General features: G+C 61.0%; 100 protein-coding genes (1 of these 100 running past the window's edge). 26 read left to right on the forward strand and 74 right to left on the reverse strand.

The genetic code is table 11. The features are described 5' to 3' along the window. Positions 1-168 precede the first annotated feature (168 nt). The 8 genes from rpoS to CKW29_RS18395 all read right to left on the reverse strand — a co-directional run bounded on the left by rpoS (position 169) and on the right by CKW29_RS18395 (position 7,377). The gene (gene rpoS, locus CKW29_RS18360; protein ID WP_095146556.1) at positions 169-1,173 is read right to left on the reverse strand and encodes an RNA polymerase sigma factor RpoS; all 1,005 of its coding nucleotides are present in this window, start codon (positions 1,171-1,173) and stop codon (positions 169-171) included. A gap of 105 nt (positions 1,174-1,278) precedes the next feature. After that, positions 1,279-2,136: a peptidoglycan DD-metalloendopeptidase family protein gene (locus tag CKW29_RS18365; RefSeq protein ID WP_095146562.1), complete on the reverse strand. Its 858-nt coding sequence runs from the start codon at positions 2,134-2,136 to the stop codon at positions 1,279-1,281. A gap of 211 nt (positions 2,137-2,347) precedes the next feature. Continuing rightward, the gene (locus tag CKW29_RS18370; RefSeq protein WP_172736405.1) at positions 2,348-2,983 is read right to left on the reverse strand and encodes a protein-L-isoaspartate(D-aspartate) O-methyltransferase; all 636 of its coding nucleotides are present in this window, start codon (positions 2,981-2,983) and stop codon (positions 2,348-2,350) included. A 41-nt stretch (positions 2,984-3,024) separates the two neighbouring features. After that, entirely contained in the window at positions 3,025-3,774 is a 750-nt protein-coding gene (surE, locus tag CKW29_RS18375) for a 5'/3'-nucleotidase SurE (protein ID WP_095146555.1), read from the reverse strand. Next, positions 3,762-4,820 (reverse strand): tRNA pseudouridine(13) synthase TruD, encoded by a 1,059-nt coding sequence (truD, locus tag CKW29_RS18380; RefSeq protein WP_095146554.1) that lies wholly within the window; start codon positions 4,818-4,820, stop codon positions 3,762-3,764. The genes surE and truD overlap by 13 nt, the downstream gene beginning before the upstream one ends. Next, positions 4,817-5,290 (reverse strand): 2-C-methyl-D-erythritol 2,4-cyclodiphosphate synthase, encoded by a 474-nt coding sequence (ispF, locus tag CKW29_RS18385; protein WP_095077460.1) that lies wholly within the window; start codon positions 5,288-5,290, stop codon positions 4,817-4,819. Before ispF ends, truD begins: the two co-directional genes overlap by 4 nt. A gap of 41 nt (positions 5,291-5,331) precedes the next feature. Further along, positions 5,332-6,177: an S-formylglutathione hydrolase gene (gene fghA, locus CKW29_RS18390; protein WP_095146553.1), complete on the reverse strand. Its 846-nt coding sequence runs from the start codon at positions 6,175-6,177 to the stop codon at positions 5,332-5,334. An 87-nt stretch (positions 6,178-6,264) separates the two neighbouring features. Continuing rightward, positions 6,265-7,377, reverse strand: a complete 1,113-nt coding sequence (locus tag CKW29_RS18395; protein ID WP_095146552.1) for an S-(hydroxymethyl)glutathione dehydrogenase/class III alcohol dehydrogenase — start codon at positions 7,375-7,377, stop codon at positions 6,265-6,267. Positions 7,378-7,483: 106 nt separating this feature from the next. On the opposite strand from CKW29_RS18395, the gene CKW29_RS18400 reads away from it, so the two are divergent. Further along, on the forward strand, positions 7,484-8,380 hold the full coding sequence (locus CKW29_RS18400; RefSeq protein ID WP_095146551.1) for a LysR substrate-binding domain-containing protein: 897 nt from the start codon (positions 7,484-7,486) through the stop codon (positions 8,378-8,380). A gap of 457 nt (positions 8,381-8,837) precedes the next feature. On the opposite strand, the gene ispD is transcribed toward CKW29_RS18400, so the two are convergent. The 23 genes from ispD to rpsB all read right to left on the reverse strand — a co-directional run bounded on the left by ispD (position 8,838) and on the right by rpsB (position 35,022). After that, positions 8,838-9,551, reverse strand: coding sequence for a 2-C-methyl-D-erythritol 4-phosphate cytidylyltransferase (gene ispD / locus CKW29_RS18405; RefSeq protein ID WP_095148918.1), 714 nt, complete (start codon positions 9,549-9,551; stop codon positions 8,838-8,840). Beyond that, positions 9,548-9,826, reverse strand: a complete 279-nt coding sequence (gene ftsB / locus CKW29_RS18410; protein WP_027619031.1) for a cell division protein FtsB — start codon at positions 9,824-9,826, stop codon at positions 9,548-9,550. The genes ispD and ftsB overlap by 4 nt, the downstream gene beginning before the upstream one ends. Positions 9,827-9,997: 171 nt before the next feature. After that, the gene (eno, locus tag CKW29_RS18415; protein ID WP_095146549.1) at positions 9,998-11,287 is read right to left on the reverse strand and encodes a phosphopyruvate hydratase; all 1,290 of its coding nucleotides are present in this window, start codon (positions 11,285-11,287) and stop codon (positions 9,998-10,000) included. A 157-nt stretch (positions 11,288-11,444) separates the two neighbouring features. Continuing rightward, positions 11,445-12,290, reverse strand: a complete 846-nt coding sequence (gene kdsA, locus CKW29_RS18420) for a 3-deoxy-8-phosphooctulonate synthase (RefSeq protein ID WP_095146561.1) — start codon at positions 12,288-12,290, stop codon at positions 11,445-11,447. Positions 12,291-12,295: 5 nt separating this feature from the next. Continuing rightward, positions 12,296-13,927 (reverse strand): CTP synthase, encoded by a 1,632-nt coding sequence (locus CKW29_RS18425; protein WP_095146548.1) that lies wholly within the window; start codon positions 13,925-13,927, stop codon positions 12,296-12,298. Between the two features lie 274 nt (positions 13,928-14,201). Then, positions 14,202-15,530: a tRNA lysidine(34) synthetase TilS gene (gene tilS, locus CKW29_RS18430; RefSeq protein ID WP_095146547.1), complete on the reverse strand. Its 1,329-nt coding sequence runs from the start codon at positions 15,528-15,530 to the stop codon at positions 14,202-14,204. A 129-nt stretch (positions 15,531-15,659) separates the two neighbouring features. Further along, the gene (locus CKW29_RS18435) at positions 15,660-16,607 is read right to left on the reverse strand and encodes an acetyl-CoA carboxylase carboxyltransferase subunit alpha (RefSeq protein WP_095148919.1); all 948 of its coding nucleotides are present in this window, start codon (positions 16,605-16,607) and stop codon (positions 15,660-15,662) included. A gap of 140 nt (positions 16,608-16,747) precedes the next feature. Beyond that, complete coding sequence (dnaE, locus tag CKW29_RS18440; RefSeq protein WP_095146545.1) at positions 16,748-20,269, reverse strand: DNA polymerase III subunit alpha; 3,522 nt, start codon at positions 20,267-20,269, stop codon at positions 16,748-16,750. A gap of 121 nt (positions 20,270-20,390) precedes the next feature. Next, complete coding sequence (gene rnhB, locus CKW29_RS18445; protein WP_095146544.1) at positions 20,391-21,017, reverse strand: ribonuclease HII; 627 nt, start codon at positions 21,015-21,017, stop codon at positions 20,391-20,393. 11 nt (positions 21,018-21,028) lie between these two features. After that, the gene (gene lpxB / locus CKW29_RS18450; protein WP_095146543.1) at positions 21,029-22,159 is read right to left on the reverse strand and encodes a lipid-A-disaccharide synthase; all 1,131 of its coding nucleotides are present in this window, start codon (positions 22,157-22,159) and stop codon (positions 21,029-21,031) included. Positions 22,160-22,161: 2 nt separating this feature from the next. Then, positions 22,162-22,938, reverse strand: a complete 777-nt coding sequence (lpxA, locus tag CKW29_RS18455; protein ID WP_095146542.1) for an acyl-ACP--UDP-N-acetylglucosamine O-acyltransferase — start codon at positions 22,936-22,938, stop codon at positions 22,162-22,164. Further along, positions 22,935-23,375 carry a 3-hydroxyacyl-ACP dehydratase FabZ gene (fabZ, locus tag CKW29_RS18460; RefSeq protein ID WP_095146541.1) on the reverse strand — a complete coding sequence of 147 codons (441 nt, stop codon included), beginning with the start codon at positions 23,373-23,375 and terminating at the stop codon, positions 22,935-22,937. The genes lpxA and fabZ overlap by 4 nt, the downstream gene beginning before the upstream one ends. Before the next feature lie 108 nt (positions 23,376-23,483). Continuing rightward, on the reverse strand, positions 23,484-24,539 hold the full coding sequence (lpxD, locus tag CKW29_RS18465) for a UDP-3-O-(3-hydroxymyristoyl)glucosamine N-acyltransferase (protein ID WP_095146540.1): 1,056 nt from the start codon (positions 24,537-24,539) through the stop codon (positions 23,484-23,486). 3 nt (positions 24,540-24,542) lie between these two features. Next, complete coding sequence (locus CKW29_RS18470; protein WP_095146539.1) at positions 24,543-25,046, reverse strand: OmpH family outer membrane protein; 504 nt, start codon at positions 25,044-25,046, stop codon at positions 24,543-24,545. Positions 25,047-25,091: 45 nt separating this feature from the next. Then, on the reverse strand, positions 25,092-27,479 hold the full coding sequence (gene bamA, locus CKW29_RS18475; RefSeq protein WP_095146538.1) for an outer membrane protein assembly factor BamA: 2,388 nt from the start codon (positions 27,477-27,479) through the stop codon (positions 25,092-25,094). Positions 27,480-27,553: 74 nt separating this feature from the next. After that, positions 27,554-28,906 (reverse strand): sigma E protease regulator RseP, encoded by a 1,353-nt coding sequence (rseP, locus tag CKW29_RS18480; protein ID WP_095146537.1) that lies wholly within the window; start codon positions 28,904-28,906, stop codon positions 27,554-27,556. A 54-nt stretch (positions 28,907-28,960) separates the two neighbouring features. Further along, positions 28,961-30,151 (reverse strand): 1-deoxy-D-xylulose-5-phosphate reductoisomerase, encoded by a 1,191-nt coding sequence (gene ispC / locus CKW29_RS18485; protein ID WP_095148934.1) that lies wholly within the window; start codon positions 30,149-30,151, stop codon positions 28,961-28,963. Then, positions 30,148-30,954, reverse strand: coding sequence for a phosphatidate cytidylyltransferase (locus CKW29_RS18490; RefSeq protein WP_095146536.1), 807 nt, complete (start codon positions 30,952-30,954; stop codon positions 30,148-30,150). The genes ispC and CKW29_RS18490 overlap by 4 nt, the downstream gene beginning before the upstream one ends. Beyond that, positions 30,954-31,709: a polyprenyl diphosphate synthase gene (gene uppS, locus CKW29_RS18495; RefSeq protein ID WP_095077478.1), complete on the reverse strand. Its 756-nt coding sequence runs from the start codon at positions 31,707-31,709 to the stop codon at positions 30,954-30,956. Before uppS ends, CKW29_RS18490 begins: the two co-directional genes overlap by 1 nt. Positions 31,710-31,722: 13 nt before the next feature. Then, positions 31,723-32,280, reverse strand: a complete 558-nt coding sequence (gene frr / locus CKW29_RS18500) for a ribosome recycling factor (protein WP_095146535.1) — start codon at positions 32,278-32,280, stop codon at positions 31,723-31,725. Beyond that, the gene (pyrH, locus tag CKW29_RS18505) at positions 32,277-33,020 is read right to left on the reverse strand and encodes a UMP kinase (RefSeq protein WP_019692086.1); all 744 of its coding nucleotides are present in this window, start codon (positions 33,018-33,020) and stop codon (positions 32,277-32,279) included. The genes frr and pyrH overlap by 4 nt, the downstream gene beginning before the upstream one ends. Before the next feature lie 210 nt (positions 33,021-33,230). Beyond that, entirely contained in the window at positions 33,231-34,094 is an 864-nt protein-coding gene (tsf, locus tag CKW29_RS18510; RefSeq protein WP_095146534.1) for a translation elongation factor Ts, read from the reverse strand. Positions 34,095-34,284: 190 nt separating this feature from the next. Further along, a complete protein-coding gene (gene rpsB / locus CKW29_RS18515) occupies positions 34,285-35,022 on the reverse strand; it encodes a 30S ribosomal protein S2 (protein ID WP_047526298.1) in 738 nt (245 codons plus the stop codon). 370 nt (positions 35,023-35,392) lie between these two features. Here rpsB and map point away from each other — a divergent pair, with 370 nt between their 5' ends. The 7 genes from map to CKW29_RS18550 all read left to right on the forward strand — a co-directional run bounded on the left by map (position 35,393) and on the right by CKW29_RS18550 (position 43,654). Further along, positions 35,393-36,175 (forward strand): type I methionyl aminopeptidase, encoded by a 783-nt coding sequence (gene map, locus CKW29_RS18520; RefSeq protein WP_095077482.1) that lies wholly within the window; start codon positions 35,393-35,395, stop codon positions 36,173-36,175. A gap of 43 nt (positions 36,176-36,218) precedes the next feature. Then, entirely contained in the window at positions 36,219-38,921 is a 2,703-nt protein-coding gene (locus CKW29_RS18525; RefSeq protein ID WP_095148920.1) for a [protein-PII] uridylyltransferase, read from the forward strand. Positions 38,922-38,964: 43 nt separating this feature from the next. Next, on the forward strand, positions 38,965-40,164 hold the full coding sequence (dapC, locus tag CKW29_RS18530; protein ID WP_095146531.1) for a succinyldiaminopimelate transaminase: 1,200 nt from the start codon (positions 38,965-38,967) through the stop codon (positions 40,162-40,164). 289 nt (positions 40,165-40,453) lie between these two features. Continuing rightward, a complete protein-coding gene (locus tag CKW29_RS18535; protein ID WP_095146530.1) occupies positions 40,454-40,816 on the forward strand; it encodes an ArsC family reductase in 363 nt (120 codons plus the stop codon). A 33-nt stretch (positions 40,817-40,849) separates the two neighbouring features. Further along, the gene (dapD, locus tag CKW29_RS18540; protein ID WP_095148921.1) at positions 40,850-41,884 is read left to right on the forward strand and encodes a 2,3,4,5-tetrahydropyridine-2,6-dicarboxylate N-succinyltransferase; all 1,035 of its coding nucleotides are present in this window, start codon (positions 40,850-40,852) and stop codon (positions 41,882-41,884) included. A gap of 163 nt (positions 41,885-42,047) precedes the next feature. Further along, positions 42,048-43,253, forward strand: coding sequence for an aminotransferase class V-fold PLP-dependent enzyme (locus tag CKW29_RS18545; protein WP_095146529.1), 1,206 nt, complete (start codon positions 42,048-42,050; stop codon positions 43,251-43,253). Next, positions 43,250-43,654: a SufE family protein gene (locus CKW29_RS18550; RefSeq protein WP_095146528.1), complete on the forward strand. Its 405-nt coding sequence runs from the start codon at positions 43,250-43,252 to the stop codon at positions 43,652-43,654. Before CKW29_RS18545 ends, CKW29_RS18550 begins: the two co-directional genes overlap by 4 nt. Positions 43,655-43,675: 21 nt before the next feature. Here the strand turns inward: CKW29_RS18550 and tcdA are convergent, their stop codons facing one another. After that, entirely contained in the window at positions 43,676-44,488 is an 813-nt protein-coding gene (gene tcdA, locus CKW29_RS18555) for a tRNA cyclic N6-threonylcarbamoyladenosine(37) synthase TcdA (protein WP_176465340.1), read from the reverse strand. Positions 44,489-44,706: 218 nt separating this feature from the next. Here tcdA and CKW29_RS18560 point away from each other — a divergent pair, with 218 nt between their 5' ends. From CKW29_RS18560 to CKW29_RS18575, 4 genes are all read left to right on the forward strand, one after another. Beyond that, positions 44,707-47,298, forward strand: coding sequence for a glycosyltransferase (locus CKW29_RS18560; protein WP_095146526.1), 2,592 nt, complete (start codon positions 44,707-44,709; stop codon positions 47,296-47,298). Between the two features lie 222 nt (positions 47,299-47,520). Further along, positions 47,521-48,672, forward strand: a complete 1,152-nt coding sequence (dapE, locus tag CKW29_RS18565) for a succinyl-diaminopimelate desuccinylase (protein ID WP_095146525.1) — start codon at positions 47,521-47,523, stop codon at positions 48,670-48,672. Further along, positions 48,672-49,481, forward strand: a complete 810-nt coding sequence (locus tag CKW29_RS18570) for a putative RNA methyltransferase (protein WP_095148922.1) — start codon at positions 48,672-48,674, stop codon at positions 49,479-49,481. Before dapE ends, CKW29_RS18570 begins: the two co-directional genes overlap by 1 nt. A gap of 99 nt (positions 49,482-49,580) precedes the next feature. Then, positions 49,581-49,958, forward strand: a complete 378-nt coding sequence (locus CKW29_RS18575; protein WP_095077496.1) for a hypothetical protein — start codon at positions 49,581-49,583, stop codon at positions 49,956-49,958. Positions 49,959-50,080: 122 nt separating this feature from the next. On the opposite strand, the gene CKW29_RS18580 is transcribed toward CKW29_RS18575, so the two are convergent. Then, complete coding sequence (locus CKW29_RS18580) at positions 50,081-50,290, reverse strand: cold-shock protein (RefSeq protein WP_019692071.1); 210 nt, start codon at positions 50,288-50,290, stop codon at positions 50,081-50,083. 246 nt (positions 50,291-50,536) lie between these two features. Here CKW29_RS18580 and plsB point away from each other — a divergent pair, with 246 nt between their 5' ends. Then, positions 50,537-53,035 (forward strand): glycerol-3-phosphate 1-O-acyltransferase PlsB, encoded by a 2,499-nt coding sequence (plsB, locus tag CKW29_RS18585; protein ID WP_095146523.1) that lies wholly within the window; start codon positions 50,537-50,539, stop codon positions 53,033-53,035. Positions 53,036-53,332: 297 nt separating this feature from the next. Further along, entirely contained in the window at positions 53,333-53,737 is a 405-nt protein-coding gene (locus CKW29_RS18590; protein WP_095146522.1) for a YbaY family lipoprotein, read from the forward strand. A gap of 236 nt (positions 53,738-53,973) precedes the next feature. On the opposite strand, the gene CKW29_RS18595 is transcribed toward CKW29_RS18590, so the two are convergent. After that, positions 53,974-57,039 carry an efflux RND transporter permease subunit gene (locus CKW29_RS18595; RefSeq protein WP_095148923.1) on the reverse strand — a complete coding sequence of 1,022 codons (3,066 nt, stop codon included), beginning with the start codon at positions 57,037-57,039 and terminating at the stop codon, positions 53,974-53,976. 6 nt (positions 57,040-57,045) lie between these two features. Further along, the gene (locus CKW29_RS18600; protein ID WP_095146520.1) at positions 57,046-58,146 is read right to left on the reverse strand and encodes an efflux RND transporter periplasmic adaptor subunit; all 1,101 of its coding nucleotides are present in this window, start codon (positions 58,144-58,146) and stop codon (positions 57,046-57,048) included. A 93-nt stretch (positions 58,147-58,239) separates the two neighbouring features. On the opposite strand from CKW29_RS18600, the gene CKW29_RS18605 reads away from it, so the two are divergent. Next, positions 58,240-58,893: a TetR/AcrR family transcriptional regulator gene (locus CKW29_RS18605; protein WP_095146519.1), complete on the forward strand. Its 654-nt coding sequence runs from the start codon at positions 58,240-58,242 to the stop codon at positions 58,891-58,893. Between the two features lie 40 nt (positions 58,894-58,933). Here CKW29_RS18605 and CKW29_RS18610 read toward each other — a convergent pair whose 3' ends face one another. Next, positions 58,934-59,716 carry a class I SAM-dependent methyltransferase gene (locus CKW29_RS18610; RefSeq protein ID WP_095146518.1) on the reverse strand — a complete coding sequence of 261 codons (783 nt, stop codon included), beginning with the start codon at positions 59,714-59,716 and terminating at the stop codon, positions 58,934-58,936. Positions 59,717-59,809: 93 nt separating this feature from the next. On the opposite strand from CKW29_RS18610, the gene CKW29_RS18615 reads away from it, so the two are divergent. Beyond that, on the forward strand, positions 59,810-60,430 hold the full coding sequence (locus CKW29_RS18615) for an energy transducer TonB (protein ID WP_095146517.1): 621 nt from the start codon (positions 59,810-59,812) through the stop codon (positions 60,428-60,430). A gap of 43 nt (positions 60,431-60,473) precedes the next feature. Here CKW29_RS18615 and CKW29_RS18620 read toward each other — a convergent pair whose 3' ends face one another. The 6 genes from CKW29_RS18620 to ppc form a co-directional block, all read right to left on the reverse strand. Continuing rightward, positions 60,474-61,295 carry an isocitrate lyase/phosphoenolpyruvate mutase family protein gene (locus CKW29_RS18620; RefSeq protein ID WP_095146516.1) on the reverse strand — a complete coding sequence of 274 codons (822 nt, stop codon included), beginning with the start codon at positions 61,293-61,295 and terminating at the stop codon, positions 60,474-60,476. Positions 61,296-61,328: 33 nt separating this feature from the next. Further along, positions 61,329-62,189, reverse strand: a complete 861-nt coding sequence (locus CKW29_RS18625; RefSeq protein ID WP_095148924.1) for a DUF72 domain-containing protein — start codon at positions 62,187-62,189, stop codon at positions 61,329-61,331. Next, complete coding sequence (locus tag CKW29_RS18630) at positions 62,189-62,485, reverse strand: hypothetical protein (protein ID WP_095146514.1); 297 nt, start codon at positions 62,483-62,485, stop codon at positions 62,189-62,191. Before CKW29_RS18630 ends, CKW29_RS18625 begins: the two co-directional genes overlap by 1 nt. A 140-nt stretch (positions 62,486-62,625) precedes the next feature. Further along, positions 62,626-63,300 carry a tRNA (adenosine(37)-N6)-threonylcarbamoyltransferase complex dimerization subunit type 1 TsaB gene (gene tsaB / locus CKW29_RS18635; RefSeq protein ID WP_095146513.1) on the reverse strand — a complete coding sequence of 225 codons (675 nt, stop codon included), beginning with the start codon at positions 63,298-63,300 and terminating at the stop codon, positions 62,626-62,628. A 93-nt stretch (positions 63,301-63,393) separates the two neighbouring features. Continuing rightward, complete coding sequence (adk, locus tag CKW29_RS18640) at positions 63,394-64,041, reverse strand: adenylate kinase (protein WP_095146512.1); 648 nt, start codon at positions 64,039-64,041, stop codon at positions 63,394-63,396. Between the two features lie 288 nt (positions 64,042-64,329). After that, entirely contained in the window at positions 64,330-66,960 is a 2,631-nt protein-coding gene (ppc, locus tag CKW29_RS18645) for a phosphoenolpyruvate carboxylase (protein ID WP_095146511.1), read from the reverse strand. A 217-nt stretch (positions 66,961-67,177) separates the two neighbouring features. Between ppc and CKW29_RS18650 the strand changes: the two genes are divergently transcribed. After that, on the forward strand, positions 67,178-67,522 hold the full coding sequence (locus CKW29_RS18650; RefSeq protein WP_095146510.1) for a pilin assembly protein: 345 nt from the start codon (positions 67,178-67,180) through the stop codon (positions 67,520-67,522). A gap of 57 nt (positions 67,523-67,579) precedes the next feature. Here CKW29_RS18650 and CKW29_RS18655 read toward each other — a convergent pair whose 3' ends face one another. The 22 genes from CKW29_RS18655 to CKW29_RS18760 form a co-directional block, all read right to left on the reverse strand. Continuing rightward, positions 67,580-67,909 (reverse strand): hypothetical protein, encoded by a 330-nt coding sequence (locus CKW29_RS18655; RefSeq protein WP_095077513.1) that lies wholly within the window; start codon positions 67,907-67,909, stop codon positions 67,580-67,582. After that, a complete protein-coding gene (locus tag CKW29_RS18660; RefSeq protein ID WP_095146509.1) occupies positions 67,906-68,820 on the reverse strand; it encodes an alpha/beta hydrolase in 915 nt (304 codons plus the stop codon). Before CKW29_RS18660 ends, CKW29_RS18655 begins: the two co-directional genes overlap by 4 nt. Before the next feature lie 102 nt (positions 68,821-68,922). Continuing rightward, positions 68,923-70,200 (reverse strand): flavohemoglobin expression-modulating QEGLA motif protein, encoded by a 1,278-nt coding sequence (locus CKW29_RS18665; RefSeq protein ID WP_095146508.1) that lies wholly within the window; start codon positions 70,198-70,200, stop codon positions 68,923-68,925. A gap of 35 nt (positions 70,201-70,235) precedes the next feature. Then, positions 70,236-70,787 (reverse strand): hypothetical protein, encoded by a 552-nt coding sequence (locus CKW29_RS18670; protein ID WP_095146507.1) that lies wholly within the window; start codon positions 70,785-70,787, stop codon positions 70,236-70,238. Positions 70,788-70,835: 48 nt separating this feature from the next. Next, positions 70,836-71,540: a TetR/AcrR family transcriptional regulator gene (locus CKW29_RS18675; protein WP_095146559.1), complete on the reverse strand. Its 705-nt coding sequence runs from the start codon at positions 71,538-71,540 to the stop codon at positions 70,836-70,838. A gap of 115 nt (positions 71,541-71,655) precedes the next feature. Next, positions 71,656-73,158 carry a lysine--tRNA ligase gene (gene lysS / locus CKW29_RS18680; RefSeq protein ID WP_095146506.1) on the reverse strand — a complete coding sequence of 501 codons (1,503 nt, stop codon included), beginning with the start codon at positions 73,156-73,158 and terminating at the stop codon, positions 71,656-71,658. A 71-nt stretch (positions 73,159-73,229) separates the two neighbouring features. Continuing rightward, a protein-coding gene (prfB, locus tag CKW29_RS18685; protein ID WP_141234461.1) for a peptide chain release factor 2 occupies positions 73,230-74,325 on the reverse strand; the annotation gives its coding sequence in 2 pieces (ribosomal slippage) (positions 73,230-74,252 and positions 74,254-74,325; 1,095 coding nt in all). Positions 74,326-74,431: 106 nt separating this feature from the next. Then, positions 74,432-75,433 (reverse strand): PleD family two-component system response regulator, encoded by a 1,002-nt coding sequence (locus tag CKW29_RS18690; protein ID WP_095148925.1) that lies wholly within the window; start codon positions 75,431-75,433, stop codon positions 74,432-74,434. 48 nt (positions 75,434-75,481) lie between these two features. Further along, entirely contained in the window at positions 75,482-76,492 is a 1,011-nt protein-coding gene (locus tag CKW29_RS18695) for a chemotaxis response regulator protein-glutamate methylesterase (RefSeq protein ID WP_095148926.1), read from the reverse strand. Continuing rightward, positions 76,489-78,804 (reverse strand): hybrid sensor histidine kinase/response regulator, encoded by a 2,316-nt coding sequence (locus CKW29_RS18700; protein ID WP_095146503.1) that lies wholly within the window; start codon positions 78,802-78,804, stop codon positions 76,489-76,491. The genes CKW29_RS18695 and CKW29_RS18700 overlap by 4 nt, the downstream gene beginning before the upstream one ends. Beyond that, positions 78,801-79,484 carry a chemotaxis protein CheW gene (locus CKW29_RS18705; protein WP_095146502.1) on the reverse strand — a complete coding sequence of 228 codons (684 nt, stop codon included), beginning with the start codon at positions 79,482-79,484 and terminating at the stop codon, positions 78,801-78,803. Before CKW29_RS18705 ends, CKW29_RS18700 begins: the two co-directional genes overlap by 4 nt. Further along, entirely contained in the window at positions 79,481-80,761 is a 1,281-nt protein-coding gene (locus CKW29_RS18710; protein WP_095146501.1) for a protein-glutamate O-methyltransferase CheR, read from the reverse strand. The genes CKW29_RS18705 and CKW29_RS18710 overlap by 4 nt, the downstream gene beginning before the upstream one ends. Then, positions 80,758-81,294 (reverse strand): chemotaxis protein CheW, encoded by a 537-nt coding sequence (locus CKW29_RS18715; RefSeq protein WP_095146500.1) that lies wholly within the window; start codon positions 81,292-81,294, stop codon positions 80,758-80,760. The genes CKW29_RS18710 and CKW29_RS18715 overlap by 4 nt, the downstream gene beginning before the upstream one ends. Then, positions 81,294-82,916 (reverse strand): methyl-accepting chemotaxis protein, encoded by a 1,623-nt coding sequence (locus CKW29_RS18720; RefSeq protein WP_095148927.1) that lies wholly within the window; start codon positions 82,914-82,916, stop codon positions 81,294-81,296. Before CKW29_RS18720 ends, CKW29_RS18715 begins: the two co-directional genes overlap by 1 nt. Positions 82,917-83,166: 250 nt before the next feature. After that, positions 83,167-83,853, reverse strand: a complete 687-nt coding sequence (locus CKW29_RS18725) for a tellurite resistance TerB family protein (protein ID WP_095146498.1) — start codon at positions 83,851-83,853, stop codon at positions 83,167-83,169. Between the two features lie 243 nt (positions 83,854-84,096). Further along, positions 84,097-85,752 carry a fatty acid--CoA ligase gene (locus CKW29_RS18730; RefSeq protein ID WP_095146497.1) on the reverse strand — a complete coding sequence of 552 codons (1,656 nt, stop codon included), beginning with the start codon at positions 85,750-85,752 and terminating at the stop codon, positions 84,097-84,099. 50 nt (positions 85,753-85,802) lie between these two features. After that, positions 85,803-87,581, reverse strand: coding sequence for an acyl-CoA dehydrogenase C-terminal domain-containing protein (locus CKW29_RS18735; RefSeq protein ID WP_095146496.1), 1,779 nt, complete (start codon positions 87,579-87,581; stop codon positions 85,803-85,805). 56 nt (positions 87,582-87,637) lie between these two features. Continuing rightward, positions 87,638-90,100, reverse strand: a complete 2,463-nt coding sequence (locus tag CKW29_RS18740) for an RND family transporter (protein WP_095146495.1) — start codon at positions 90,098-90,100, stop codon at positions 87,638-87,640. 31 nt (positions 90,101-90,131) lie between these two features. Beyond that, positions 90,132-91,193, reverse strand: coding sequence for a YCF48-related protein (locus CKW29_RS18745; protein WP_095146494.1), 1,062 nt, complete (start codon positions 91,191-91,193; stop codon positions 90,132-90,134). Between the two features lie 123 nt (positions 91,194-91,316). Further along, positions 91,317-92,675 (reverse strand): DUF1329 domain-containing protein, encoded by a 1,359-nt coding sequence (locus CKW29_RS18750; protein WP_095146493.1) that lies wholly within the window; start codon positions 92,673-92,675, stop codon positions 91,317-91,319. Positions 92,676-92,715: 40 nt separating this feature from the next. Beyond that, positions 92,716-94,728, reverse strand: coding sequence for a DUF1302 domain-containing protein (locus CKW29_RS18755; RefSeq protein WP_095146492.1), 2,013 nt, complete (start codon positions 94,726-94,728; stop codon positions 92,716-92,718). Positions 94,729-94,858: 130 nt separating this feature from the next. Continuing rightward, positions 94,859-95,425: an alpha/beta hydrolase gene (locus CKW29_RS18760; protein ID WP_095146491.1), complete on the reverse strand. Its 567-nt coding sequence runs from the start codon at positions 95,423-95,425 to the stop codon at positions 94,859-94,861. Between the two features lie 351 nt (positions 95,426-95,776). On the opposite strand from CKW29_RS18760, the gene CKW29_RS18765 reads away from it, so the two are divergent. After that, on the forward strand, positions 95,777-96,799 hold the full coding sequence (locus CKW29_RS18765; protein WP_095148928.1) for an AraC family transcriptional regulator: 1,023 nt from the start codon (positions 95,777-95,779) through the stop codon (positions 96,797-96,799). A gap of 301 nt (positions 96,800-97,100) precedes the next feature. On the opposite strand, the gene CKW29_RS18770 is transcribed toward CKW29_RS18765, so the two are convergent. The 7 genes from CKW29_RS18770 to CKW29_RS18800 all read right to left on the reverse strand — a co-directional run bounded on the left by CKW29_RS18770 (position 97,101) and on the right by CKW29_RS18800 (position 103,496). After that, positions 97,101-98,111, reverse strand: a complete 1,011-nt coding sequence (locus CKW29_RS18770) for a YeiH family protein (protein WP_095148929.1) — start codon at positions 98,109-98,111, stop codon at positions 97,101-97,103. Next, positions 98,108-98,434, reverse strand: a complete 327-nt coding sequence (locus CKW29_RS18775; protein ID WP_095077539.1) for a Rieske 2Fe-2S domain-containing protein — start codon at positions 98,432-98,434, stop codon at positions 98,108-98,110. Before CKW29_RS18775 ends, CKW29_RS18770 begins: the two co-directional genes overlap by 4 nt. Then, on the reverse strand, positions 98,431-99,087 hold the full coding sequence (locus CKW29_RS18780) for a DsbA family oxidoreductase (protein WP_095146488.1): 657 nt from the start codon (positions 99,085-99,087) through the stop codon (positions 98,431-98,433). Before CKW29_RS18780 ends, CKW29_RS18775 begins: the two co-directional genes overlap by 4 nt. Then, positions 99,084-100,415 carry an MFS transporter gene (locus CKW29_RS18785; RefSeq protein WP_095146487.1) on the reverse strand — a complete coding sequence of 444 codons (1,332 nt, stop codon included), beginning with the start codon at positions 100,413-100,415 and terminating at the stop codon, positions 99,084-99,086. Before CKW29_RS18785 ends, CKW29_RS18780 begins: the two co-directional genes overlap by 4 nt. A 101-nt stretch (positions 100,416-100,516) precedes the next feature. Beyond that, complete coding sequence (locus CKW29_RS18790; RefSeq protein ID WP_095146486.1) at positions 100,517-101,569, reverse strand: 3-keto-5-aminohexanoate cleavage protein; 1,053 nt, start codon at positions 101,567-101,569, stop codon at positions 100,517-100,519. 74 nt (positions 101,570-101,643) lie between these two features. Beyond that, positions 101,644-102,492 carry a TauD/TfdA family dioxygenase gene (locus tag CKW29_RS18795; protein ID WP_095146485.1) on the reverse strand — a complete coding sequence of 283 codons (849 nt, stop codon included), beginning with the start codon at positions 102,490-102,492 and terminating at the stop codon, positions 101,644-101,646. Positions 102,493-102,515: 23 nt separating this feature from the next. After that, entirely contained in the window at positions 102,516-103,496 is a 981-nt protein-coding gene (locus CKW29_RS18800; protein ID WP_095146484.1) for a quinone oxidoreductase, read from the reverse strand. A 357-nt stretch (positions 103,497-103,853) separates the two neighbouring features. Here CKW29_RS18800 and ydcS point away from each other — a divergent pair, with 357 nt between their 5' ends. From ydcS to CKW29_RS18835, 7 genes are all read left to right on the forward strand, one after another. Continuing rightward, positions 103,854-105,005, forward strand: coding sequence for a putative ABC transporter substrate-binding protein YdcS (ydcS, locus tag CKW29_RS18805; RefSeq protein WP_095146483.1), 1,152 nt, complete (start codon positions 103,854-103,856; stop codon positions 105,003-105,005). Positions 105,006-105,254: 249 nt separating this feature from the next. Next, positions 105,255-106,292, forward strand: a complete 1,038-nt coding sequence (locus tag CKW29_RS18810) for an ABC transporter ATP-binding protein (protein ID WP_095146482.1) — start codon at positions 105,255-105,257, stop codon at positions 106,290-106,292. A 1-nt stretch (position 106,293) separates the two neighbouring features. After that, positions 106,294-107,241 (forward strand): ABC transporter permease, encoded by a 948-nt coding sequence (locus CKW29_RS18815; RefSeq protein ID WP_095146481.1) that lies wholly within the window; start codon positions 106,294-106,296, stop codon positions 107,239-107,241. After that, entirely contained in the window at positions 107,231-108,055 is an 825-nt protein-coding gene (locus CKW29_RS18820) for an ABC transporter permease (RefSeq protein WP_095146480.1), read from the forward strand. The genes CKW29_RS18815 and CKW29_RS18820 overlap by 11 nt, the downstream gene beginning before the upstream one ends. A gap of 194 nt (positions 108,056-108,249) precedes the next feature. After that, the gene (locus tag CKW29_RS18825) at positions 108,250-109,674 is read left to right on the forward strand and encodes a gamma-aminobutyraldehyde dehydrogenase (protein WP_095146479.1); all 1,425 of its coding nucleotides are present in this window, start codon (positions 108,250-108,252) and stop codon (positions 109,672-109,674) included. 219 nt (positions 109,675-109,893) lie between these two features. Beyond that, positions 109,894-110,157, forward strand: a complete 264-nt coding sequence (locus tag CKW29_RS18830; protein ID WP_095146478.1) for a CopG family ribbon-helix-helix protein — start codon at positions 109,894-109,896, stop codon at positions 110,155-110,157. After that, positions 110,120-110,410: a type II toxin-antitoxin system RelE/ParE family toxin gene (locus CKW29_RS18835; protein ID WP_095146477.1), complete on the forward strand. Its 291-nt coding sequence runs from the start codon at positions 110,120-110,122 to the stop codon at positions 110,408-110,410. The genes CKW29_RS18830 and CKW29_RS18835 overlap by 38 nt, the downstream gene beginning before the upstream one ends. 64 nt (positions 110,411-110,474) lie before the next feature. Here CKW29_RS18835 and CKW29_RS18840 read toward each other — a convergent pair whose 3' ends face one another. Beyond that, positions 110,475-110,660, reverse strand: coding sequence for a hypothetical protein (locus CKW29_RS18840; RefSeq protein ID WP_095146558.1), 186 nt, complete (start codon positions 110,658-110,660; stop codon positions 110,475-110,477). A 446-nt stretch (positions 110,661-111,106) separates the two neighbouring features. Between CKW29_RS18840 and CKW29_RS18845 the strand changes: the two genes are divergently transcribed. Next, positions 111,107-112,741 carry a glucan biosynthesis protein D gene (locus CKW29_RS18845; RefSeq protein ID WP_095148930.1) on the forward strand — a complete coding sequence of 545 codons (1,635 nt, stop codon included), beginning with the start codon at positions 111,107-111,109 and terminating at the stop codon, positions 112,739-112,741. A gap of 69 nt (positions 112,742-112,810) precedes the next feature. On the opposite strand, the gene CKW29_RS18850 is transcribed toward CKW29_RS18845, so the two are convergent. Next, entirely contained in the window at positions 112,811-113,917 is a 1,107-nt protein-coding gene (locus CKW29_RS18850) for an NADH:flavin oxidoreductase/NADH oxidase (protein ID WP_095146475.1), read from the reverse strand. A gap of 224 nt (positions 113,918-114,141) precedes the next feature. Further along, a protein-coding gene (gene recJ, locus CKW29_RS18855; RefSeq protein ID WP_095148931.1) for a single-stranded-DNA-specific exonuclease RecJ crosses the window boundary here: on the reverse strand, positions 114,142-115,343 show its 3' portion. The gene runs 508 nt beyond the window's last position; the window shows 1,202 of its 1,710 coding nt (coding positions 509-1,710); its start codon lies off the right edge, out of view — the gene reads right to left on this strand; it ends in the stop codon at positions 114,142-114,144.

Raw genomic sequence — 115,343 nt, forward strand, 5'->3', positions numbered from 1 at the left:
TTTGCCGATGTCGATACCGAGAAGCGTCATCGTATTCATGAGAGATCCTCCGTCCGAAAACGAGAAAAGCCCTGCAAGCGTAAACCTGCAGGGCTTCTCGGTCAGGCTGACCATCTCATTAGCCCCGAGGCTAACGGGGCTTGTTGTGGTCGCGCGGGCTGGCTCCAGCTACTGGAACAACGACTCGCTCGACAATCCATTCTTCTCAAGGATCTCACGCAGGCGCTTGAGACCTTCGACCTGTATCTGTCTGACCCTTTCACGGGTCAGGCCGATTTCCAGGCCAACGTCTTCCAGCGTACTGCTTTCATGACCGCGCAAGCCGAAGCGGCGAATCACTACCTCGCGCTGCTTGTCGGTCAACTCCGAGAGCCACTGATCGATGCTCTGCGACAGGTCATCGTCCTGAAGCAGCTCACAGGGATCGGTGGGACGGTCATCGGTAAGGGTGTCCAGCAAGGTCTTATCCGAATCCGGACCCAGCGAGACGTCGACCGAAGAAACCCGCTCATTCAAGCCGAGCATGCGCTTGACCTCGCCCACCGGTTTTTCCAGCAGGTTGGCGATTTCTTCGGGAGAGGGTTCGTGATCGAGCTTTTGAGTGAGCTCTCGCGCCGCCCGAAGGTAGACGTTGAGCTCCTTGACCACATGAATCGGCAACCGGATGGTGCGGGTCTGATTCATGATGGCGCGTTCGATGGTCTGACGGATCCACCAGGTCGCGTAGGTCGAAAAGCGGAAACCGCGCTCTGGATCAAACTTCTCCACCGCCCGGATCAGCCCCAGGTTGCCCTCTTCGATCAGGTCGAGCAACGACAGCCCACGATTGACATAGCGCCGGGCGATTTTCACCACCAGTCGCAGGTTGCTTTCAATCATGCGCTTGCGCCCGGCCGGATCGCCACGTTGCGACAGGCGCGCAAAATGCACTTCTTCTTCCGGGGACAACAAGGGGGAAAAGCCGATTTCATTGAGGTACAGCTGCGTCGCGTCGAGCGCCCGCGTGTAGTCAATGTACTTATGTTGTTTAAGTGAGGCGGAGTGTTTGGATTTGGCGCGAGCCGAAGGCATGGCAGAGCCTTCGTTCAACGTCTGATCCGATGCGACGTCGGTCTCCATCAGGAGAACCTCATCGTCGATGTCAAACTCCGGCACTTCTTTACTGAGAGCCATTGTTATAGTCCTTTGGTGAGTTCGACCTCAAGCTCAAGCGGCGCCTTTATCCTTGGCAACGCTGGAGCCTGTTCCCTCTACGTGATGGAACAGGCTGGTAACAAATCAACGCGCAGGCAGGAATTGCAGCGGATCTACAGGCTTACCTTGTCGGCGAATCTCAAAATGCAGTTTCACCCGGTCTGTACCCGTTGACCCCATTTCGGCAATTGTCTGTCCGACCTTGACCTGCTGCCCCTCCCGAACCAACAACCTGCGGTTATGACCGTAGGCACTGACGTAGGTATCGCTGTGTTTGATGATGACCAGTTCGCCGTAGCCCCGCAAGCCACTCCCGGCGTAAACCACCGTCCCATCAGACGCAGCTAAAACAGGCTGTCCCAAATCTCCGGCGATATCAATTCCTTTATTCAAACTACCGTTTGAAGAGAATTTTCCAATCAGAATGCCATTAGATGGCCATCCCCAGCCCTTGGGCGCGGGGCCGGCCGGCGGTAGCGGCGCGGGGGCCGGCTTGTTTGCGACGGACGGTGCAACGCTCTTTGTATTGGCCGATGAACCCGAAGCAGGGCTCCGAGTGACGGTGAGCTTTCCGGAAGACGAAGTCGTTGTTGTGGACGACGTCACAGTCTGGTTCGACGTTGAACCGGAGCGCCCGTCAAAGCGAATCGTCTGGCCCGGGCGAATGGTGTAGGGCGCGGGAATGTTGTTGCGTGCAGCCAGCGCCTTGTAGTCCCAACCGTAACGAAAGGCAATGGAAAACAGGGTGTCACCCTTGCGCACGACATACTGACCGGTAGTAACCGCGGGACGCTTGGCCGCCGCACTGCCGCCGTCGACGACTCGTACATCACTCGATTTCGTGCTGGAACAACCGACCAACAATGAACTCAAGACAAGGCCAGTCACCAGGCACTGAAAGCTTGTGGTACCGATACGCTGTGCAATGTCCGTGAGACTCACCCGCCGCTCCCTTTCTGGTGGCTGAAAATAGAATATGCCTTGTTCAGGCATGAAATGTCGCAAGTATAACTGGCCGTTTGCACTTTTCCGTCGGTAAGGCGAAATCAAGACACGCACACGTTTGCTTGCTGTTGTTCAACTGCGTTTAACCGATCGTTGACGCTATAAGACCCGGGCAATCGAAGAGAATTCAGCGCCCTTGAACAAATGCTCAGGCCAATGGCCCGTTGAGCAACGGGACGAAGCGTACTGCGCCCAGAACACGCCTGGAAAAGCCCTGTTCCTCGCGAATGATCAACATCAACTGCTGAACCTCGCCCGACCCTACCGGAATCACCAGACGCCCTCCCGGCGCCAACTGATCAAGCAGTGCCTGAGGCACGTCGGTGGCAACTGCCGTAACAATGATGCCGTTGTAGGGCGCCAGTGCCGGCCAGCCTTCCCAGCCATCGCCCCAGCGGAACACCACGTTGCGCAGGTTCAACTCGACCAGACGCTCCTTGGCCCGATCCTGCAGGACCTTGATGCGCTCAACCGAGAACACCCGCTCGACCAACTGCGACAGCACCGCCGTCTGATAACCGGACCCCGTACCGATTTCCAACACTTTATCCAGAGGACCGGCCTCCAGTAGCAGCTCGCTCATGCGCGCCACCATGTAGGGCTGGGAAATGGTCTGGTTATGGCCGATCGGCAACGCCGTGTCTTCATAGGCGCGGTGCGCCAGCGCTTCATCGACAAACAGATGACGTGGTGTACGGCGGATCACTTCCAGTACCTGGGCGTTGCTCAGGCCTTCCTCGTACAGCCGCTGAATCAATCGCTCACGGGTACGCTGGGAGGTCATCCCGATACCGCGGCGCAGAATATCGTCTTGCTCACGAGCCATCAGCGCAGCCCCTCCAGCCAGCCATCGAGACTTGCAAAGGCACTATTGAAGGTCCGGTCGAGTTGCAGCGGGGTGATCGAAACGTATCCCTGCATCACCGCGTGGAAATCCGTGCCAGGCCCGCCATCTTCAGCGTCACCGGCCGCCGCAATCCAGTAGCCGGACTTGCCACGCGGATCGACCACCTTCGTTGGCGCCGCCGCACGGGCGCGGTGGCCCAGGCGAGTCAGTTGAATGCCGCGAATATGATCCAGGGGCAAGTTCGGAATATTCACGTTCAGCACCGTGCGTGGCGGCAGATCGAGTTCGGCGTGGGCCTCTACCAGTTTGCGCGCAAAGTAGGCCGCCGTCGGCAGATTTTCAACCTGGCGCGATACCAGCGAAAAGGCAAAGGAAGGCCTGGCCAGGAATCGCCCTTCGAGGGCGGCCGCGACCGTGCCGGAATACAGCACGTCATCGCCCAGGTTGGCACCAAGGTTGATACCGGAAACCACCATGTCCGGCTCGTGCGCCAGCAGGCCATTGAGGCCCAGGTGCACGCAATCGGTCGGTGTACCGTTGATGCTGATGAAACCATTGGCCAGGGTTTGCGGATGCAGCGGACGATCGAGCGTCAGCGAACTGCTGGCGCCACTTTTGTCCTGGTCCGGGGCGACAACCACGCACTCGCTGTAATCCGCCAGCGCAGCATAAAGCGCGGCAAGACCGGGTGCTGTTACCCCATCATCGTTAGAAATCAGAATACGCATGGGCTGTCCGTCTGCCCCACCGGCACCAGATCGACGAGTTCACGCACCAATACGGTGGCGAAGCATCCGGCCGGCAGGACGAATTCCAGTTGCAGAATGTCAGGCACGGGATAATGCCACGTCAACCCGCCAATGGGCAGCCGCAGGATGCGACGTTCATGGCTCATTCCGGCATTCACCAACCAGTCGCGCAAGTCGGCTTCCCCGGATGCGATTCGCTGTTCCAGTTCATGGGTCGCACCGGCGGCAGGTGAGTCGCCCTCGCCCCACTGCGGCCCGGTCGGGTGCAGGTCGAGTATGGCCAGGCGCGGGTCGTTGCATTCCTCGATACCGGCCGGGAAAAAGCTCCGGCTGTCGGTGAAGGCCAGCAAATCGCCTACCTGGGCACGCTGCCAACTGCCATCGGCCACACGCGCCGCCAGCACTTTATTGAACAGAAAGCTGCGCGCCGTGGACAGCAACCGCGAGCGCACATTGCGCTGCTCCGGCAGCGCCTTGCGTGCCGCCCACTCCCGCGCGTCAACCACGTTGCCGCCGTTATGGCCGAACCGCTGGGCACCGAAGTAGTTGGGAATACCTTGCTTGGCGATCAGTTGCAGACGCGCGTCAATGGCCGCCTTGTCGCCGGCAAACTGGGTCAGGCGCAAGGTGAAACCGTTGGCCGAATGCGCACCGCGCTGCAGCTTGCGTTTGTGCCGGGCGGTCTTGAGGATTTTCAGCGTGTCGTTTTCTGCCGCGGACAAGTCAGGATCAGCCTTGCCTGGCAATTGCACACTGAACCACTGGCGAGTCAGCGCCTGGCGGTCCTTCAGACCGGCGTAGCTGACCGTGCGTAATGGCACACCAGCAGCCTTGGCAATTCGCCGTGCCGCTTCCTCGGTATTCAGGCCACGTTTTTCCACCCAGATCCACAGGTGTTCGCCTTCGCCGGTCAACGGAATGTCGAGCACTTCATCGACCTGGAAATCTTCCGCGATCGCTTTCAATACTGCCGTGCCGAGGGGTTCACCGTAGGCTCGCGGGCCGAGCAGTTGCAATTCGTTCATGCGCGCGACAACAAGGCAACGGCGTGTACGGCAATGCCTTCTTCGCGACCGGTAAAGCCGAGCTTTTCGGTGGTGGTGGCTTTCACGTTCACTTGATCCAATTCAACTTGAAGATCCGCGGCAATCAGCGCGCGCATCGATTCGATATGCGGGGCCATTTTTGGCGCCTGAGCGACAATGGTGTTATCGACGTTGGCCACTTTCCAGCCCTTGGCATGGATCAGTGCAACGACATGACGCAACAGCACACGGCTGTCAGCGCCCTTGAACTGTGGGTCGGTATCCGGGAAATGCTTGCCGATGTCGCCGAGTGCGGCGGCGCCCAGCAAGGCATCGCTCAACGCATGCAGCAGCACGTCGCCGTCGGAGTGGGCGAGCAGCCCGAAGCTGTGAGCAATCCGCACGCCGCCCAGAGTGATGAAATCGCCTTCAGCGAAACGGTGCACATCATAGCCGTGGCCAATACGCATAAAAAACGCCCCGATTTAGTCAGGGCGTGATTCTACCTGCTTTAGGCGCCAAGGGCGTGGGCGTGATGCCGCAAGTGATCATCAATGAAGCTGGCGATGAAGAAATAGCTGTGGTCGTAGCCAGGTTGCAGGCGCAAGGTCAGCGGATGACCCGCCAGTTTTGCGGCCTGCTGCAAGGCTTCGGGCTTGAGCTGGGTGGCCAGGAAATCATCCCGGTCACCCTGGTCTACCAGCAATGGCAGTTTTTCGCCGGCCTCGCTGATCAACACACACGCATCCCACTCACGCCACTTCGAGCGCTCTTCGCCCAGGTAGCGTGAAAACGCTTTCTGGCCCCACGGGCAATCCATGGGATTGTTGATGGGCGCGAAGGCCGACACCGACTGATAGCGACCCGGATTGCGCAGGGCACACACCAGCGCACCATGCCCGCCCATTGAGTGCCCGCTGATGGCGCGCTTATCCGATGCAGGAAAACTCGCTTCGACCAACGCCGGCAATTCCTCGACGACGTAGTCGTGCATCCGATAGTGCCTGGCCCAGGGTTCCTGTGTAGCGTTCAGGTAGAACCCGGCTCCCAGGCCGAAATCCCAGGCGCCGTCCGGGTCACCCGGCACATCCATGCCCCGCGGGCTGGTGTCCGGCGCCACGATGATCAGCCCAAGCTCGGCCGCCATGCGCATGGCGCCGGCCTTGTGCATGAAATTCTCGTCGGTGCAGGTCAGGCCCGACAGCCAGTACAGCACTGGCAGCTTGCCGCCCTGCTCCGCCTGGGGCGGCAGGTACACGGCAAACACCATGTCGCAACCGAGCACTTCGCTGCGGTGTTTGTAACGCTTATGCCAGCCACCAAAACTCTTCTGGCATGAGAGATTTTCCAGACTCATGGGACCTCCCAGCTGCAAGCTGCAAGCGTCAAGCTGCAAGAGGGGCGAGCCCACTTGCCGCTTGTGACTTGCAGCTTGTCGCTGCTCTTAGAAGTGGATGACCGAACGGATGCTTTTGCCTTCATGCATCAGGTCAAATGCCTTGTTGATGTCTTCCAGGCCCATGGTGTGGGTGATGAAGGTATCCAGAGGAATCTCGCCGCTCTGGGCCATTTCCACATAGCTTGGCAATTCGCTACGACCGCGTACGCCACCAAACGCCGAACCGCGCCAGACGCGACCGGTCACCAGTTGGAACGGACGGGTAGCGATTTCCTGGCCAGCACCGGCCACGCCGATGATCACCGACTCGCCCCAGCCTTTGTGACAGCATTCCAGCGCCGCGCGCATCAATTGAACATTGCCGATGCACTCGAAGGAAAAATCCACGCCGCCATCGGTCATGTCGACAATGACCTCCTGGATCGGACGGTCGAAATCTTTCGGGTTCACACAGTCCGTGGCCCCCAACTGCCTGGCGATTTCAAATTTGGCCGGGTTGATGTCGATGGCGATGATACGGGCCGCCTTGGCCTTGACCGCACCGATGACCGCCGACAGACCGATACCGCCCAGACCGAAGATGGCCACGGTGTCACCCGGCTTGACCTTGGCAGTGTTGATCACCGCACCAATCCCGGTGGTGACACCACAGCCCAGCAGGCAGACTTTTTCCAGCGGCGCCTCTTTTTGAATTTTCGCGACGGAAATTTCCGGCAGCACGGTGTACTCGGAAAAGGTCGAGGTGCCCATGTAGTGAAAAATCGGCTGACCTTTGTAGGAGAAACGCGTAGTGCCGTCAGGCATCAAACCCTTGCCCTGGGTGGCACGAATGGCCTGGCAGAGGTTGGTCTTGCCCGACTTGCAGAACTTGCACTGGCCACATTCCGGGGTATACAGCGGGATCACGTGATCACCCACCGCGACCGAGGTCACACCCTCGCCGATGGCTTCGACAATGGCTCCGCCTTCGTGACCCAGGATCGACGGGAAGATGCCTTCCGGGTCCGCACCGGACAAGGTGTAGGCATCGGTATGGCACACACCGGAGGCGACGACACGTAACAGGACTTCACCGGCCTTGGGCATGGCGACATCGACTTCAACGATCTCGAGGGGTTTCCTGGCCTCGAAGGCAACGGCAGCGCGCGACTTGATCATCCTGACTCTCCAGTGAATAAAAACGAGGCAACGAGTGTAAAACACTGCCGGACGATTAATAATCCAGCCAAAAGCAAAACATTATTGCCGTACAGGGATAATCTAAATGTCCGACAACCGCTGGGAAGGTATCGACGAGTTCGTAGCCGTCGCTGAATGCAGCCAGTTCACCGCAGCCGCCGAACGCCTCGGGGTTTCGTCTTCCCATATCAGTCGACAAATCGTACGCCTGGAAGAGCGCCTGCAAACCCGCCTGCTCTATCGCAGCACGCGGCGAGTGACCCTCACCGAAGCCGGACAAACCTTCCTGCAACACTGCCAACGCTTGCAGGACGGTCGTGAAGAGGCTTTGCGTGCCGTCGGCGACTTGACCAGCGAACCCAAGGGCATGCTGCGCATGACCTGCGCAGTGGCCTACGGCGAACGTTTCATCGTGCCACTGGTGACCAGCTTCATGGCGCTTTACCCGCAACTGCGCGTCGATATCGAGCTGAGCAACCGCCCCCTGGACCTGGTGCACGAAGGCCTGGACCTGGCGATTCGCCTGGGCCGCCTGCAAGACTCACGACTGGTCGCCACCCGCCTGGCCCCACGACGCATGTTCCTGTGCGCCTCGCCGTCCTACCTCGAACGCTACGGCCGCCCCCACAGCCTGTCTGAACTGAGTCGCCACAACTGCCTGATCGGCAGTTCGGACCTCTGGCAGCTGGAACAGGACGGGCGAGAATTTTCCCAGCGAGTACAAGGCAACTGGCGCTGCAACAGCGGGCAAGCGGTGCTGGATGCGGCACTACAGGGTGTTGGCTTGTGCCAACTGCCGGACTACTACGTGCTGGAACACCTGAACAGCGGCGCACTGGTATCGCTGCTCGATACCCATCAACCGCCGAACACCGCCGTATGGGCCCTGTACCCGCAGCAACGCCATCTATCGCCGAAAGTGCGCAAACTGGTGGACTACCTCAAGGACGGGCTGGCCAAACGACCGGAGTACAGTGGCTGAAGCTGACTAAAGCAGGCTCTGGCTCTGGCTTTGGCTTTGGCTCTGGCTCTGGCTTTGGCTCTGGCTCTGGCTCTGGCTCTGGCTCTGGCTTTTGATCTTGATTCACCCGCCCCCTCGGGAGGCTGAGCGCAGGTATTCATCCGGGGATTGGTGCGCAGCGCCGTTCGACGCAGTCGAACTCATTGCATGGAGGTCGTCGCGAAGCAGACCGGAGGGCAATGCCCCCGGATGGATGCCGGAGTGAAGGAACCCCGAGCCTAGGCGAGGGGCCGGACGCTCGGGGCGAAACGTTTTTTTGCTTACTTTTTTTAGGCGCTTGTAAAAAAAGTGAGTCGCCGTCGGGCGAAACCATAAGTCGCCATGACCGCAGCAACGGATATGTACACCGCACCCGCAAGAGAATGGCCGGCTACCAGGCCGCCTTCGCGGGCCAACCCGCCCCACAGAGATGGGTTACCTACAAAGAACCCCGATGAGCCCACCGCTGACGCAACCACTCAAGATCTTCAGGCCGCGTCACCTTGAGGTTATCCGCCCGCCCCTCAATCAAGCGCGGCGCCTGCCCCGACCACTCCATGGCGGACGCCTCATCGGTAATGGTCACATCAGCCACCAGGCTGTCAGCCAGCGCCCGATGCAAAGCCCCCAAACGGAACATCTGCGGCGTATAAGCCTGCCAGATCACACTGCGATCAACGGTTTCGAGCACCCGGCCATGCTTGTCCACTCGTTTGAGGGTGTCACAGGCCGGCACCGCCAGCAGCCCACCGACAGGGTCATCCGCCAGCTCCGACAGCAGCTTGTCGAGATCGTCGCGGGTCAGGTTCGGTCGCGCAGCATCATGGACCAACACCCAGTCCTCATCGGCAGCGCCCTGCGCGTGCAGGTGCAGCAAGGCATTGAGCACAGACCCCGAGCGCTCTTCGCCGCCCTCCACCCGCTGAATGCGAGGGTCGGCAGCGCAGGCCAGGTTCGGCCAATAAGGATCATCAACAGCAAGACTGACCACCAACCCCTTCAAGGCCGGGTGATCGAGGAAACAGCCAAGGCTGTGTTCAAGAATAGTGCGTCCGCCCAGTTGCAAATACTGCTTGGGACGGTCCGCGGCCATACGGGCACCGACGCCCGCGGCGGGAATCACGGCCCAGAAGGCCGGCAAGGTGTGCATCATTGGGCCAACTGGTAAAGCGTTTCACCGTCCTTGACCATGCCCAACTCATGGCGGGCCCGTTCTTCAACGGTCTCCATGCCTTTTTTCAGCTCCATGACTTCTGCATCCATCACTCGATTGCGCTCCAGCAGGGTCTGGTTTTCAGCTTGCTGATCGGCAATTTGCTGAGTCAGGTCGGCCACCTGCGCCAGGCTGCCGTTTCCCACCCACAGGCGGTACTGCAAACCACCCAGGAGCAAGAGCAAGACAAGAAACAACCAGTAGGGACTGCGCATCGAATATCAGGTATCCAGTGAAAAAAAACAGCCATGCCAAGACTTTGAAGCGTCTGATAGCACGAAGCCTGGAAGAACCAGGCTCGTACTCTAAAGCATCAGATTAGTGGCAAAAAACCCGCTGTAGCGTTTTTTTTCGACACAATCCGGTGTCTTTTTACGCGTCCAGGCTTAGCCGCGGAACTCGCTACGGCCATTGTACTTGGCCTTGGCGCCCAATTGCTCTTCGATACGCAGCAGTTGGTTGTACTTGGAAACGCGGTCGGAGCGGCACAGCGAACCGGTCTTGATCTGGCCAGCCGAGGTGCCCACGGCCAGGTCGGCAATGGTCGAATCTTCGGTTTCGCCGGAACGGTGCGAGATCACCGCAGTGTAACCAGCAGCCTTGGCCATCTGGATCGCTTCCAGGGTCTCGGTCAGGGTGCCGATCTGGTTGAACTTGATCAGGATCGAGTTGGCGATCTTTTTGTCGATGCCTTCTTTCAGGATCTTGGTGTTGGTCACGAACAGGTCGTCGCCCACCAGCTGGGTCTTTTCGCCGATCTTGTCGGTGAGGATTTTCCAGCCTGCCCAGTCGGACTCGTCCAGGCCATCTTCAATGGAGATGATCGGGTAACGCTCGGTCAGACCTTTGAGGTAGTCAGCGAAACCTTCAGCGGTGAACACCTGGCCTTCACCGGACAGGTTGTACTTGCCGTCTTCGAAGAATTCGCTGGCCGCGCAGTCCAGTGCCAGGGTCACGTCGGTGCCGAGTTTGTAGCCAGCGTTGGCCACCGCTTCGGAGATCACTTTCAGTGCGTCTTCGTTGGACGCCAGGTTCGGCGCGAAACCACCTTCGTCACCCACGGCAGTGCTCAGGCCACGGGCCTTCAGAACAGCTTTGAGGTGATGGAAAATCTCGGTGCCCATGCGCAGACCTTCCGAGAAAGTCTTGGCGCCAACTGGCTGAACCATGAATTCCTGGATGTCGACGTTGTTATCGGCGTGCTCGCCACCGTTGATGATGTTCATCATCGGAACCGGCATCGAGTAGACACCCGGGGTGCCGTTCAGGTTGGCGATGTGAGCGTACAGCGGCAGGTCCTGGTCGTGAGCGGCAGCCTTGGCGGCGGCCAGGGACACGGCGAGGATGGCGTTGGCGCCCAGGCTGCCTTTGTTCTCGGTACCGTCCAGCTCGATCATGATGCGATCGAGGGCTTTCTGGTCAATCGGGTCTTTACCCAGCAGCGCGGTGCGGATCGGGCCATTGATGTTGGCCACGGCCTTCAATACACCTTTGCCCAGGTAACGGCTCTTGTCGCCATCACGCAGCTCCAGCGCTTCGCGCGAGCCAGTGGAAGCACCGGACGGCGCGCAGGCGCTGCCGATGATGCCGTTGTCGAGAAGCACGTCCGCTTCGACAGTGGGATTGCCACGGGAGTCGAGAACTTCACGACCTTTGATGTCGACGATTTTTGCCATTGTTGTAAACACTCCAAAGTTGACGAAAACGACGCAGCTGTAGGAAAGCTTTTTACCGTCGGCAAGTAATATGCAGCGGGCAGACTTGCGGACGATAAGGCCCGGACCAGAAGGTCCGAGCGTTAAATCGTGCGGTACTTTACCGGAGAATCGAGGGTTACGCGGTTTCTACCGTCGGAAAACTCTTCACCAGATCGTCCAGAGCCTTGAGCTGGGTCAGGAATGGCTCCAGCTTGTCCAGGCGCAAGGCGCAAGGGCCGTCACACTTGGCGTTATCCGGATCCGGATGAGCCTCCAGGAACAGGCCGGCCAGCGACTGGCTCATGCCGGCCTTGGCGAGGTCTGTCACCTGGGCGCGGCGACCACCGGCAGAATCGGAGCGACCGCCGGGCATTTGCAGCGCGTGGGTCACGTCGAAGAACACCGGGTACTCGAACTGCTTCATGATGCCGAAGCCGAGCATGTCCACCACCAGGTTGTTGTAGCCGAAGCTCGAACCACGCTCGCAGAGGATCAACTGATCGTTACCCGCCTCTTCGCACTTGCTCAGGATGTGTCGCATTTCCTGAGGGGCGAGGAATTGGGCCTTCTTGATGTTGATCACAGCGCCGGTCTTGGCCATCGCGACGACCAGGTCGGTCTGGCGCGACAGGAAGGCCGGCAACTGGATGATGTCGCAGACTTCAGCAACCACTGCAGCCTGCTCAGGCTCATGGACATCGGTGATGACCGGCACGCCAAAGGCTTGCTTGATGTCCTGGAAAATCCGCATGCCTTCCTCGAGGCCCGGGCCCCGATAGGAAGCGACCGACGAGCGGTTGGCCTTGTCGAAGCTGGCCTTGAACACGTAAGGGATACCGAGCTTTTCGGTGACCTTGACGTATTCTTCACAGACCTGCATCGCCATTTCACGGCTTTCCAGCACGTTCATGCCACCGAACAGCACCATCGGTTTGTCGTTGGCGATTTCGATGTTGCCGACGCGGATGATCTTTTGAGCCATCAGGTTCAAGCCTTCTTCTGGTGTTGAGCCAAAGCTGCTTTGACAAAACCACTGAACAGCGGGTGACCGTCACGCGGAGTCGAGGTGAACTCCGGGTGGAACTGGCAAGCCACGAACCATGGGTGGTTCGGGGCTTCGACCACTTCGACCAGCGCGCCATCACCGGAACGACCGGAGATTTTCAGACCGGCCTCCATGATTTGTGGCAGCAGGTTGTTGTTCACTTCATAACGATGGCGATGACGCTCGACGATCACGTCCTTGCCATAGCAATCATGAACCAGGGAGCCGGCTTCCAGCAGGCAGTCCTGGGCACCCAGGCGCATGGTGCCGCCCAGGTCGGACGACTCGGTACGGGTTTCAACGGCGCCGGTGGCATCTTCCCACTCGGTGATCAGGCCCACGACCGGGTGACCACTGGTGCGATCGAATTCGGTGGAGTTGGCGTCTTTCCAGCCCATCACGTTACGAGCGAACTCGATCACGGCCACTTGCATGCCCAGGCAGATACCCAGGTATGGAATCTTGTTTTCGCGAGCGTATTGAACGGCGGTGATCTTGCCTTCCACGCCACGCAGACCGAAGCCGCCAGGCACCAGGATCGCGTCCACGCCTTCGAGCAGCGCGGTGCCCTGGTTCTCGATGTCTTCCGAATCGATGTAGCGCAGGTTGACCTTGGTGCGGTTGCTGATGCCGGCGTGACTCATCGCTTCGATCAGCGACTTGTAGGCATCGAGCAGTTCCATGTACTTGCCGACCATCGCGATGGTGACTTCGTGCTCCGGGTTCAGCTTGGCATCAACCACGGCTTCCCACTCGGACAGATCGGCGCTGTCGCATTGCAGGCCGAAGCGCTCCACGACGAAATCATCCAGGCCCTGGGCGTGCAGGATGCCCGGGATCTTGTAGATGGTATCGGCGTCTTCCAGCCCGATGACCGCACGCTCTTCAACGTTGGTGAACTGCGCGATCTTGCGACGCGAAGACAGGTCGATCGGGTGGTCGGAACGGCATACCAGTACGTCAGGCTGCAGGCCGATGGAACGCAGTTCCTTGACCGAGTGCTGGGTAGGCTTGGTTTTGGTTTCGCCGGCAGTGGCGATATACGGCACCAGCGTCAGGTGCATCAGCATCGCGCGCTTGGCGCCGACTTCGAAACGCAATTGACGGATGGCTTCGAGGAACGGTTGGGACTCGATGTCACCTACGGTGCCACCGATCTCGACCATCGCCACGTCGGCATCGCCAGCACCCTTGATGATGCGGCGCTTGATTTCGTCGGTGATGTGCGGAATCACCTGGATGGTTGCACCCAGGTAGTCACCACGGCGCTCTTTGCGCAGCACGTGCTCGTAGACACGCCCCGTGGTGAAGTTGTTGTTCTGGGTCATGGTCGTGCGGATGAACCGCTCGTAGTGGCCCAGGTCCAGGTCGGTCTCGGCGCCGTCGTGGGTGACGAACACTTCACCGTGCTGGAACGGGCTCATGGTGCCCGGGTCAACGTTGATGTACGGGTCCAGCTTGAGCATGGTGACCTTAAGTCCCCGCGCCTCCAGGATGGCCGCCAATGAAGCCGATGCAATGCCTTTCCCCAAAGAAGAAACAACACCGCCCGTGACGAATATGTAGCGCGTCATGAAAAACCCTAGAAGTCTGCGTTAAAGCGGTCCGAGCCGCCGGGGAAAGCGAAGGAAGGCCGAAGCCCCCGATCACCTGCATTAATTACAGTGCATCTTTCAAAAAAACCGCCGCGTTGGGACAGACCGGAAGATGAAACACCGGTACGTTGCTCGCTACACATTTTTTGGAATCGCCCAGCAAAGACTGCTTGGTAATCGGCAACTCCTGCAATTCAGTCGAATCCACAGAAGTTGTATCAAGAAGGGAGCGTAGTCTACCGGAAAGCCCCTTTCAGCTCAAACCTTGATCGTTGATTGCTGGCTGCCATTGCAAAACGTAGCTCCCGCCAGCGCTACCGTCCAGCCCGGGCAGGTTTGCCACCGCGATCAATTGCTCATCGCAGTACAGCAGCGGCAATCTGCCACGGGCAAACAACGGCAAACGACTTTCATTGAGCAGTCGCTTGAGATCGCGATGCCCGCGACCGGGTAATGCCATGACCTCCCCGCCCTGCCGGTAGCGCACGCTGAGCGGGCCTTGGGGCGCGGTTCCGCGAATGGTGAGTTGGCCGTTGTCAGGCAGCAACAGTGGCATCGACGGATCAGCCCAGCACAGACCAAGCGGCGCGAGCGCCAGCCAGTCACGGGACAACCACCAGATGCGTCCATTGGCCCGATGCAGTTCACCGTCGGCCAGGCGCCAGACCGGCCGAGCATCCATGGCGGCCTCACGCACGTCGGTCCAACCCGACCAATGGTCACTGTCGGGCAAGCGCGATAACGGGCTCAGCCAATGACTGAGCGCATTGCGCTGGCGGGCAGCGGACAGTTTTTCCAACGCGTCCATCTCCAGAGAAGGCACGCCCAGCCAATCGAACTCACTGACGGTGGCAGCCTGCGCCAAGTCCATCCGGGCCAGCTCATCGAGCAATCCTTGTGCCTCACTCAAGTGTGCGGCGCTACGCGCCATGGTCGCAACAGCCTGGGGCCAACGTTGAGTGAGCGCCGGGATGATCTGTTGCCGCAGGAAATTGCGGGAGAACTGCTGGTCGGCGTTCGAAGGGTCCTCAACCCAGCTCAACCGATGCTCGGCGGCGTAGGCCTCAAGGTCAGCCCGGGAGACCTCCAGCAATGGCCGCACCAGATGCCCGTGCCCCAACGGGCGTTGCACTGGCATCGCCGCAAGCCCTCGCACCCCTGCCCCGCGCAACAGGCGAAACAGCAGGGTTTCGGCTTGATCGTCGCGGTGCTGGGCGGTCAGCAACACATCACCGGCTTGAGTCGCCTCGACGAAGGCGCCATAGCGCGCCTCACGGGCCGCCCGCTCGCGACTCGCCCCCATCGGCACCTGAACGCGAGCGACCGTCAACGGCACGCCCAACGCATCACACACTGCCTGACAATGTGCCGGCCACACATCGGCCGCAGCCTGAAGGCCGTGATGGACATGGATGGCCTTGAGCGCGGGCAACGTCTGTTTTTTTGCGAGTTGCACCAGAAGGTGCAGCAGGACGGTGGAGTCGAGGCCGCCGGAGAAGGCGATACGCCAGGTTGGCGCGGTGCGCCAGGGCGTCAAGTTCAGCAGGAGCTTGGCAGAAAGATCAATCATGGGCTGACTCATATCGATCACTTTGCACAAATCAAATGTGGGAGCGGCTTGCTCGCGAAGGCGGCTCAACAGTCAACACATCAGTTGATTGTTATACCGCTTTCGCGAGCAAGCCCGCTCCCACATCAAAGCGAGATCAGATCAGAGACCGTAGCTCATCAGACGCTCATAACGGCGGGCCAGCAGCGCGTCGTTATCGAACTTCTTCAGCATCTTCAGTTGCGAGCTCAGTTCGGCACGGATCGAGGCGGCAGCGGCGGCCGGATCACGGTGCGCACCACCCAACGGCTCACCGATCACTTTGTCGACGATACCCAGGCCTTTGAGGCGCTCTGCGGTAATACCCATGGCTTCGGCAGCATCCGGTGCCTTTTCCGCGGTTTTCCACAGGATCGAAGCACAGCCTTCCGGCGAGATCACCGCGTAGGTCGAATACTGCAGCATGTTCAACTGATCGCAAACGCCGATCGCCAATGCACCACCAGAACCACCTTCACCGATCACGGTGGCGATGATTGGGGTTTTCAGGCGCGCCATGACACGCAGGTTCCAGGCAATGGCCTCGCTCTGGTTACGCTCTTCAGCGTCGATACCCGGGTAGGCACCCGGCGTGTCGATGAAGGTCAGGATCGGCATTTTGAAACGCTCGGCCATTTCCATCAGGCGGCAGGCCTTGCGGTAGCCTTCCGGACGGGGCATGCCGAAGTTGCGACGCACCTTCTCGCGCACTTCGCGGCCTTTCTGGTGACCGATGACCATCACTGGCTGGTCATCCAGGCGGGCAACGCCCCCGACAATCGCGGCGTCATCGGAGAAGTGACGGTCACCGTGCAACTCGTCGAACTCGGTGAAGATGTGTTCGATGTAGTCCAGGGTGTACGGACGACGCGGATGACGCGCCAGACGTGCGATCTGCCAGCTGGTCAGCTTGCCGAAGATGTCCTCGGTCAGCGTGCTGCTCTTGTCCTGCAGGCGGGAGATCTCATCGCCGATATTCAGCGAATTGTCATTACCGACCAAGCGCAACTCTTCGATCTTGGCTTGCAGGTCGGCGATCGGCTGTTCGAAATCTAGAAAATTCGGGTTCATAGGCGTCCGTCTTGGGTCGACGTCCAAGTGTGCTTGGGTCGGCCGATTGTCTATTCGCGCCCTACCTTAAGGGACAGGCGCGTTCAGGTCGAGATTAAAAATTCGGGTCAGGGTCAGGGCGCTTCAATGGCCCCTGACCGTCAACGGTATTGGAGGAAGACGTTGTCTCGCCCGAACTGGTCACGCAGCGCTTGAATCAAGCTGTCTGCCGGATCGATTCGCCAGCCTTCGCCAAACTGCAGCAAGGCCTTGGCGTCGGGACGGGTGTACTCCAGGGTGATCGGGCACGCGCCGCGATGGCGCTTGAACAACTCACCCAGCCAGCGCAACTGATCGCCCTTGAGGTCCTGGGTCTGGACCTTCAGGCGCAGGCTTTCGGCCAGGTTAGTGCGTGCATCTTCCATGCTCATCACCCGCTTGACGCGCAACCGCAGGCCTCCGGAGAAGTCGTCATTGCTGACTTCGCCTTCGACCACCACCATCGCATCGGTCTGCAACAACGACTGCGCCGAGTGGAAGGCATCGGCAAACAAGGACGCTTCGATCCTGCCGGAACGGTCGTCGAGGGTGATGAAGCCCATCTTGTCGCCCTTTTTGTTTTTCATCACGCGCAGGGCGATGATCATGCCGGCGACGGTCTGGGTATCGCGGGCCGGCTTCAGGTCGATGATGCGTTGACGGGCAAAACGGCGAATCTCGCCCTCATACTCGTCGATCGGGTGTCCGGTCAGGTACAGGCCCAGGGTATCTTTCTCGCCTTTGAGGCGTTCCTTGAGCGTCAGCTCCTTGGCCTTGCGGTGATTGGCGTAGACATCGGCGTCTTCTTCCACGAACAGACCGCCAAACAGGTCGGCATGGCCACTGTCGTGGGTCCGCGCGGTCTGTTCGGCCGCCTTGATCGCTTCCTCCATGGCCGTCAGCAAGACCGCGCGATTGCGGTCGATGTTGGCCTGGTAGGCTTTCGGCTCATCATGGAAGTACGGCCCCAGGCGATCCAGCGCGCCGCTGCGGATCAAGCCATCGAGGGTACGCTTGTTGATGCGCTTGAGGTCGACCCGGGCGCAGAAATCGAACAGGTCCTCGAATGGCCCGTTCTGACGCGCTTCGGTAATCGCCTCCACCGGCCCTTCGCCAACCCCCTTGATCGCGCCCAGACCGTAGATAATGCGGCCTTCGTCGTTCACCGTGAACTTGAACTCCGACGTGTTCACGTCCGGCGCATCGAGGCGCAACTTCATGGTCCGCACTTCTTCGATCAAGGTCACGACCTTGTCGGTGTTGTGCATATCCGCCGACAGTACCGCCGCCATGAACGGTGCCGGGTAGTGAGCCTTCAGCCAGGCGGTCTGGTAAGACACCAGCCCGTAGGCCGCGGAGTGAGATTTGTTGAAGCCGTAACCGGCGAATTTCTCCACCAGGTCGAAAATGTTACCCGCAAGGTCGGCATCGATATTGTTGGATGCACAACCTTCGATGAAACCGCCGCGCTGCTTGGCCATTTCCTCAGGCTTTTTCTTGCCCATGGCCCGTCGCAGCATGTCCGCGCCACCGAGGGTGTAGCCGGCCATGACCTGGGCAATCTGCATCACCTGTTCCTGATACAGGATGATGCCGTAGGTCGGCGCCAATACAGGCTTGAGGCCTTCGTACTGGTAGTCCGAGTGTGGGTACGCCAGTTCCGCGCGACCGTGCTTACGGTTGATGAAGTCATCAACCATGCCCGACTGCAACGGGCCGGGACGGAACAACGCCACCAGTGCGATCAAGTCTTCCAGGCAGTCGGGCTTGAGCTTTTTGATCAGCTCTTTCATGCCGCGCGACTCAAGCTGGAACACCGCCGTGGTCTCGGCCTTTTGCAGCAGGCTGTAGGTCGGCTTGTCGTCCAGCGGGATGAACGCGATATCCAGCGGCGGCTCGTTGACCTTGGCGCGGTCACGGTTAATGGTTTTCAGCGCCCAGTCGATGATGGTCAGGGTCCGCAGACCGAGGAAGTCGAACTTCACCAGGCCGGCAGCCTCGACGTCATCCTTGTCGAACTGGGTCACCAGGCCTCCGCCCTCTTCGTCGCAATAGATCGGCGAGAAGTCGGTCAGCTTGGTCGGCGCGATCACCACGCCACCGGCGTGCTTGCCGACGTTACGCACAACGCCTTCAAGCTTGCGGGCCATTTCCCAGATTTCCGCGGCCTCTTCATCGACCTTGATGAAGTCACGCAGGATTTCTTCCTGCTCGTAGGCTTTTTCCAGAGTCATGCCGACTTCGAAGGGGATCATCTTCGACAGGCGATCCGCCAGGCCGTAGGACTTGCCCTGCACCCGCGCCACGTCACGGACCACCGCCTTGGCGGCCATGGAACCGAAGGTGATGATCTGGCTGACCGCGTTGCGACCATACTTCTCGGCCACGTAGTCGATAACGCGGTCGCGGCCGTCCATGCAGAAGTCAACGTCGAAGTCGGGCATGGAGACCCGTTCCGGGTTAAGGAAACGTTCGAACAGTAGGTCATATTCCAGCGGGTCGAGGTCGGTGATCTTCTGCACATAGGCCACCAGCGATCCGGCACCCGACCCACGGCCGGGGCCCACCGGGACGCCGTTGCTCTTGGCCCACTGGATAAAGTCCATCACGATCAGGAAGTAACCGGGGAACCCCATCTGGATGATGATATCCAGCTCGAAATTCAGCCGATCCACGTAGACCTGGCGCTTGGCCTCGTAGTCTTCGGTGGTGTCCTTGGGCAGCAGAACGGACAAGCGTTCTTCCAGGCCATCGAAGGACACCTTGCGGAAATACTCGTCGATGGTCATGCCATCGGGAATCGGGAAGTTGGGCAGGAAGTGTGTCCCCAGCTTCACTTCGATGTTGCAGCGCTTGGCGATCTCGACCGTATTTTCCAGCGCCTCGGGCAGGTCGCTGAACAGCTCGGCCATCTCCTCGGCGCTCTTGAGGTATTGCTGGTCGCTGTAGTTCTTCGAGCGCCGCGGATCGTCAAGGGCACGGCCCTCGCCGATGCACACGCGGGTTTCGTGGGCGGCGAAGTCTTCCTGCTTGATGAAGCGCACGTCGTTGGTGGCGACCAGCGGCGCGCCGATCTTATCGGCCAGGGCTACAGCGGCGTGCAGTTGTTCTTCGTCGTTTGGCCGGTTGGTGCGCTGGATCTCCAGATAGAAACGATCCGGGAACACCGCCATCCACTCGCGGGCCAGGGTTTCGGCTTCTTCCGGGTTGCCACTGAGCAGCGCGATACCAATCTCGCCCTCCTTCGCCGCCGTCAGCATGATCAAGCCTTCGTTGGCCTCGGCCACCCACTCGCGCTCGATGATGATCTGGCCATTGCGCTGACCATCGATAAAGCCGCGGGAAATCAGCTCGGTGAGGTTGCGATAGCCAGCGGCATTCATCACCAGAAAGCTGATCCGGCTGAGCGGGTTATCGGGGTCCTTGTTCGACAGCCACAAGTCGGCACCGCAGATCGGCTTGATCCCGGCACCCATGGTGTTTTTGTAGAACTTGACCAGGGAACACATGTTGTTCTGGTCGGTCACGGCCACGGCGGGCATGTTCATGCCGACCAGCGTCTTGACCAGCGGCTTGATCCGCACCAGGCCGTCGACCAGGGAGTATTCAGTGTGCAGGCGCAGGTGAACGAATGAAGCCGGCATAGTGATCCTGTCCAGAAACGTAAAGACAACAAGGCCCGGATTGTACCGGGCCTTGGCAAAAACATCAGCCTTGCGACTAGGGTCTGTTGACGTTGGGTGACGAAGCCAACGTCAACAGACCCTAGGTCTCGAGCAAACCCTCGCGCGCCTCGTACGCCAGCCTCACGGGGGCGAACGAGCGCCGGTGAATCGGCGTCGGTCCCAGGCGGGCCAAGGCTTCCAGATGAACGGGAGTCGGATAGCCCTTATGGCCACCGATGCCGTACCCCGGGTAAATCAATTCAAATGCCGCCATTTCCCGATCACGGCTGACTTTCGCCAGGATCGAGGCCGCCGCGATCGCCGGCACCTTGCTATCGCCCTTGACCACGGCCTCGGCCGGCATCGCCAGCTTCGGGCAGCGGTTGCCGTCGATCATCGCCAGTTTCGGCGTGACATGCAGCCCTTCGACCGCACGCTGCATGGCCAGCATGGTGGCATGCAGAATGTTCAGTTCGTCGATTTCCTCGACCTCGGCGCGGGCAATGCACCAGCTCAGGGCCTTTTCACGGATTTCGTCGTAGAGCTTCTCGCGACGCGCTTCGGTGAGTTTCTTGGAGTCATTGAGCCCGAGAATCGGCCGGTTCGGATCCAGGATCACCGCCGCCGTCACCACCGCGCCACACAACGGGCCACGGCCAACCTCGTCCACGCCAGCGACCAGGTCCTCGGCGTCTGCGACCAGGGTAAAGTCCAGCCCCATTTGCATCTTCACATTACTCATTGCGGGCTGCCGATCAGCGTGAGTACAGCTTCGGCCGCCTGGTTGGAGGCATCGCGGCGCAAGGTCCGGTGGATCTGGTCAAACCCGGTGGTTTGCTCTTCCCCACCATCGATCAGCGGCGACAGGGTCAACGCCAGCGCCTCGGGCGTTGCGTCGTCCTGCAGCAACTCGGGCACCAGCAGACGCTGGGCCAGCAAGTTGGGCAGCGAGATATAAGGGCTTTTGACCATGCGCTTGAGAATCCAGTAGGTCAGCGGCGCCAGGCGGTAGGCCACCACCATCGGCCGCTTGAACAACAGCGCCTCCAGCGTCGCAGTACCCGATGCAATCAATACCGCATTACAGGCCGCCAGCGCCTGGTGAGAACGCCCGTCGAGCAGGGTCACCGGTAAATCGCGACCGGCCAGCAGTTCTTCGAGCTGCACACGGCGCTGAGGACTGGCACAGGGTATGACAAACCGAACACCGGGGCGCATGGCGCGCAAACGCTCGGCGGCATCGAGGAACAAGCCCCCCAGGCGCCCGACCTCACCGCCACGGCTCCCCGGCATCAGGGCAACCAGCGGGCCGTCCGGCAGGCCCAGTTCGGCGCGTGCCGCCGAGCGGTCAGCCTCCAGCGGGATCGCATCGGCCAGGGTATGGCCGACAAACCGCACCGGCACGCCCTTCTCTTCATAGAATCGGGCTTCGAACGGCAGCAGCGTCAGCATCAGATCGCAGCCTTCGCGGATCTTCAGCACACGCTTCTGACGCCAGGCCCAGACCGAAGGGCTGACGTAGTGCACCGTCTTGATCCCGGCCTGACGCAATTTCAGTTCGATATTGAGGGTGAAGTCCGGCGCATCGATGCCAATGAACACATCGGGCTTTTCGGCGACCAGCGTCTTGATCAGCTTTTTGCGCCGGGCCAGGAGTTCACGCAACCGCCCCAGAACCTCCACCAACCCCATGACCGACAAGCGCTCCATGGGAAAGTAGGACACCAGGCCTTCGGCCTCCATCAGCGGGCCACCGACCCCGATGAACTCGACCACCGGATGCTGAGCCTTGAGTGCGCGCATCAATCCGGCGCCCAGAATATCGCCGGAGGCTTCACCCGCCACCAGCGCAATCCGCAGATTGGCCATGATCAGCGAGTAATGCCGCGAGTCGACGACTGGATCGAGTCGCGGAACACGGCGACTTCAGGAAACTGCGCCGAAGGCTCGGCCAGTTCGGCCAGCGCCTGCTCGACGGTCAGCCCCTGGCGGTACACCACCTTGTAGGCACGACGCAGGGCATGGATCGCCTCCTCACTGAATCCACGACGGCGCATGCCCTCGAAATTCATGCTGCGCGCTTCCGCCGGGTTACCGAACACCGTGACATAGGCCGGAACGTCCTTGCCAATGGCGGTACCCATGCCGGAAAAGCTGTGGGCGCCAATGTGGCAGTACTGATGAACCAGGGTGAAACCGGACAGGATCGCCCAGTCATCCACGTGCACGTGGCCGGCCAACGCCGTGTTGTTCACCAGAATGCAGTGATTACCGATAACGCTGTCATGGCCGATGTGGGCATAGGCCATGATCAGGTTGTGGTCACCCAGGGTGGTTTCTGAACGATCCTGAATGGTACCCCGGTGAATGGTCACCCCTTCACGGATGACATTGTGATCACCGATCACCAGGCGAGTTTCCTCACCTTTGTACTTCAGATCAGGCGTGTCCTCACCTACCGAGGAGAACTGGTAGATACGGTTATGCTTGCCGATCCGGGTCGGCCCCTTGAGCACCACGTGCGGGCCGATCACTGTTCCCTCGCCGATTTCCACACCTGCGCCGATGATCGACCAAGGGCCGACCTCGACGCCGTCAGCCAGAATGGCCGTCGGATCGATGATTGCGCGAGGGTCAATCAAACTCATAGTTTGCGTTCCGCACAGATGATTTCAGCCGAGCAGACCGGCTTGCCATCGACCGAAGCCTGGCATTCGAACTTCCAGATCTGGCGCTTGCAGCTCAGGAACTTGGCTTCAAGAATCAACTGGTCGCCCGGCAGCACCGGCTGGCGGAAGCGCAATTTGTCAGAGCCGACAAAGTAGTAAAGCGTGCCATCGGCCGGCTTCACGTCGAGCATTTTGAAACCAAGGATTCCGGCAGCCTGAGCCATCGCCTCGATGATCAGTACGCCCGGCATGATTGGATGCGCAGGGAAGTGACCATTGAAGAAGGGTTCGTTGATGCTGACATTCTTGTAGGCACGAATGCACTTGCCCTCAACATCCAGGTCCACTACCCGGTCCACCAGCAGGAACGGGTAACGGTGAGGCAGGTATTCGCGAATCTCGTTGATGTCCATCATTTCGGGGGGAAGCCTATGTAAAGATTGGGAGCGCGCGACGGACGCACACTCCTCTAGCAAATCAAGGAGGCAGTCTAACGGCTGTGCACACTTGATGTGGAAATGGTATCAGCCATCTGATGAAGCATTGCCGCCAGGGGTCACTTCCCCTACGTGCTTTTCCAGCTGTCGCAGGCGTCGCGCGATATCATCGAGCTGACGGATGCGTGCCGCGCTTTTGCGCCACTCGGCAGCCGGTTGCATGGCGGTACCGGACGAATAGGCACCCGGTTCGGTGATCGAATGGGTGACCATGGTCATGCCGGTCAGGAATACGTTGTCGCAGATATCGATATGCCCAACCAGGCCAACACCGCCAGCCAGCATGCAATGCTTGCCGATCTTGGTGCTGCCGGAAATCCCCACGCACGCCGCCATGGCGGTGTGATCACCGACCTGTACGTTGTGGGCGATCTGAATCTGGTTATCCAGCTTCACACCGTTGCCGATGATGGTGTCAGCCAACGCGCCGCGGTCGATAGCGGTATTTACGCCAATCTCCACGTCGTCGCCGATCGATACACCACCGACCTGGGCAATTTTCTGCCAGATGCCTTTCTCGTTGGCAAAACCGAAACCTTCGCCGCCCAGCACCGCACCGGACTGTATGACCACGCGCTTGCCGATGCGCACGTCGTGGTACAGCGTCACCCGCGGAGCCAGCCAGCCACCTTCACCGATCTCGCTGCGAGCGCCCACGAAGCAATGCGCACCGAGGGTCACCCCGGCAGCAATTCGCGCCGCACTCTCGATCACGACAAAAGGGCCAATACTCGCGGCCGGATCAACCACCGCATCCGCCGCAATCACCGCTGTCGGGTGAATACCGGCTGCCGACTTGGGCTTGGGATCAAACAGGTGGGAAACCCGCGCATAGGCGGCATAGGGGTCAGGCACGACCAGCGCATCCCCGGCAAACCCTTCGGCATCAGCGGCCTTCAGCAACACGGCTGCGGCCTGGCTGTCGGCCAGGTATTTACGGTATTGGGGGTTTGCCAGAAAGCTCAACTGAGCTGGGCCAGCCTCTTGCAAAGTGGCCAGCCCAGTAATGTCTTTTTCCGGGTCGCCACGAAGGGTGGCGCCGAGGAACTCGGCCAACTGGCCGAGCTTTTTAGTCACTGTCATGGATTACTTCAGCTGATTCATGCGCTCGATAACCTGGCGCGTGATGTCGTACTGAGGCTTGACATCAATCACTGCGCCACGCTCGAAGACCAGGTCAAAAGCACCTTTCTTGATGACTTCTTCCACAGCGCTGTCCAGTTTCGGCTTGAGCTGCTTCAGCATTTCACGGTCGGCAACGGCTTTGGCTTCGTTCAGTTCCTTGGACTGGAACTGGAAGTCACGGGCCTTTTGCTTGAACTCCAACTCAAGACGCTCACGCTCGCCCTGGGCCATCTTGTCGCCACCGCTCACCAGACGATCCTGGATGCCTTTGGCACTGCTTTCCAGGCTCTTGAGCTTGGACAGCTGCGGGCCGAACTTCTTCTCGGCATCCACGGCGTATTTCTTCGCCGCGTCAGACTCCAGCAGGGCCATCTGGTAGTTCAGTACCGCGATTTTCATCTCGGCAAATGCCGGGGTTGCTACCAGGACAGTTGCCAGGAGAACCAATTGAGTCAACTTACGCACGATGCACTCCTACAAAATCCATTGTCGTTATCTTGGGTCAGACTCTTAGAACGTCTGACCGAGGGAGAATTGGAACACTTGAGTATCAGCGTCGTCAGGCTTCTTCACCGGCATGGCCAGAGCAAAGCTCAAAGGACCCAATGCGGTAACCCAGGTCACGCCAACCCCCACGGAACTGGCCAGGTTGCTCAGGCTGACGTCGTTGCACTGCGTGTTGGACTTCGAGCCATTGGTGTTGGTGGTCTGCTCGCACTTGGAGTCGAATACGTTACCCACATCCCAGAACAGGGATGTACGCAACGAACGCTGGTCCTTGACGAATGGCATCGGGAACAACAGCTCCGCCCCCCCCTGGATCAGGACGTTACCACCAAACGGCAATGGATCCTGATCCGGGTCTTCCACGGTGCCTACGTTACCCGTACTACCTGCGCCACGACTCGGCGTACTGCGAGGACCCAGGCTGCTGTCCTTGAAGCCACGAACCGAGTTGAAGCCACCAGCATAGTAGTTTTCGTAGAATGGCAAGCCATCGGTCGAACCGTAACCGTCACCGTAACCCAGTTGGGTATGGAAACGCATGGTGTAGGTGTCGGTCAGCGGCTGGAACAACTGGCCACGGTAATCGAGCTTGAAGAACGACAGGTCGCTACCCGGGGTGGTCGCTTCCACGGTCACGCTCTGAGAGTGTCCACGGGTTGCCAATACACCTTTGTTCAGTGTCGATTCGGACCAGCCGGCCGACGCCTTGAAGTTCAGGTACTTGTCGCCTTCACGGTTCACGAAGTCGAAGATCTCGTCGACGGTGTACTGACCGGTCTGGATCTCGTCCTGCTGCGCGGTCAGGCCAAAGGTCAGGCGCGACGTCTCGCTGATCGGATAACCGACGCTGACACCGGCACCCAGGCTGTCAACCGAATAGCTGGAAACGTCAGTATCGAGCTCATCGTAGTCGGTGGTGCGATAGAACGCGTTGTAGCCCAGGCTCACGCCATCGGCCGTCCAGTAGGGGTCCACATAACCGAAGTTATAGCGGCTCTGGTATTCACTGCGGGTCAAGCCGATGCTGACCTTGTTACCCGTACCCAGGAAGTTGTTCTGCGTGATCGAGCCACCCAGGATCAGACCGGCGCTCTGGGCAAAACCGACGCTGGCGGTAATGGAGCCGGAGGCCTGCTCTTCAACGCTGTAGTTCACGTCAACCTGGTCATCGACACCCGGCACGGCCGGCGTCTCGACGTTGACTTCCTTGAAGAAGCCCAAACGTTCCAGGCGGACCTTGGACTGGTCGATCAGGTAGGTCGAAGCCCAGCCACCTTCCATCTGACGCATTTCACGACGCAGCACTTCGTCTTCCGACTTGGTGTTGCCACGGAAGTTGATGCGGTTCACGTAAGCGCGCTTGCCCGGATCGACCACAAAGGTGATATCAACCGTGTGATCGTCGTCATGGGGCTGAGGCACGCCGTTGACGTTGGCGAAGGTATAGCCCTCGTTACCCAGGCGGCGGGTGATCAGGTCGGAGGTGGTGGTCATCAGCTTGCGCGAGAACACCTGGCCTTTTTGCACCAGCAACAGCGCCTTGACCTGGTCTTCAGGGACTTTCAGGTCACCACTGAGCTTCACGTCACGAACGTTGTACTTCTGGCCTTCGTTGACGTTGACGGTGATGTAGACGTGCTTTTTATCCGGGGTGATGGACACCTGGGTCGAGGCGATATCCATGTTGATATAGCCACGGTCCAGGTAGTAGGAACGCAGACGCTCCAGGTCACCGGACAGTTTTTCACGCGCGTACTTGTCGTCGTTCTTGAAGAACGACAACCAGTTGGTGGTCTTGAGTTCGAACAGGTCGATCAGGTCTTCATCGGCAAATACCGTGTTACCCACCACGTTGATGTGCTGGATCGCGGCAACGGTGCCTTCGTTGATATTGACCTTGAGGCCAACGCGGTTGCGCGGCTGAGGAACGACTTCGGTATCGACGGTCGCCGAGTAGCGGCCCTGGGCTACGTACTGACGCTGCAGTTCGTTACGCACCCCTTCAAGGGTCGCACGCTGGAAGATCTCGCCTTCAGCCAGACCGGACTGCTTGAGGCCTTTCATCAAGTCTTCAGTGGAGATCGCCTTGTTGCCTTCGATCTCGATACTGGCAACCGACGGGCGCTCGACTACCGTGATGACCAGGACATTGCCATCACGACCCAGCTGGATATCCTGAAAGAAACCGGTTTTGAACAGCGCACGAGTAGACTCCACCAAGCGACGATCGTCCGCCTGGTCACCGACGTTCAACGGCAAGGCACCAAAGACGCTACCCGCGGATACCCGCTGGAGGCCATTGACGCGAATATCGGAGATAGTGAAGGACTCGGCGTGAACTTCGGCGATCATCAATACGGTGAAAACCGCAGTTAGCAGCAGACGTTTCATGAAGTCCTTTCTTATTCCAACTGGCAATAAACAAACTGCCGCAAAATGCGGCAGATTCGCAATTCAGCGAAGCGTTACAGTCGACCCAGATCGTTGACCAGAGCAAGCAACATCACCCCGATCACCAAACTGATACCGATCTGTATCCCCCAACCTTGCACCCGATCCGACAAGGGACGACCACGCGCCCACTCGATCAGATAAAACAACAAATGCCCCCCATCCAGTACAGGAATGGGCAACAAATTCAGAACCCCCAGGCTAATACTCAGATAAGCAAGGAAATTCAGGAAATCAGCAACACCCGACTGGGCAGAAGCGCCCGCCACTTTAGCAATGGTTATCGGTCCACTCAAGTTTTTTACCGAGAGCTCACCGAACAACATTTTCTTGAGCGAATCGAGGGTCAGCACACTCATGGTCCAGGTGCGTCGCGCACCTTCGCCAATGGCCGCGACAGGACCAAAGCTGACTTCACGAACCATCTCTGGTGGCCATTCGACAGCTTTCACGCCGGCGCCCAGGTAACCGCTGGCCGCTTTCGTATCACCACGCGCAGCCAAGGTGACAGGGACGTCGATTTGAGCACCGTCACGCTCGACACGCAGCACAATTTTGGTATCAGGACGTACACGAACCTGGTCCACCACTTGTTGCCAGTCGTTCAACGCCTGGCCATCCAGCGCCAGCAGGCGGTCACCGGTCTTCAAGCCGGCGGCTTGCGCCGGCCCTTTGGGGTCGAGCTCAGCCAACACCGGCGGCAAGGCCGGACGCCACGGACGAATACCGAGCGAACGAATAGGATCTGGCTCATCGGTACCCTTGAGCCATTGATCAAGCACCAGCTCACGAGGAGAGTCGGCACTGGAGCCCTGCTCACGCACCAACAGATGAACGGTCCCGCTTTCACCCAGGCGCCGGATCAACTGCAAATTGACTTCCCCCCACCCTGTCGTCGCCTCGCCGTCGACAGCCGTGATTTCCTGCCCCGGACTCAAGCCCGCCTTCGCGGCAATACTACCGGCCTCGACACCACCAATGACCGGACGCACCTGCTCGCTGCCCAGCATCGCCAGGCCCCAGAAGAACACGAAGGCCAACAGGAAGTTAGCGATAGGGCCCGCCGCAACGATTGCAATGCGCTGACGGACCGATTTGCGATTGAAGGATTGATCAAGCTGATCCGCTGGTACTTCGCCTTCACGCTCATCGAGCATTTTCACGTAGCCACCCAAGGGGATGGCTGCGATCACGAACTCGGTGCCACGCCGATCATGCCAGCGCAGCAGCGGCATGCCGAAGCCCACGGAGAAACGCAGCACCTTGACGCCACAGCGACGCGCGACCCAGAAATGGCCAAATTCGTGAAAGGTGACCAGCACGCCCAAGGCCACCAGGGTGCCAACAATCATATAGAGCGCGCTCATCTACTTTCTCCGCAATCCTATTCAGCGCCGCCGCGAGCAAACGCGCGGCAACACTTATCGCCCGTGACGACTCATCCAACGCTCGGCCAGCAGCCGAGCCTTGGCGTCCGCCGTGAACACCGCATCAAGGTCATCGACCGGCACAACAGGCTCAAGGTTCAACACCTCTTCAATGATACTCGCGATCTCAAGGTAACGGACACGCCCGTCCAGAAAGGCTGCAACCGCCACTTCATTGGCGGCATTGAGCATGGCCGGGGCGCTGTTTCCCGCCTCCGCGGCCTGACGCGCCAGACGCAAGCACGGGAAACGCGCCTCGTCGGGCGCCTGGAAATCCAGGCGCGCAATGGCAAACAGGTCAAGCGGTGCGACACCGGAGTCGATCCGCTCAGGCCACGCCAGTGCATTGGCGATGGGCGTGCGCATATCCGGATTGCCCAATTGCGCCAGCACCGAACCGTCAACGTAGTCGACCAGCGAATGAATCACGCTTTGCGGGTGGATCACCACTTCGACCTGCGACGGCCGGGCATCGAACAACCAGCAAGCCTCGATCAGCTCCAGGCCCTTGTTCATCATGCTGGCCGAATCGACCGAAATCTTGCGCCCCATCGACCAGTTGGGATGAGCGCAGGCCTGGTCAGGCGTCACATGCGCCAACTCTGCCATGGAGGTTTGCCGGAACGGGCCGCCAGAAGCGGTCAGCAATATCCGCCGAACGCCGACAGCGCCGAGCCCGCGGGAAAAATCGGCGGGCATGCACTGAAAGATCGCGTTGTGCTCGCTATCGATGGGCAGCAGCACTGACCCACTCTTGTGCACGGCCTGCATGAACAGGGCGCCGGACATCACCAGCGCCTCCTTGTTGGCCAGCAGGATCTTCTTGCCCGCCTCGACCGCCGCTAGCGTCGGACGCAGGCCCGCCGCTCCGACAATGGCCGCCATCACCGCATCGACTTCGGCGTCGGAGGCCACCTGGCACAACCCCTCCTCCCCCACCAGCACGCACGTCGACAGGCCGGCAGCCTTCAGCGCCTCCTGAAGACTTCGAGCCGCCAGAGGCTCGGGAACAACGGCAAAGCGCGGCACATGACGGATGCACAACGCCAGCAACTCATTCAGCCGCGAGAAGCCGCTCAGGGCGAAAACCTGATAGCGCTCCGGATGACGGGCAATCACATCCAGGGTGCTCAGGCCGATGGAGCCGGTCGCCCCCAGGACGGTAATCTGTTGTGGACGGCTCACGGTGCCGCCATCCACAGCAACACTGCAAACACGGGAATCGCCGCCGTCAGGCTGTCGATACGATCCAAAATCCCGCCATGGCCAGGCAGCAGGTTACTGCTGTCCTTGATCCCCGACTGGCGCTTGAACATGCTCTCGGTCAAATCACCCACCACCGAAATGAAGACGATGACAGCAGCACCGATCAACCCCTTGAGCATCTCACCGAGCGTCCAATCGCGCACCAGCCCTACGACCAGGGTGATGACCAGACTCAGCAGCAAGCCACCGTACACGCCCTCCCAGCTCTTGCCGGGACTGACCTGCGGTGCAAGCTTGCGCTTGCCAAAAGCCCGACCGGAGAAGTAAGCACCAATGTCAGCGCCCCAGACCAGCACCATGACCGCCATGATCAGCCAGTTACCCAACGGCTGCTGCTTGATCAGGATCAGGCCCTGCCAGGCTGGCAACAGGATCAACAGGCCGATCACCAGCTTGCAGGCCGCACTGGCCCAATGCTCGCTGGTTCTGGGATAGGTCAGCACCAGGAAGGTCGCCACCGCCCACCACAGCACGGCTGCCCCCAGCACCCACGGCGCCAGGCCCGGCACCAGGTGCATGACAAACAGGATCGCCGCCACCACTGCCGCATAGGCCACACGGATCGGTTGCTCGGTGAAACCTGCCAGGCGCGCCCACTCCCAGGCACCGAGGGTCACGACCAGGCCGATGAACAGCGCAAAGCCGGAGCCTTCGAGCAGAAAAAAGCCGCACAAGGCGATGGGCAGCAGGATCAGTGCCGTGATGATTCGTTGTTTAAGCATTAAACCCGGGCTCCAGCTTCGACCTGCTCGCTCGTTTTACCGAAGCGACGCTGACGAGAGGCGAAATCGACCAGCGCATTGCGCATGGCTTCGTGTTTGAAGTCCGGCCAGAACAGGTCGGAGAAATACAACTCGGCGTAGGCCAGCTGCCACAACAGGAAGTTGCTGATGCGATGCTCGCCGCCGGTACGAATGCACAAGTCCGGCAACGGCAGATCCCCCGTGGACAGGCAGGTCTGCAGCAACTCGGGCGTGATGTCCTCGGGACGCAAGTGACCGGCCTGGACTTCCCGCGCCAGGCGCTGTGCGGCCTGGGCGATATCCCACTGCCCACCGTAGTTGGCCGCGATCTGCAGGACAAAGCGATTGGCACCGGCCGTCATCGCCTCGGCCTCGCGCATGGCAGCCTGAAGCTCTGGATGAAAGCGCGAACGATCACCGATGATACGCAAGGCGATGTTGTTATCGTTGAGGCGCTTGGCCTCGCGACGCAACGCCTTGAAAAACAGATCCATCAAGGCACTGACTTCATCGGCCGGGCGCTGCCAGTTTTCACTGGAGAACGCGAACAACGTCAGAACCTCGACACCCGACTCAGCGCACACCTCGATAACGGCGCGCACCGCATCGACACCCGCCTTGTGCCCGGCAACGCCGGGCAAGAAACGTTTTTTTGCCCAGCGATTATTGCCATCCATGATGATCGCGACGTGGCGCGGCACCGTGGACAGCACAGGCTGCTTGGTCTTTTCCATGAAAGCGCGACCCTTATACGGCCATCAAATCCGCTTCTTTTTGCTTCACGGCGACTTCGATTTCAGCAACGAACTTGTCGGTCAACTTCTGGACATCGTCAGCAGCACGACGCTCTTCGTCTTCGCTGATTTCTTTCTCTTTGACCAGATCCTTGAGCTGGCTCAGCGCGTCACGACGGATATTACGCACCGCCACACGAGCATCTTCCGCCGCTTCACGCGCCTGCTTGGTGAAGCCCTTACGGGTTTCTTCAGTCAGCGCTGGCATGGAGATCAGCAGCAGCTCACCCAGGTTGGTCGGATTCAGGTTCAGACCGGCGCTCTGGATCGCCTTGTCGACGGCCGCCAGCATGTTGCGCTCGAAAGCGACGACTTGCAGGGTGCGAGAGTCCTTCACGGTCACGTTAGCCACTTGGCTAATCGGGGTATCGGCGCCGTAGTAAGGCACCATCACGCTGCCCAGAATGCTCGGGTGCGCCTTGCCGGTACGGATCTGGCTGAATGCTTTAGCCAGGGAATCCATGGATTTGCTCATGCGCTCTTGAGCGTCTTTCTTGATTTCGTTGATCATTGTTCGCCTTCCTCGATCAGAGTCCCTTCAGCGCCGCCATGTACGATGTTCAGCAGGGCGCCGGGCTTGTTCATGTTAAATACGCGCAGCGGCATCTTGTGGTCGCGGCACAGGCAAATTGCCGTCAGATCCATCACACCCAGCTTGCGATCCAGCACTTCATCGTAGGTCAGATGATCGAACTTCTCGGCATGCGGGTCCTTGAATGGGTCTGCAGTGTACACACCGTCAACCTTGGTCGCTTTCAGTACCACGTCGGCATCGATCTCGATCGCTCGCAGGCACGCTGCCGAGTCGGTCGTGAAGAACGGGTTGCCAGTACCGGCAGCGAAGATCACCACTTCCTTGGCGTTCAGGTGGCGCATGGCTTTGCGGCGATCATAGTGATCGGTTACGCCCACCATGGAAATAGCCGACATCACGATGGCCGAGATATTGGCACGCTCCAGCGCATCGCGCATGGCCAGGGCATTCATCACAGTGGCCAGCATGCCCATGTGGTCGCCGGTGACCCGATCCATGCCGGCCGCACTCAGTGCCGCGCCGCGGAACAGGTTGCCACCGCCAATGACCAGACCAACCTGAACGCCGATACCGACCAACTGGCCGACTTCCAGCGCCATGCGGTCCAGCACCTTGGGATCAATCCCGAACTCTTCGGAGCCCATCAGGGCCTCGCCGCTAAGCTTGAGTAGAATGCGTTTATAGCGAGCCTGATAACCACTGCCCTGCTGAGCCATTGCGAATCTCTCCTGCGGCGTATTTTAAAAAATTCTTTGCGGGCTGTTTGCAGCCTGCGTTCACTCTAGCTTGACGCTATCACAGCGCCATCAGAACACGGCTTTGTAAGCCAGTTCCGATGAGAAGCCAAATAAATTGGCCTTTGCATCTGAAAAGAGGCTGCGCGCGTGAGCGGGCAGCCTCTTTCGGGCGACAGTTAAAAAACCGTCTTATTGCTTGGCGGCAGCCAGCTGAGCTGCAACTTCTTCTGCGAAGTTATCAACTGGCTTCTCGATGCCTTCGCCTACTTTGAAGTAGGTGAAGGAAACGATTTCAGCGCCGGCTTTCTTGGCCAAGGCACCCACGGTGAGCTCTGGATTCATGACGAAAGCTTGCTCGACCAGGCTGGCTTCAGCCAGGAACTTGGTGATACGGCCGCCAATCATCTTCTCGACGATTTCAGCTGGCTTGCCTTTCATCTTGTCTTCGTTGAGGCTCAGGAAGACCGCTTTTTCACGCTCGATGGCTTCTGGCGAAACCTGCGATGGCAGCAGGAACTCAGGGTTGCTTGCCGCCACGTGCATGGCGATCTCTTTGGCCAGTTGAACATCACCGCCCTTGAGAACAACAGCAACACCGATCTTGTTACCGTGCAGGTAGGTGCCGACAACGTCACCCTCTACGCGCACCAGGCGACGGATGTTGACGTTTTCGCCAACTTTGGCCACCAGGGCTTCACGAGCCGATTCCTGAGCGGCGATCAGCGGAGCTGCGTCGGTCAGTTTTTCGGCGAAGGCTTTTTCTACGCTGGCAGCAACGAAGTTTTTGAAGTCATCTTGCAGGGCCAGGAAGTCGGTCTGCGAGTTCACTTCCAGCAGCACGGCCGACTTGTCGTCAGCCTTGATGGCGATAGCGCCTTCAGCAGCAATGTTGCCTGCTTTCTTGGCAGCCTTGATGGCGCCCGAAGCACGCATGTCATCAATGGCTTTTTCGATGTCGCCGCCAGCCTTGGTCAAGGCTTTCTTGCAGTCCATCATGCCTTCGCCGGTACGCTCGCGCAGTTCTTTGACCAACGCTGCAGTAATCTCTGCCATTTCAAAATTCCTCTTGGATAGGTTATCAACCATTCCACCCGATCGAACGGGCGTTCAATTCTTCCCGAACCACCCTTGTTAGCTGCCGCACGTTACAGATAGAGCAGTGGGCGCCGACAAATGGTTTTCGAGGTGGCAAAAAGGGGGCCAAGCCCCCTTTTTGCTTACTGAGTCAACGCCAAGGCGTCAATTACTCAGCCGCAGCTACCGGAGCTTCTTCAACGAAGACTTCAGTGCCGCCAGAAACGTTGTTGCGACCACGGATAACAGCGTCAGCCATCGAACCCATGTACAGCTGGATAGCGCGGATTGCGTCATCGTTGCCTGGGATGATGTAGTCAACGCCTTCCGGGCTGCTGTTGGTATCGACTACGCCGATAACCGGGATGCCCAGCTTGTTGGCTTCGGTGATCGCGATGCGCTCGTGATCAACGTCGATAACGAACAGTGCGTCAGGCAGACCGCCCATGTCCTTGATACCACCCAGGGAACGATCGAGCTTTTCCAGGTCACGGGAGCGCATCAGCGCTTCTTTCTTGGTCAGCTTGGCGAAAGTACCGTCTTCGGCTTGCACTTCAAGGTCACGCAGACGCTTGATGGAAGCACGGATGGTTTTGAAGTTGGTCAGCATGCCGCCCAACCAGCGGTGATCGACGTACGGCGAACCGCAACGCGCTGCTTCTTCAGCAACGATCTTGCCAGCGGAACGCTTGGTGCCGACGAACAGAATCTTGTTTTTGCCCTGGGCCAGACGCTCTACGAAAGTCAGAGCTTCGTTGAACATTGGCAAGGTTTTTTCAAGGTTGATGATGTGAATCTTGTTACGCGCACCGAAAATGTATTTACCCATTTTCGGGTTCCAGTAACGGGTCTGGTGACCGAAGTGCACACCGGCCTTCAGCATATCGCGCATGTTGACTTGGGACATGATAGTTCCTTAATAAGTCGGGTTTGGCCTCCACGTATCCCAATGACCAACCAGCAGCTTCAGCTGAAGGCACCCAGGTCATCGTGTCGACACGTGTGTGGATTTAAGCCTTTCGGGGCATCCCCGGAAAGCGGCGCATTTTATACCACAGCAAGGCTGAAAACGGAACCCGGATTCTCAAAACCAGGTCAGCGCGGTTGTTCCAGCCCTTGGAATCCTCCAAGAATGCGCCATTCTATAAGCAGAAGCGATGCCGCAAGCGCAGATTTGCCCCGGGCGTCTGTTAGAATTGCCTTTTTCAGGGCCGCGAGCCATATCACGCCGAGCCCATTCCGAATTGAAAGCGCCACTGAGCGTAGAGAGAGCCTGTATGACCGTCACCCTCAAAACCCCAGAGGACATCGCAAAAATGCGCATCGCCGGCAAACTTGCCGCCGACGTGCTGGAAATGATTGCCGACTACGTCAAGCCGGGGATCACCACCGAAGAACTCGATCGCATCTGCCACGATTACATCGTCAATGAGCAGAAGGCCATCCCTGCCCCGCTCAACTACAAGGGCTTTCCGAAGTCAATCTGCACCTCGATCAACCACGTGGTCTGCCACGGCATCCCGAACGAGAAGGCCCTGAAGGACGGCGACACGCTGAACATCGACGTCACCGTGATCAAGGACGGCTACCACGGCGACACCAGCCGCATGTTCCACGTCGGCAACGTACCGGTCTGGGCTGAGCGACTGTCGAAAGTCACCCAGGAATGCATGTACAAGGCCATCGAACTGGTCAAACCGGGCTGCCGCCTGGGCGATATCGGCGAAGTGATCCAGAAGCATGCGGAAAAGAACGGTTTCTCCGTTGTCCGCGAGTTCTGCGGCCACGGTATCGGCAAGGTGTTCCACGAAGAGCCGCAGATCCTGCACTACGGCCGTGCTGGCACCGGCATGGAACTGAAGGCCGGCATGACCTTCACCATCGAACCGATGATCAACCAGGGCAAGGCCGACACCAAGGTACTGGGCGACGGCTGGACCGCGATCACCAAGGACCGCAAGCTGTCCGCCCAATGGGAGCACACTCTGCTCGTGACGGAAACCGGCTACGAAATCTTCACCCTGCGCGGCGATGACACCATCGCGCGCGTTTCAGCCTGACCTGCCGTCCTGAGCCTATATAGATAGAAAGGAAAGCCAATCGATGCCGCAGGTGGATCCAGAACTCTTCGACCGCGGCCAGTTCCAGGCTGAACTGGCCCTGAAGGCGAGCCCGATCGCAGCCTTCAAGAAGGCGATCCGCCAAGCGCGCGAGGTGCTCGACGGGCGTTTTCGCAGTGGCCGGGATATCCGCCGCCTGATCGAGGACCGCGCCTGGTTCGTCGACAACATCCTGCAAAAGGCCTGGGAGCAGTTCGACTGGAACGCAGACGCCGACATCGCACTAGTCGCGGTCGGCGGCTACGGTCGCGGCGAGCTGCACCCCTACTCCGACATCGATTTGCTGATCCTGCTCGACAGCGCCGACCACGAAGTCTTCCGTGACTCCATCGAGCGCTTTCTGACACTGCTATGGGACATCGGCCTGGAAGTCGGCCAGAGCGTTCGCTCGGTGGACGAATGCGCCGAAGAAGCCCGCGCCGACCTGACGGTGGTCACCAACCTGATGGAAAGCCGCACCATCGCCGGTCCCGAGCGCTTGCGCCAGCGGATGCTCGACGTCACCAGCACCGAGCACATGTGGCCGGCCAAGGAGTTCTTCCTGGCCAAGCGTGCCGAACAAAAAGCACGTCACCACAAATACAACGACACCGAATACAACCTGGAACCCAACGTCAAAGGCTCGCCTGGTGGCCTGCGGGATATCCAGACGATTCTGTGGGTAGCCCGCCGCCAGTACGGCACGCTGAACCTGCGGGCACTGGCGGGCGAAGGTTTCCTGGTGGAAAGCGAAAACGCCCTGCTGGCGTCCTCCCAGGAATTCCTGTGGAAAGTCCGCTATGCCCTGCACATGCTGGCCGGCCGCGCCGAGGACCGTCTGCTGTTCGATCACCAGCGCTCGATCGCCAGCTTGCTGGGCTTTGCCGGGGACGACGCGAAACACGCCATCGAAAACTTCATGCAGCAGTACTACCGGGTGGTGATGAGCATTGCCCAGCTCAGCGACCTGATCATCCAGCACTTCGAGGAAATCATCCTCGCCCCGGAAGACGAAGCGCCGCCGCAGCCGATCAACTCGCGCTTCCAGCTGCATGACGGCTACATCGAAGCCATCAACAACAACGTGTTCAAGCGCACGCCGTTTGCCATGCTGGAAATCTTCGTACTGATGGCTCAGCAGCCGGAAATAAAGGGCGTACGCGCCGATACCATCCGCCTGCTAAGGGAGCACCGTCATCTGATCGATGACGACTTCCGCCATGACATTCGCAACACGAGCCTGTTCATCGAACTGTTCAAGTGCAAGATCGGCATTCACCGAAACCTCAGGCGGATGAACCGTTACGGCATTCTTGGGCGCTACCTGCCGGAGTTCGGCTTCATCGTCGGGCAAATGCAGCACGACCTGTTCCACATCTATACGGTCGACGCCCACACCCTGAACCTGATCAAGCACTTGCGTAAGCTGCAATACACTCAGGTGTCCGAGAAATTCCCGCTGGCCAGCAAGCTCATGGGCAAGCTGCCCAAGCCTGAACTGATCTACCTCGCCGGGCTCTATCACGACATCGGCAAGGGGCGCCATGGCGACCATTCGGATATTGGCGCCGTCGACGCTGAAGCCTTCTGCCAGCGCCATCAATTGCCGACCTGGGACAGCCGGCTGATCGTCTGGCTGGTGCAAAACCACCTGGTCATGTCGACCACGGCCCAGCGCAAGGATCTGTCCGACCCGCAGGTGATCCATGACTTCGCGCAGACCGTGGGCGACGAGACCCGCCTCAACTACCTCTACGTGCTGACCGTCGCGGACATCAACGCCACCAACCCGACCTTGTGGAACTCCTGGCGCGCCAGCCTGCTGCGCCAACTCTACACCGAGACCAAGCGTGCCTTGCGTCGCGGCCTGGAGAACCCGGTGGACCGCGAAGAGCAGATTCGCCAGACCCAAAGCGCGGCCTTGGACATTCTGGTGCGCGGCGGCACCGACCCGGACGACGTCGAGCAACTCTGGTCGCAACTGGGCGATGACTATTTCCTGCGTCACACCGCTGGCGACGTGGCCTGGCACTCGGACGCGATCCTGCAGCAACCGGCCGATGGCGGCCCGCTGGTGCTGATCAAGGAGACCACCCAACGGGAGTTCGAGGGTGGCACGCAGATTTTCATCTATGCCCCCGACCAGCACGACTTCTTCGCCGTGACCGTGGCCGCGATGGACCAGCTCAACCTGAACATTCACGACGCCCGGGTCATCACCTCCAGCAGCCAGTTCACCCTCGACACCTACATCGTGCTCGACACCGACGGCGATTCGATCGGCGACAACCCTGCGCGGGTCAAACAGATCCGTGACGGCCTGACCGAAGCCCTGCGCAACCCGGACAACTACCCGACCATCATCCAGCGTCGGGTGCCACGCCAGCTGAAGCATTTTGCGTTCGCACCACAAGTGACGATCCACAACGATGCCCAGCGCCCGGTCACCGTGCTCGAACTCAGCGCACCGGACCGCCCTGGCCTGCTCGCGCGAATCGGACGAATCTTCCTCGAGTTCGACCTGTCGCTGCAGAACGCCAAGATTGCCACCCTCGGCGAACGGGTCGAAGACGTGTTCTTCATCACCGATGCCGACAACCACCCATTGTCCGACCCCCAGCTGTGCAGCCGCTTGCAGGATGCGATCGTCGAACAACTGAGCGTCAGCCCGCAACCTTCAATCGAACTGTCGCGCATCAGCATCTGACGCACGACATGATTTAACCGCTTTGAGTGAGACCTGCGCACCGATGAACAACGCTCTGAACCAACTCCAGCCCTACCCGTTCGAAAAACTGCGCGCCCTGCTCGGTGCGGTGACACCCAACCCGGACAAGCGCCCTATCGCCCTGTCCATCGGCGAGCCGAAACACCGCTCGCCGAGCTTTGTCGCCGAAGCCCTGGCCAGCAACCTGGACCAGATGGCCGTCTACCCCACGACCCTGGGTGTTCCCGCCCTGCGCGAAGCCATTGCGGCCTGGTGCGAGCGTCGGTTCAACGTGCCTGCAGGCTGGATCGATCCGGCCCGCAACGTGCTGCCCGTCAACGGTACCCGTGAAGCACTGTTCGCCTTCACCCAGACCGTGGTCAACCGGGGTGACGACGCGCTGGTGGTCAGCCCGAACCCGTTCTACCAGATCTATGAAGGTGCTGCGTTCCTCGCTGGCGCCAAGCCCCACTACCTGCCGTGCCTGGACGAAAACGGCTTCAACCCCGATTTCGACGCCGTCTCACCGGACATCTGGAAACGCTGCCAGATCCTGTTCCTGTGCTCGCCGGGCAACCCGACCGGTGCGCTGATTCCGCTCGACACCCTGAAAAAGCTGATCGCCCTGGCCGACGAGTATGACTTCGTGATCGCGGCCGACGAGTGCTACAGCGAACTCTACTTCGACGAGCAGACACCCCCACCGGGCCTGCTCAGTGCCTGTGCGGAACTGGGCCGCAAGGACTTCAAACGCTGCGTGGTGTTCCATAGCCTGTCCAAGCGCTCCAACCTGCCGGGCCTGCGCTCGGGCTTCGTGGCCGGGGATGCCGAGATCCTCAAGGGATTCCTGCTGTACCGCACCTACCATGGCTGCGCCATGCCGGTTCAGACCCAACTGGCCAGCGTTGCGGCATGGAATGACGAAGTCCATGTGCGCGCCAACCGTGCGCTGTACCGCGAGAAGTTCGATGCGGTGCTGGAGATCCTCAGCCCGGTCATGGACGTGCAGCGTCCGGATGGCAGTTTCTACCTGTGGCCGAACGTTGCAGGCGACGACGCGGCGTTCTGCCGCGACCTGTTCGTCGAAGAGCACGTGACCGTCGTGCCTGGCTCTTATCTGTCCCGTGAGGTCGACGGCGTCAACCCGGGCGCCGGCCGTGTGCGCATGGCACTGGTTGCGCCGCTGGCCGAATGCGTCGAGGCGGCAGAGCGGATTCGCGAGTTCATCCAGCGCCGCACATAAGCGACATCCTGGCGGCAGGCACGCGCCCCCCCTTTCGGACGCGTGCCTCACTTCATCAGCCCCAGATTGGCCTCACTGAGGTCCAGCACACATCAGGCAACAAGTTGCCGTCGAAGTGCCATATTAGACGCTTAGACTAGGGGCTGGCCCTTGCACAAAGGTCGCACCTGACCGGGCAACCTGTCGCACAATCGCTCAAAGCCGGATCCCGGTCGACGCCGAACCCGCCCGGTCATGGCATAATCCTTCACCATTTTTATCTTCAGCACCTCCAAAGGGGGGCAATTCCTTGACCGCTTCAAGCAAAACGTTGCACCTTTTCGGCATCAAAGCCTGCGACACCATGAAAAAGGCGCGCACCTGGCTGGATGAACACGCTGTCAGCTTTGATTTCCATGATTACAAAACGGCCGGAATCGACCGTGAACACCTGACCCAGTGGTGCAACGAGCACGGCTGGCAGGTGGTGCTCAACCGTGCAGGCACGACCTTTCGCAAACTCGATGACGAATGCAAAGCCGATCTCGACCAGGCGAAAGCGATCGAATTGATGCTCGCACAACCGTCGATGATCAAGCGCCCGGTGCTCGATCTCGGTGACCGAACCCTGATTGGCTTCAAGCCAGATATCTACGCGGCAGCGCTCAAGTAAGCCCGCCCGTTCAATTTCGTAAGAGGTAATTGCATGTCCACTACCCTGTTCAGCCTGGCCTTCGGTGTCGGCACCCAGAATCGTCAAGGCGCGTGGCTGGAAGTGTTCTACGCCGCTCCCGTGCTCAAGCCATCGGCCGAAGTAGTTGCCGCCATTGCCCCGATCCTGGGCTACACCGAAGGCAATCAGGCCATCGCGTTCAGCACCGCTCAAGCCTCGCAACTGGCCGAAGCCCTCAAGGGCGTCGACGCGACCCAGGCCGCCCTGCTGACCCGCCTGGCCGAAAGCCACAAGCCGCTGGTCGCCACGCTACTGGCCGAAGACGCCCCGTTGAGCTCCACCCCCGAGGCCTACCTCAAGCTGCACCTGCTGTCCCATCGCTTGGTCAAGCCTCACGGCCTGAACCTGACGGGCATTTTCCCGCTGCTGCCGAACGTCGCCTGGACCAGCCAGGGTGCCATCGACCTCGGCGAACTGGCCGAGCATCAACTCGAAGCCCGCCTGCGGGGCGAGTTGCTGGAAGTGTTCTCGGTCGACAAGTTCCCGAAAATGACCGACTACGTGGTACCGGCCGGTGTGCGCATCGCTGACGCCGCCCGTATCCGCCTGGGCGCCTACGTGGGCGAAGGCACCACCGTGATGCACGAAGGCTTCGTCAACTTCAACGCCGGCACCGAAGGCCCAGGCATGATCGAAGGCCGCGTCTCCGCTGGCGTGTTCGTCGGCAAGGGTTCGGACCTGGGCGGCGGTTGCTCCACCATGGGCACCCTGTCGGGCGGCGGCAACATCGTGATCAAGGTGGGCGAAGGCTGCCTGATCGGCGCCAACGCCGGCATCGGTATCCCGTTGGGCGACCGCAACACCGTCGAGTCCGGCCTGTACGTGACCGCCGGCACCAAAGTGGCCCTGCTGGACGAGAACAACCAGTTGGTCAAAGTGGTCAAGGCGCGCGAACTGGCCGGCCAGACCGACCTGTTGTTCCGCCGCAACTCGGAGACCGGTGCCGTGGAGTGCAAAACCCACAAATCGGCCATCGAACTGAACGAAGCGCTGCACGCTCACAACTAAGCAGAGCGTCAAACGATCACCCTGTAGGAGCGAGCTTGCTCGCGATGGACATATAGACGACACGTGCTGCCTGATGCCGCGCGTTATCGTTAACGTCCATCGCGAGCAAGCTCGCTCCTACAGGTCAGGCGTACACCCGCCCATGTCACCAGGGCCCGATAGCATGATGATTCCCTCACCTTGGCGTGCCGATTTCCCGGCCATCGCCGCCCTGCAACGGCAGGACCAGACCTATCTGGACAATGCCGCCACCACTCAGAAACCCCAGGCCCTGCTCGACGCGCTGGCGCATTACTACGCCAATGGCGCGGCCAACGTCCATCGTGCGCAACACCTGCCTGGCGCCCATGCCACGCAAGCGTTCGAAGGCAGCCGCAGCAAAGTGGCCCACTGGCTCAACGTCGGCCACTGCGGGCAAATCATCTTCACCCACGGCGCGACCTCCGCGCTGAATCTCCTGGCCTATGGCCTGGAACACCTTTTCCACCCGGGCGATGAAATTGTCATCAGCGCCCTGGAGCACCACGCCAACTTGCTGCCCTGGCAGCAACTGGCAAAACGCCGCGAGCTGACGCTGGTGGTCTTACCCCTGGACGCCGACGGCCTGATCGATCTCAATGCCGCCGCTGGCTTGATCGGCCCACGCACCCGGTTGCTGGCGGTCAGTCAACTGTCCAACGTCCTGGGTGCCTGGCAGCCATTGCCTCAGTTGCTGGCGCTGGCCAAGGCGCAAAACGCCTTGACCGTGGTCGACGGCGCCCAGGGCGTGGTTCACGGTCGCCACGACGTCCAGGCGCTGGGTTGTGATTTCTACGTGTTCTCCAGCCACAAACTCTACGGGCCCGATGGCCTGGGCGTGGTCTTTGGCCGCAATGAGGCCCTGGAGCATCTGCGCCCCTGGCAGTTCGGCGGTGAGATGGTGCTGGATGCCAACTACCACGACGCCCGCTTTCGCCCGGCACCGCTGGGTTTTGAAGCCGGCACCCCGCCGATTGCCAGCGTGATCGGCTTGGGCGCGACTCTCGACTACCTGGCCGGGCTGGATCAGGACGCCGTGTCCGCCCATGAAGCGGCGCTGCATGATTACCTGATCAAGGGTTTACAGGCGCGCAATGGCATTCGCCTGCTGGGCAAGCCACAACTGGCCCTGGCCAGCTTTGTGGTGGAAGGGGTCCACAACTCGGATCTGGCACACCTGTTGACCGAACAGGGCATTGCCGTGCGTGCCGGTCACCACTGCGCCATGCCGCTGCTCAAAAGCTATGAACTGGCCGGGGCAATCCGGGTTTCACTGGCGCTGTACAACGACTCTGAAGATCTGGAGCGTTTCTTCGAAGCCCTTGATCAAGCCCTGGAGCTGTTGCGATGAGCCTGCCAGCCGACGCGGTTACCGCGCTGCAAGTCTTTCAAACCGCCGCCGGATGGGAGCAGCGTGCACGCTTGCTGATGCAATGGGGCGATCGCCTGCCAGCCTTGAGCGATACCGACCAATCCGAGGCCAACCGCGTACACGGTTGCGAAAGTCAGGTCTGGCTGGTGGGGGCGCTGCACGACGGCCATTGGCAGTTCGTCGCCAACAGCGATGCGCGATTGATTCGTGGCCTGGTGGCGTTGCTGCTGGCGCGGGTCAATGGCTTGTCCGCGCAAGAGTTGCAGCAGGTGGATTTGCCGGACTGGTTTAATCAGTTGGGCTTGTCGCGACAACTCTCGTCGTCACGCAGCAATGGCCTGAATGCGGTGTTGCAGCGAATGCGCGAATTATCCGCCTGACCCTGTGAAGAGGGAGCCGTCTTATTGCTCGGGCTTAATCTTGTCCGCCGGGCGTCGGACCCCGGCGACGATCTTGTCCACCGCCTTGGTCGCGGCAACCATGCCAAAGGTCGCCGTCACCATCATTACCGCGCCAAACCCGCCCGCGCAGTCCAACTTCACGCCATCGCCGACAAAACTTTTCTGCAAGCAAATGCTGCCATCGGGTTTCGGGTAGCGCAGTTGCTCCGTGGAAAATACGCACGGCACGCTGTAGTGACGGGTCACGGTGCGGGAGAAATTGTAATCGCGACGCAGGGTGGAACGCACTTTCGAGGCCAGCGGGTCGTTGAAGGTCCGGTTCAGGTCACACACCTGAATCAGCGTCGGGTCGATCTGCCCGCCTGCGCCACCGGTGGTGATGATCTGGATCTTGCGGCGCTTGCACCAGGCGATCAATGCGGCCTTGGCATTGACGCTGTCGATGCAGTCGATCACACAATCGATGTTCGGCGTGATGTACTCGGCCATGGTCTCGCGCGTCACGAAGTCCGGTACCGCGTGTACCGTGCAGTCCGGGTTGATCCCCCGCAGACGCTCGGCCATCACCTCGACCTTGGGTTTGCCGACGGTGCTGTCCAGTGCGTGCAACTGGCGATTGACATTGCTGACGCAAACGTCGTCCAGGTCGAACAGCGAAATCTCGCCCACGCCACAACGGGCAATGGCTTCCGCCGCCCAGGAACCGACACCGCCGACGCCCACAATCGCCACATGGGCGGCGCGCAAACGCCCCAGGCCTTCAATGCCATACAAGCGGGCAATGCCAGCAAACCGCGGATCTTCTGTACTCATGACCACTACCCTAAAAACCGGCGCGCATTATAGGGCTACACGGCGGTAAGTTTTAAGCTACACGCTACAAGTGAAAGAACTTAAGTCAAAGTAAATTGCCTAACGTCCGGCATATCCCCGCCCGCTGTACGGTCTGGGAACACCCGGTGTAGGATGCGCGCCCCTCGGCGGCGGCCGACCGTTCCTTCGTTCCACAGCCTTTGGAACCCGAAATAGCTATGTCATCGCGTAAATTTGGACTCAACCTGGTGGTAGTGCTGGCGATTGCCGCGCTGTTCACCGGTTTCTGGGCGCTGATCAACCGCCCGGTCACAACCCCCAACTGGCCAGAGCAGATCTCCGGTTTTTCTTACTCGCCGTTCCAGCAAGGCCAGTTCCCACAGAAAAACCAGTTCCCGTCCGATGAGGAAATGCGTCGTGACCTGGAGATCATGAGCAAACTGACCGACAACATCCGGATCTATTCGGTCGACGGCACCCTGGGCGACATTCCCAAGCTGGCGGAAGAGTTCGGCTTGCGCGTGACCCTCGGAATCTGGATCAGCCCGGACCAGGAGCGCAACGAACGCGAAATCCAGCGCGCCATCGAGATCGCCAACAACTCGCGCAGCGTGGTTCGCGTGGTCGTGGGTAACGAAGCGATCTTCCGCAAGGAAATCACCGCCGAACAGCTGAGCGTGCTTCTCGATCGTGTACGCGCCGCGGTCAAGGTCCCGGTCACCACGTCCGAACAGTGGCACGTGTGGGAAGAAAACCCGATGCTGGCCAAGCACGTCGACCTGATCGCCGCCCACGTCCTGCCCTACTGGGAGTTCGTCCCGATGGACCAGGCCGGCCAGTTCGTCCTGGACCGCGCCCGCGACCTGAAGAAAATGTTCCCGAAAAAGCCGCTCTTGCTCTCGGAAGTGGGCTGGCCGAGCAACGGCCGCATGCGCGGTGGCGCGGACGCGACCCCGGCCGACCAAGCCATTTACCTGCGCACACTGGTGAACAAGCTCAACCGCCAGGGCTTCAACTACTTTGTGATCGAGGCCTTTGACCAGCCCTGGAAAGTCAGCGACGAAGGTTCGGTCGGTGCCTATTGGGGCGTGTTCAACGCGGCGCGCCAGCAGAAGTTCAACTTCGAAGGCCCGGTGGTGGCAATCCCGCAATGGCGCGTGCTGGCCATCGGCTCCGTGGTGCTGGCGCTGTTGTCGCTGACCCTGCTGATGATCGACGGCTCGGCGCTGCGCCAGCGTGGCCGCACCTTCCTGACCTTCACCGCCTTCCTCTGCGGGTCGGTGCTGGTCTGGATCGGCTACGACTACAGCCAGCAATACAGCACCTGGTTCAGCCTGACGGTAGGATTCCTGCTCGCCCTCGGTGCCCTCGGAGTGTTTATCGTGTTGCTGACCGAGGCCCACGAGCTGGCCGAAGCGGTGTGGATTCACAAGCGCCGGCGCGAGTTCCTGCCGGTAGTGGGCGATTCGACCTATCGGCCAAAAGTCTCGATTCACGTGCCGTGCTACAACGAGCCGCCGGAGATGGTCAAACAGACCCTCAACGCCCTGGCCAACCTCGACTATCCGGACTTTGAAGTCCTGATCATCGACAACAACACCAAGGACCCGGCGGTCTGGGAGCCGGTGCAGGCCTATTGCGAAACCCTCGGCCCGCGCTTCAAGTTCTTCCACGTCGCGCCACTGGCCGGTTTCAAGGGCGGTGCGCTGAACTACCTGATCCCGCACACCGCCAAGGACGCCGAAGTGATCGCGGTCATCGACTCGGACTACTGCGTTCATCCGAACTGGCTCAAACACATGGTGCCGCACTTCGCCGATCCGAAAATCGCCGTGGTGCAGTCGCCGCAGGATTACCGCGACCAGAACGAAAGCACCTTCAAGAAGCTGTGCTATGCCGAGTACAAAGGCTTCTTCCACATTGGCATGGTGACCCGCAACGACCGCGACGCGATCATTCAGCACGGCACCATGACCATGACCCGTCGCTCCGTGCTCGAAGAGCTTGGCTGGGCGGACTGGTGCATCTGTGAAGACGCCGAGTTGGGGCTGCGGGTGTTCGAGAAAGGTTTGTCGGCGGCGTACTACCACGACAGCTATGGCAAGGGCTTGATGCCCGATACCTTTATCGACTTCAAGAAACAGCGTTTCCGTTGGGCCTACGGCGCCATCCAGATCATCAAGCGGCACACCGCCAGCCTGATCCGTGGCAAAGACACCAAACTGACCCGCGGCCAGCGTTACCACTTCCTGGCAGGCTGGCTGCCGTGGGTGGCCGACGGCATGAACATCTTCTTCACCGTGGGCGCCTTGCTGTGGTCCGCGGCGATGATTATCGTGCCGCACCGGGTGGATCCACCGCTGCTGATTTTCGCGATCCCGCCCCTGGCGTTGTTCGTGTTCAAGGTCGGCAAGATCATCTTCCTCTACCGTCGTGCGGTGGGGGTTAACCTCAAGGACGCGTTCTGCGCGGCACTGGCGGGCCTGGCGTTGTCCCACACCATTGCCAAAGCGGTGCTGTACGGCTTCTTCACCAGCAACATTCCGTTCATCCGCACCCCGAAAAATGCCGACAGCCACGGCTTTTGGCTAGCCATTTCGGAAGCCCGTGAAGAGATGTTCATCATGTTTCTGTTGTGGGGCGCGGCGCTGGGGATTTTCCTGGTGCAAGGCCTGCCGAGCAACGACATGCGTTTCTGGGTGACCATGCTGCTGGTGCAGTCGCTGCCTTATGTGGCGGCGCTGATCATGGCGTTCCTGTCGTCGCTGCCAAAACCTGTGGCCGAGGCCGAAACGCTACCCGCGGTCTAAATCGCTACCGATGCACTAAACGGCGGCCAATGGTCGCCGTTTTGCTTTAAGATAACCGCCATTTTGCGGGGCGTGGCTCAAGGGCCAAACCCAATACCTGTAGGAGCGAGCTTGCTCGCGAGAAACGTAAGGGCAACGCGGTTATCTAGATCGCACGCGTTATCGTTGACGCTCATCGCGAGCAAGCTCGCTCCTACACATTGACAGCTTCCGGAGTTCTACATGACGGCCCACGCCGACCTTTCGCCGACCCTCCAGCTCGCCATCGACCTGATCCGCCGTCCGTCCGTGACGCCGGTGGACGCTGATTGCCAGAAGCAGATGATGCAGCGCCTGGGCGATGCCGGTTTCAACCTGGAACCCATGCGCATCGAAGACGTGGATAACTTCTGGGCTACCCACGGCACGCACGAAGGTCCGGTACTGTGCTTCGCCGGTCACACCGATGTGGTCCCGACCGGCCCGGTGGCGGCCTGGCAGATCGATCCGTTCGATGCGGTGATCGATGAGCACGGCATGCTCTGCGGCCGTGGCGCGGCTGACATGAAAGGCAGCCTGGCGGCCATGACCGTGGCGGCCGAGCGTTTTGTCGCCGACTACCCGGACCACAAGGGCAAGGTGGCGTTCCTGATCACCAGCGACGAAGAAGGCCCGGCACATCACGGCACCAAAGCGGTGATCGAGCGCCTGGCTGCGCGCAAGGAACGCCTGGACTGGTGCATCGTCGGCGAGCCGTCGAGCACCACCCTGGTGGGTGACGTAGTCAAGAACGGCCGCCGCGGCTCCCTGGGCGCCAAGCTCACGGTGCGCGGCGTGCAAGGTCACGTGGCCTACCCGCACCTGGCAAAGAACCCGATCCACCTCGCCGCCCCGGCCCTGGCCGAACTGGCCGCCGAGCATTGGGACAACGGCAATGCGTTCTTCCCGCCCACCAGTTTCCAGATCTCCAACGTCAATTCCGGTACCGGCGCCACCAACGTTATCCCGGGCGACCTGGTCGCGGTGTTCAACTTCCGCTTCTCTACCGAGTCGACCGTTGAGGGCCTGCAACAGCGCGTGGCCGATATCCTCGACAAACACGACCTGGACTGGCACATCGACTGGGCACTGTCCGGCCTGCCGTTCCTCACCGAACCGGGCGCGCTGCTCGACGCCGTGTCGGCCAGCATCAAGGCCATCACCGGCCGTGAAACACTGGCCTCCACCAGTGGCGGCACCTCGGACGGGCGTTTCATCGCCACCATGGGCACCCAGGTGGTCGAGCTGGGCCCGGTCAACGCAACGATCCACCAGGTCAACGAACGGGTCCTGGCCAGCGATCTCGATGTGCTGACGGAAATCTACTACCAGACCCTGATCAAGTTGCTCGCCTGATGCTTGCCTGCCCTATCTGCAGCGCGCCGCTGAACGCGGTCGACAACGGCGTGGCGTGCCCCGCCGGGCATCGCTTCGACCGTGCCCGCCAGGGTTACCTGAACCTGTTGCCGGTGCAGCACAAGAACAGCCGCGACCCTGGCGACAACCAGGCCATGGTCGAGGCCCGTCGCGACTTCCTGAATGCCGGGCACTATGCCCCGGTGGCCAGGCGCCTGGCGGAACTGGCCGCGGAGCGCGCGCCACAACGCTGGCTGGACATCGGTTGTGGCGAGGGTTACTACACCGCGCAAATTGCCGACGCCCTGCCCGATGCCGATGGCTATGCGCTGGACATCTCCCGCGAAGCGGTCAAGCGTGCCTGCAAGCGCAACCCGGCACTGACCTGGTTGATCGCCAGCATGGCCCGGGTGCCGCTGGCCGACGCCAGCTGCCAGTTCCTGGCCAGTGTGTTCAGCCCCCTCGACTGGCTGGAAGCCAAGCGCCTGCTCAGCCCTGGCGGCGGGCTGATGAAAGTCGGCCCGACCAGCGGTCACTTGATGGAATTACGCGAGCGCCTGTACGACGAAGTACGCGAGTACACCGACGACAAGCACCTGGCCCTGGTGCCCGAAGGCATGTCGCTGCAACACAGCGAAACCCTGGAGTTCAAGCTGACCCTGAGCAACCCTCAGGATCGTGCCAATCTGCTGGCCATGACCCCCCATGGCTGGCGCGCCAGCGCCGAACGCCGGGCAGCCGTTATCGAACAGGCCGAGCCATTCAATGTCAGTGTGTCGATGCGCTACGATTATTTCGTTCTGCAGTAATTGCTTGAGAGCAACCCTTTAACTTTTGGCCTTGGGCAGCAGCTTGAGGCCGGCTAAATCCGCGAATGGATTTTTCGAAACCCGCAGTGAGGAACATCCATGCGCCAACCCGATATCGAGATTTACCTCAAAGACGCCGACGTCGACCACAAGGCCATCTCGGCCTGGCTGGGCGCGGCCTTGGGCCCTTGCACCGACTGGGTTCAAAAAGGCCAGACCTACAAGTGCAAGGCCGGCAACGTGCCGGTCACCTGGCTGCCGAAAGCGGTGGGCAAATGGAACAGCCTGTACCTGGAAAGCGACCAGACGCCATGGGACGACGACATCGCCTGCGCCCGCGCCGCGTTTGCCGCGCTGAACGTTGAAGTGCGCTGTGCACCGGGTACCTGGGTCGAGGAAGAGGGTGAAGAGTCCGCCGATCGCTGGATTCGCATCAGCGTCGATGGCGAAGAAGAGATCACCTGGAAGACCGCGTAACACGCCGATCGGCTGATCGCTCCCACGCTCTGCGCGGGAAGGCACCCAGTAACGCTCTGCGCCACAAAAGCGGACGCAGAGCGCCCAATGAGAGATTCCCACGCAGAACGTGGGAACGATCTTCAGAGGCCGACTACGTCTTCTGCCTGCAAACCTTTCTGCCCGTCCACCACGGCGTACTCAACCTGCTGGCCCTCGGCCAACGAGCGGTGGCCTTCGCCACGGATTGCGCGGTAGTGCACGAACACATCCGCCCCGCCTTCACGCTGAATGAAGCCGTAACCCTTAGCGTCGTTGAACCACTTCACGTTGCCGGTCTCGCGCGTTGCCATCTATCGGTACTCCCTTTTTATTATTGGTCGGCCTGTTCACAGACACGCCGTCTGAGCCAGTGCGCACACTCGACTGACTGTCAAAAACAGGGTCGATAGTGGCAAACGGCCGGCCGAGTATATGACAGCGGTAAAAACTCTCAACTCAAGATTACTTCGGTGCTTTTTTGCCGATTTTCGACGAATACGTCACACTACCGCTCCCGAGCACTTGCTCGGTTTTTTTTCAACTAAAGCAGCAAGCCTATGACCCGTTCCCCGTTCCGCCGTCTTGTGTTTGGCGCCTTGCGCCGACTGTTGTACCTCTGGGTTCGCTCGGAGACGATCAACCAGTCGTCCTTTACCCTCAACCTCGACCGCAGTCGTCCGGTGTTCTACGTCCTGCAAAATCCCTCGTTGACCGACCTGGCCGTGCTCGACACCGAGTGCACCAAGGCCGGTTTGCCACGTCCGGTGCTGCCGGTGTCGGTGGGTAACCTGCTGGAGCCAGCGGCGTTCTTCTACCTGACACCCGCACCCGACTGGCTCGGTCGCCAGGACAAGCGCGGCGCGCCGCCGACCCTGACCCGACTGGTCAGTGCCCTGAGCCAGAATGCCGCCGAAGACGCGCAAATCATCCCCGTCAGCGTGTTCTGGGGCCAATCGCCAGACAGCGAATCGAGCCCGTGGAAACTGCTGTTTGCCGACAGCTGGGCGGTGACCGGACGCCTGCGTCGACTGCTGAGCATCATGATTCTGGGGCGCAAGACCCGCGTGCAATTCTCCGCCCCCATCCACCTGCGCGAGCTGATCGAGCACGACAAGGGCCACGAGCGCACCGTGCGCATGGCCCAGCGCATCCTGCGGGTGCACTTTCGCAACCTGAAAGCGGCGGTCATCGGCCCGGACATTTCCCACCGCCGCAACCTGGTCAAGGGCCTGCTCAATCAGCCGCTGGTCAAGCAAGCGATCCTCGATGAAGCCGAGCGCGAGAACATTTCGCCGGAAAAAGCCAAGGCCCAGGCACTGCGCTACGGCAACGAGATCGCCTCGGACTACACCTTCACCGCCATCCGCTTCCTGGAAGTGGTGCTGAGCTGGTTCTGGAACAAGATCTACGACGGCATCAAGGTCAACCACATCGAAGGCGTGCAGCAGGTCGCCCCGGGTCACGAAGTGATCTACGTACCCTGCCACCGCAGCCACATCGACTACCTGCTGCTGTCCTACCTGCTGTTTCGCAACGGACTGACCCCGCCGCACATCGCCGCCGGGATCAACCTCAACATGCCGGTGATCGGCAGCCTGCTGCGGCGTGGCGGCGCCTTCTTCATGCGCCGCACATTCAAGGGCAACCCGCTCTACACCTCGGTGTTCAATGAGTACCTGCACACCCTGTTTACCAAGGGCTTCCCGGTGGAGTACTTCGTCGAGGGTGGCCGTTCGCGCACCGGGCGCATGCTGCAACCGAAAACCGGGATGCTGGCGATCACCTTGCGCAGCTTCCTGCGCTCCTCTCGCATGCCGATCGTCTTCGTCCCGGTGTACATCGGTTACGAACGTGTCCTGGAGGGCCGCACCTACCTGGGTGAATTGCGCGGCGCGAGCAAGAAGAAAGAATCGATTTTCGACATCTTCAAAGTCATCGGTGCGCTGAAACAACGTTTCGGCCAGGTGGCGGTGAACTTCGGCGAGCCGATCAAGCTGGCCGAGTTCCTCGACAGCGAGCAACCGGATTGGCGCTCCCAGGAACTGGGGCCGCAGTACAGGCCTGCCTGGCTCAACGAAACCACCAATCGCCTCGGCGAACGGGTCGCCCGGCACTTGAATGAGGCGGCTGCGATCAACCCGGTGAACCTGGTCGCGCTGGCCTTGTTGTCCACCAGCCGTCTGGCGCTGGATGATCGCGCCATGGCGCGGGTGCTGGATCTGTACCTGGCATTGCTGCGACGCGTCCCTTACTCGCCGCATACCACGCTGCCAGAGGGCGACGGCCGTGCACTGATCGAACACGTCAAGGACATGGACCTGCTCTGCGAGCAAAGCGATGCGCTGGGCAAAATCCTCTATCTGGATGAGCAAAACGCCGTCCTGATGACCTACTACCGCAACAACGTCCTGCACATTTTCGCCTTGCCTGCCTTGCTCGCCAGTTTCTTCCAGAGCAGCTCGCGCATGAGCCGCGAACAGATCCTGCGGTACACCCGCGCGCTGTACCCGTACCTGCAATCAGAGCTGTTCATTCGTTGGTCGCTGGACGAACTGGACGCCGTGATCGACCAATGGCTCGAGGCGTTCGTCGAGCAAGGCCTGTTGCGCGTCGAGAACAACCTGTACCTGCGCCCGGCGCCAAGCTCACGGCATTTCGTGCTGCTGACCCTGCTGTCCAGGAGCATCGCGCAGACCCTGCAGCGTTTCTACATGGCCATCTCGTTGCTGCTCAACAGCGGCCAGAACACCCTCAGCGCCGAAGAGCTGGAAGACCTGTGCACGGTCATGGCCCAGCGCCTGTCGATCCTGCATGGCCTGAACGCCCCGGAGTTCTTCGACAAGAGCCTGTTCCGCCACTTCATCCAGACCCTGCTGGACCTGGAGGTACTGCGTCGCGACGAGGCCGGCAAGCTGAGCCATCACGAACTGCTCGGTGAACTGGCCGAAGGCGCTGCCAAGCGGGTGTTGCCAGCGGAGATTCGCTTGTCGATCCGTCAGGTGGCACTGCATCGCAGTGAGGATGCCGCTGAGCAGAACAGCGCCGCCCTTCAGTAAGCACCTGAACGCCGTCTTCTATGCTTCAACCGGTTCAATTCTGGAAGACGGCGTTTTAATTAGTTGGACCCTCTTTAATTAAGCACGCCCTGCACTCAACACTTCGCTTTCATGGCCAGGGACGCCCGTCATTGGGTCTCTCTCCCAGGGAACTGGTCCTGCGGCCAGTACCGCTACAGGCTCCCGTATTCGGCAGTTGAAGGCAAAACACCCTGGGGCAATGCCCGGCATAAAATCCGCTAGACTCCCGAGGGGCGCCGGCCTGCTGCTGGCGTCTCCTCGATACGGAGATCCACAATGAAGAGAAACACGCTTGCCCTGCTCGCTGCCGCCACCCTGCTGACGGCCTGCCAAAGCCCGTCACCGGCGCCTAAAGCAACCCTGGACGGCGAAGTCTTCTACTTGCAACGCATGGCACTGCCACCGACAGCAATCTTGAGTGTCAGCCTGCAGGACGTGACACTGGCCGATGCTCCGGCAAAGACCCTTGACGAGCAAAGAGGCCCGATCAAAGGCCAGGTACCCTTGGCCTTCCACCTCAGCTACGACCCGATGCAGGTCGAGCCCACCCACCGTTACTCGGTGAACGCCCGCATTGAGGTCGATGGCAAACTGATGTTCATCACCACTGAGAATCATGCCGTGCGACTGGACGGAAGCGATCCGCAGCCCGTAAAGGTTCGCGTCGACGCGGTTCGTTGAGAGGGATTACCGAACAAGGACGCTGCCAGGCAGCGTCCTGTCTTTCTCGAATCAAGCATCCAGCTCATCTCAGAAACGCCATCAACTGAGAGATAACGCTCGAAACGACGAACCCTTGTCTCAGAAAGCATGATCTCGCAAACCATGGACACTGAAACACGCCGGGATCCACTGAGTCAGTACGGTCGGACCAATACAGGCGTCGATCGCTCCCACGCTGAGCGCAGGAGCGATCATCAAACAGGTTCTTTCTTGACCCTGAACCACGCCGCATACAACGCCGGCAGAAACAGCAACGTCAACGCGGTCGCCACGATCAAGCCGCCCATGATTGCCACGGCCATCGGCCCGAAGAACACACTGCGCGACAGCGGGATCATCGCCAATACGGCAGCCAGGGCGGTGAGCACGATTGGCCGGAAGCGTCGCACCGTGGCTTCGATGATCGCCTGCCAGGGTTTGAGCCCGGCGAGGATGTCCTGCTCGATCTGGTCCACCAGGATCACCGAGTTGCGCATGATCATCCCCGACAGGGCAATGGTACCGAGCATGGCCACGAACCCGAACGGCTGACGGAATACCAGCAGGAACAGGGTGACGCCAATCAGCCCCAGCGGCGCGGTCAAAAACACCATCGCCGTGCGCGAGAAGCTGCGCAGTTGTACCATCAGCAAGGTCAGCACCACGACGATGAACAACGGCACACCGGCCTTCACCGAGTTCTGTCCGCGAGCCGAGTCTTCCACCGTACCACCCACGTCCAGCAAGTAGCCGTCCGGCAATTCAGCGCGAATCGGCTCGAGGGTCGGCAGAATCTGTTTGACCAGGGTCGCCGGTTGCTCCTTGCCATAGATATCGGCGCGAATCGTCACGTTCGGCAAACGGTTACGGTGCCAGATGACGCCCTCTTCAAAGCCGTACTCCAGGGTCGCCACCTGGGACAACGCCACACTCTTGCCGTTGTCGGTCGGCACCGCCAGGCTCGACAACTGCGACAGTTCGGTGCGTTCGTGCACGGTGCCGCGCAAGAGGATTTCGATCAACTCGTTGTCTTCACGGTACTGGCTGACGCTGGAGCCGGTCAGCGAGCTCTGCAAAAACCTCGACAGGTTCACGGTGCTCACGCCCAGGGCCCGTGCACGGTCCTGATCGACATTCAGGTACACCACCTTGCTGGGTTCTTCCCAGTCCAGGTGCACGTTGACCACATGGGGGTTCTCGCGCACCTTGGCGGCGACTTTACGGGCCAGGGCGCGGACTTCTTCAATGTGCTCGCCGGTCACCCGGAACTGCACCGGATACCCCACGGGCGGGCCGTTTTCCAGGCGCGTGACCCGCGAGCGCAACGCCGGAAATTGTTCGTTGAGGGTTTCGATCAGCCAGCTGCGCAGGCTTTCACGCTCCTCGATGGTGTCCGCCAGGACAACAAACTGAGCAAAACTGGCCGCCGGCAGCTGTTGATCCAGTGGCAGGTAAAAACGTGGCGAACCGGTGCCGATGTACGCCACATAGTTTTCAATACCGGCGTGCTCCTTGAGCATCGCTTCCAGGCGCTTCACCTCACCGGCGGTATTGCTCAACGAAGCGCCTTCCGCCAGCTTCAGGTCAACCATCAGTTCCAGGCGGCCCGAGGCCGGAAAGAACTGCTGCGGCACGAAACGGAACAGCACTACCGAAGCCAGGAACAGCAGGATGGTCAACGCAATCACGGTTTTACGCCGGCGCACACACCACTCCACCAGACGCCGCACCCGTTGATAAAAAGGCGTTCCATAAGGATCCGGCTGACCGGCACCGTGCTTGGCCGCGTGGAGCCTGGCCAGGTCCGGCAGCAGCTTTTCCCCCAGATAGGGTACAAACACCACAGCGGCGATCCATGAGGCCAGCAACGCGATCGTCACGACCTGGAAGATCGAACGGGTGTACTCGCCCGTGCTCGATTGCGCGGTGGCGATCGGCAGGAAACCCGCGGCGGTGATCAGGGTACCGGTGAGCATCGGGAATGCCGTACTGGTCCAGGCATAACTGGCAGCCTTGACCCGGTCGAAGCCCTGCTCCATTTTGATCGCCATCATTTCCACGGCAATGATCGCGTCATCCACCAGCAAGCCCAGAGCCAGTACCAACGCTCCCAGGGAAATCTTGTGCAGGCCAATGCCCAGGTAATACATGCAGGCAAAGGTCATGGCCAATACCAGCGGTATTGCCAAGGCGACCACCATGCCGGTGCGCACACCCAGGGAAAAAAAGCTCACCAGCAACACAATCGCCAACGCCTCGACCAGTACCTGGACGAACTCGCCGACGCTGGTTTTTACCGCCGCCGGCTGGTCAGACACCTTGCGCAGCTGCATGCCCGCCGGCAGGTTGTCCTGGATCCGCTTGAACTCGCGCTCCAACGCACTGCCCAGCACCAGAATATCGCCGCCGTCCTTCATGGCCACGGCCAGGCCGATCGCATCCTCGCCCATGAAGCGCATGCGCGGTGCCGGTGGATCGTTGAAACCACGGTGCACGTCCGCCACATCACCGATACGGAAAGTTCGATCACCGACGCGAATCGGGAAACCGCGAATCTGCTCGACCGTCTGGAAGTTGCCCGTCACCCGCAACTGCAATCGCTCACTGGTGGTTTCGAAGAACCCGGCGTTGGACACCGCGTTCTGCTCCTCCAGTGCTTGCTGCACAGCCGCCAATGGCAAGCCCAGCGTGGCCAGTTTGAGGTTGGACAGCTCGATCCAGATTTTCTCGTCCTGCAGCCCGAGCAGGTCGACCTTGCCCACATCCTTGACCCGTTGCAGCTGGATCTGGATGCGGTCCGCGTAGTCCTTGAGTACCGCGTAGTCGAAACCTTCCCCCGTCAGCGCGTAAATATTGCCGAAGGTGGTACCAAATTCGTCGTTGAAGAATGGCCCCTGGATACCCGGTGGCAAGGTCGGGCGAATATCGCCGACCTTTTTGCGGACCTGATACCAGAGTTCCGGAATGTCCACCGAATGCATCGAGTCCCGGGCAATGAACGTCACCTGGGATTCACCGGGGCGGGAGAACGACACGATCCGTTCATACTCGCCGGTTTCCATCAGTTTCTTTTCGATACGTTCGGTGACCTGCCGCGAGACTTCCTGGGCTGTCGCACCCGGCCACTTGGTCTGGATCACCATGGCCTTGAAGGTGAACGGCGGGTCCTCGCTCTGGCCCAGCTTGGTGTAGGACAAGGTGCCGACAACCGCCAGCAGGATCATCAGAAACAGTACGATCTGGCGATTACGCAGCGCCCATTCGGATAGATTGAAACCCATCGGGGATTACTCCTTGACCGCCAGATTGACCACGCGGTTGGAACGATCCACCGGCCGCACTGGCTGGCCGTCGTGGAGCACATGGACACCGGCCGCCACCACCCAGTCGCTGGCCGTCAGGCCTTCAAGCACCGGTACACTTTTCTCACCGAAGGCCCCGACACGAACCGGCGCCTTGCGCAGGGTGCTGTCGGCGTTCACCACCCAGACGTAGGTCGCACCGTTTTCCGCGGTGAGCGCCGAGAGCGGCACCGAGAGCGGCACCACGTCAGTGGTTTGAATGAATACCCGAGCGCTTTGACCGAGCTCGGCCGCCACCTTGCCGGCAGTGAAGGCGATGCGTGCGGCAAAGGTGCGTGACTTGGGATCAGCGGCTGGCGACAACTCGCGGATGCTGCCGGCAAAGCGTTGCCCCGGCTGGCTCCACAGTTCAACGGTGACCGGCTGGCCAATCTTGAACCGGCCAAACCCTTGCTCCGGCAGGCTGATCAAGACTTCACGCTCGCCGTCGGTGGCCAGGGTGAACACGGTTTGCCCCGCAGCCACGACCTGGCCCACTTCCACGGCACGCTTGGCCACCACCCCGTCACGTGGCGCGCGCAGGACGGCGTAGCTGGCCTGATTGTTGGCGACATCGAACTCGGCCTTGATCTGCTTGAGACGTGCTTCACCGGATCGGTAGAGATTTTCCGCGTTGTCGTACTGCGAGCGGCTGACCAACTGACGCTCCATCAGGGTCTTGTAGCGATCACGCTCGGTGCGCACCAGGTTCAGATTGGCAGTGGCCGCCGCCACTTGGGCACGGGTTGCTTCCAACTGCAGCCGTACATCCTCGGGATCGAGTTCGGCCAGCGCCTGATTGGCTTTGACCCGCTCCCCCTCCTCGACCAGTCGTCGGCTGACTTTGCCGCCAATGCGAAAAGCCAGGTCCGGCTCATAGCGTGCGCGGACTTCGCCAGGATAGCTGTCCATCGCCTGTGCGGAGGGCTCTGGCTGAACCACCATGGCCGGGCGAACGGCGACTTGCACCGGTTCTTCGTGACCACACGCAGCCAACAAAAACGCCAGGCTGGCTGGCAACACGAGAGGCAAGGCATAGCGGAACATGGCGAAGGACCTTTCGCTAATGGTGCTTGGAATAATTATACTGACCAGTATGTTATTAATAGCAAACTCACCAGTCCAGTATTAAAGCGAAGAATGCCCAAGAATCTTTCTGTACCCAACGGCCCTGGCCGCCCAAAGGATCCCGCCAAGCGCGAGGCCATCCTGGGAGCCGCCAAACGCCTGTTTCTGAGCAATGGTTACGCGAACACCAGCATGGACGCGGTGGCGGCTGAGGCCGGGGTTTCGAAGTTGACCGTCTACAGCCACTTCACAGATAAGGAGACGCTGTTCTCCTCGGCCGTCATGGCCAAGTGCGAAGAACAATTGCCTACCCTGTTTTTCGAACTGCCCGACGAGATGCCGATCGAGAGCGTGCTGTTGAACATCGCCCGGGGCTTTCATCTGCTGATCAACAGCGATGAATCGGTGAACCTGCACCGCCTGATGATCACGCTGGGCAGCCAGGACCCGAAGCTGGCGCAGATCTTCTTCGAAGCCGGTCCGCAACGGATGGTGCACGGCATGGAACGCTTGCTGAGCAAGGTCGACCAATCGGGCACCCTGCGCATCGACAAACCGCGCCACGCCGCCGAGCATTTTTTCTGCCTGCTCAAGGGCGCGGGTAATTTCCGCCTGCTCTACGGCTGCGGCGAGCCCTTGACCGGCGACACCGCCGAAGCCCATGTGCGGGAAGTGGTTGGATTGTTCATGCGGGCGTATCAGCCGGGGAACACTACAAGCCGCTAGGTGCTAGCGGCTTGTAACATCACTGCCCGCCGATTGCCGCTTAAGCCTTGAGCGCTTTCTTCGGATAGATGTCATAACGACTGGACTTGCCATCCAGCGCATGGCTCGGCTTGGGCCCTTCAATGCACGGGGCCTTGCGTGGGCGCTTGACCACGACCCGGTGGCTGGCCAGCGCCAGGGCGGCTTCGAGCAGGGCTGGCGCATCCGGGTCGTCGCCCACCAGCGGGCGGAACAGGCGCATTTCCTTCTTGACCAGCGCCGTCTTCTCCCGATGAGGAAACATCGGGTCAAGGTAGATGACCTGTGGCGGCTCACCCTCCCAATTGCGCATCAACTCAATCGAATTACCCTTGAGCAAATGCATGCGCGCCACAATCGGCGCTACCTCAAAATCTTCGGCCGCGCGTGCCAGACCGTCTTCGAGCAAAGCCCCGATCAACGGCTGACGCTCGATCAGGCTCATCTCACAGCCCAGGCTCGCCAGTACGAAGCCATCCTTGCCCAAGCCTGCCGTGGCATCCAGCACTCTGGGGCGCACGCCTTGGGCGACGCCAACCGCCTTGGCAATCATCTGTCCACTGCCGCCGCCATACAACCGGCGATGGGCCGCGCCGCCCTCAACGAAATCCACCCGCACCGGTCCTGGCGCATCCGGCCCCAGCTGCTGCAGCTGTAAACCCTGCTCACCCACTTGCAGGGCAAACTCGGCATCGTCCAGCAGCAGCGGCAAATTCAATCGCTCGGCCCAGAGCCGGGCTTGCGCCTGAAACCCATCGGCCAGGGCCTCGACTTTGATGCGGCTGGCCGCAGGTTGCTCACTCATCAGAAAACACACTCGAAAAATTAATGATCGGCAAAAACGGCCGATAACCAAACTATCGAGCATTTTGCCAGAGCTGAGCGTCAACCGAGAGAAATGTCAGACATTCAACGCGTACCCGCAGGCTTTATTACGCCTTACCGCGATTACAGCCAACACAACACCCAGACACTGAGCGGTGTCAGTCACCTGTGGCAGGATTTCTTTGCCCAGGCGCTGGCCGATCAGTCGGGTGACGGGCTACCCGCTACTGACGCATACCAACCCTTTGTCATCGACAGCCCGGACGAACCCGCAGGCGGTTCCGACCTGCTGGACAAGATCGTCACGCAACGCGCCTGCGATGTCGTGGACACCGAGATTCGCCCGCCGGAGCCGCTGTTCCTGCCCATCGCCGAATTCGACATGGAGCTGGCCGACAAACCGGCCCCGCCGTTCCCGCCTGAAGAGATCGTTGCCCAGCAATCGCAGCAGGAATTCGACAACAAATGGGTACGCCCACTGGTGCTCACGGCTGGCCAGCCATTGCCTGAACCGGGCCCGGCGCCGGCACCTCGCTCGCTATTCCTGCCGATTGCCGAGTTCGAACTCGAACTGCTGCCGCCTCCTGCGCAGCCCTTCGCGCCTGAAGAACTGCTGGAGCAACAGCAACAATTCGATTTCGACAGCCGCTGGGCGCGCCCGATCGTCCTGCACAACCTGCGCATCGCCGCCTGAGCCGGGCAAGGCACGCTCCTGCCCCGCCTGGCCACGACGCCTCTCAGCCCTTGAACAATTGATTGGCCTGCGAATACGGCATGGTCCGTTCGGTGAAGGTAAAGGTCCCCTGATCGTGAACCTCCCGGGCTGCCCGGTAGAACTCACCGTAAGCCGCCAGGGCCAGGGCCGAGCCAACGCTGATGCGCTTGACCCCCATGTCACTGAGCTGCGCCACACTCAACTTCAGGCCACCGGACATCAGCACATTGACCGGCTTCGGCGCCACCGCACGTACCACCGCCAACACCTCTTCGGCCGTGCGCAGGCCCGGTGCGTACAGCACATCGGCACCGGCTTCGGCGAAGGCCTGCAAGCGGCGAATGGTATCGGCCAAATCCGGATTGCCGTGCAGGTAGTTTTCGGCACGGGCCGTGAGGGTGAACGGGAATGGCAGGCTGCGCGCGGCCGCTACCGCCGCGTCAATCCGCGCCACCGCATGCTCGAAGCAGTAGATAGGGCCGTCTTCGCGACCGGTCGCATCCTCGATCGAGCCGCCGACGGCGCCGGCACTGGCGGCGCCCAGCACGCTTTGTGCAGACTGCTGCGGGTCGTCGGCAAAGCCGTTCTCCAGATCGACCGCCACTGGAAGATCGGTGGCCGCGACAATTGCCCGGACGTTGGCCAGGGTGTCCTCGAGTTTCAACGCGCCGTCCGGACGACCCATCGAAAAGGCATAACCGGCACTGGTGGTCGCCAGCGCCTGATAGCCCAGGCTAGCCAGCATTTTTGCCGAACCAGCGTCCCACGGGTTGGGGATCACAAAGGCCCCGGCACCTTCGTGCAAGGCCTTGAACGCTTGAGCTCTAAGGGTTTGCGCATCCATTGGCTCGCTCCTGTAGAAGGGAATGACCCGCCGTCAGAGCAAGCCCAGTTGCTCCGCGACGGGTTCTCTGTATAGCTCAGGCAGGGCCGGCAAGCCAGGCAGTCGTGCCATCAAGCGGGCATGGAAGCGCTGGGCCAATGCGGCGGCCAACAGGTTGTCCGCGGTATGCAGGAAGATGTACGGCGTACGGTCTTCCTCGATCCATTGGGCGATTTTCTCGACCCAGGGCGTGAGAAAGGCCTCGTTGGCCTCCAGCACAGGATGACCGATGAAGCGCACCTGCGGAAACCGGGTGAAGGCCGCCGGGCGAGTCGGGACATTGGGCTTCTTGGCTTGTGCGTGGAGTACCGAAGGCTCGGTCGAGGTGCAACTGAACAACGCCCGAGGATCCAGGCAGATGCGCTCCACGCCACGGTCCAGCAGCAAGCGATTGAGCATCCGCTCGGCATCGCCCTTGGCAAAGAAGTCCCGATGCCGGACCTCAACCGCCAATGGCCGTTGCAAGCCATCGATAAAGCCGGCCAACTCAGCGATGCGCTGCGGGGTAAACGCCGCTGACAGCTGCAACCACAGCGGCGCGACCCGCTCACCGAGCGGAGCGAGAAGCTGCACGAAGCTTTCGGCCGCCGTGATTTGCTCGCGCAGGTCGCCGCCGTGACTGATGTCACTGGGAAACTTGGCGGTGAAGCGAAAGTGCTCGGGCATGGTCTGCGCCCAGCGTTCTACCGTCGCCGGGGCGGGACGTGCATAAAACGTGGTGTTGCCTTCGACAGCGTTGAACACCTGGGTGTACAGGCCAAGCAGTTCGTGGGGGCGGGCGTTGTGTGGATACAGGTAGTCGCGCCAGGCGTTTTCGCTCCAGGACGGGCAACCGAGGTAATAAGGCAGCCGCATCAGATGTGCAGGTCGAGACCCAGCACTTCCGTATCCCAGTCGACAAACGTGGCGGTGCTGAGGTAGCTGGCCAGGGCCGTCGCCACGGTTTTGCTCATGGCGCGCTGGTAAAGCAGGTCTTGCGGGCGGGCGGGAAGATTGCTCGAGCGCTGGGCGACACGGGCTGCCAGTTGCTCTTCGGAAGGGATCGGCAGCTCGTCATCGATGTCCTCGACGGACTCGTCCACAGACGCATGGCCCTTACGGGGCTTGCGCGCAATGGGATAGGACTGGGAAGAAAAGCCGTCTATGCGCATAGGTGCGTGCTCACGATCGATGATGGCAATTTAGCGGCACTTCTCGGAGTGCGCAAATTGCCAAGTGATAACTAGAACACATAAAAGCAAAAAGGTTTAAAAGCGCAGGCAAGAAACTGACGATTGGAATCGCTTGCCATTCAGCGGGCCTTGGGCGTCGCCACCTTGTCACGCAGATACACTGGCTGCGCATCGTCGGCCGGGATGGCTTCCGCGCGCGCCCAAGCGAACTGTGCGAGGGTCAGCAGGTCCTGTGCGTGCGGCAGCATGCCAGCGTCCTGCCCGCTCAGGCTGACGGCAATCCGCTCGCCATAGCCCCAACCGGTGCCTGCGCCGAACCAGTCACCCGAAGCCTCTGCCGGCAACGCCGCCGCTTCCGGTGGCAGTACGGCTTCAGCCCCCACCAGGCGCATTTCACCGGCGGTTTCGCGGTAGCAACCCCAGTAGACCTCATCCATCCGCGCATCAATGGCTGCTGCCACTTGGGTAGCGCCGTGCTCACGCAACGCACGCTGCGCCAGCACGGCCAGGTTGGAGACGGGCAACACCGGGCGATCCAGGGCGAACGCCAGGCCCTGCACCACGCCAATGGCAATCCGCACCCCGGTAAACGCCCCCGGCCCACGTCCGAACGCTATCGCATCGACGGCCTGCAAGGTGGTGCCGGCGTCCGCCAGCAGTTGCTGGATCATCGGCAACAGCTTCTGCGCATGCAGGCGCGGGATCACCTCGTAATGGCTCGTCACTTTGCCGTCATGCAGCAAGGCAACGGAGCAAGCTTCAGTCGCGGTGTCCAGGGCCAGCAAGGTACTCATCGATGTATCCGTCAGGGAGGTGGTCAAAAGTGCGCCAGTATAAACAACAACGGCCCGCAAGCGGGCCGTTGAAGGTACAGCAAATCAGCTTTCTCAGCTCAGTGCTTCAAGCACTTTACCGGTGATGGCTTCAACCGAGCCAACGCCTGCAATGTGGCTGTAGACCGGCTTGCCATTGGCAGCCGACAGCTTCTGGTAGAAATCCACCAGCGGCTTGGTCTGGGAGTGGTAGACCGACAGGCGATGACGCACGGTTTCTTCAGTGTCGTCCTTGCGCTGCACCAGCTCTTCACCAGTGATGTCGTCTTTGCCGGCGATTTTCGGCGGGTTGTAAACGGTGTGGTACACGCGGCCGCTGGCCTCGTGAACGCGGCGACCGGCGATACGCTGCACGATTTCTTCGTCTTCGACGGCGATTTCAACCACGTGGTCCAGCTCCACACCCGCAGTCACCAAGGCTTCAGCCTGGGGAATGGTGCGTGGGAAACCGTCGAACAGGAAACCGTTGGCGCAATCAGGCTGGGCAATACGATCCTTGACCAGAGCGATGATCAGGTCGTCGGAGACCAGGCCGCCGGCATCCATGATGCTCTTGGCCTTGATACCCAGCTCGGTGCCGGCCTTGACAGCCGCACGCAGCATGTCGCCGGTGGAGATCTGTGGAATGGCGAATTTTTCGGTGATGAACTGAGCCTGAGTACCTTTACCGGCCCCGGGAGCTCCCAGCAGAATGACGCGCATCGATGTGCTCCTCAATTTCTTATTGATAAACGATCGGATTCGCCGCGTGGGGCCAATCTCAAAATAGGGTCGTGGGCCGCCCAAACGGCCAAAGGCTGATCAAGATACACAGCAGGCACGGACCACACAAGCCGTCGAAAGTCGGAGGAACCCGGGCCTGCCATGCCCTTGCGACGAGGTGTTCCAAGTCGCAACCCCATAACAAAGTGTCGCCTGACAAACGCCAGCCGCCGTTTCGCAGCCCTCGTTTTGGGCTGCGAAACGGCCGCCAGGGGTATCCGCAAGGCCTTAGCCGGTATTGCGCAAACCGGCGGCAATCCCCGCCACAGACACCAGCAGCGCCTGTTCCACCGGGCTGCCCTGTGCCACGTCCTGCTGCCGGGAGCGGGCTAGCAACTCGGCCTGCAATAGATGAAGAGGGTCCAGGTACGTGTTGCGCAAACGGATGAACTCCAGGGTGTCTGGGCTATGGGCCAGTAGCTGCGACTGACCGGTCAGCCCCAACACGACCGAGCAAGCCTGCGACAATAGGTCGCGTAAATGCGCACCCAAAGGCAGCAAATCAGGCTCCACCAAACGCTCATCGTAGGACCGGGCGATGTCCGCGTCAGCCTTGGCCAACACCATCTCCAGCATGTCGATCCGGGTGCGGAAGAACGGCCATTGCTCACGCATCTGCGCCAGCAACTCACCCTCGCCACGGGCCAGCGCCTTGCTCAGCGCCGCTTCCCAGCCCAGCCAGGCCGGCAGCATCAAGCGGGTCTGGGTCCAGCCGAAAATCCACGGGATCGCCCGCAGGCTTTCGATACCGCCGGCACGGCGCTTGGCCGGACGGCTGCCCAGCGGCAAGCGCCCCAGCTCCTGCTCAGGGGTGGACTGGCGGAAGTACTCGACGAACTGCGGGTTGTCCCGGACCACGGCGCGGTAGGCGCTGACACCGTCGGCCGCCAGTTCGTCCATCACGCCTCGCCATGCCGGGGCAGGCGGCGGAGGCGGTAGCAAGGTCGCTTCGAGTACGGCCGCCAGGTAGAGGTTGAGATTTTGCTCGGCGATGTCCGGCAGGCCGAATTTGAAACGAATCATTTCCCCCTGTTCGGTGGTGCGGAAACGCCCCGCGACCGAACCCGGTGGCTGCGACAGAATCGCCGCATGGGCCGGGCCACCGCCGCGCCCCACAGTGCCACCGCGACCATGGAACAACAGCAGTTCAACTTGTTGTTCACGGCAGACCTCCACCAACCGTTCCTGCGCCCGGTACTGTGCCCACGCCGCCGCCGTGGTGCCGGCGTCCTTGGCCGAGTCGGAGTAACCGATCATCACCTCCTGCGGGCCCTGCAAGCGGGCGCGGTAGCCCGGCAGCAACAACAACTGCTCGATCACCGGCCCGGCGTTGTCCAGGTCGGCGAGGGTCTCGAACAGCGGCACCACGCGCATCGGCCGCTGTACCCCAGCCTCTTTGAGCAACAGTTGCACCGCGAGCACGTCCGAGGCCGCGCCCGCCATGGAAATCACATACGACCCCAGTGACGCTGCCGGAGCTGCCGCGATCTCACGGCAGGTCGCCAGGACTTCCGCGGTGTCGGCCGAGGGTTTGAAGTGCGTGGGCAACAGGGGGCGACGATTGTTCAGCTCGGTCATCAGGAAGCTGATGCGCGCCTCCTCGTCCCAGGCTTCATAGCGGCCAAGCCCCAGATAGTCGGTGATTTCGGTCATCGCCGAGCTATGGCGCGATGAGTCCTGGCGCACGTCCAGACGCACCAGGAACAGGCCGAACGTCACTGCCCGACGCAAGCAGTCCAGCAGCGGGCCATCGGCAATCACGCCCATGCCGCATTCGTGCAGCGACTGGTAGCACAGCTCCAGCGGATCGAGCAGGTCACGGTTGTTGCATAGCACGTCAGCCCCTGCCGGGGTCGCCGCCGCCAGCGAGGCCTGTGCCCACTGGCGGGTCGCACGCAGGCGCTCGCGCAGTTGCTTGAGCACCGCTCGGTAAGGTTCGGCACTGCTCCCCGCCTTGTCCCGTAAGGCAGCGCTGGCCTGCTGCATCGACAGGTCGGACGCCAATTGGTCGACATCTCGCAGGTACAGGTCCGCCGCCATCCAGCGCGCCAGCAGCAGGACTTCACGGGTAACGGCAGCGGTCACGTTCGGGTTGCCGTCCCGGTCACCGCCCATCCACGAAGCGAACCGAATCGGTGCGGCTTCCAGCGGCAAGCGCAGGCCGGTGGCGGCCAGTAAGGCCTGATCGGCCTTGCGTAGGTAATGGGGGATTGCCTGCCATAGCGAATGCTCGATCACGGCAAAGCCCCACTTGGCTTCATCCACCGGCGTGGGGCGGGTGCGGCGGATTTCTTCGGTGTGCCAGGCCTCGGCGATCAGGCGCTGCAAGCGCTGCCGGATCTGCTCGCGCTCGGCACTGGTCAAGTCGCGATGATCCTGTGCCGCCAGTTGCGCGGCGATCGCGTCGTACTTCTGGATCAGGGTGCGGCGCGCCACTTCGGTCGGGTGCGCGGTCAGCACCAACTCGATGTCCAGGCGTCCCAGTTGCCTGGCCAGCGCCTCCGCGCCATGCCCCTCGGCTCGCAGCCGCGCCAGCAGTTCGGGCAATACGCGCGCCTCGAACGGTGCCGGCTGCGTCTCCTCACGACGGTGAATCAACTGATACTGCTCGGCGATATTCGCCAGATTGAGGAACTGGTTGAACGCCCGCGCCACGGGTAGCAGGTCGTCTTCGCTCAACTGATTGAGGCTGGCGCTCAGTTGCGCGTCCATCGCGCCGCGTCGATCGGCCTTGGCACCTTTGCGGATCTGCTCGATCTTGTCGAGAAACCCATCGCCGTATTGCTCACGGATGGTGTTGCCCAACAACTCTCCCAACAGGTGAACATCCTCGCGCAAGCGTGCATCGATATCGGTCATCAGCAGTTCTCCAACGAATGGCGGAAGGCTTTTGAGGCTCCGGCGTAGAACCCCAAGAGTGCCGCCCATAGCCGGTTCTTACAAGCAGGCGACAAATCGGCGGTAAACCCTGTGGCTTGCGGCTAGTCTCATAAGTAAGCCATACCAGGGCTTGCCACCGGCCACGGCCGGACACTCATCACGCCCTGCCACGAGCAGGAAGCACATTGAGGTCATTATGAAAATCCGTGAACTGGCCCAGCATTGGGAAGAAACCGCCACAGGCCGCTTGACCGAGACTGGCTACACCCTTCACCTGGATGTCGAAACCGCTGCCCGCCTGGCGGCGCTCAGCGAAATGTACCCGAAACGGCGCCCCGAGGAACTGCTGGGGGAACTGATCGGCGCGGCCCTGGAAGAGCTCGAAGCGAGCTTCCCGTATGTGAAGGGCAAGCACGTAGTCGCGACCGATGAAGAAGGTGATCCGCTGTACGAGGACGTCGGACCTACGCCACGTTTCCTCACCCTGTCGCGGCAACATCTGCACCAATTATCGGCGACAAGCGACAAGCAGAAACACTGATGGACCGCTGTGGCGAGGGCACTGGCGCCCCCGCCACAAGGCTTCGCATCGCCGCCGTTATGGCTCGAGCTTCTGCGGGGTTTCCTGGCCCATGCAACGCACGGCCTTTTTCTTGGCGTTGATCAGCACACCGGTCAGGCCTTTCTGTTCGGTGTCGAACAACACCAGGACGCCATCGATGCATTGCGCGACTTGCGCAGCCGGCTCCAGGGAGACTTTGTAGTCTTCGCCTGGCACGGTCTTGAGCATGGTGAACTCGTTGAGCAGCAGCGCGTCTTCCGGTTTGGCAAAGTGCAGGTAGCCGTACCACCACAGGGCGGCGACGGTGCCCAGGATGCTGCAGATACCGGTGATGATCAGTGGGATGGCGTTACGTTCTTCACTCATTGCGGGCTCTCTGGAGGTTCGATTGCTGAATTCGGGGGTGCCGGGTAATTGGGGATCTCACCCAGGCGGCGCAGACCGTTGAAATGCTGCGGATCATCAAGAAAGCGCAGCATGACGCCTCGCCAGACCGGGTCGGCGAACGTCTGCACGTGGCCGCCCCGGGTCAACTGCAGCACCCTGGGCGGGGGCGCAGCTTGATACAGTCGGATGCCATTGGAAAGAGGCACGATCGGATCGTCGATGCTGTGGTAGATCAATTTCGGTACACCATTGATCTGCGGCATGGCGCTGAGCGCACTGTCACCGTCCGGCACCAGCCAGGACAACGGCACCTGAAACGGCCAGGTCAGCCACGAGGTACTGAGCGCAAACCGCCCGACTTCGCGGTAACTGGCGGGCACACCATCGAGCACCAACGCCTTGAGCTGGCGCTGACGCTGCGGGTGTTCGGCCAGGTAGTGCACGGTCAGCGCGCCGCCGAGGCTCTGGCCGAGGACGATCAGCGGCTTGCCTTTGACCTCCGGCGCCTTGTCCAGCCAGGTGAACGCCGCGTCGATGTCCTGATAGATCGCCGGCAGGCTCGGTTCGCCTTCAGACAAACCGTAACCGCGATAGTCCACCAGCAACACCTGGTAACCCTCTTTCGGCAACCAATAGCTACCGCCGAGGTGCATCGGCAGATTGCCGCCATTGCCGTGCAGGTGCAGCACCGTGCCTTTGACCTCGACACCCTGCTTGGCCGGCAACCACCAGCCATGCAGCCGAAGACCGTCGGCAGTGGTCAGGGTGACATCGCGGAATTCGAGCTCGGCCTTTTCCGGTGTGAACAACTGACCGGGTTCCGGATAGAACAGCAGCGAGCTGCAACCGCTCAAGGTCAGTAGCAGGCAGACGATGCCGAGGATTCTCATCCGTTGAAACCTCGCATAGAAGAGTTGATTTCGTGATGATCGTTCCCACGCAGAGCGTGGGAACGATCAGTCAAGCTCCCTCGCCACGGGCATCCTTATCAGTCACAGAATATTGGAGTAATCCGCTTCGATCCGGTCCAGGCTCAGGTGATTCAGGAAGTTGGAGAAGCACATCCAGGCCGACAGCGCGTTCATGTCACGGAACTGCTCCGGTAAGTACTTGGGCGGTTCCACCAGGCCTTCATCCACCAGCTGACGCAAGGTGCGCATGTCTTCCAGGGTGGTCTTGCCGCAAAACAGCAACGGGATCTGCTCGAGCTTGCCTTTACGCACGGCCAACTGAATGTAGTTGTAAACCATGATAAAGCCCTTGAGGTAGGACAAGTCTTTGGTAAATGGCAGGCCATTGGGCACCGAACCGCGGAACACCCGGCTCGCATTGCCATAACTTTCGGCCATCTCGAAACCTTGCTCGCGGAAAAAATCGAAGATCTGCAGGAAGTCCGCGCCCTCCTCGACCATGTGAATGGCCCGGGTACGGTTGGTCAGTTTGCGCAAGCGACTCGGGTAGGAGGCGAAGGTGATGATCTCCATCAGGATCGCCAGGCCTTCCTGGGTCACGGTCGAGGACGGCGGCCCCTTGGACAGGAAGGTGCAGATCGGCTGGTTCAGCCCGTTGAGCGTCGTGCCGACGTGCACCAGGCCCTCATGGACCTCCAGGGCGCGCACGTCACGGTCGTTGAACATCGCATCGGCGCGGATCTTGATGTAGTCGGCCCCCGCCGCTGCATCGGCAACGATACCGTCGGACTCAAACACCCGGATGGTTTCCTCGGTCTCACCGAACACCTTGTTCAAGCGGGTTTGCAGCAGGTGCACCGCCTCTTTGGCGGTGAGGATCTTCGGTTCGTCCTTCAGGTCGCCCCGGCCATCAATGTTGTTCAGGTAATCGGACATCATCAGGCCAAGGTCGGCCAGGGTCGGGTCACCGGCATGGAACGCATCGGAGGCGGCGCCATAGAGCTCCTGCGAGATCAGCCCGAAGTCTTCGGTGCCTCGGGCCTCGAGCATCCGCACCACCATGCGGTACTCCTTGCACATGCGCCGCATGATCTGCCCGACCGGACTGAACTGGCCCAACTGGCGGGTGATATCACGCTCGATGTTCTGAAACTCCAGCTTCACTTTGCTCGAGTCGAAGGACAGCGGCCGATTGAGGTAATAGTCACGGTCCACCGCCGGCATTTCCTTGCCTTTGGCCTTGAGGAAGCCTCTGCGGATGTTGTCGTCCCACTTCACCGCATCGAGGACGCGGATCGGCGTCTGCGCCAGCACTATGCGATCAGACAAGGTACGTATCGTCTGCTGGTAATCGTCCACCGGTTGCTCCCTTTGAAAACCGTAGCGTGCTGCGTTTATTGGGTTTTGACCCGCCGCTGGTAACGTGCGGCTTCGACAAATACATCGGAATTGGCCGGATCATCCAGGTAGGTAAACACTTGCTCCATGGGGCTGTTGACCAGCACACCCTCGCCGTCGTCGGTCTTGAAGGTTTCGCCCCCCAGGTGCTTTTGCCCGACCGCCTGGTTGATCAGGTCGAGATCGAGGTTATAGATCACCAGTTCGTCCTGGTCAGTGAGTTCGAAGCCGGCGATGGTGAAGTGACCGCCGTACTGGGCCGGCACCTTGGCCGAGACGTACCAGCGGTTGCCATGGCGCGAGACCGTGAACGGATAAGCCTCACGCTCCCTGGGGTTGGCCTTGAAGTAGCTGACAGCCTGGTAGCGACCTGGGCCGATGCGCGTCAGCTCCAGGTTCTGTGCTTCGCCCCAGGCGTTCTTGCTGGTCCATTTGCCGAGCAACGCTGCAGGCGCGGCCTCACTGGCGGGCAATGGTTCCTTGAACGAGACCAGGCAGCCGCTGAGCAGCAGGAACGACAGAGCGATCACGACTCGCCAGCACTTCATTCAATACTCCCTATGAATACACACCCGCCAATGTGGCAACGGTCCTGCTTACACCGAAGCCAGCACCAAATGCATGTACCGCGTGAGGATACCGAGCATTTCGGCTTCCGCCTGCGGCTCTGCCTCGTTGAGCAGGCCTTGATATTCCATCCGTCCGATAATCGCCGTCAACACTTTGGCATCCTGCTGTGGTTCACGCGAACCCAACACCTGGAAAAGCTGGCAGGTGCCTTGCAGGAGAATCTGTTGATGGGAGCGCACCAACAGCGCCAGGCGTGGATTGAGCAGCGCTTCCTGGCGGAACGCCTGCTCGGCCATCAAGTGTTCGCGACGGGTGGCCAGTTGGCGGTGAACATAGTCCGCCATCAGCCGCGCAATATTGTCGGCCAGTTGTGAGCGGGACTCAGGGCTGCCATCGCCACTGACCACCATTTCCCGCAGCAAGCCTTCGTTGTTCACCCACAGCTTGGCCATGTAGGCCGCACTGCGTTCCACGTATTGGGCGAAGGTATCGGTGAGCAGGTCATCGATATCCTTGAAATAGTAAGTGGTGGCCGACAGCGGCACGCACGCCTCGGCGGCCACGGCACGGTGACGCACGGCACGCACGCCATCACGCACGACAATACGCATCGCCGCGTCGAGAATTTCCTGTCGACGCTGTTCACTGCCCTGTCGGCTGGCCTTGCGGCCCTGGTACTGAACACTTTCAGCGACCGCAGTGGCGATGCCCGCTGCACCTTCTTGAGCAATTGCACGGTTCACGACAGGTATTCCTCTCTAATCTGCAAAAGTAACCAATTGATACATTTGTACCAGACAGGCAATAAAAAGCCGCCTGTTTTAGGCGGCTTTTTTACTGAAACGCTTACGCTTGCGGGCGCATGTGCGGGAACAGGATCACGTCACGGATCGATGGCGAGTTGGTCAGCAACATCACCAGGCGATCGATGCCGATCCCTTCACCGGCCGTTGGCGGCATGCCGTACTCCAGCGCACGCACGAAATCGGCGTCGTAGTGCATGGCTTCGTCGTCGCCGGCGTCCTTGTCGGCCACCTGCGCCATGAAACGCTCGGCCTGGTCTTCCGCATCGTTCAACTCGGAGTAGGCGTTGGCGATTTCACGGCCACCGATGAACAGCTCGAAACGGTCGGTGACGTTCGGGTTATCGTCGTTACGACGGGCCAGCGGCGACACTTCGAACGGGTACTGGGTGATGAAGTGCGGCTGCTCCAACTTGTGCTCGACCAGTTCTTCGAAAATCATCACCTGCAGCTTGCCCAGGCCTTCGAAGCCCAGCACCTTGGCGCCGGCTTTCTTGGCGATGGCGCGAGCCTTGTCGATGTCGTTCAGGTCGTCAGCGGTCAGCTCGGGGTTGTACTTGAGGATCGAGTCGAACACCGACAGGCGCACGAACGGTTCGCCGAAATGGAACACCTTGTCGCCGTACGGCACGTCGGTGCTGCCCAGAACCAGCTGCGCCAGTTCACGGAACAGTTCTTCGGTCAGGTCCATGTTGTCTTCGTAGTCGGCGTAAGCCTGGTAGAACTCCAACATGGTGAATTCAGGGTTGTGACGAGTCGAAACGCCTTCGTTACGGAAGTTGCGGTTGATCTCGAACACCTTTTCAAAACCACCGACCACCAGACGCTTGAGGTACAGCTCCGGGGCGATACGCAGGAACATTTCCATGTCCAGGGCATTGTGGTGGGTTTCGAACGGCTTGGCCGCAGCACCACCGGGGATGGTTTGCAGCATCGGTGTTTCCACTTCCAGGAAGTCACGCTGCATCAGGAAGCTGCGGATGTGGGCAATCACTTGCGAACGCACGCGGAAAGTCTGGCGCACGTCATCGTTGACGATCAGGTCAACGTAACGCTGGCGGTAGCGTTGCTCGGTATCGGTCAGGCCGTGGTGCTTGTCCGGCAGCGGGCGCAGCGACTTGGTCAGCAGGCGCACGTGGGTCATTTCAACGTACAGGTCACCCTTGCCGGAACGGGCCAGGGTGCCTTCGGCGGCAATGATGTCGCCCATGTCCCAGGTTTTCACCGAGGCCAGGGTGTCTTCGGACAGGGTCTTACGGTTGACGTAAACCTGGATCCGCCCGGTCATGTCCTGAATCACCATGAACGAGCCACGGTTGAGCATGATGCGACCGGCAACCTTGACCGGGATTGCAGCCTCTGCCAGCTCTTCCTTGGTCTTGTCCGCGTACTGCTTCTGCAGGGCATCACAGTAGTTTTCGCGGCGGAAGTCGTTCGGGAAGGCATTGCCCTTGGCGCGCTCGGCAGCAAGCTTTTCCTTGCGCAGGGCGATCAGGGAGTTTTCTTCCTGTTGCAGGGCTTGCGGGTCGAGTTCTAGGTCGCTCATGTCTTTAAAAATTCCATCACAGGTTCGTTGCCCCCGCCGATGACGGGGGACTTGAGGTCTTGACTGGCGGTTTACAGGCCCTGTTTCAGGCTGGCCACCAGGTATTCGTCGATATCGCCGTCGAGCACCTTGTCGCAGTCGCTGCGTTCGATGTTAGTGCGCAAATCCTTGATTCGCGACGCATCGAGTACATAGGAGCGGATCTGGTGACCCCAGCCGATGTCCGACTTGGTGTCTTCCAGTGCTTGCGAGGCGGCGTTACGTTTCTGCACTTCCTGCTCGTACAAGCGCGCCCGCAACATTTTCATCGCGGTGTCTTTGTTGGCGTGCTGGGAGCGTTCGTTCTGGCAGCTGACCACGGTGTTGGTCGGTACGTGGGTGATACGTACGGCCGAGTCGGTGGTGTTTACGTGCTGACCACCGGCACCCGAGGAGCGGTAGGTGTCGATGCGCAGGTCCGACGGATTGATGTCGATTTCGATGTTGTCATCGATTTCAGGCGACACGAACACTGCCGAGAACGAGGTGTGGCGACGGTTGCCGGAGTCGAACGGGCTCTTGCGCACCAGGCGGTGTACACCGATTTCGGTCCGCAGCCAGCCAAAGGCGTATTCGCCCTTGATGTGCACGGTAGCGCCCTTGATCCCGGCGACTTCACCGGCCGACAGTTCCATGATGGTCGCGTCGAAACCGCGTTTGTCGGCCCAGCGCAGGTACATGCGCAGCAGGATGTTGGCCCAGTCCTGGGCCTCGGTGCCGCCGGAACCGGCCTGGATGTCCAGGTAGGCGTTGTTGGCATCCATCTCGCCGCTGAACATGCGACGGAACTCGAGCTTTTCCAGGGACTCGCGCAGGCGCTCGACTTCGGCAGCGACGTCATCGACGGCGGCTTGGTCTTCTTCTTCGGCGGACATCAGCAGCAGGTCTTTGGCATCGGCCAGACCGCTGTGCATTTCGTCGAGGGTTTCGACGATCTGAGCTAGCAGCGACCGCTCGCGGCCCAGTTCCTGAGCGTACGACGGGTTGTTCCAGACATTCGGATCTTCAAGCTCGCGATTGACTTCAGTCAGACGCTCATGCTTTTGATCGTAGTCAAAGATACCCCCGAATAGTTTCGGAGCGCTCGGACAGGTCCTTGATACTGTTAAGGATCGGGTTGATTTCCATGGCGGGCAGCACTCGTTGGCGAACTTTTGAAAGCCGACGAGTATAACGTAATCAGGCCGTCACGGCAGCCCGCCTGGCGGCTTTAGCTACGAATGAACAGCCTGGTTCATTCAATCCCCACCTGATTGCGCCCATTGTTTTTGGCCTGGTACAACCCCTTGTCCGCCGCCGAGATCAATTGCCGGCTGTCACTGCTCGGTTGCGGGGTGATGGTCGAGAGCCCGATGCTGATGGTCAGGCAGCCTCCCTCGGCCGGCGCAATGTGCGGAATTTTCAGGGCCGCCACGGTCTGGCGCAGCTTTTCCGCCACCAGCCGGGCACCGCCCGGCGACGTATTGGGCAGCACCAACGCAAACTCTTCGCCACCATAACGGGCCGGCAGATCCGATGGTCGGCTGCTGGCCTCGCGAATCGCAGCAGCGACCTTGCGCAGGGCTTCGTCACCCTCCAGGTGGCCGAAGTTGTCGTTGTAGGATTTGAAATAGTCGACATCGATCATCAACAGCGACAGCTGACTCTGGTCACGCATGGCCCGGCGCCATTCCAGTTCCAGGTATTCGTCGAAGTGGCGGCGATTGGACAGGCCGGTCAGGCCGTCGGAGTTCATCAACCGTTGCAGCACCAGGTTGGTGTCGAGCAACTGCTGCTGGCTGACGCGCAACGCCCGGTAGGCGGCATCGCGCTGGATCAGCGTGGTGTAGGAGCGTGAGTGGTAACGAATGCGCGCCACCAGCTCGATGTTGTCCGGCAGCTTGACCAGGTAATCGTTGGCGCCGGCCGCAAAGGCCGCGCTCTTGATCAGGGGATCTTCCTTGGTCGACAGCACGATGATCGGAATGTCCTTGGTCGCCGGGTGATTGCGATACTCACGCACCAGCGACAAGCCATCCAGGCCCGGCATGACCAGGTCCTGCAGGATCACGGTCGGCTTGATCCGGATGGCCTGGGCGATTGCCTGGTGCGGATCGGCACAAAAATGGAAGTCGATGTTTTCTTCGCTCGCCAATCCACGACGCACGGCCTCACCGATCATGGCCTGGTCGTCGACCAGCAGCACCATGGCGGCATTTTCATCGGTTTTAAAATCGTCGAGCTGTAAATCATCCATGGGTATTCACCTGAATTACTACCTGGCCTGTTCCGTTGCTGATGTCGTTCATTTTGCAAAGATCTCCAGCAATCGTGGCGCTATTTTCTCCAGCGGGCGGATTTCCACAGCCGCATCGATGGCGGCGGCGGCTTTCGGCATGCCGTACACCGCACTGCTGTGCTGATCCTGAGCGATGGTCAGGTAACCCTGCTGGCGCATCAATTTGAGTCCTTGGGCCCCATCACGGCCCATGCCGGTGAGCAGCACACCCACTGCATCACCATTCCAGTAACTGGCCACGCTTTCGAAGAAAACATCGATCGAAGGTCGATAGATCTCGTTGACCGGCTCGGCGGTGTAGGCCAGCGTGCCATTTTTCAACAACCGAATGTGGTGGTTGGTGCCTGCCAGCAAAACCGTACCGTTTTGCGGTGGCTCGCCTTCCTCGGCCAGGCGGACGTTCAAACCGCTGGAACTGCCGAGCCACTCGGCCATGCCGGCGGCGAACACCTGGTCGACATGCTGCACCAGCACAATGGCGGCCGGAAAATCAGGGGGCAGCCCCTTGAGCAAGACCTCCAGTGCCGCGGGCCCTCCGGCAGACGAGCCGATGGCCACCAGGCGCTGACACTGCCCAGGGCTACGCTGCGGTACCGGGTTGGAGCGCACGCGATTGCCGCGGTCACCGATCAACCAGGCAATATTCAGAATCTTGCGCAGCAGCGGTGCTGCGGCTTCCTTCGGATCACCGGCCCCGAGTGCCGGCGTATCCACCACATCCAGCGCGCCGTGGCCCATGGCCTCGAACACCCTGTGGACATTCTGCTGGCGATCGACCGTGACAATGACGATCGCACAAGGTGTCTCGGCCATGATCCGGCGGGTGGCTTCGACCCCGTCCATGACCGGCATGATCAAGTCCATCAGGATCAAGTCCGGGGTCAACTCAGCACAACGCTGCACCGCCTCCAGGCCATTACCGGCCACCCACACCACCTGATGCGCCGGCTCGAACGCCAGGGCCCGGCGCAGGGCCTCCACGGCCATGGGCATATCATTGACGATTGCGATTTTCATGCCCGCGCTCCTCCTATGAGCTCAACCACCGCGTCGAGCAGGGCATCGTCGTGGAAACTGGCCTTGGCTAGATAATAGTCGGCCCCCGCTTCCAGTCCACGACGCCGATCCTCTTCGCGATCCTTGTAGGACACCACCATGACCGGCAGCGATTGCAGCCGGTTGTCGCGACGCAGCAGCGAGACCAGTTCGATCCCGTCCATGCGCGGCATATCAATATCGGTAATCAGCAGGTCGAAGTCTTCGGAGCGCAGGGCATTCCAGCCGTCCATGCCATCCACGGCAACGGCCACGTCATAGCCCCGATTGAGCAGCAGCTTGCGCTGCAGTTCACGCACCGTCAGCGAGTCATCGACCACCAGAATCCGTTTGCGCGCCACTTGCGCCGCCTGCTGGCTGTGGCGTGCGATCCGCTCAAGGCGCCCGGTGTTGAGCAGTTTCTCCACCGAGCGCAGCATGTCTTCGACATCGACAATCAACACCACCGAACCATCATCGAGCAGGGCACCGGCGGAAATATCCTGAACCTTGCCCAGGCGCTCATCCAACGGCAGTACCACCAAGGTCCGCTCACCGATAAAACGCTCGACGGCCACGCCGTACACCGCATCCCGTTCGCGAATGACCACCACCTTGAGCGTTGCCGGACTGGTCTGGCTCGCCGGTCGCTGCAGCAGCTGACTGGCCGCCACCAGGCCAACGTGCCGGCCTTCGTGCCAGAAGTGCTGACGACCTTCCACCTGAACGATTTCGTCCGGTTCCAGGTCGCACATGCGCTCGATGTGCGCCAACGGGAAGGCGTAGGCCTCTTCACCAACCTCCACCACCAGGCTGCGTACCACCGACAGCGTCAGCGGCACCTCGAGATGGAAGTGACTGCCCTCGCCCGCTTTCTGCTCCAGCACCACCGCGCCCCGCAGTTGGCGGACCATGTGCTGAACCGCGTCCAGACCGACGCCGCGCCCCGACACCTCGGTGACGGTGTCGCGCAGGCTGAAGCCGGGCAGGAACAGGAAGGTCAGCAGCTCCTCCTCACTCAGCTGTGCGGCGGTCTCGCTCGGCGATAACTGACGCTCGACAATGCTGCGCCGGACCCGCTCCAGGTCCACGCCATTGCCGTCATCGCTCAACTCCAGCACCAGCAACCCGGCCTGATGAGAGGCGCGCAAGCGAATCAGGCCTTCGGCCGGTTTACCGGCCAGCAACCGCTGCTCGGGCATTTCGATGCCGTGATCGACAGCGTTACGCAACAAATGGGTCAGCGGGGCTTCCAGCTTTTCCAGGACGTCGCGGTCGACCTGGGTTTTCTCGCCGTCGATCTCCAACCGGACCTGCTTGCCCAGGCTGCGGCCCAGGTCGCGCACCATCCGCGCCTGGCCAGTGAGCACATCGGCAAAAGGCCGCATACGACAAGCCAGCGCCGTGTCGTACAGGACCTGGGCACGCTGGCTGGCCTGCCAGGCGAACTCATCGAGTTCGGCGGTTTTCTCGGCCAGCAGTTGCTGGGACTCGGCCAGCAGCCTCCGTGCATCACCCAGTGCCTCTTGCGCCTCAAGGCCCAGAGCCTGCTCTTTGAGGTGGACGTTGAGGCTTTCGAGGGCACGCAGGCTATTGTTCTGTATGCGCTTGAGACGCTGCATCGTCGACAGGTAGGGTTTCAGGCGCTGGGTTTCCACCAGCGACTTGCTGGACAGATCGAGCAAGCTGTTGAGGCGTTCGGCCGTGACCCGCAATACCCGCTCACCACTCTCGGTGACGCGCTTGGTCTTGTGCACAGCCTCCCCCGGCGTGGCCAGCGATGACGCGGCGTCTGGCGACTCAAGCGCTGGCGCTGACGGCGCTGGGGGGTCGAGTTGCAACTCGGCCATCGGCGCAGTGGCCGATAACAGGGTTTGCGCCATGACCGGCGCCGCCACCGCGGCGGGGTCAAGCAACCGTCCCATCAACGCCACGTAGGCATCAATGTCGTTCGGTCCTATATTGGCGCTGCCCGGCGTGGCAATGCGCATCAACAGATCGGTGCCTTGCAGCAAGGCATCGATGTGCTCCGGACGCAGGAACAGTCGCCCCTCCTGGGCACTGACCAGGCAATCTTCCATGACGTGGGAAACACTGACCCCGGCATCCACGCCGACAATCCGCGCGGCGCCCTTGAGCGAATGGGCCGCGCGCATGCAAGCTTCCAGATGATCGGCCTGGGTCGGGTCGCGCTCCAGCGCCAGCAGGCCGGCGCTGAGGACCTGGGTCTGGGCTTCGGCCTCGAGACTGAACAGCTCCAGCAATGAGGCGTCGCGCATTTGATCTGGGGTCATGTCAGGCTCCGGGTCACGGCGGACAACAACTGCTCTTCGTCCAGCCAGCGCAAACTACGCCCCCTGAAGGGCAGCACGCCCCGGGTGTACCTGGCGCCGGCCTGCAGCCCCGAACGGGAAGCGCTGTCGAGGATCCGCTCATCGATGGCGTGAATCCCGTCCACCTCATCCACCGGTACCACCACCGGGCCACCGTGTGCCGCGATGATCAGCATGCGCGGCATGACCCGTGCGGTTGACGCCACGCCCGCGGTGACTTCCAGCTCCAGCAACTGCGCCAGCGACAGGCAGGCCACCAGCGCACCTCGCACATTGGCAACCCCCATCAGGGCGCGCGAACGTTGATGAGGCAAGGAATGAATCGCCTGCAAGGGCGCCACTTCCACCAGGCTGCGGGTACTCAGCGCCAGCCATTCTTCGCCCAGGCGGAACATCAGCAACGAACGCGTGACGACATCCGCCTCGACGGCGGCAGACGAATGGGCCTCATCGTCTTGCTGCAGGGCATAACGATCCAGCAAACGCGTGGCCGAGGCGGAGTACACCGCACAGTTACGGCAATGGATATGTTCGGACAGCAATGGGCAGGACTTGTCGCCGTGAATACCGATGCGGTTCCAGCAGTCGTCGATGGCCTGGGCATCTTCATGGGTCACGTTCAATGAAACAGAACCGGTCATCGTTTACGCTCACTGTCAGCGGTACGTTCGTTGCGGGCGGCACGCTCCTGCATGCGACGGGCGCCCGCCGCATCGCCCTGGGATGCCAGCAATGCCGCCAGGTGCATCAAGGCCTCCGGGTGTTGCGGCTCCAGGTACAACGCCTTGCGGTAGTAACCCTGGGCTTCCAGCACGCTGCCGGCGACATCGCTGAGCAGCCCCAGCCAATAGAACACCTGCGCCACCGGCCCGTGGCCGCGTAAATAGTCTTCGCAAGCCGCTCGCGCCTCGAGGCTCTTGCCTTCGTTGGCCAGGGTCGCAATGTTCGCCAACAGCGCCGCGGCATCATTGCTCGGCGTTTTCTCAAGGCTGCGCGGCGCCGCGGGTGCAGGAGCTTGCGTGGCGAAAGGGCGACTGCGAACCGTCGGCGGCGCAGTGTTACGCACGGGCAAACTGACGGGCAGCGGTGGCGCGATAAAGGCCGGCGACTCGGGTTCAGGGGCACTGTGACGACTGAAGGCAAACGACTGGGCGATCCCGATTGAGCGCATGCCCAGACGCCCCAGCAGACTGCCTTCGGCCGGACCGATAAACAGCACGCCGTCCTCATGGGTCAGGCGCTTGAGCACTTGAAAAACCTGCTGCTGGGTGGGCTGGTCGAAATAGATCAGCAGATTGCGGCAAAACACGAAGTCATAGGGTGCTTCATTGGCCAGCAGCGTCGGGTCCAGCAGATTCCCCACCTGCAGGCGCACTTGCTCGCGCACTCGCTCACTGAGGTGATAGCGCTCGCCTTCGACAGTGAAATGTCGCTCGCGAAAATCCATGGGCTGCCCGCGAAAGGAGTTCCTGGTGTAGCACGCACGCTTGGCTCGCTCGACCGACAGCGGGCTGACATCCAGGCCTTCGACCTTGAACTGATGGGGCGCAAGCCCGGTATCGAGCAACGCCATGGCGATCGAGTAAGGCTCCTCGCCGGTGGAACACGGCAGGCTGAGAATCCGCAACGCACGCATGCCCTTGATCTCGGCCAGGCGTTTGGTCGCCAGCTTGGCCAGGGTAGCAAAGGACTCCGGGTAGCGGAAAAACCAGGTTTCGGGAACGATCACCGCTTCGATCAGCGCTTGCTGTTCCTCGCGTGAACCTTGCAGGTGGTGCCAGTACTCATCGGAGGTTTCCACCTGCTGCGCTGCCGTGCGCTGGCGCACCGCGCGCTCGATGATCGCCGGCCCGACCGAACTCACGTCCAGACCGATGCGTTCCTTGAGGAAGTCGAAAAAACGCTGGTCGCTGCTCATGCGCCTTCCTCGAGCATCGCCAGATCCAGGGGTGGCGATGGAAACAGCAGCGCCCGAACCTGCGCGTCCAGCAGGTCCGCCACCCGCACCCATTGCAACAACCCCCGGGCATCTTCGCGCACCGGCCCCAGATAAGGCGCCTGGCGGTTGTCCAGGCCATAGGGCTGGAACTCCTGGGGATCGCAACGCAGGGTATCGGTGGCCTGTTCAAGAATCAGACCCAGCAGTTGCGCGGGTTCCGTCTCGTCCGGCCGATAGTGCACCAACACCAGGCGTGTACTGGTGCGTGCCTGGGCCGGCTGGCCGAACGCCAGGGCCCCCACATCGATCACCGGCACGATCAGGCCGCGATAGGCAAACACGCCGGCGACCCACTGCGGGCTCCTGGCGATGGGTTTGAGCGGCAGGCAGGGCAGCACTTCCGCCACCTCGACCGCTTGCACGGCATAACGCTCCTCACCGATGCGAAACACCAGGAACAGCGACTGCTTCGGTGCCACGCCAGCGCCCCGTTTGACCACGAGCTCGCTCATCAGACTTTGAATCGCGAGACGCCGCTGCGCAGCCCGACGGCCACCTGGCTCAGCTCGTCGATGGCGAAACTGGCCTGACGCAGGGACTCGACCGTCTGGCCGCTGGCATCGCCCAACTGCACCAGCGCATGATTGATCTGCTCGGCACCCGTGGCCTGGGCCTGCATGCCTTCGTTGACCATCAACACCCGAGGCGCCAGCGCCTGAACCTGATGAATGATCTGCGACAACTGCTCGCCGACCTGCTGCACTTCGGACATGCCGCGGCGCACTTCTTCGGAGAACTTGTCCATCCCCATCACGCCGGCCGACACCGCGGACTGGATCTCGCGCACCATTTGCTCGATGTCATAGGTCGCGACAGCCGTCTGGTCAGCCAGGCGCCGGACTTCGGTGGCCACCACGGCAAAACCGCGCCCGTATTCACCGGCCTTTTCCGCTTCGATCGCCGCGTTGAGCGACAACAGGTTGGTCTGGTCGGCGACTTTGACGATAGTCACCACCACCTGATTGATGTTGCCGGCCTTCTCGTTGAGGATCGCCAGCTTGGCGTTGACCAGATCCGCGGCGCCCATCACCGAATGCATGGTGTCTTCCATGCGCGCCAGCCCTTGCTGACCGGAGCCGGCCAGCACCGAAGCCTGGTCGGCCGCCGTGGACACCTCGGTCATGGTGCGTACCAGGTCGCGGGAGGTCGCTGCGATTTCCCGCGAGGTGGCGCCGATTTCCGTGGTGGTCGCGGCGGTTTCAGTGGCGGTGGCCTGCTGTTGCTTGGAGGTCGCGGCAATTTCCGTCACCGAGGTGGTGACCTGTACCGAGGAGCGCTGTGCCTGGGACACCAGCGAGGTCAACTCGGTCATCATGTCGTTGAAGCCGGTTTCCACCGCCCCGAATTCGTCATTGCGATCCAGGTTCAGGCGATTGCTCAGGTCTCCGGTGCGCATGGTTTCGAGGATATTCACGATGCGGTTCATCGGCGACATGATCGCGCGCATCAGCAGCAGACCACAGAGCCCGGCGACGACGATCGCCACCAGCAGCGACAGGCCCATGCTGATTTTTGCCGCAACCACGGCATCGTCGATGGCCGCCGTGGCATGGTCGGCCACGACCTTGTTCTCGCCGATGATCTCATTGAGCTTCACACGACCTGCAGTCCAGGCCGGCGTCAGTTGTTCGGTGAACATTTTGGTCGCTTCGGCTTCCTTGTTGTTCTTATGCAACTCCAGGACCGAAGCCAGAATGATGGCGTAGTTCTGGTGCGCCTTCTCGAACAAGTCGAATTCCTTGCGGTCCTCGCTGCCATGAATGGTGGCGGCGTAGTCAGCCATCAGCGTTTGAAGATGCTGCTCATAAGATTCGAACTCGGCGACATTTTCCGCAGTGACGCCCTGCCCCTCCTCCAGGCCCAGCATTTTCTGAGTCTGCAAATAGCTGTCGACCCAGGCGCTGCGAATCATCGAACTGTAGTAAAGCCCGGGCACCGCATCGTCACGCACGCTGTTTTCACTGGCCTCGATCTTCAGCAACCGTGAATAGGAGACAACAACCATCAGGAACATGATGGTGATGATCACCGCAAAACTCGCCAATATGCGTTGGCGTAACGTCCAGTTCTTCACAGTCAGTCCTCGGGGCCATTCAAATGCTGGGGAGTATAGCCGAGGGCGCGCCACGAATAATCAGCGGTTGCGCACTGCGTCTCATCCCGGGCGAAAACCCTTGAATGCACCGGGACAGCTACTCTCCGCCAGACAAGCCACGGGCTGCCAGCGATAGTTGTGTAGAAACAGGCTGTGGATTGGCCATTGAGGACGGCATCCCCCAATGGCCACGCTTTCCACGGGCAGTGAGTTCAGGCAGGCACGGCCGTCAGACCTGCGCCAGGCGCACCTGCCGCTCCAGTTCGGCCTTGAGCCCCGGTTCCAGCTTGAGCTGGCGTGCCAGTTCGTCGAGGTAGGATTTTTCCATGAAGCTCTCTTCGTCCACCATCATCACACTGGCGATGTACATCTCGGCCGCCATTTCCGGGGTGCTGGCAGCGCGCGCGACGTCGGCCGGGTCGAGTGGCTTGTTGAGTTCGGCGTGCAGCCAATGCTGCAGTGCCTGATCGTTGTCCAGCCGGGTGAATTCGCCTTCGATCAGCGCACGCTCGCGCTCGTCGACATGACCATCGGCCTTGGCCGCCGCCACCAGCGCCTTGAGGATGGCCTGGCTATGCTCCTCGACCTGCGCGGGCGGCAAGCGGTCAAGGGTTTGTGGGGCGGAGTGTGGCGCCGTGCCCTGCTGGGCCTGCCAGTTGCCATAAGCCTTGTAGGCCAGGACGCCCAAGGCCGCGAGACCACCATAGGTCACTGCCTTGCCGCCATACTTGCGAGCCTTCTTGCTGCCCAACAGCAGGCCCATGGCACCGGCGGCCAACGCACCGCCGGTGGCGCCGGACAACAGACTGCTCAATCCGCTGGAGCCTGAAGCATTACGCTGAGGGGTGCCGGTCTTGTTCTGCAACATATCCTGACCGGACTTGAGTAGCTGATCGAGCAAACCACGGGTGTTCATGTGCAGCCTCCAGAAAAAAGACGTTACTGAATAAATAGGGTCGTCAGTCTAGATCTAAATTGCCCGAGGCTTGGCTGCGAGAGTGCTTCAAGATGTTGGCAAAAAACACGGCAGGGTGACATCAGCAGGCCATGATCCGAAGCGTACCTCGGTGCCTGGTGAATGCCGCCCCGACCACACTGCAATTGACGGGATGCCGGACGCCCCGAAGGGGCGCCGGCAATCACCGGGTTGACGCAGGGTTCACTGGACCTGGCGGGCCAGTTCCTCTTGCCGGATAAGCCGCTTGTTGATCTTGCCGACACTGGTCTTGGGGATATCGTCCACGATCCTGATCTGCTTGGGGATCGCCCACTTGTTGATGCGGCCACTCTCGACATAGTGATGCAGATGGACCTCCAACTGCCCGGGAGCAATATCTTCGCCGGGCACACCCACCACCAGGGCAATCGGCCGCTCCCCCCACTGCGGATCAGGAATACCGACCACCGCGACCGATGCAACCGCCGGGTGCTCACTGATCAGGCTTTCCAGTTCCAGCGAGCTGATCCACTCGCCCCCGGTCTTGATCACGTCCTTGAGGCGGTCCTTGATCTCCACCACACCCAGCGCGTCGATCGAAGCGATGTCGCCGGTATGCATCCAGCCGTTTTCCCAGAGCTGAGCGCCTTGCTCCGGTTCTTTCAGGTAACCCTGGGTCAGCCAGGGCGCACGCAGCACAATCTCGCCCTGGGATTCACCATCGTGAGGCGCCTCGTTACCGAAGGCGTCGATGATTTTCATCTCGACCATCGGCACCGCCACCCCGGTCTTGATCCTGGCAGCCACCTGGTCCTGCGCGCTTTGCGCGGATTCCGGCTCACGCAAGTGCGTAAGGCAAATCAACGGACAGGTCTCGGACATACCATAGCCACTGTGGACCAGCATGCCTTTTGCCGTCGCTTGGGCCGCGACGCCATGGGTCAAGGCACTGCCACCCAGGAGCAGTTTCCAGCCGGTGAAGTCAGCCTGCATCGCTTCCTTGCAATCGAGGATCATCTGCAGAATCGTCGGTACGCAATGGGAAAAGGTGACCTTCTCATCGCGGTGCAGCCTGACCAGGCTATTGGGTTCATAGCGACCCGGGTAAACCTGCTTGATCCCCATCAGCGTCGCCACATATGGCACGCCCCAGGCGTGCACATGGAACATCGGCGTGATGGGCATGTACACGTCGTCCGAGCGCAGCAACGGCAAGCCCTGGTACACGCCCAGGGTGCCCACGGCGTTCAGGGTATGCAGCACCAACTGGCGGTGGCTGAAATACACCCCCTTGGGGTTGCCCGTGGTGCCGGTGGTGTAGAACAGGGTCGCCACCGAATTCTCGTCGAAGTCGGGGAAGTCGAAGTGCGGCTCACTCCGGGCCAGCAGCGCTTCATATTCGCCCAACACCGGTAACCCGGTGGCGGGTGCGCCGACGTCGCTGAGCTGGATAAAGCCCTTGACGGTCGTCAGCTCGCCATGAATCTGCTCCATCAACGGCAGGAAATCATCATGCACCAGCACCACGTCATCCTCGGCGTGGTTCATGGTATAGAGCACCTGCTCGGGCGAGAGGCGGATGTTGACCGTGTGCAACACCGCGCCAATCATCGGCACGGCGAAGAAACACTCCAGGTAGCGGTGGCTGTCCCAATCGAGCAGGGCCACGGTATCCCCTGCCTTTACGCCTGCGTTGACCAGCGCATTGGCCAGGCGCCTGATCCGCTCATTGAGCGTGCGGTAGTTGTAGCGCAGCTTGTCTGCGTAGACGATCTCCTGCTCGGGCGCGTAGCGGGCCCCCGAGAGCAGCAGGCTTTTGATCAACAAGGGATAGCTGTAAGCGCCTTCTGCGGGCGCGATTATTTTTGTTTTCGACACGGTGGGGCTTCCTGATTCTGTAGGTTGCAGGTCGTCTGCGATGCTCGGGCTCAGAACTGTTCGGCGTCGAGCAAGTACAGCGACTCACTGCCGGCCCTGACCGACGCGGCCAGCGACTCGATGCGCGGCAACAAACGTGCGAAATAGAAGCGCGCAGTCCCCATCTTGCTGGCGTAGAAGTCATCCTGCGCTTCCTTGCCCAGTGCGGCCTTGGCCATCAACGCCCACATGTAGGCGTAGGCGGTGTAGCCGAAGGCATGCAGGTATTCCACCGACGCCGCGCCGATTTCGTTCGGGTTGCCCTTGGCGCGATCCAGCACCCAGGCCGTCAGTTCGTCGAGGCGGTCCAGGGCCGCATCGAGCGGCTTGACGAACTCGCCCAGCGCCGCGTCTGCCGTGGCCGTGAAATGACGGATCTCGTCAGCGAACAGTTGGTAGTACGCGCCGCCCGTGCCCACCACCTTGCGTCCCACCAGGTCCAGTGCCTGGATGCCGTTGGTGCCTTCGTAGATCTGGGTGATCCGCACGTCGCGCACCAGTTGTTCCTGGCCCCACTCGCGGATGTAGCCGTGGCCACCGAACACCTGCTGGCCGTGCACCGTGGTTTCCAGGCCCAGGTCGGTCAGGAACGCCTTGGCGACCGGGGTCAGCAGCGCCACCAGTTCTTCGGCGCGTTTGCGCGTGGCCGGGTCTTCGCTGTACTTGGCCGTATCGAGTTGCATGGCCACGTAGGTGGAAAACGCCCGGCCGCCTTCGTTACAGGCCTTCATGGTCAGCAACATGCGGCGCACGTCAGGATGCCCGATGATCGGGTCAGCCACCTTGTCCTTGGCTTGCGGTCCGGTCGGCGCCCGGCTCTGCAGGCGATCGCGGGCGTATTCCACGGCGTTCTGGTAGGAGCGTTCGGCGGTCGCCAGGCCCTGGATACCCACCCCCAGGCGTTCGTAGTTCATCATGGTGAACATGGCCAACAGGCCTTTGTTCGGCTCGCCGACCAGGTAACCCACGGCTTCGTCGAAGTTCATCACGCAGGTGGACGACCCCTTGATGCCCATCTTGTGCTCGATCGAACCACAGCTGACCGGATTGCGCGCCCCCAGGCTGCCGTCGGCATTGACCATGAACTTGGGCACCAGGAACAGCGAGATACCTTTTGCCCCGGCCGGCGCGTCCGGCAGCTTGGCCAGCACCAGGTGGATGATGTTCTCGGTCAGGTCCTGCTCACCACCGGTGATGAAGATCTTGGTACCGCTGACCTTGTAGGCGCCATCGGCCTGAGGTTCGGCCTTGGTGCGGATGATCCCCAGGTCGGTACCGGCGTGGGGCTCGGTCAGGCACATGGAGCCGGTCCAGACGCCGGCGTACATGTTCGGCAGGTAGGCCGCCTTCAGCTCTTCGCTGGCGTGGGCCTTGAGCGACAGGCAGGCACCGGCGGTCAACATCGGGTACAGGCCGAAGGACAGGTTGGCGCCATTGACCATTTCCTCGACCTGGGCGCCAATCACCTTGGGCATGCCCATGCCGCCGTAGGCCGGATCACCGCCCACACCGACCCAGCCGCCTTCGGCAAAGGCACGGTAGGCTGCGGGGAAACCGTCCGGCGTGGTCACCGCGCCGTCGCTCCAGGTGCAGCCCTGCTCGTCGCCACTGCGATTGAGCGGGGCAATGAGGCCTGCAGCCACCTTGCCGGCTTCCTCGAGCACGGCCGTGGCCGTCTCTTCATCGACCAGTTCGGCCAGGGCTGGCATGGAGGCCCACAACCGGGAGACTTCAAAGACTTCGTTGAGTACGAAACGCATATCGCGCAGGGGAGCTTTGTAATCAGACATGTTTCAAACACTCAGGCAATGTCAGGGCAAGAAGCTGCCCTGATGGATAAAAAGGTTCACGCAGGCTTGGCGACGCGGGCCGGCATGCCGGTATCGCGCAGCAGGAAGTAGGACAGCGCCGGAATCAGGATCAAGGCTCCGAGCATGTTCCAGAGGAACATGAAGGTCAGCAGGATGCCCATGTCGGCCTGGAACTTGATCGGCGACCAGGCCCAGCACACCACACCGGCGGCCAGGGTGATGCCGACCAGGCCGACCACCCGGCCCGTGAAGGACACCGCGTTGCGATAGGCCTCGGCCAATGGCATGCCGCTGCGCTGGTAGGCCAGTTGCACACTGAGCAGGTACAGCGCGTAATCCACGCCGATGCCCACCCCCAGGGCGATCACCGGCAAGGTCGCGACTTTCACGCCGATGCCCATGACCACCATCAAGGCCTCGCAGAGAATCGAGGTCAGCACCAGCGGCAACAGGGCCACCAGCACAGCGCGCCAGCTGCGGAAGGTGATCAGGCAGAACACGATGACTGCCAGGTAGACATAGATCAGCATGGTGCGGTTGGCTTCGCGCACCACGATGTTGGTTGCCGCTTCAATGCCCGCGGTGCCGGCGGCCAGCAGGAACTGGCGATCGTCGGTGCTGTTGGCCTTGGCGAAGCGGTCGGCGATCGCCACCACCGCGTCCAGGGTCTCGGCCTTGTGGTCCTTGAGGTAGGCAATGACCGGCATCACCGAGCAATCGTTATTGAACAGTTCCGGCGCATTGACCGAGGCCTGTTGAGCGGCGTAGTTCAGGACGTCCTGGTTGCGCTGGATGTTGTTGAGCTTGGGGTTGCCTTCGAACGAGCCCGCGGTGATCTGGCGCACCGCGTTGACCAGCGATGAGGTCGCCTGCACGCCCGGGTACTGTTGCAGCTCCCAGGCCAGGCGGTCGGCGAGGATCAGGGTCTGGTAGTTCAGGCAGCCTTCGGCCGGGGTCTTGATCATCACCGCGAACAGGTCGCTGGACAGCGCGTAGTGGCTGGTGATGTAGGCGTTGTCGCGGTTGTAGCGCGAGTCCGCGCGCAACTCCGGGGCGCCACTGTCGAGGTCGCCGATTTTCAGTTGCAGGCTGACCACAAAGCCCGCGATACCCAACACCAGGGCGCCGATGACAATGCCGGTGGCCCACTTGCGCGTGGTGAACCGGTCGAGCAGGTCCCACAGCTTGCCGAAACCGCGGTGATTGTCGGCCCGGGAATCGATCTTCAAGGCACGCTCGGCCGCCTGGGTGCCGACGCCGATATAGGACAGCGCCACCGGCATCAGCAACAGCGAGGTGAAGATCAGTACCGCCACGCCGATGCTGGCGGTAATGGCCAGGTCCTGGATCACCGGGATGTCGATCAGCATCAGCACGGCGAAACCGACGGCGTCGGCCAGCAGCGCGGTGACACCGGCAATGAACAGACGGCGGAAGGTGTAGCGCGCCGCGATCAGCTTGTGGGTGCCGCGGGCGATGTCCTGCATGATGCCGTTCATCTTCTGCGCGGCGTGGGACACGCCGATGGCAAAGATCAGGAAAGGCACCAGGATCGAGTACGGATCGAGGGCGTAACCCAGCCAGGCGACGATGCCCAACTGCCAGACCACCGCCGTCAGCGAGCAGAAGATCACCAGCAAGGTGCTGCGGATGCAACGGGTATAGAGGTAGATGATGACGAACGAGGTGACCACGGCCAGGCCGAAGAACATCATCACCTGGATCAGGCCGTCGATCAGGTCGCCCATCAACTTGGCGAAACCGATCACCCGCACCTTGTACTTGCCCTCGCCCTCCTCCCCGGCCTTGCGCGCCTTGCTGTCGCCGCCGAACTCGATCTGGTCGCGCAACTGCTGTTCCAGTTGCTGGGCGAAGGCATGGTAATCGATGCCATGGCCCGTGGCCGTCGCCGTGTCCAGCAGCGGCACGATCAGCATGGTCGATTTGAAATCGCTGGCCACCAGGCTACCGACGATGCCGGCGCGGTTGATGTTCTGGCGCAGCTGTTCGATATCCTTGGTCGAGCCCTGATAGGTATCGGGCATCACCGGGCCACCCTGGAAGCCTTCCTCGGTGACTTCGGTCCAGCGCACCGACGGGCTCCAGAGTGACTTCATCCAGGCGCGATCGACGCCTTCGGTCAGGAACAACTCGTCATTGACCTGCTTGAGCAGGCTCAGGTACTCAGGGTCGAAAATATCGCCCTCGGTGTTTTCGATCACCACCCGTACCGAGCTGCCCAGGCCGCGCAAGGACTTGCGGTTTTCCAGGAAATTCTGGATGTACGGCTGGCTCTGCGGAATCATTTTCTCGAAGCTGGGGCGCAACTCCAGGCGGGTTGCCATCATGTAGCCCAGCACCAGAGTGATCAGTGCCATGAGCAGCATGAACAGCGGACGATGGTTGAACACCCAACGTTCCAGTCGGTTGCCGGAGCTTCGGTCGAAGTCATGCAAGTCGCAAATCACCGGCATGGTGTCTTGCTTTATATTGCCCATGTCTGGGTACTCACTCTAATGGGTTCAGTTCTTATTCTTGGCCCAGCGCACGCGCACCACGGCTGCCAACCAGCACCAGCGCACCATCGGCGGTCAGGGTGGCGCCCGCGACGGGTGACTGGTTTTGTTGCGCCTGCAATTGCAGGCCACTGCCATCTTTCAAGCTGACCAGCCGGTGCCCGGCCTGGGTGAACAGCTCGTAGCGCCCATTGGCGTCCAGGGTGGCGGCGGTAATGTTGACCTGCAGCCCGGTGCTCAGCGGGCTCCAGCTGGCGCCGCCATCGGTGCTGCGAAACACATGCCCGCGCAGACCGTAGGCCAGGACTTCACCCGGCTTGCCCACGACCCCGAAAAAGCTGCCTTGATAAGGCGAGTGCACGGCCAGGAAACGCTGCTGCGCGTCATCCCACTTGAGCAGCAATCCCTGTTCGCCGGCGATGTACAGCGCGTCGCCCGTGGAGGCGATGGCATTGAGGTGAAAGCCCTGCGGGTTGTCGATACGGTCCTGGAAGGGGGTCCAGTGCTTGCCACCGTCTTCCGTGCGCAGGATCAGGTTGAACACACCCACCACATAACCGACCTGATCATTGGCAAACCAGACATCGAGGAGCGGCTTGTCGGCGCCCTCTTCAATCAGCCGCTGGCCCTCTTCGACACGCAGCGCCCATTGTTCGTTGTTCGGCTCAGCCTGGGCCAGGGCGCCGTAGTGCTTGACCAGCAAGGCGCCGATCTCACGGCCGTCCAGTTGTTTGTTCCAGGTCTGGCCAGCATCGCTGCTGTGCAGCACCACGCCATCGCTGCCAACGGCCCAGCCTTGCTCTGCAGTCGGGAAAGACACGGCATTGAGGTCGGCACTGACCGGCACGTTCACCTGCTGCCACTGGTGACCTGAATCATCGGAATAAAGAATGTGACCACGCTGCCCTACGACAACCAGGCGCTCACCCGCACGGGCCGCGGCGAGCAGGGGGCTGCTCACGGCCAGGGCACTGAGCTGGGCCGGCTGGTCCAGCACGTCGACGAAGCTGGCGGCTTGAGCGATTCCTTGCCACAACACCAGTGCCAGCAATACGCACTTCTTGTACGAACCCATACTGCGTCCTCTTGAAAAAGCCGCGCCGGGAGCACCCCAGGGTGCAACCCGGCGTTGAAGTCAGACGCCCACGGCATGCGGCCACTCCACCGTCAGTGGACCGCAGGGCGCCTTGTCACAGCATTAGCGAATGCCGGCACCCGCCAGGGACTCAGGCGACCATTGCGCCTTGGACAGCGAGTCGATGTAGCGGATACCACCGTAAGGGCCCACCACTCCGTTGATGTTGTAGGAACCGCCCACCAGGTCGTAGATCATGAAAGGCGTGGTGTCCGGTACCTGCTTGTCATAGCTCTGGCTGAGGAAGGCAAAGGAGCCGCGATAGAGTTGGCCACGTGCGTCGTATTGGTCCGAAGCCACAGCGGCCCAGCTGTCTTCATCCAGGTAGAAGCGACGCTTCTGGTAGATGTGGCGCGCGCCAGCCTTGAGGTTGCCCTCCACCACCCAGACGCGGTGTTTCTCCCAGCGCACGAAATCGGGTGCAAGGTGGTTCGGGGTGGTCAGCGACTTGGGATCCTGGGCATAGGTCAGCTTGTAGGTGTTGTAGGGCACGATCATTTCCTGCTTGCCCACCAGCTTCCAGTCGTAGCGGTCCAGCGCACCGTTGAACACGAACACATCGTCGAAGGTCCCGGCACCGGCGGTACCCGGGTTAGGCGTGTCGTAGGCCAGGTTCGGCGCCAGCTTGACCCGGCGCTGGCCAGGCAGGTATTGCCAGGCGCGGCGCGGCTGCTCGAGCGGGTTGGCCGCGTCCTTGAGCATCAGCGCCTCACCGGCCCGGCGTGCAGGGCCGGTGTAGTACAGCTTCATCTGGTAGTACACATCGGAGCTGCTGATCGGCTGTGCCAGGTTTTCGTAGATCGGGTAGGTAATGAACGCCTGTCCGGTGGTGGCCAGGCTCGCCACACCGGCCGAGTCGACGTTCCAGGAGTCGTACTTGGAGTTGATGTTGACGCCCTGATAACGCAGCAGGAAGTTCCACATGGCTTCGCTGCCCGATTGCGGGATCGGGAACGGCACGCCCGGCAGCACATTGTCGATGGCCAACCCGCCCTCAAGGGACTTGGCGCCGCCGGCATTTTTCCGGCTGTTGTCGAGGATGGCCTGGGGCAATGCCACGGAGCGGTGGGTCGGGTAGACATCGATGCGGTAAGTGGGAAAGCGCTTGGCCAGCTCAACCGAAGTGGCGGTGAGCATGCCCTTGTACTGGTCGACGTTCTTGCCATCGATCACCAGCAGTGGCTTTTCACTGGCGTAAGGGTCCGGGCGCATGCTGTCGCCCGCCTTGAAGCTTGCCGGGGCGGTAGTCAGGCCGCCGCTGTAGGCAGGAATCGAGCCGTCGCCGTTACCGGCCTTTTCCGCGCCCAGCAGGGTCAGGCTGGTACCCAGTTTGGCCGCCTCTTGTTCGGATACGGCGGCTTGTGCCTGAGCGGCAAGCATCATGGCCAGGGAAGTGGCCAGCAGCGTTTTCACGAATTTCATTTTGTTATTCTCCTGCTTACATGACTAAGCAATGGGTGAATCAGAAGGTGGTTTTCAGCGTCAGGTACAGCGCGCCACGGTCTTCCGTGGTCGCGCCGCCGCCCGAGAAGGCCGAGTAGCCACCGGCGTAACAGGCATAGTTCTCGTTGCCACTAAAGGCGTTCGGCGTCGAGCCATCGCCACTCCCGGCGTTGGCCGCGCCGGTGCTCAGGCCGCTGACATCGCACTTGTCAGTCTGGCCAAAGGAGTCCACGTACTTGAGGTCGACAAAGTACTTGTTGTAAACGGCGGCACCGACGCCAACCGCATAGTTGCCGGTGTCTTCCGCGCCACCGCCGGAAACCGGCGAAACACCATCGAGGCCGACATTGACGGACAGCGGCATGGTCATATCCACACCCGGGAACACCTGGTACCAGGTCGGCGTGAAGTTGACCGCGAGACCCCAGTTGTCACGGGTCGGGGCATCAATGCCGCGGTAACTGCCCTTGCCCTTGTAGAGTGCCTCGTTCTTGCCATCGAGCTTGAGCAGGTTGCTGTAGTAGAGCTCGGAGAGCAGGACGGCCGAATCGAACAGCGCCGTCTTGGGAATGGTCATCAGGCCATTGAGGGTCCAGTGCAGCGTTTCACCGGTAGCGCTCATGCTGTCCCCATGGTGGGGGGCGTCATAGACAATGCCAGTGGCGTCGGTACGCGGCGGCAACAGGCCCAGACCATTACCCAGCCCCAGCGGGCTGGTGGAGCTGAGGATGGCCGGGATACTGGCCAGCGGCATGTTGTGGCGGATGTTCAAGTCACTGCCGACACTGATGCCGCCAACATCCTTGGACAGGCTCAAGCCGAAGATGTCGATGTCGCCGCCATAGGCCATTTGATAGGTGGCCGAGCTCAACGAGTTCAGGGTATTGACGACAGCCGGCACCTGGCCCGCTGGGCGTGTGCCGTTGGCATTGGCCGAGCTCAGCCCTGTGGCGTTCAACCAGGCCTGCGGCAGGATGTCCGACGTCTTGCGGTAGTAGACGCCGAGGGTGCCATCGAGCCATTGCGGCGACCACTTGGCCATCACGCCCCAGTCGCCCCGCTTGTCCGGTTCCAGGTCATGGCCACGGCGGACGTTGGTCAGGGCGTTGCAAGGCGCCAGGCCGCAACCCAATGGGCTGCCAGGTACCACGCCGTTGGTGTTGCCGAGCAGGAACGACTGCGCGCCAGACCCCACCAGGTCGGAACCGCCGTAGTACGTGCCGGCCTCAGGCAGGCGGGCGGCGTCCCAATCCAGGAAGTACTGGGCACCGACGGTCAACTCTTGGTTGACGGTGAACGACGTCGAGATCTGATTGCGCGGAACGAACAGCTCCTTGGCCTCGGTACCAGGGGACGCCGCCAGCTTGGCCAGGTCCAGGCCGGATTGGCCGAAGCTGACCGAGTGCACAGGGTTGAGCAAGGTCTCGCCCCAGAACACGTTGTGCTGGCCGGCCTTGACGCTGAACAACGACTCTTCGCCCACTTCGGTGCTGTAGAACACGAAGGCATCGAGGATTTCGCCCGAGGGCCCGGTGTAATAACGCTGGGCGTAGTTGCTCAGGTGCGGGCTGCCGTTGCCGACATTGTCCCCGGTGACGCCGGCCAGGCGCGGGTCGTTGGCGATCAGGCCGGACCGTGCGTCATTACCGTTGACGAACGGGTTGGAGTTGGAACCGGTGTTTTCGTAGGCCTTGTCGTACCAACTGGCGGCACTGACGCGAAAGCCCATGTGGTCTTGATAGACCACGTCCATCTCGGTCAGCAGGTCGACACGGTTGGTGATGTTGGTGCCGGACTTGCGGAAGTTGTAATCGCCATCGTTGTTGTTCGGTGTCGCCAGCATGCGCTTGTCCGCGCTTTCGGTACGCACGCCGTAGTTGTACTTGACGGTGTTGTCCAGGCGCACGGCCAGGTCCGGGTTACCGGTATCCAGTTCGACGGCATAGGCACCTGGCATGGCGGCAGCCAGAATGGCCGAGGCCAGCAATGTGTGACACGTGGGTGTGAAGCCGTGACTCTTATTGTTATGCATTGTGTTGTCTCCGCCTTTTTGTATTTGTTTTAAGCGCAGCAGCCCTCGCGCAATCCTTTGATCAAGGCACCTGCGATATTCAGGAGTGAGGGCAATTACCGGTTGGCTTGTGGTCAAACCGGTTCCTGAACTAGCGATCCAGCTCCAGGATGAGGGCTTCAGCCTCTGGCCAATGGCCAAAGCCCGAAGCGGGGTTGAGATGGCCGACCTGGCCGAGATTGCGCAGTTCGGACTCCCAGCCCTGGGCCATGCGAGTGACGGCATCCAGGCTGGCAAGGTGATCGTTGGTGCTGGCGGCCACCAGGCTGCGGAACGGCAGCGGGCCTTTGGGCAGGGGATCCCAGCCATTGGCGCGCAGGCTGTCCGGGGTGGGATAGCCTTGTGGCCAGGCGGCATCGAGGTCGGGTGGCGCGGCCAGCAGAGCGCCCTTGATCGGACGGTGATGTTTCGCAGCCCAGTGCGCCACCATCAAGACCCCGGCGCTGTGGGCCACCAGGATCACCGGACCGTCGATCTGTTCCAACTGCTGCTGGATCGCCCGGACCCGGGCCGCGCAGTCGAGTTTGTCGGTTTCAAGTGGCGGAACGCTACGTACCTTGCCCAGGCGGGCCTCCAGCAGTGTTTGCCAATGCTCGGCCACGTGCTCACGCAGGCCAGGCACGATCAGAACGGTTGCGGCAGTTTGCAGCTTGTCCACTTGAACACCCTCGGCTTCTCGAAGACTCGACTGGCTCGTTGGCCAGAACTTTTTTGTAGTACCGACCTTAAAGACCCCCCATCCGGTGCGCTTTTCATTTGACGTCAGTCACTTTTCTTTTGATGACAGGTGCCATACCGCTCATGCGTTCAAGCAGTTCAGCAGCCAATGCAGGGAATGGAAAGTGACGCCATGCCATTTATCGTGGAGGCGGCCGTTGACGTGGCCTCGAGGTGTCTAGTACGCGGATGTAACGGGTAACTCACATCAAAGTATTTTTCATTTCATGACGCGCTGGCTTATAGTCGAGCGGCTTATTTCCATAAAAACAACACTAGGAAATACCACTGAATGACCAAGCTCGTTCGTGCCGCCGTCCTGACCAACTACCTGGAGGTGGCCCACTACCTGGGGTTCAACCCACACGATTTGTTGGCCTCCGTCGGCTTGAACAAAAACCGGCTGCAAGTGCCCGAACACCGCATTGCGATCGATGCGGCTGTGCGGTTGCTGGAGGATTCAGCCACTGCCAGCGGTTGCCAGAGTTTTGGCCTGAGCATGGCCGAATCGCGCCAGCTCTCCGACTTCGGCGTCGTCAGCCTGTTGCTGACTCACCAGCGAACCCTGCGCGATGCGCTGCAGGTGGTGGTGCACTACCGTCACCTGCTCAACGATTCGCTGGCCATCTTCATCGAAGAAGCCGGCAAGATGGTGATCATTCGCGAGGAAGTGGTGACCGAGGTACCGATGCCCTGCCGCCAGGCCAACGAGCTGGCCATCGGCGTGATGTTCCGGCTCTGCGCCGCCCTGCTCGGCTCCAGCTGGCAACCCTACAGCGTCAACTTCACGCACCAGGCGCCCGACAACCTGCAACTGCATCGACGCCTGTTCGGCTGCAAGCTGGAGTTCGGCAGTGAGTTCAATGGCATTGTCTGCCCCAACGCCAACCTGGACATGACCAACCCCCATGCCGACCCGGCAATGGCGCGTCACGCCCAGCGTTATCTCGACTCGCTGCAAGGCGACCAAGGGCCGTCAACCCTGTTTGAAATCCGCAAGGCCATCTACCTGCTGCTACCGATGGGGCACGCCACCATCGAGCAGATAGCCCAGACCCAGGGCATGAACGTGCGCACCCTGCAGCGACGTTTGAAAGAGGACAATTGCACGTTCAACGACGTGATCAACGACGTGCGCCGCGACCTGGTCCTGCGCTACCTGGAGAACCCGACTTACTCGCTGGGGCGTATCGCCGACATGCTCGGTTACTCCATGGCGAGTTCGTTCACCCGCTGGTTCATCGCGCAGTTCGGCATGCCACCTGCCTCCTGGCGCAGCACGCACAAGCATGCCCCGTCTAGGACACCTGACTGAACAGGCGGCCTCCTCGGTCGACAGGAGTCCAACAGAAAAAAAGCGGTCGGCTGTTGTCACAGCCGCCGCTAAAAAACCGATGCCAGTGGCCCGGTCGAGTGCCGCGCTACGCCATGGAGGCAACGTAGCGCAGCGCTGCTCGTGCAGTACTTGCGGGGAAAGACAGGGCGCCACGCCCCTTGTAGGAGCGAGCACGCTCGCGATGGACGTTAACGATAACGCGTGTTATCTGATTAAACGCGATGCCCTTGAGCTCATCGCGAGCACGCTCGCTCCTACAATTAACTGACTGGCATTAGGCTTACAGCCCCCAATGCAGCAACAACAGCACCAGGGCGACGAGGAACACGGTTTCCCCAACCATCAGCAAGATGGGCTTGATGCCGACGGCCGCCAGCTCCTTGAGCTGGGTCTTCATGCCCAGGGCACTGATGGAAATCACCAGGCACCAGCGCGACAATTCATTGACCCCGCCCTGCACCACCGGCGCCACCCAGCCGGTACTGTTGAGACAGGCCAGCAACAGGAATCCGACGGCGAACCACGGCAGCAACGGCGGCCGCTTGCCGGTAGGGTCGGCGCCCTGCATGCGGGTAATCATGGCGGCGCACAGAATCACCGGCAGCAACATCGCGACCCGCATCAACTTGACCACCGTGGCCGTGTCGCCGGTCTCGGTCGACATGCTGTAACCGGCACCGACCACCTGGGCCACGTCATGGATCGTCGCGCCGAGAAACACCCCCGCCACTTGCGGTGACAAGCCGAACCAGTTGGCAATCATCGGGTAAACGATCATGGCCAGGGTGGACAGCGCCGAGACGCCAATCACGGTGAACAGGGTCGCGCGCTCTTTCTGCGGGTGGTTGGGCAGCGCCGCTGCCAACGCCAACGCCGCCGAAGCACCACAGATCGCCGTAGCGCCGCCGGTGAGCATGCCGAACAGGCGCTGGAAGCCCATGGCCTTGGCGGCCAGCACCGAGACGCCGATGGTCACCACCACCAGGATTACCACCAGAGCCACCGGCTTCCAGCCGAGGGCGGCGATCTGCTCGAGGGTGATGCGCATCCCCAGCAGCGCCACGCCGATACGCAGCACCGTGCGCGCCGTGAACTCGATGCCGGCCTTGCATTTGCTCTCACCGGCGAGAAAGTTCAACGCCATGCCCAGTAGCAGGGCGAACAACATGACCGGTGCACCGTAGTGCTCGGACAAGAAAGTCGCCGCCGCGGCCACGGTCAGGCTGACGATAAAACCCGGCGCCAGTTCGCGCGCGCGGCTATGGATACTGGTCAGAGCGATGGCGCTCATGGCGCGGACTCCTCAGGAACGATCACGATATAGGCCTGGTCGTCGACGACCTCGACCGGGTAGTTGGCAACCTTGAGCTTGTCGGAATTGAGCAGGTAACCACTGGCCAGGTCGAAACGCAGGCCATGGGCACAGCACTGAATCACTCGCCCTTCCAGGCGCCCGCCACACAGCGAGGCGCCCTGATGCGGACAACTGTCGTCGATGGCGTAGAGCCTACCGTCGACGTTGAACAACGCCAGGCTCTTGTCGGCGAATTCGAACAGCGACCGTCCTCCGGCCTGCGGGAGCTTGCCGGCAGGCACGGGTACACGCTGGCTCATGAAGGTTGCCGCTCTTGCTGCAGCGCTTCACACATGGCACCGAACAGCGCTTCGGCAGGTTGCGCCCCACTGATCGCCAGGCGACGGTCGAACTGGAAATGCGGCACGCTCTTGACCGGCCTTGTGTCGCTGCCCAGGTACGGACTGGCATCACCGCTCAGGCAGCCGGCCAGGGCGGCACGGTCGAAACCGCACTCCTCGGCAATGGCCAGCAGTGTATCGGCACAACCCAAGTCTTCACCGCGCACAAAGTAGGCGCTGAACAGACGCTCCAGCAGGGCATCACGCTGGGCAGCACTGCCCAGTACAGCCGCCTGCTCCATCAAGCGATGGGCGTCGGCGGTGTTGGGCATCCGCTCGATACCGCGCAGGTCGATGCTGACACCGACCGCAGCCGCGGCCTGCTGCACCTGGGCCTGACGCATGCGCACAGCCTCGACGCTGCCTAGGCGCTGCAGGTAGAACTCGGCAAAGGGTTCGCCCTGGGGCGGCAGATGGGGCAGCAACTGAACACCCTGCCATGCCAGGTCAACCTCGACATCCGGTCGCTCGCTGCGCAACCGGTCCAATGCAACTTCCAGCTGGCGCTTGCCGATCAGGCACCAGGGGCAAATAAAATCGAAGAACACTTCGACGTGCAAACGATGACTCACGATCTCACCTCTAACGCTACATCTGCGACCGGCGTATTGCCGCGCTCACCCTTCAGGCGAGCAATGTCGTTGTGATAATGGCACCTGGCATAAAAGAACACCGCCGCTGCCGCGATGCTGATCAGTGGTACCAACTGGAAGGCCGCATGCAGGCCGATCAGGTCCGATACCTTGCCGGTCACGAACGGGCCCGGGGCAAGCCCGAGCATGTTGTTGACCAGAGTCAGCGTGGCAAAGGCGGTGCCATGCACCGAGTAATGGGTCAGGTTGGCAACCATGGCTCCCGCAGGGCCGGTGATCCCCGTGGCAATCAGCATGCCCAGGCAGATCAGCACCAGTTGCGCAGGCCCCGCCGGCAGGGCAAAGGCGATCGACAACAGCAGGCAACTGCCCAGGCAATAGGCGATGGCCAGGGTCACCTTGCGTTCCGGCGATTGCTGGCTAAGGCGGTCGCTGAGAATGCCGCACAGAATCATCCCCGCGCCGCTGCACAGTACGATAAGCGCCGCCAAGGCACCGGCCTTGTCAGTCCCCATGTCGTAGTAACGGTTCAGGTAGCTCGGCATCCACACCACCACGGTGGCACCGACGAACAACTGCAGGCCGCTACCGATGTAGGCACTGACCACCGAGCGACTGCAATACAGCGTACGCAGCGGGCGCTTGACCGCCGCCGCAGCCTTGTTCGCCGCCGCCATGGCACGTCGTGGGGCGATGCGCGCCTCCTTGACGATGACCGGATACAGCAACGCCAGCAGCAAGCCGAACAGGGCCATGCCGGCGAACGACCAACGCCAGCCCAGCTTGGCCGCGATCACGCCGCCCAAGGCCATGCCCAACACCGCGCCGAACATGCCACCCGCCATGAAGGCGCTGGCCAGCGTAGCCCGCATATGCTTGGGAAACACGGAAATAACCACGGCGATACCCACGCTGCCATAGGCCGCTTCGCCGACACCCACCATGAAGCGGGCAATGAACATTTGCTGATAGTTCTCGGCCAACGCGCAGCCGAGGGTCGCCAGGCTCCAGAGCATGGCCATCAGCGCCAGGCTTTTGACCCGGCCGAAACGATCTGCGAGCAAGGACAGGGGGAACGTCAACAGACCGACCATCAAGGCGACGATGCCGCTGAGCAGGCCGAGTTGACCGTCGCTCAACGCCCACTCGCTCTTGAGCATGGGGAACACGGCGTTAAGCACTTGCCGCGACATGTAGTCTGAAATCAACAGGCCGAAGGTCAGGGCAAAGACGATCCAGGCATAAGGACGCTCAACCGTGACGGTATCCGGGTCCTCGTCACCTGCTGCAATAGGGTGAAAGGCCATGCTGCCTCCTCAGGCGTAACTTGTATTTGTTTTTATAGGGCATGTGGACCTTGTTACATCAATACGGGGCAAGCGATGCCTGTCGCTTGCCCCGCAGTTCATCAACCGCGCTGTGGTACTCCTTTCTGGCCAGCCTTGCGGTTTGGCGCCATGCCATTGGCCAGCAGGGTTTCCTCGACGGTCTCGTACTGCACACCGATGCGGTAGATTTCCCGCGCTTCCTTGCCGCTGGCGATTTCGCGGCCCAACTCATGAGCGACACGCACGGTCTGCTCGATCTGTTGTACGGAGCTGAAACGCTTGCCGTGGTGATCGATGATCGTGTCTTCGATACCCACCCGTGGGTGCATACCCATGGCCAGCGCCATGGTGTTGAACGGCAATACGTTTTTCAGCAGCGACTCGGCGGTCAGGGTGCAACCGTCCGGCGCACGGTGGATGAAGTTGAAGAAGTTGAACGGATTAGGACCGTCGAAACCACCGCCAATGCCGATCCAGGTCAGGTTCAACGGGCCCTTGTAGACGCCCCTGCGGACCAGACGCTCGAGGGTTTCCATCGCATGCATGCCGGTCAGCTGGAAGTGCGGCTGGATACCGTTGGCCATCAGGCGCTTGAGGTGCTCTGCTACCCAAGCCGGGCCGGCCGGTACGGTCATCTCGCTGTAGGCAGCCTGGTAGGCCGGGTTGGCCAGGGAGGTGCCTTCCAGGTATTCCGGATACAGCAGCTCCATGATGTTCATCTGGGTGGTGTTGATCGCCACCGTGACCTGGTCCGGTTTTGGCGTCAGCTCAGCAAGCATGTGGCGGGTATCGTCGGACAGCCATTTGGCCGCCTCGCCATCGCTCTCGGGGGCAAAGGAAATCGAGCCGCCGACCTGAATGATCATGTCCGGCACCGCTTCACGCACGCCGGCAATCAGTTCGTTGAACTTGGACAAGCGCTTGGAACCCTTGCCGTCCAGCTCGCGCACGTGCAAGTGCAGCACGGTGGCGCCGGCTTCATAGCAGTCAACCGCCTTTTGCACCTGCTCGTCCATGGTCAGCGGAATATCTTCCGGGAAGTCTTCCGGCATCCATTCAGGGCCGTAAGGGGCAACGGTGATCACCACCTTTTCCATGTTTTCGGGGTGCAGGGAATCGTCGAAGAATTGCATGAGTTACTCCAGTGTTTTTATTGTAAGTCACCCGGCAGACTTTGCCGGGGCAGACCAAGAGCAGGGGCTGGCGTTCAGTAGGTCTTGTCGCCAATGATGCCGGCACGCTCCATCTTGCGATGGCAAGGCGGGTAGTCCATGACGGCGTAATGCTGGGTACTGCGGTTGTCCCAGATGGCTATGCTGTTGGGACTCCAGCGCCAGCGCACCTGATATTCAGGGATGTAGGCCTGGCTGATCAGATAGCGCAGCAGGTCGGACGCACCCGGGTTGGCGTCCTGGCCGAAGCGCACCCGGTCAGCGGTGTGGTAGTTGCTCAGATGGGTGGTAAAGGCATTGACGAACAGCACCTTCTCACCGGTTTCCGGATGGGTGCGCACCACCGGGTGCTCGGCATCCGGGTATTGGGCCTTGAGCGCCAGGCGCTTTTCGATCGGCATGGCTGCGCCGAAACTCGCTTCGATGCTGTGGCGGGCGCGCAGGCCGGCGATCTTCACCTTCACGTCTTCGGGCAGGCGCTCGTAGGCCTGCACCATGTTCACCCACATGGTGTCGCCGCCCACCGGCGGGCATTCCACGCAGCGCAACACGCACCCCATCGGTGGCGCCTCGCGCCAGGTGGCATCGGTATGCCAGGCGTTTTCGTAGCGGTCCATGGGCTGGTCCGGGCGCTTGTAGATCTGCACCAGGCCCGGATGCTCCGGATCACTGCCGGCGACCGGATGATCCTCCAGCTCGCCGAAACGGCGAGCGAAGGCAACGTGTTCGGCGCGCGTGATGTCCTGGTCGCGCAGGAACAGCACACGGTGCTTGACCAGCTGGGCACGAATCTCGGCAAAAAGGCCGTCGTCGTGGATGGCGTCAGAGAGGTTGACGCCTATGAGTTGTGCACCAATGTTGCAAGTTAATTGTTCTACTTTCATGGCAACAGGCTTCCTCAGATTCCTCAGATTACGAAAATCGACGACCCCGTGGTTTTGCGAGATTCCAGGTCACGGTGGGCCTGCACGGCATCCTGCAAGGCGTAGTGCTGGTTGATTTCGATCTTGATTCGACCGCTGCCCACGTGGTCGAACAACTCACCAGCCAGGGCGGCTTTTTCCGCCGGGTCTGAAATGTAGTCAGCCAGCGCCGGACGGGTCAGGAACAGCGACCCTTTCATCGCCAGCAGCACCGGGTCAAAGGCCGGGATCGGGCCGGACGCGGTACCCACGCACACCATCAGGCCACGGCGCTTGAGCGAGTCGAGCGAGCCCATGAAAGTGTTCTTGCCGACGCTGTCGAACACCACGTTGACGCCAACGCCGTCAGTCAGCTCGCGAACGCGCGGGGCGACGTCTTCATGGCTGTAATTGATGATGTGGTCGCAACCGTGGGCCTTGGCGATTTCGCCCTTGCCTTCGGTGGAGACGGTACCGATCACGGTCAGGCCGAGCAGCTTGGCCCACTGCGAGACGATCAGGCCCACACCACCGGCGGCGGCGTGCAGCAAAATGGTATCCCCGGGCTTGAAGTCGTAGAGACGACGCATCAGGTACGAAGACGTCAAGCCGCGCATGGTCATGGCCGCGGCGGTCTCGAAACTGATGGTTTCAGGCAGCTTGATCAGCGGTGCCGCCGGAATCAGGCGTTCGGTGCTGTAGGCACCCAGGGTGTTGAGAAAGCCCGTGTAAGTGACACGATCCCCAACCGCGACATGGGTCACGCCCTCGCCGACGGCCTGCACCACACCGGAAGCCTCGACCCCCATGCCGTTGGCGAGCGGGATCGGGTAGGTACCGTTGCGGAAGTAAGTGTCGGCATAGTTCAGCCCGACCGCCACGTGACGAAGTCGAACCTGACCCGGGCCTGGGTCGCCTACCTCGACATCTTCATAGCGAAGGACTTCGGGACCACCGGTTTCGTAGAAGCGTACGGCTTTGGCCATGCCTGTTTTTCTCCAATCTGCGATTTTGGCGTATGCCTGGAATTGCGTTGATTGGACTGTAGGCCGCAGGCTGACCGAACGCTTCTCATCAGACGACAAGGGCTTTTCATTTCATGACAAGGTTCCACGAGGGTTTCGACGCCGGCGGGGCTGATCATTTCAGCGTTACCGCCGCCCCGTGAGGCGTCGCTGTCATTCAGAAAAAAAGATCTACACTCGGGAAAATCCATAAAAACAGCCCACCGGGTTTTCCTGTAAGCGGCAAGTTTCATGCGTCAGGAAAAAGCCGAATGCGGACATGCTCCTCTCTTGGGGCTTGCAGCTACTCTTAATACAAATAAAAAAGAGGAAGTCCCCATGCTCCTGCATAAAACCGCACTGTTTAGTGCAATCGCCACCGCACTGCTGGCCAGTGCCAGTGTTCAGGCCGCCGAACCGCTGAAGGCCGTTGGCGCTGGCGAAGGCCAGCTGGATATCGTCGCCTGGCCGGGCTACATCGAACGGGGCGAAAGCGACAAGGCGTACGACTGGGTGACCGGTTTCGAGAAGGAAACCGGCTGCAAGGTCAACGTCAAGACCGCGGCCACCTCCGATGAAATGGTCAGCCTGATGGCCAAGGGCGGTTACGACCTGGTGACCGCTTCTGGCGACGCCTCGCTGCGCCTGATCGTCGGCAAGCGCGTGCAGCCGATCAACACCAGCCTGATCCCGAACTGGAAAAACCTCGACCCACGCTTGAAGGATGCCCCTTGGTACGTGGTCAACAAACAGACCTTTGGCACGCCCTACCAATGGGGCCCGAACGTATTGATGTACAACACCACGGTGTTCAAGCAGGCGCCCACCAGCTGGAGCGTGGTGTTCAACGCACAAAACCTGCCGGACGGCAAAGCCAACAAGGGTCGCGTGCAAGCCTATGACGGCCCGATCTACATCGCCGACGCGGCGCTGTACCTGAAGACTGCCAAGCCGGAACTGGGCATCCAGAACCCGTATGAACTGACGGAAACCCAGTACAAGGCCGTGCTCGACCTGCTGCGGGCGCAGCAGCCGTTGATCCACCGCTACTGGCATGACGCAACGGTGCAGATGAGTGACTTCAAGAACGAAGGCGTGGTGGCCTCCGGCGCCTGGCCTTATCAGGTCAACGGCCTGGTGAACGAGAAACAGCCCATCGCCTCCACCATCCCGAAAGAAGGCGCCACCGGCTGGGCCGACACCACCATGCTGCACGCCGAAGCCAAGCACCCGAACTGCGCGTACAAGTGGATGGACTGGTCGCTGCAACCGAAAGTCCAGGGCGACGTCGCCGCCTGGTTCGGCTCGCTGCCAGCCGTGCCCGCCGCCTGTCAGGGCAGTGAACTGCTGGGCGCCGAAGGGTGCAAGACCAACGGCTTCGACCAGTTCGACAAGATCGCCTTCTGGAAAACCCCGCAGGCTGAAGGCGGCAAGTTCGTACCGTACAGCCGCTGGACCCAGGACTACATCGCGATCATGGGCGGTAGATAAAAGTCATTCCGGTAGCTGCTGCGCGTCGATTATCCGCGCCCGGGCAGTGCTCGCATCCTCACGTACTGACGTACGCTCCGGGTGCTGTGCGCTGGCCGAACACGGCTAATCGCCGCTCGCGACGCTCCCTGAACGACTTTTCCACCTCCATCGCTTTGCCAAAAGCAGAATTGATTTTCGATTGATAGAGTTTTCAGACGTCCAGGCAGGGCCGCTGTGACGGCCCTCGCCTTTTGGGAGCACCGCACCATGACGCTTGCAGTCCAGTTCACCAACGTTTCCCGTCTGTTCGGCGAAGTGAAAGCCGTAGACCGGGTTTCCATCGACATCCAGGACGGCGAGTTCTTTTCCATGCTCGGCCCATCCGGCTCGGGCAAAACCACCTGCCTGCGCCTGATCGCCGGCTTCGAACAACCAAGCACCGGCTCCATCCGTATCCACGGCGAAGAAGCCGCCGGATTACCGCCCTATCAGCGTGACGTGAACACCGTGTTCCAGGATTACGCGCTGTTCCCGCACATGAACGTTCGCGAGAACGTCGCCTACGGATTGAAGGTCAAGGGCGTCGGCAAGACCGAGCGCCTCAAGCGTGCCGAAGAGGCCTTGGACATGGTCGCCCTCGGCGGCTACGGCGAGCGCAAGCCGGTGCAACTGTCGGGCGGCCAGCGTCAGCGCGTGGCTCTGGCCCGCGCCCTGGTCAATCGCCCCCGGGTCCTGCTGCTCGACGAACCGCTGGGGGCATTGGACCTGAAACTGCGTGAGCAAATGCAGGGCGAACTGAAGAAGCTCCAGCGCCAGCTGGGTATTACCTTCATCTTCGTCACCCACGACCAGACCGAAGCCCTGTCGATGTCCGACCGCGTGGCGGTGTTCAACAAGGGGCACATCGAGCAGGTCGATACCCCGCGTAACCTGTACATGAAACCGGCGACCACTTTTGTTGCCGAGTTCGTCGGCACCTCCAACGTGATTCGTGGCGAACTGGCGCAACAGCTGAACGGCAACGCCCAACCCTTCTCGATCCGTCCGGAACACGTGCGTTTCGCTGAAGGCCCGCTGGCCAGCCATGAGATCGAAGTCAGCGGCCTGCTGCACGATATCCAGTACCAGGGCAGCGCCACACGCTACGAGCTGAAGCTGGAAAACGGCCAGACCCTGAACATCAGCAAGGCCAATAACCAGTGGAGCGACAGCGGCGCCCAGCACCAGACCGGGCAACGCATCAGCGCACGCTGGGCGCGCGAGGCCATGATTCCATTACACGACACCCTGGTGAGCGGGGTATGAGATGAACACTGTGGCACTGACCCGAACACCCTCCGGCGGCTCACCGTTGCGCAGGCTCTCCAACCTGCTGTATCGCCGGCCCAACCTGTACCTCTCGATGCTGCTGGTACCGCCACTGCTGTGGTTCGGCGCGATCTATCTGGGATCGCTGCTGACCTTGCTGTGGCAGGGTTTCTACACCTTCGACGACTTCACCATGGCGGTCACGCCAGACCTGACCCTGGCGAACTTCACGGCACTGTTCCAGCCGTCCAACTTCGACATCATCCTGCGCACCCTGAGCATGGCCATCGTGGTCTCGATCGCCAGCGCCATCGTCGCGTTCCCGATTGCCTACTACATGGCGCGCTACACCACCGGCAAGACCAAGGCGTTTTTCTACATCGCGGTGATGATGCCGATGTGGGCCAGCTACATCGTCAAGGCTTACGCCTGGACCTTGCTGCTGGCCAAAGGTGGCGTGGCCCAGTGGTTCGTTCAGTACCTGGGGCTGGAACCGGTGCTGCAGTTCATCCTGGGCATTCCCGGTGTCGGCGGCAGCACCCTGTCGACCTCGCACCTTGGACGCTTCATGGTGTTCGTCTACATCTGGTTGCCGTTCATGATCCTGCCGATCCAGGCGTCACTGGAGCGCTTGCCGCCGTCGTTGCTGCAAGCCTCCGCCGACCTGGGGGCCAAACCGCGCCAGACTTTCATGCAAGTGACTCTGCCGCTGTCGATTCCCGGTATCGCCGCCGGCTCCATCTTCACCTTCTCCCTGACCCTGGGCGACTTCATCGTGCCGCAACTGGTGGGCCCACCGGGCTACTTCGTCGGCAGCATGGTCTACGCCCAGCAGGGCGCGATCGGCAACATGCCAATGGCCGCGGCCTTCACCCTGGTGCCCATCGTGCTGATTGCCATCTACCTGTCCATCGTCAAACGCCTGGGGGCCTTCGATGCGCTCTGACTCTTCCTCCCAAGGGCAGGCCTCTTTAGGCTTGCGCATCGCCGCCTGGGGCGGGTTGGTGTTCCTGCACTTCCCGATCCTGATCATCTTCCTGTACGCCTTCAACACCGAAGACGCCGCGTTCAGCTTCCCGCCCAAGGGCTTCACCCTGAAGTGGATCGCCGTGGCGTTCTCACGGCCCGATGTGCTGGAAGCCATCAAGCTGTCGCTGCAGATCGCCTCGATTGCCACGCTGATCGCCATGGTCCTTGGCACCCTGGCGTCGGCGGCGCTGTACCGCCGTGACTTCTTCGGCAAGCAGGGCATTTCGCTGATGCTGATCCTGCCGATTGCGCTGCCGGGGATCATCACCGGGATTGCCTTGCTGGCGACGTTCAAGACCTTGGGGATAGAACCGGGGATGTTCACCATCATCGTCGGTCACGCGACCTTCTGCGTGGTGATCGTCTACAACAACGTCATTGCCCGCCTGCGGCGTACGTCCCACAGCCTGATCGAAGCCTCGATGGACCTGGGCGCCGACGGTTGGCAGACCTTCCGCTACATCATCCTGCCGAACCTCGGCTCGGCGTTGCTGGCCGGCGGCATGCTGGCGTTTGCGTTGTCGTTCGATGAAATCATCGTCACCACCTTCACCGCCGGCCACGAACGTACCTTGCCGCTGTGGCTGCTCAATCAACTGAGCCGCCCGCGGGACGTACCGGTGACCAACGTGGTGGCGATGCTGGTGATGATCGTGACCATGCTGCCGATCCTCGGCGCCTATTACCTGACTCGCGGTGGCGAAAGCGTCGCGGGCAGTGGTGGTAAATAACTGACAACCCTTTCTTACTGTGGAAACGGTTTGGTGTAGGAGCAGCCGGTCGACGCCCGAGTGCTCGCGAAGAACGTTAACGATGACGAGGGCTGTCTGGATGAGCGCGGTGCCCTTGCATCCTTCGCGAGCAAGCTCGCTCCTACAGGTCCCGGTTCCGACAGAAACATAAAAGCGCCAATGAGGACACGAACATGCAAACCAAACTCTTGATCAACGGCCAACTGGTCAATGGTGAAGGCGCCCCTCAAGCCGTCTTCAACCCGGCCCTGGGTCGTGTGCTGGTGGAAATCAACGAAGCCAGCGAAGCCCAGGTGGATGCCGCCGTGCGGGCTGCCGACAACGCATTCGAAAGCTGGTCGCAGACCTCGCCCAAAGACCGTTCGCTGTTGTTGCTCAAACTGGCCGACGCGATTCAGGCCCACGGTGAGGAACTGGCGAAACTGGAGTCGGACAACTGCGGTAAACCCTTGAGCGCGGTGCTCAATGACGAGATCCCGGCGATTGCCGATGTGTTCCGTTTCTTTGCCGGGGCCAGCCGTTGCATGAGCAGCATGGCAGGTGGCGAATACCTGCCCGGTCACACCTCGATGATCCGTCGCGACCCGGTGGGTGTCATCGCCTCCATCGCGCCGTGGAACTACCCGCTGATGATGGTGGCCTGGAAAATCGCCCCGGCCCTGGCGGCCGGTAACACCGTGGTGCTCAAGCCCTCGGAACAAACCCCCTTGACCGCCCTGCGCCTGGCCGAGTTGGCATCGGAGATTTTCCCGGCCGGTGTACTCAACCTGGTATTCGGTCGTGGGCCTACGGTCGGCAGCCCACTGGTGACTCATCCGAAGGTGCGCATGGTGTCGCTCACCGGTTCCATTGCCACCGGTTCGAACATCATTTCCAGCACCGCCGACAGCGTCAAGCGCATGCACATGGAACTGGGTGGCAAGGCACCGGTGATCATCTTCGACGACGCCGACATCGACGCCGCCGTGGAAGGCATCCGCACCTTCGGTTTCTACAACGCCGGGCAAGACTGCACCGCCGCCTGCCGCATCTATGCCCAGGACGGTATCTACGACAGGTTTGTGGAGAAGCTCGGCGCGGCCGTCAGCAGCATCAAGTACGGCGTGCAGGATGATCCGGCCACCGAGTTGGGCCCGCTGATCACCGCCCAGCATCGTGACCGCGTCGCCGGGTTCGTCGAGCGGGCGATGGCCCAACCGCACATTCGCCTGATCACTGGCGGCAAGGTCGTGGAAGGCAACGGCTTCTTCTTCGAGCCCACGGTGCTGGCCGACGCCCGGCAGGATGACGAGATCGTGCGTCGTGAAGTGTTCGGCCCCGTGGTATCGGTGACCCGCTTCACCGACGAAGCCCAGGTACTGGGCTGGGCCAACGACTCGGACTACGGCCTGGCCTCGTCAGTGTGGACCGCCGATGTCGGTCGCGCCCATCGCCTCTCGGCCCGCTTGCAGTACGGCTGCACCTGGGTCAACACGCACTTCATGCTGGTCAGCGAAATGCCCCATGGCGGTCAGAAACTGTCCGGCTACGGCAAGGACATGTCCATGTACGGGCTGGAGGACTACACCGTCGTCAGGCATGTGATGTTCAAGCACTGACAATATCGCGCGCGGTGTGCTTCGCCAAAGAGCGCTTCGGCGCCGGCCGACTCCGATGGAGGGACAAAGCATTTGGCAATACTTCGCGTGCTCCCTCCAGCCGTTGTGCCGCTAAGGTTGTTCGGAACCAATGCACACGACGATGGTTGACTGAAGTCCTGGTAGAGCCTAGGGTGTATACGTCGTTTACAGCGTATACACCTTCACAGGAGTGCCACCATGGCCTCACCCGTTTTGTCCTTTCGAGTCGAAGAGATCCTTGCCCAGCAACTGGATCAGCTGGCCGCAGCGACCGATCGCGACCGTCAATACCACCTCAAGCGTGCACTGGTGCGTTACGTGGAAGCCGAATCCTGGCATCTGCAAGCCATCGGCGAGGGCATTGCCGATGCCGATGCTGGCAAACTGACTGACCTGGACGCCGTGAAGGCTAAGTGGGCAAACCGTGCCGAGAGTCGCACTGACCGAGAAAGCCGAGAGTGATCTGGATGCCATTCATGAACATTACTGTGGATTGATCGGCTCGAACGCCGCCAGCCATGTCGTGGCAAGTATCCTGGACACCTTCGATCAACTGGAACGGTTCCCGGGCTCGGGTCGTCCGTCCCAGGTACCGGATGTGCGAGAGCTGGTTCTGAACCAGATCCCCTTCGTTGTGCCCTATCGGGTAACACAGGGCCAGGTGCAAGTACTTCGGATACTGCATCAGCGAAGCGAGCGCACTCAGGAGTGGTGACCTACAGACAGCCCTTGGCGCAGGCGAACAACCTCATGCGCCGCGCCGGGACAGCGGGCACCTCTCAAAACCGCGAAACGCTACGCATCGCATCCACCAGACAGCGCATGGCGATCCGGTCGCTCTCTGACAACTCGCGGTAATGCTCGACGAGCTGCAGCTCCTCTGTACTGAGCCAGCGTGCTCTACGCGAGAGGTTCACACCTGAAATGATCCCCGGAAACCCGATGATGCCTTGCGCTTTCGTCATGAACGATGTCCCTCTGCACGTGAAATGAAACTTCAGATACCTCATCGCCCTTCCCCATCGTCAGCGATACCGGCGCTTGCCTGAATGCCGCTGAACGCTCACCCGCCCCAAGGGCAAAAGCCGGTGACGCCCCGAAGAATAGAAACAAAAAAACCTTTGTGGGCTATGTTTAAAGTCATCAGTCAAAAAAAAAAACGTTCATTTCAAACACGACACAGACGGACAGCACCGGCATAGTATTTTGCTGCGCGCTGACGGTTGGCTCGTGGCCTGTGGAAATTTCAAGTGCGGTGCCCGTTAATCCTTTTGCGAGTTATTTCGAACCCTTTAACTTGCGGGACATCCGTTTAAAATCCGACGCGTTTGGCCGAAGGCTTGTCCGAACCTCTATTTCTGATCCGTAACGCAGCCAGGAACGCCGCGGGATCGCCCAAGAAGGTTGTCCTATGCACCGCAGGAATTTGCTCAAGGCCTCCATGGCCATCGCAGCCTACACTGGCCTCTCGGCTACCGGTCTGTTGGCCGCTCGCGCCTGGGCCGGGACGGCCGATGGCGAGGCGCAAGCCTTCGATTTCGAGGCGCTGAAAGCGCAGGCCAAGCAGTTGGCCAGCAGTCGATACCAGGACACCAAGCAAGTGTTGCCACCGACTCTGGCGAGCATGACGCCGCAGAATTTCAATGCCATCCAGTACGACGCCAACCACTCGCTGTGGAATGAGCTGAACGGGCAACTGGACGTGCAGTTCTTCCACGTCGGCATGGGCTTCAAGCAACCGGTACGCATGTACAGCGTTGACCCAAAAACCCGCCTGGCGCGAGAAGTGCATTTCCGTCCATCCCTGTTCAACTACCAGAACTCCAATGTCGACACCGCGCAACTCAAGGGTGACCTGGGTTTTTCCGGTTTCAAACTGTTCAAGGCCCCGGAACTGGATAAACACGACGTGGTGTCATTCCTCGGCGCGAGCTACTTCCGCGCGGTGGATAACACCGGCCAGTACGGCTTGTCGGCCCGCGGCCTGGCCATCGACACCTACGCGAAAAAGCGCGAAGAGTTTCCGGACTTCACCAAGTTCTGGTTCGAAACCCCGGACAAGGACAGCACCCGCTTCGTGGTCTATGCCTTGCTCGACTCACCGAGCGCCACCGGCGCCTACCGCTTTGATATCGATTGCCAGGCCGAACGCGTGGTCATGGACGTCGACGCCCACGTCAATGCGCGCACCGCCATCGAACAACTGGGTATTGCCCCGATGACCAGCATGTTCAGCTGCGGCACCCACGAACGGCGCATGTGCGACACCATCCACCCGCAGATCCACGACTCGGACCGGCTGGCCATGTGGCGTGGCAATGGCGAGTGGATCTGCCGCCCGCTGAACAATCCGGCCACCCTGCAGTTCAATGCGTTCGCCGACAAGGATCCGAAGGGCTTCGGCCTGGTCCAGACCGACCACGAATTCGACAGCTATCAGGACACCGTCGACTGGTACAGCAAGCGCCCGAGCCTGTGGGTCGAACCGACCACCGCCTGGGGTGAAGGCTCCATCGACCTGCTGGAAATCCCGACCACGGGTGAGACCCTGGACAACATCGTGGCCTTCTGGACCCCGAAAAAACCAGTGGCCGCCGGCGACTCCCTGAACTACGGCTACAAACTCTACTGGAGCGCCCTTCCACCGGTGGGCACGCCGTTGGCACGGGTCAATGCGACGCGTTCGGGCATGGGTGGCTTCACCGAAGGCTGGGCGCCGGGCGAGCACTACCCGAAGGTCTGGGCGCGCCGCTTTGCCGTCGACTTCAACGGCGGTGGACTGGATCGCTTGCCGGCGGGCACCGGCATCGAACCGGTGGTCACCGCCTCGAACGGCCAGATCAAGGACTTCAACGTGCTGGTGCTCGATGACATCAAGGGCTATCGGATCACCTTTGACTGGTTCCCGACCAACGACAGCGTGGAGCCGGTTGAGCTGCGGTTGTTCATCCGTACCCATGACCGCACATTGAGCGAGACCTGGCTGTACCAGTACTTCCCGCCGGCACCCGAGAAGCGCACGTATCCGGATTGGCCGGCAGCGTAAGACCGCGACGCCCGCCAGACAAGACAAAGCCCCGGCCAACTGACCGGGGCTTTGTTTTTACCGCTTCATTCAATCGCGCAAATCCGACTCATGAATCGGCTGATCCCGATGGGTTGCCCGTTGATATTGCGACGGCCAGATCGCTTTGTGCCCTCCCAGATCATCGTCGGCATGCAGCGGCCAGTAAGGGTCGCGCAACAGTTCACGGGCAAGCAGGATGATATCGGCCTGACAGGTGCGCAGAATGTGTTCGGCCTGCGCCGGCTCGGTGATCAATCCGACAGTGCCGGTGGCAATCCCGGACTCCTTGCGCACGCGCTCGGCGAAACGTGTCTGATACCCCGGCCCGGTCGGAATCTCGGCATTGACCGCGGTCCCGCCCGACGACACATCGATCAGATCCACCCCCAGTGCTTTCAAGCGTCGCGCCAACTCCACGGTCTCATCCGGGTTCCAGCCATCCTCGACCCAATCGGTCGCCGATACCCGCACAAACAATGGCAACGCCTCGGGCCAGATGGCACGAACCGCCTCGGTCACTTGCAGCACCAGGCGAATACGGTTTTCGAACGAGCCACCGTACTGGTCGCGTCGCTGGTTGCTCAAGGGCGACAGGAACTGATGCAGCAGATAGCCGTGAGCAGCATGCACTTCGACCACTTTGAAACCGGCGACCAGCGCACGCTTGGCGGCGTCGACGAAGGCCTGGATCACCTCGTGGATCTGTGCTTCGCTCAGTTGCGTCGGCGCGGTGTGTTCGGGGTCGAAGGCAATCGGCGACGGGCCGACCGGAATCCAGCCGCCATCGGCCGGTTTGACGCTGCCATGTGTGCCCAGCCATGGCCGGTGAGTGCTGGCCTTGCGTCCGGCGTGCGCCAGTTGGATACCGGCTACCGCGCCCTGGGCGGTGATGAAGCGCGTGATGCGCTGCAGGGGTTCGATCTGCGCGTCGTTCCACAGGCCCAGGTCCTGGGCCGTAATGCGGCCATCGGCGGTAACGGCCGTGGCTTCCGTAAACACCAGGCCGGCTCCGCCCACGGCGCGACTGCCGAGGTGCACCAGGTGCCAGTCATTGGCCAGGCCATCGACACTGGAGTACTGGCACATCGGCGATACCGCGATGCGGTTGAGCAGGGTCAATTGACGCAGGGTGTAGGGTTCAAGCAGCAGACTCATGGGGCACCTCTCGAATCAGTGGGCAGGCTCCAGGGTTCTGTTTGAAAAGTCGACGAGTGACAGAAAAGGATGCGGCACCCGCCCCCGCGGGCAAAAAATGGACGATACGTCACAAGGCCAATCAAGCAGTGTTTAGAGCCTAGTCCACATCGGCGGATGAGGGAGGACTGGATGCTGACGCAGATCGGACGTGGCGAGGAGCACGCTCGCTCGCCACAAAAGCGTTACCGGGGCTCGATGTGGGCAATCATCAACTGGACGGTTTCCTGGCCGCGGAACTCGTTGACGTCGAGCTTGTACGCCAGTTCGACCCAGCGGATGGTCGGGTTTGGCCAGATGTCACGGTCGATACCAAAGGCAATACCGTCAAGCTTCACCGAGCCACATTCGCTTTTGAGTACCACCTTCAGGTGCCGCTCGCCCACCACCCGTTGCTCGACCAGCTGGAACACCCCGTGGAACAGTGGCTCCGGGAAGTGCTGGCCCCAGGGGCCGGCATGGCGCAAGGCACGGGCCAGTTCCAGGTGAAACTCTTCGACGGCCAGGGTGCCGTCAGACAGCAGCCGGCCCGTCAGGTCCTCTTCGCGCATTTGCCGACGCACCTCGGCATCAAACGCTTCGGCGAACAGGGGGAAGTTCTCCTGCGGCAACGTCAGGCCCGCCGCCATGGCGTGGCCGCCGTACTTGCTGATCAGTGTTGGATGCTGGGCCGCCACCACGCTCAGCGCGTCACGGATATGAAAGCCTTGCACCGAGCGCCCCGAGCCCTTGAGCAGGCCGTCACCCGCATCGGCAAAGGCAATGGTCGGACGGAAATAGCGCTCTTTCATGCGCGAGGCGAGGATCCCGATAACCCCCTGGTGCCACTCCGGATCGAACAGGCACAAACCGAACGGCATGGACTCCAGCGGCAGGTCCTTGAGCTGGGCCAGGGCTTCGCGCTGCATGCCCTGCTCAATGGACTTGCGGTCCTGATTCATCCCATCCAGTTGCGCGGCCATGTCACGCGCAGCACCCACATCGTCGGTGAGCAGGCATTCGATGCCCAGGCTCATGTCGTCCAGGCGCCCCGCCGCGTTCAGGCGTGGCCCGAGGATGAACCCAAGGTCAGTGGAGGTGATGCGTGAATGATCGCGCTTGGCTACCTCCAGGATCGCCTTGATCCCCGGCCGGGCACGACCGGCTCGAATCCGTTCCAGGCCCTGATGCACCAGAATGCGGTTATTGGCATCCAGCGGCACCACGTCGGCCACACTGCCCAGCGCCACCAAGTCGAGCAGCTCGCCGATGTTGGGTTGCGGTGTGCTCTCGTACCACCCCAGGCTGCGCAAACGTGCGCGCAAGGCCATCAGTACGTAGAAAATAACCCCGACACCGGCCAATGCCTTGCTCGCGAATCCGCAGCCCGGCTGGTTCGGGTTGACGA

The sequence above is a fragment of the Pseudomonas sp. Irchel s3a18 genome, from assembly GCF_900187535.1.
Taxonomy (GTDB): domain Bacteria; phylum Pseudomonadota; class Gammaproteobacteria; order Pseudomonadales; family Pseudomonadaceae; genus Aquipseudomonas.

Coding starts and splice junctions, on each gene's coding strand:
- surE (WP_095146555.1), bottom strand. CDS start 3,774: ATGCGTATTCTGATTTCTAACGATGATGGGGTAACAGCACCCGGTCTT.
- CKW29_RS18550 (WP_095146528.1), top strand. CDS start 43,250: ATGAGCCTGCCAGCCGACGCGGTTACCGCGCTGCAAGTCTTTCAAACC.
- fabZ (WP_095146541.1), bottom strand. CDS start 23,375: ATGATGGACATCAACGAGATTCGCGAATACCTGCCTCACCGTTACCCG.
- CKW29_RS18820 (WP_095146480.1), top strand. CDS start 107,231: ATGCGCTCTGACTCTTCCTCCCAAGGGCAGGCCTCTTTAGGCTTGCGC.
- CKW29_RS18575 (WP_095077496.1), top strand. CDS start 49,581: ATGCGCCAACCCGATATCGAGATTTACCTCAAAGACGCCGACGTCGAC.
- CKW29_RS18690 (WP_095148925.1), bottom strand. CDS start 75,433: ATGGATGATTTACAGCTCGACGATTTTAAAACCGATGAAAATGCCGCC.
- dapC (WP_095146531.1), top strand. CDS start 38,965: ATGAACAACGCTCTGAACCAACTCCAGCCCTACCCGTTCGAAAAACTG.
- CKW29_RS18395 (WP_095146552.1), bottom strand. CDS start 7,377: ATGATCAAGTCGCGCGCTGCCGTTGCCTTCGAGGCCAGGAAACCCCTC.
- CKW29_RS18580 (WP_019692071.1), bottom strand. CDS start 50,290: ATGGCAACGCGCGAGACCGGCAACGTGAAGTGGTTCAACGACGCTAAG.
- rpoS (WP_095146556.1), bottom strand. CDS start 1,173: ATGGCTCTCAGTAAAGAAGTGCCGGAGTTTGACATCGACGATGAGGTT.
- CKW29_RS18725 (WP_095146498.1), bottom strand. CDS start 83,853: ATGAACACCCGTGGTTTGCTCGATCAGCTACTCAAGTCCGGTCAGGAT.
- rseP (WP_095146537.1), bottom strand. CDS start 28,906: ATGAGCGCGCTCTATATGATTGTTGGCACCCTGGTGGCCTTGGGCGTG.
- ppc (WP_095146511.1), bottom strand. CDS start 66,960: ATGACCGATATCGATGCACGCTTGCGCGAGGATGTTCACCTGTTGGGA.
- ispD (WP_095148918.1), bottom strand. CDS start 9,551: ATGATGCACACCTTGCCGGCCTTCTGGGCCGTGATTCCCGCCGCGGGC.
- CKW29_RS18810 (WP_095146482.1), top strand. CDS start 105,255: ATGACGCTTGCAGTCCAGTTCACCAACGTTTCCCGTCTGTTCGGCGAA.
- dnaE (WP_095146545.1), bottom strand. CDS start 20,269: ATGCCGGCTTCATTCGTTCACCTGCGCCTGCACACTGAATACTCCCTG.
- CKW29_RS18700 (WP_095146503.1), bottom strand. CDS start 78,804: ATGACCCCAGATCAAATGCGCGACGCCTCATTGCTGGAGCTGTTCAGT.
- CKW29_RS18830 (WP_095146478.1), top strand. CDS start 109,894: ATGGCCTCACCCGTTTTGTCCTTTCGAGTCGAAGAGATCCTTGCCCAG.
- CKW29_RS18705 (WP_095146502.1), bottom strand. CDS start 79,484: ATGACCGGTTCTGTTTCATTGAACGTGACCCATGAAGATGCCCAGGCC.
- CKW29_RS18735 (WP_095146496.1), bottom strand. CDS start 87,581: ATGTCTGATTACAAAGCTCCCCTGCGCGATATGCGTTTCGTACTCAAC.
- CKW29_RS18525 (WP_095148920.1), top strand. CDS start 36,219: ATGCCGCAGGTGGATCCAGAACTCTTCGACCGCGGCCAGTTCCAGGCT.
- CKW29_RS18610 (WP_095146518.1), bottom strand. CDS start 59,716: ATGAGTGAGCAACCTGCGGCCAGCCGCATCAAAGTCGAGGCCCTGGCC.
- CKW29_RS18650 (WP_095146510.1), top strand. CDS start 67,178: ATGAAAATCCGTGAACTGGCCCAGCATTGGGAAGAAACCGCCACAGGC.
- CKW29_RS18570 (WP_095148922.1), top strand. CDS start 48,672: ATGCTTGCCTGCCCTATCTGCAGCGCGCCGCTGAACGCGGTCGACAAC.
- bamA (WP_095146538.1), bottom strand. CDS start 27,479: ATGAAACGTCTGCTGCTAACTGCGGTTTTCACCGTATTGATGATCGCC.
- pyrH (WP_019692086.1), bottom strand. CDS start 33,020: ATGGCTCAGCAGGGCAGTGGTTATCAGGCTCGCTATAAACGCATTCTA.
- CKW29_RS18825 (WP_095146479.1), top strand. CDS start 108,250: ATGCAAACCAAACTCTTGATCAACGGCCAACTGGTCAATGGTGAAGGC.
- CKW29_RS18815 (WP_095146481.1), top strand. CDS start 106,294: ATGAACACTGTGGCACTGACCCGAACACCCTCCGGCGGCTCACCGTTG.
- dapE (WP_095146525.1), top strand. CDS start 47,521: ATGACGGCCCACGCCGACCTTTCGCCGACCCTCCAGCTCGCCATCGAC.
- plsB (WP_095146523.1), top strand. CDS start 50,537: ATGACCCGTTCCCCGTTCCGCCGTCTTGTGTTTGGCGCCTTGCGCCGA.
- fghA (WP_095146553.1), bottom strand. CDS start 6,177: ATGAGTCTGGAAAATCTCTCATGCCAGAAGAGTTTTGGTGGCTGGCAT.
- adk (WP_095146512.1), bottom strand. CDS start 64,041: ATGCGCGTCATTCTGCTGGGAGCTCCCGGGGCCGGTAAAGGTACTCAG.
- CKW29_RS18595 (WP_095148923.1), bottom strand. CDS start 57,039: ATGGGTTTCAATCTATCCGAATGGGCGCTGCGTAATCGCCAGATCGTA.
- ftsB (WP_027619031.1), bottom strand. CDS start 9,826: ATGCGCAGTCCCTACTGGTTGTTTCTTGTCTTGCTCTTGCTCCTGGGT.
- CKW29_RS18740 (WP_095146495.1), bottom strand. CDS start 90,100: ATGGGCAATATAAAGCAAGACACCATGCCGGTGATTTGCGACTTGCAT.
- lysS (WP_095146506.1), bottom strand. CDS start 73,158: ATGAGCGACCTAGAACTCGACCCGCAAGCCCTGCAACAGGAAGAAAAC.
- CKW29_RS18670 (WP_095146507.1), bottom strand. CDS start 70,787: ATGAAGTGCTGGCGAGTCGTGATCGCTCTGTCGTTCCTGCTGCTCAGC.
- CKW29_RS18790 (WP_095146486.1), bottom strand. CDS start 101,569: ATGCAATTCTTCGACGATTCCCTGCACCCCGAAAACATGGAAAAGGTG.
- CKW29_RS18590 (WP_095146522.1), top strand. CDS start 53,333: ATGAAGAGAAACACGCTTGCCCTGCTCGCTGCCGCCACCCTGCTGACG.
- CKW29_RS18715 (WP_095146500.1), bottom strand. CDS start 81,294: ATGAGCGAGCTCGTGGTCAAACGGGGCGCTGGCGTGGCACCGAAGCAG.
- CKW29_RS18490 (WP_095146536.1), bottom strand. CDS start 30,954: ATGCTTAAACAACGAATCATCACGGCACTGATCCTGCTGCCCATCGCC.
- CKW29_RS18620 (WP_095146516.1), bottom strand. CDS start 61,295: ATGGATGCGCAAACCCTTAGAGCTCAAGCGTTCAAGGCCTTGCACGAA.
- CKW29_RS18765 (WP_095148928.1), top strand. CDS start 95,777: ATGACCAAGCTCGTTCGTGCCGCCGTCCTGACCAACTACCTGGAGGTG.
- eno (WP_095146549.1), bottom strand. CDS start 11,287: ATGGCAAAAATCGTCGACATCAAAGGTCGTGAAGTTCTCGACTCCCGT.
- map (WP_095077482.1), top strand. CDS start 35,393: ATGACCGTCACCCTCAAAACCCCAGAGGACATCGCAAAAATGCGCATC.
- CKW29_RS18840 (WP_095146558.1), bottom strand. CDS start 110,660: ATGACGAAAGCGCAAGGCATCATCGGGTTTCCGGGGATCATTTCAGGT.
- uppS (WP_095077478.1), bottom strand. CDS start 31,709: ATGGAAAAGACCAAGCAGCCTGTGCTGTCCACGGTGCCGCGCCACGTC.
- truD (WP_095146554.1), bottom strand. CDS start 4,820: ATGAACGAATTGCAACTGCTCGGCCCGCGAGCCTACGGTGAACCCCTC.
- CKW29_RS18785 (WP_095146487.1), bottom strand. CDS start 100,415: ATGGCCTTTCACCCTATTGCAGCAGGTGACGAGGACCCGGATACCGTC.
- CKW29_RS18545 (WP_095146529.1), top strand. CDS start 42,048: ATGATGATTCCCTCACCTTGGCGTGCCGATTTCCCGGCCATCGCCGCC.
- CKW29_RS18795 (WP_095146485.1), bottom strand. CDS start 102,492: ATGAAAGTAGAACAATTAACTTGCAACATTGGTGCACAACTCATAGGC.
- CKW29_RS18660 (WP_095146509.1), bottom strand. CDS start 68,820: ATGAGAATCCTCGGCATCGTCTGCCTGCTACTGACCTTGAGCGGTTGC.
- ydcS (WP_095146483.1), top strand. CDS start 103,854: ATGCTCCTGCATAAAACCGCACTGTTTAGTGCAATCGCCACCGCACTG.
- CKW29_RS18615 (WP_095146517.1), top strand. CDS start 59,810: ATGTCAGACATTCAACGCGTACCCGCAGGCTTTATTACGCCTTACCGC.
- dapD (WP_095148921.1), top strand. CDS start 40,850: ATGTCCACTACCCTGTTCAGCCTGGCCTTCGGTGTCGGCACCCAGAAT.
- CKW29_RS18560 (WP_095146526.1), top strand. CDS start 44,707: ATGTCATCGCGTAAATTTGGACTCAACCTGGTGGTAGTGCTGGCGATT.
- CKW29_RS18605 (WP_095146519.1), top strand. CDS start 58,240: ATGCCCAAGAATCTTTCTGTACCCAACGGCCCTGGCCGCCCAAAGGAT.
- tsf (WP_095146534.1), bottom strand. CDS start 34,094: ATGGCAGAGATTACTGCAGCGTTGGTCAAAGAACTGCGCGAGCGTACC.
- kdsA (WP_095146561.1), bottom strand. CDS start 12,290: ATGGCTCAAAAGATCATCCGCGTCGGCAACATCGAAATCGCCAACGAC.
- CKW29_RS18800 (WP_095146484.1), bottom strand. CDS start 103,496: ATGGCCAAAGCCGTACGCTTCTACGAAACCGGTGGTCCCGAAGTCCTT.
- lpxA (WP_095146542.1), bottom strand. CDS start 22,938: ATGAGTTTGATTGACCCTCGCGCAATCATCGATCCGACGGCCATTCTG.
- ispF (WP_095077460.1), bottom strand. CDS start 5,290: ATGCGTATTGGCCACGGCTATGATGTGCACCGTTTCGCTGAAGGCGAT.
- rnhB (WP_095146544.1), bottom strand. CDS start 21,017: ATGCAAATGGGGCTGGACTTTACCCTGGTCGCAGACGCCGAGGACCTG.
- CKW29_RS18600 (WP_095146520.1), bottom strand. CDS start 58,146: ATGTTCCGCTATGCCTTGCCTCTCGTGTTGCCAGCCAGCCTGGCGTTT.
- tilS (WP_095146547.1), bottom strand. CDS start 15,530: ATGAGTCAGCCCATGATTGATCTTTCTGCCAAGCTCCTGCTGAACTTG.
- CKW29_RS18630 (WP_095146514.1), bottom strand. CDS start 62,485: ATGCGCATAGACGGCTTTTCTTCCCAGTCCTATCCCATTGCGCGCAAG.
- lpxD (WP_095146540.1), bottom strand. CDS start 24,539: ATGACAGTGACTAAAAAGCTCGGCCAGTTGGCCGAGTTCCTCGGCGCC.
- CKW29_RS18745 (WP_095146494.1), bottom strand. CDS start 91,193: ATGGGTTCGTACAAGAAGTGCGTATTGCTGGCACTGGTGTTGTGGCAA.
- CKW29_RS18850 (WP_095146475.1), bottom strand. CDS start 113,917: ATGAGTCTGCTGCTTGAACCCTACACCCTGCGTCAATTGACCCTGCTC.
- rpsB (WP_047526298.1), bottom strand. CDS start 35,022: ATGTCCCAAGTCAACATGCGCGATATGCTGAAGGCCGGTGTGCACTTC.
- CKW29_RS18755 (WP_095146492.1), bottom strand. CDS start 94,728: ATGCATAACAATAAGAGTCACGGCTTCACACCCACGTGTCACACATTG.
- tcdA (WP_176465340.1), bottom strand. CDS start 44,488: ATGAGTACAGAAGATCCGCGGTTTGCTGGCATTGCCCGCTTGTATGGC.
- CKW29_RS18710 (WP_095146501.1), bottom strand. CDS start 80,761: ATGAGCAGCGACCAGCGTTTTTTCGACTTCCTCAAGGAACGCATCGGT.
- tsaB (WP_095146513.1), bottom strand. CDS start 63,300: ATGAGTACCTTGCTGGCCCTGGACACCGCGACTGAAGCTTGCTCCGTT.
- CKW29_RS18695 (WP_095148926.1), bottom strand. CDS start 76,492: ATGAAAATCGCAATCGTCAATGATATGCCCATGGCCGTGGAGGCCCTG.
- CKW29_RS18750 (WP_095146493.1), bottom strand. CDS start 92,675: ATGAAATTCGTGAAAACGCTGCTGGCCACTTCCCTGGCCATGATGCTT.
- CKW29_RS18435 (WP_095148919.1), bottom strand. CDS start 16,607: ATGAACCCGAATTTTCTAGATTTCGAACAGCCGATCGCCGACCTGCAA.
- CKW29_RS18425 (WP_095146548.1), bottom strand. CDS start 13,927: ATGACGCGCTACATATTCGTCACGGGCGGTGTTGTTTCTTCTTTGGGG.
- CKW29_RS18845 (WP_095148930.1), top strand. CDS start 111,107: ATGCACCGCAGGAATTTGCTCAAGGCCTCCATGGCCATCGCAGCCTAC.
- CKW29_RS18400 (WP_095146551.1), top strand. CDS start 7,484: ATGTCCGACAACCGCTGGGAAGGTATCGACGAGTTCGTAGCCGTCGCT.
- CKW29_RS18770 (WP_095148929.1), bottom strand. CDS start 98,111: ATGAGCGCCATCGCTCTGACCAGTATCCATAGCCGCGCGCGCGAACTG.
- lpxB (WP_095146543.1), bottom strand. CDS start 22,159: ATGGCCAATCTGCGGATTGCGCTGGTGGCGGGTGAAGCCTCCGGCGAT.
- CKW29_RS18370 (WP_172736405.1), bottom strand. CDS start 2,983: ATGACCTCCCAGCGTACCCGTGAGCGATTGATTCAGCGGCTGTACGAG.
- frr (WP_095146535.1), bottom strand. CDS start 32,280: ATGATCAACGAAATCAAGAAAGACGCTCAAGAGCGCATGAGCAAATCC.
- CKW29_RS18655 (WP_095077513.1), bottom strand. CDS start 67,909: ATGAGTGAAGAACGTAACGCCATCCCACTGATCATCACCGGTATCTGC.
- CKW29_RS18775 (WP_095077539.1), bottom strand. CDS start 98,434: ATGAGCCAGCGTGTACCCGTGCCTGCCGGCAAGCTCCCGCAGGCCGGA.
- CKW29_RS18625 (WP_095148924.1), bottom strand. CDS start 62,189: ATGCGGCTGCCTTATTACCTCGGTTGCCCGTCCTGGAGCGAAAACGCC.